Source organism: Streptomyces sp. NBRC 109706 (genome assembly GCF_000974485.1).
GTDB lineage: Bacteria > Actinomycetota > Actinomycetes > Streptomycetales > Streptomycetaceae > Streptomyces.
The window spans coordinates 170384-285726 of the sequence record NZ_BBOM01000012.1 but is presented as its reverse complement, the minus strand read 5'-3'; the positions used below and the strand labels follow the sequence as shown (position 1 = coordinate 285726).

General features: G+C 73.7%; 73 protein-coding genes (2 of these 73 running past the window's edge). 35 read left to right on the top strand and 38 right to left on the bottom strand.

What is annotated here, in order from left to right:
• The 3 genes in view from AOM46_RS32615 to AOM46_RS28475 are tightly spaced (at most 52 nt apart) and all read right to left on the bottom strand, a layout consistent with a single transcriptional unit that may run on beyond the window.
• Window positions 1-8653, bottom strand: partial view of a type I polyketide synthase gene (locus AOM46_RS32615; RefSeq protein ID WP_062216675.1) — the 5' portion only. 107 nt of this gene lie to the left of the window's left edge; only the first 8653 of its 8760 coding nucleotides appear in the window; its start codon is at window positions 8651-8653; the stop codon falls past the left edge of the window.
• A gap of 7 nt (window positions 8654-8660) precedes the next feature.
• The gene (locus AOM46_RS28480) at window positions 8661-13268 is read right to left on the bottom strand and encodes a type I polyketide synthase (RefSeq protein WP_062216672.1); all 4608 of its coding nucleotides are present in this window, start codon (window positions 13266-13268) and stop codon (window positions 8661-8663) included.
• Between the two features lie 52 nt (window positions 13269-13320).
• Window positions 13321-21396 (bottom strand): SDR family NAD(P)-dependent oxidoreductase, encoded by an 8076-nt coding sequence (locus AOM46_RS28475; RefSeq protein WP_062216669.1) that lies wholly within the window; start codon window positions 21394-21396, stop codon window positions 13321-13323.
• 470 nt (window positions 21397-21866) lie between these two features.
• Here AOM46_RS28475 and AOM46_RS28470 point away from each other — a divergent pair, with 470 nt between their 5' ends.
• The 3 genes from AOM46_RS28470 to AOM46_RS28460 all read left to right on the top strand — a co-directional run bounded on the left by AOM46_RS28470 (window position 21867) and on the right by AOM46_RS28460 (window position 26561).
• Complete coding sequence (locus AOM46_RS28470) at window positions 21867-23135, top strand: pyridoxal-dependent decarboxylase, exosortase A system-associated (RefSeq protein WP_199824074.1); 1269 nt, start codon at window positions 21867-21869, stop codon at window positions 23133-23135.
• A gap of 67 nt (window positions 23136-23202) precedes the next feature.
• Window positions 23203-25614: an AfsR/SARP family transcriptional regulator gene (locus AOM46_RS28465; protein WP_158920737.1), complete on the top strand. Its 2412-nt coding sequence runs from the start codon at window positions 23203-23205 to the stop codon at window positions 25612-25614.
• Window positions 25611-26561, top strand: a complete 951-nt coding sequence (locus AOM46_RS28460) for a TIGR03564 family F420-dependent LLM class oxidoreductase (protein ID WP_062216663.1) — start codon at window positions 25611-25613, stop codon at window positions 26559-26561. Before AOM46_RS28465 ends, AOM46_RS28460 begins: the two co-directional genes overlap by 4 nt.
• 21 nt (window positions 26562-26582) lie before the next feature.
• On the opposite strand, the gene AOM46_RS28455 is transcribed toward AOM46_RS28460, so the two are convergent.
• The 12 genes from AOM46_RS28455 to AOM46_RS34300 form a co-directional block, all read right to left on the bottom strand.
• Window positions 26583-29534 (bottom strand): LuxR family transcriptional regulator, encoded by a 2952-nt coding sequence (locus tag AOM46_RS28455; RefSeq protein WP_067226666.1) that lies wholly within the window; start codon window positions 29532-29534, stop codon window positions 26583-26585.
• Between the two features lie 61 nt (window positions 29535-29595).
• Window positions 29596-29886: a hypothetical protein gene (locus AOM46_RS28450; protein ID WP_062216660.1), complete on the bottom strand. Its 291-nt coding sequence runs from the start codon at window positions 29884-29886 to the stop codon at window positions 29596-29598.
• Window positions 29864-33028: a type 2 lanthipeptide synthetase LanM family protein gene (locus AOM46_RS28445; RefSeq protein ID WP_062216658.1), complete on the bottom strand. Its 3165-nt coding sequence runs from the start codon at window positions 33026-33028 to the stop codon at window positions 29864-29866. Before AOM46_RS28445 ends, AOM46_RS28450 begins: the two co-directional genes overlap by 23 nt.
• Before the next feature lie 98 nt (window positions 33029-33126).
• A complete protein-coding gene (locus tag AOM46_RS28440; RefSeq protein WP_062216654.1) occupies window positions 33127-33846 on the bottom strand; it encodes a 4'-phosphopantetheinyl transferase superfamily protein in 720 nt (239 codons plus the stop codon).
• Window positions 33843-37067: a S41 family peptidase gene (locus tag AOM46_RS28435; protein ID WP_062216651.1), complete on the bottom strand. Its 3225-nt coding sequence runs from the start codon at window positions 37065-37067 to the stop codon at window positions 33843-33845. Before AOM46_RS28435 ends, AOM46_RS28440 begins: the two co-directional genes overlap by 4 nt.
• Window positions 37064-37648, bottom strand: coding sequence for a GNAT family N-acetyltransferase (locus tag AOM46_RS28430; protein ID WP_062216648.1), 585 nt, complete (start codon window positions 37646-37648; stop codon window positions 37064-37066). Before AOM46_RS28430 ends, AOM46_RS28435 begins: the two co-directional genes overlap by 4 nt.
• Complete coding sequence (locus AOM46_RS28425) at window positions 37645-38097, bottom strand: hypothetical protein (RefSeq protein ID WP_062216645.1); 453 nt, start codon at window positions 38095-38097, stop codon at window positions 37645-37647. Before AOM46_RS28425 ends, AOM46_RS28430 begins: the two co-directional genes overlap by 4 nt.
• On the bottom strand, window positions 38090-38557 hold the full coding sequence (locus AOM46_RS28420; RefSeq protein ID WP_062216642.1) for a hypothetical protein: 468 nt from the start codon (window positions 38555-38557) through the stop codon (window positions 38090-38092). The genes AOM46_RS28425 and AOM46_RS28420 overlap by 8 nt, the downstream gene beginning before the upstream one ends.
• Entirely contained in the window at window positions 38554-39057 is a 504-nt protein-coding gene (locus tag AOM46_RS28415) for a GNAT family N-acetyltransferase (protein ID WP_062216640.1), read from the bottom strand. The genes AOM46_RS28420 and AOM46_RS28415 overlap by 4 nt, the downstream gene beginning before the upstream one ends.
• Window positions 39054-40181, bottom strand: a complete 1128-nt coding sequence (locus AOM46_RS28410) for an acyl-CoA dehydrogenase family protein (RefSeq protein WP_062216637.1) — start codon at window positions 40179-40181, stop codon at window positions 39054-39056. The genes AOM46_RS28415 and AOM46_RS28410 overlap by 4 nt, the downstream gene beginning before the upstream one ends.
• Window positions 40178-40771, bottom strand: coding sequence for a hypothetical protein (locus AOM46_RS28405; RefSeq protein WP_062216634.1), 594 nt, complete (start codon window positions 40769-40771; stop codon window positions 40178-40180). Before AOM46_RS28405 ends, AOM46_RS28410 begins: the two co-directional genes overlap by 4 nt.
• A gap of 71 nt (window positions 40772-40842) precedes the next feature.
• Window positions 40843-41013, bottom strand: coding sequence for a hypothetical protein (locus tag AOM46_RS34300; protein ID WP_158920734.1), 171 nt, complete (start codon window positions 41011-41013; stop codon window positions 40843-40845).
• Between the two features lie 217 nt (window positions 41014-41230).
• Between AOM46_RS34300 and AOM46_RS28400 the strand changes: the two genes are divergently transcribed.
• From AOM46_RS28400 to AOM46_RS28335, 14 genes are all read left to right on the top strand, one after another.
• Window positions 41231-43180, top strand: coding sequence for a condensation domain-containing protein (locus AOM46_RS28400; RefSeq protein WP_062216631.1), 1950 nt, complete (start codon window positions 41231-41233; stop codon window positions 43178-43180).
• Window positions 43177-44538 (top strand): ATP-grasp domain-containing protein, encoded by a 1362-nt coding sequence (locus AOM46_RS28395; protein WP_067226663.1) that lies wholly within the window; start codon window positions 43177-43179, stop codon window positions 44536-44538. The genes AOM46_RS28400 and AOM46_RS28395 overlap by 4 nt, the downstream gene beginning before the upstream one ends.
• Complete coding sequence (locus tag AOM46_RS28390) at window positions 44535-45848, top strand: type III PLP-dependent enzyme (RefSeq protein WP_062216628.1); 1314 nt, start codon at window positions 44535-44537, stop codon at window positions 45846-45848. The genes AOM46_RS28395 and AOM46_RS28390 overlap by 4 nt, the downstream gene beginning before the upstream one ends.
• Entirely contained in the window at window positions 45848-46111 is a 264-nt protein-coding gene (locus AOM46_RS28385; RefSeq protein WP_062216625.1) for an acyl carrier protein, read from the top strand. Before AOM46_RS28390 ends, AOM46_RS28385 begins: the two co-directional genes overlap by 1 nt.
• A gap of 1 nt (window position 46112) precedes the next feature.
• Complete coding sequence (locus tag AOM46_RS28380) at window positions 46113-47060, top strand: 3-oxoacyl-[acyl-carrier-protein] synthase III C-terminal domain-containing protein (RefSeq protein ID WP_062216622.1); 948 nt, start codon at window positions 46113-46115, stop codon at window positions 47058-47060.
• Complete coding sequence (locus tag AOM46_RS28375; protein WP_062216619.1) at window positions 47057-47653, top strand: acyl-CoA dehydrogenase family protein; 597 nt, start codon at window positions 47057-47059, stop codon at window positions 47651-47653. Before AOM46_RS28380 ends, AOM46_RS28375 begins: the two co-directional genes overlap by 4 nt.
• Window positions 47650-48777 carry an acyl-CoA dehydrogenase family protein gene (locus tag AOM46_RS28370; protein WP_062216616.1) on the top strand — a complete coding sequence of 376 codons (1128 nt, stop codon included), beginning with the start codon at window positions 47650-47652 and terminating at the stop codon, window positions 48775-48777. The genes AOM46_RS28375 and AOM46_RS28370 overlap by 4 nt, the downstream gene beginning before the upstream one ends.
• On the top strand, window positions 48774-49532 hold the full coding sequence (locus AOM46_RS28365; RefSeq protein WP_062216614.1) for a hypothetical protein: 759 nt from the start codon (window positions 48774-48776) through the stop codon (window positions 49530-49532). Before AOM46_RS28370 ends, AOM46_RS28365 begins: the two co-directional genes overlap by 4 nt.
• Window positions 49529-49936 (top strand): holo-ACP synthase, encoded by a 408-nt coding sequence (gene acpS, locus AOM46_RS28360; protein ID WP_062216611.1) that lies wholly within the window; start codon window positions 49529-49531, stop codon window positions 49934-49936. Before AOM46_RS28365 ends, acpS begins: the two co-directional genes overlap by 4 nt.
• Entirely contained in the window at window positions 49933-51480 is a 1548-nt protein-coding gene (locus AOM46_RS28355; RefSeq protein ID WP_078857272.1) for an amino acid adenylation domain-containing protein, read from the top strand. Before acpS ends, AOM46_RS28355 begins: the two co-directional genes overlap by 4 nt.
• 28 nt (window positions 51481-51508) lie before the next feature.
• Complete coding sequence (locus tag AOM46_RS28350) at window positions 51509-51769, top strand: acyl carrier protein (RefSeq protein WP_062216608.1); 261 nt, start codon at window positions 51509-51511, stop codon at window positions 51767-51769.
• Window positions 51770-51876: 107 nt separating this feature from the next.
• Window positions 51877-52866 carry a 3-oxoacyl-[acyl-carrier-protein] synthase III C-terminal domain-containing protein gene (locus tag AOM46_RS28345; RefSeq protein WP_062216605.1) on the top strand — a complete coding sequence of 330 codons (990 nt, stop codon included), beginning with the start codon at window positions 51877-51879 and terminating at the stop codon, window positions 52864-52866.
• A complete protein-coding gene (locus AOM46_RS28340; RefSeq protein WP_062216593.1) occupies window positions 52863-54008 on the top strand; it encodes an acyl-CoA dehydrogenase family protein in 1146 nt (381 codons plus the stop codon). The genes AOM46_RS28345 and AOM46_RS28340 overlap by 4 nt, the downstream gene beginning before the upstream one ends.
• A complete protein-coding gene (locus tag AOM46_RS28335; protein WP_158920731.1) occupies window positions 53992-54753 on the top strand; it encodes a hypothetical protein in 762 nt (253 codons plus the stop codon). Before AOM46_RS28340 ends, AOM46_RS28335 begins: the two co-directional genes overlap by 17 nt.
• Before the next feature lie 50 nt (window positions 54754-54803).
• Here AOM46_RS28335 and AOM46_RS28330 read toward each other — a convergent pair whose 3' ends face one another.
• The 3 genes from AOM46_RS28330 to AOM46_RS28320 are packed head-to-tail and all read right to left on the bottom strand — an operon-like array spanning window position 54804 to window position 73716.
• Window positions 54804-55349, bottom strand: coding sequence for a hypothetical protein (locus AOM46_RS28330; protein ID WP_062216589.1), 546 nt, complete (start codon window positions 55347-55349; stop codon window positions 54804-54806).
• The gene (locus AOM46_RS28325) at window positions 55346-65113 is read right to left on the bottom strand and encodes a non-ribosomal peptide synthetase (RefSeq protein ID WP_062216587.1); all 9768 of its coding nucleotides are present in this window, start codon (window positions 65111-65113) and stop codon (window positions 55346-55348) included. Before AOM46_RS28325 ends, AOM46_RS28330 begins: the two co-directional genes overlap by 4 nt.
• Window positions 65110-73716, bottom strand: a complete 8607-nt coding sequence (locus AOM46_RS28320) for a non-ribosomal peptide synthetase (RefSeq protein ID WP_062216585.1) — start codon at window positions 73714-73716, stop codon at window positions 65110-65112. The genes AOM46_RS28325 and AOM46_RS28320 overlap by 4 nt, the downstream gene beginning before the upstream one ends.
• Window positions 73717-74658: 942 nt before the next feature.
• Here AOM46_RS28320 and AOM46_RS28315 point away from each other — a divergent pair.
• Window positions 74659-76149 (top strand): alpha-amylase family protein, encoded by a 1491-nt coding sequence (locus AOM46_RS28315; RefSeq protein WP_062216583.1) that lies wholly within the window; start codon window positions 74659-74661, stop codon window positions 76147-76149.
• A gap of 97 nt (window positions 76150-76246) precedes the next feature.
• Here AOM46_RS28315 and AOM46_RS28310 read toward each other — a convergent pair whose 3' ends face one another.
• From AOM46_RS28310 to AOM46_RS35680, 3 genes are all read right to left on the bottom strand, one after another.
• Entirely contained in the window at window positions 76247-77158 is a 912-nt protein-coding gene (locus AOM46_RS28310; protein WP_078857270.1) for an SAM-dependent methyltransferase, read from the bottom strand.
• A 114-nt stretch (window positions 77159-77272) separates the two neighbouring features.
• A complete protein-coding gene (locus tag AOM46_RS28305; protein ID WP_062216581.1) occupies window positions 77273-78265 on the bottom strand; it encodes an aldo/keto reductase in 993 nt (330 codons plus the stop codon).
• A gap of 12 nt (window positions 78266-78277) precedes the next feature.
• On the bottom strand, window positions 78278-79186 hold the full coding sequence (locus tag AOM46_RS35680; protein ID WP_234314080.1) for a LuxR C-terminal-related transcriptional regulator: 909 nt from the start codon (window positions 79184-79186) through the stop codon (window positions 78278-78280).
• A 97-nt stretch (window positions 79187-79283) separates the two neighbouring features.
• On the opposite strand from AOM46_RS35680, the gene AOM46_RS28295 reads away from it, so the two are divergent.
• Window positions 79284-80174, top strand: a complete 891-nt coding sequence (locus tag AOM46_RS28295; protein ID WP_062216579.1) for an SDR family NAD(P)-dependent oxidoreductase — start codon at window positions 79284-79286, stop codon at window positions 80172-80174.
• 44 nt (window positions 80175-80218) lie between these two features.
• On the opposite strand, the gene AOM46_RS28290 is transcribed toward AOM46_RS28295, so the two are convergent.
• Window positions 80219-80872, bottom strand: a complete 654-nt coding sequence (locus tag AOM46_RS28290) for a DNA polymerase ligase N-terminal domain-containing protein (protein WP_078857269.1) — start codon at window positions 80870-80872, stop codon at window positions 80219-80221.
• Between the two features lie 187 nt (window positions 80873-81059).
• On the opposite strand from AOM46_RS28290, the gene AOM46_RS28285 reads away from it, so the two are divergent.
• Entirely contained in the window at window positions 81060-82028 is a 969-nt protein-coding gene (locus AOM46_RS28285) for a UTP--glucose-1-phosphate uridylyltransferase (protein ID WP_078857268.1), read from the top strand.
• A gap of 44 nt (window positions 82029-82072) precedes the next feature.
• On the opposite strand, the gene AOM46_RS28280 is transcribed toward AOM46_RS28285, so the two are convergent.
• Entirely contained in the window at window positions 82073-84664 is a 2592-nt protein-coding gene (locus AOM46_RS28280; RefSeq protein ID WP_234314075.1) for an NACHT domain-containing NTPase, read from the bottom strand.
• A gap of 378 nt (window positions 84665-85042) precedes the next feature.
• Between AOM46_RS28280 and AOM46_RS28275 the strand changes: the two genes are divergently transcribed.
• On the top strand, window positions 85043-86515 hold the full coding sequence (locus AOM46_RS28275; protein ID WP_062216575.1) for an MFS transporter: 1473 nt from the start codon (window positions 85043-85045) through the stop codon (window positions 86513-86515).
• Between the two features lie 51 nt (window positions 86516-86566).
• Window positions 86567-88048: an MFS transporter gene (locus AOM46_RS28270; protein ID WP_078857267.1), complete on the top strand. Its 1482-nt coding sequence runs from the start codon at window positions 86567-86569 to the stop codon at window positions 88046-88048.
• A gap of 60 nt (window positions 88049-88108) precedes the next feature.
• Here AOM46_RS28270 and AOM46_RS28265 read toward each other — a convergent pair whose 3' ends face one another.
• Window positions 88109-88696, bottom strand: coding sequence for a bifunctional 4-hydroxy-2-oxoglutarate aldolase/2-dehydro-3-deoxy-phosphogluconate aldolase (locus AOM46_RS28265; RefSeq protein ID WP_062216574.1), 588 nt, complete (start codon window positions 88694-88696; stop codon window positions 88109-88111).
• A gap of 243 nt (window positions 88697-88939) precedes the next feature.
• Between AOM46_RS28265 and AOM46_RS28260 the strand changes: the two genes are divergently transcribed.
• Together AOM46_RS28260 and AOM46_RS28255 are read left to right on the top strand one after the other, a co-directional pair.
• Entirely contained in the window at window positions 88940-89440 is a 501-nt protein-coding gene (locus tag AOM46_RS28260) for a carboxymuconolactone decarboxylase family protein (RefSeq protein ID WP_062216572.1), read from the top strand.
• A 125-nt stretch (window positions 89441-89565) separates the two neighbouring features.
• Complete coding sequence (locus AOM46_RS28255) at window positions 89566-90279, top strand: CatB-related O-acetyltransferase (RefSeq protein WP_062216570.1); 714 nt, start codon at window positions 89566-89568, stop codon at window positions 90277-90279.
• Between the two features lie 57 nt (window positions 90280-90336).
• On the opposite strand, the gene AOM46_RS28250 is transcribed toward AOM46_RS28255, so the two are convergent.
• The 5 genes from AOM46_RS28250 to AOM46_RS28230 form a co-directional block, all read right to left on the bottom strand.
• A complete protein-coding gene (locus AOM46_RS28250; RefSeq protein ID WP_062216568.1) occupies window positions 90337-90720 on the bottom strand; it encodes a nuclear transport factor 2 family protein in 384 nt (127 codons plus the stop codon).
• Window positions 90721-90902: 182 nt separating this feature from the next.
• The gene (locus tag AOM46_RS28245; protein ID WP_234314074.1) at window positions 90903-91613 is read right to left on the bottom strand and encodes a dual specificity protein phosphatase family protein; all 711 of its coding nucleotides are present in this window, start codon (window positions 91611-91613) and stop codon (window positions 90903-90905) included.
• A gap of 311 nt (window positions 91614-91924) precedes the next feature.
• Complete coding sequence (locus AOM46_RS28240) at window positions 91925-92833, bottom strand: hypothetical protein (protein ID WP_234314072.1); 909 nt, start codon at window positions 92831-92833, stop codon at window positions 91925-91927.
• Window positions 92830-94872, bottom strand: coding sequence for a PEP/pyruvate-binding domain-containing protein (locus AOM46_RS28235; protein ID WP_067226657.1), 2043 nt, complete (start codon window positions 94870-94872; stop codon window positions 92830-92832). The genes AOM46_RS28240 and AOM46_RS28235 overlap by 4 nt, the downstream gene beginning before the upstream one ends.
• 157 nt (window positions 94873-95029) lie before the next feature.
• Complete coding sequence (locus AOM46_RS28230) at window positions 95030-96091, bottom strand: helix-turn-helix domain-containing protein (RefSeq protein WP_078857264.1); 1062 nt, start codon at window positions 96089-96091, stop codon at window positions 95030-95032.
• Between the two features lie 70 nt (window positions 96092-96161).
• On the opposite strand from AOM46_RS28230, the gene AOM46_RS28225 reads away from it, so the two are divergent.
• The 3 genes from AOM46_RS28225 (at window position 96162) to AOM46_RS28215 (ending at window position 99275) form a co-directional block, all read left to right on the top strand.
• The gene (locus AOM46_RS28225) at window positions 96162-97526 is read left to right on the top strand and encodes an APC family permease (RefSeq protein WP_078857263.1); all 1365 of its coding nucleotides are present in this window, start codon (window positions 96162-96164) and stop codon (window positions 97524-97526) included.
• A gap of 93 nt (window positions 97527-97619) precedes the next feature.
• A complete protein-coding gene (locus AOM46_RS28220; protein WP_078857284.1) occupies window positions 97620-98303 on the top strand; it encodes an HNH endonuclease family protein in 684 nt (227 codons plus the stop codon).
• Window positions 98304-98474: 171 nt separating this feature from the next.
• Window positions 98475-99275, top strand: a complete 801-nt coding sequence (locus tag AOM46_RS28215) for an exodeoxyribonuclease III (protein WP_062216566.1) — start codon at window positions 98475-98477, stop codon at window positions 99273-99275.
• A 64-nt stretch (window positions 99276-99339) separates the two neighbouring features.
• On the opposite strand, the gene AOM46_RS28210 is transcribed toward AOM46_RS28215, so the two are convergent.
• Window positions 99340-99777, bottom strand: coding sequence for a VOC family protein (locus tag AOM46_RS28210; RefSeq protein ID WP_062216565.1), 438 nt, complete (start codon window positions 99775-99777; stop codon window positions 99340-99342).
• A gap of 85 nt (window positions 99778-99862) precedes the next feature.
• Between AOM46_RS28210 and AOM46_RS28205 the strand changes: the two genes are divergently transcribed.
• Window positions 99863-100510: a TetR/AcrR family transcriptional regulator gene (locus AOM46_RS28205; protein WP_062216564.1), complete on the top strand. Its 648-nt coding sequence runs from the start codon at window positions 99863-99865 to the stop codon at window positions 100508-100510.
• A gap of 177 nt (window positions 100511-100687) precedes the next feature.
• Here AOM46_RS28205 and AOM46_RS34295 read toward each other — a convergent pair whose 3' ends face one another.
• The 6 genes from AOM46_RS34295 to AOM46_RS28180 form a co-directional block, all read right to left on the bottom strand.
• Window positions 100688-100846: a hypothetical protein gene (locus AOM46_RS34295; RefSeq protein WP_158920729.1), complete on the bottom strand. Its 159-nt coding sequence runs from the start codon at window positions 100844-100846 to the stop codon at window positions 100688-100690.
• 374 nt (window positions 100847-101220) lie between these two features.
• A complete protein-coding gene (locus AOM46_RS28200) occupies window positions 101221-102366 on the bottom strand; it encodes an LLM class flavin-dependent oxidoreductase (RefSeq protein ID WP_078857262.1) in 1146 nt (381 codons plus the stop codon).
• Between the two features lie 134 nt (window positions 102367-102500).
• Window positions 102501-102734 carry a hypothetical protein gene (locus AOM46_RS28195; protein ID WP_062216563.1) on the bottom strand — a complete coding sequence of 78 codons (234 nt, stop codon included), beginning with the start codon at window positions 102732-102734 and terminating at the stop codon, window positions 102501-102503.
• 186 nt (window positions 102735-102920) lie between these two features.
• Window positions 102921-103205 (bottom strand): DUF397 domain-containing protein, encoded by a 285-nt coding sequence (locus AOM46_RS28190; protein ID WP_078857261.1) that lies wholly within the window; start codon window positions 103203-103205, stop codon window positions 102921-102923.
• 223 nt (window positions 103206-103428) lie between these two features.
• Window positions 103429-104313, bottom strand: a complete 885-nt coding sequence (locus AOM46_RS28185) for a helix-turn-helix transcriptional regulator (protein ID WP_062216562.1) — start codon at window positions 104311-104313, stop codon at window positions 103429-103431.
• Between the two features lie 201 nt (window positions 104314-104514).
• The gene (locus AOM46_RS28180; protein WP_062216561.1) at window positions 104515-105312 is read right to left on the bottom strand and encodes a GPP34 family phosphoprotein; all 798 of its coding nucleotides are present in this window, start codon (window positions 105310-105312) and stop codon (window positions 104515-104517) included.
• Window positions 105313-105624: 312 nt separating this feature from the next.
• On the opposite strand from AOM46_RS28180, the gene AOM46_RS28175 reads away from it, so the two are divergent.
• From AOM46_RS28175 to AOM46_RS28170, 3 genes are all read left to right on the top strand, one after another.
• The gene (locus AOM46_RS28175) at window positions 105625-108036 is read left to right on the top strand and encodes a D-alanyl-D-alanine carboxypeptidase family protein (protein ID WP_062216560.1); all 2412 of its coding nucleotides are present in this window, start codon (window positions 105625-105627) and stop codon (window positions 108034-108036) included.
• 82 nt (window positions 108037-108118) lie between these two features.
• Window positions 108119-108304, top strand: coding sequence for a hypothetical protein (locus AOM46_RS36180; protein WP_107080203.1), 186 nt, complete (start codon window positions 108119-108121; stop codon window positions 108302-108304).
• Window positions 108282-108461 (top strand): hypothetical protein, encoded by a 180-nt coding sequence (locus tag AOM46_RS28170; protein ID WP_062216559.1) that lies wholly within the window; start codon window positions 108282-108284, stop codon window positions 108459-108461. The genes AOM46_RS36180 and AOM46_RS28170 overlap by 23 nt, the downstream gene beginning before the upstream one ends.
• A gap of 30 nt (window positions 108462-108491) precedes the next feature.
• Here the strand turns inward: AOM46_RS28170 and AOM46_RS28165 are convergent, their stop codons facing one another.
• Window positions 108492-110234: an IlvD/Edd family dehydratase gene (locus AOM46_RS28165; RefSeq protein ID WP_062216557.1), complete on the bottom strand. Its 1743-nt coding sequence runs from the start codon at window positions 110232-110234 to the stop codon at window positions 108492-108494.
• Window positions 110231-111274: an alcohol dehydrogenase catalytic domain-containing protein gene (locus AOM46_RS28160; RefSeq protein ID WP_062216555.1), complete on the bottom strand. Its 1044-nt coding sequence runs from the start codon at window positions 111272-111274 to the stop codon at window positions 110231-110233. Before AOM46_RS28160 ends, AOM46_RS28165 begins: the two co-directional genes overlap by 4 nt.
• A gap of 408 nt (window positions 111275-111682) precedes the next feature.
• Between AOM46_RS28160 and AOM46_RS28155 the strand changes: the two genes are divergently transcribed.
• The 4 genes from AOM46_RS28155 to AOM46_RS28140 all read left to right on the top strand — a co-directional run.
• Entirely contained in the window at window positions 111683-112990 is a 1308-nt protein-coding gene (locus tag AOM46_RS28155; protein WP_062216553.1) for an ABC transporter substrate-binding protein, read from the top strand.
• The gene (locus AOM46_RS28150) at window positions 112990-113919 is read left to right on the top strand and encodes a carbohydrate ABC transporter permease (protein WP_062216551.1); all 930 of its coding nucleotides are present in this window, start codon (window positions 112990-112992) and stop codon (window positions 113917-113919) included. The genes AOM46_RS28155 and AOM46_RS28150 overlap by 1 nt, the downstream gene beginning before the upstream one ends.
• Window positions 113909-114760, top strand: coding sequence for a carbohydrate ABC transporter permease (locus tag AOM46_RS28145; protein ID WP_158920727.1), 852 nt, complete (start codon window positions 113909-113911; stop codon window positions 114758-114760). The genes AOM46_RS28150 and AOM46_RS28145 overlap by 11 nt, the downstream gene beginning before the upstream one ends.
• 84 nt (window positions 114761-114844) lie before the next feature.
• On the top strand, window positions 114845-115343 hold the 5' portion of the coding sequence (locus AOM46_RS28140) for a VOC family protein (RefSeq protein WP_078857258.1). It continues 284 nt past the right edge of the window; only the first 499 of its 783 coding nucleotides appear in the window; it begins with the start codon at window positions 114845-114847; its stop codon lies beyond the right edge, outside the window.

Genomic DNA, 115343 nt, shown 5'->3' with positions numbered 1-115343 from the left:
CCCCCGGCCCGTCGATCAGCCGGGCGAGCGCCGCGACCGTGGGGGCCTCGTGGATCACATGGGGCGGCAGATCGGCCTCGGGGAAGGACCCGCGCAGCGTGGCCAGCAGGCTGATCCCCAACAGGCTGGTGCCGCCCAGTTCGAAGAAGTTGTCCAGCGCGCCGACCCGTTCCAGCCGCAGCGCCTGGCACCACACCTCGGCGACGGTCGCCTCGGTCGGTCCCGCCGGCTCCTGGAAGGGGGTGACCAGCTCGGGGCGGGCATGCCGTGGGGTGTCGTCGCCGGCCGTCGGCGCCGAGGTCACCGCCTCGACGCTGAACCCGGTGGCGACCCGCACCACGGACGGCAGGTCCTGGGTGGAGACGACCACCTGGGGCGCGCCGGCGGCCAGCGCCCGCAGCAGGGTGCGCCAGCCCTGGTCGAAGGAGATGCCGAACTTCGCCCGGTGCTCGCGGAAGAAGGTCTGGATGTCCTGTTCGTAGCCGGACAGGCCCTCGTCCCACGCGTTCCAGGTCCACTCGCCCCAGGCGACCGAGACCACCGGTTGGTCGGCGCCCGCCGGCACGGCGTCCAGATAGGCGTTGGCCGCGCAGTAGTCGACCTGGCCGGGGCCGCCGCCGGTCACCGAGGTGATCGACGAGAACAGCAGCAGGAAGTCCAACGAGACGCCCTCGGCGCGCAGCGCCGTCAACAGGGCCTCGGTGCCGGCCACCTTGGGCGCCAGCACCTGTTCGGCGTCGCCCGGCTCCTTGAACTGCATCAGCCCGGTGCCCGCCACGCCCGCCGTGTGCAGCACCCCGTGCAGGGCGCCGAACCGCTCCACGGCCAGCCGCACCGCGCCCCGCACGTCCGACGGCTCGGCGACATCGCCCTCGACGACCAGCACCCGGCCGCCCAGCGCCTCGATGTCCAACACCCGCCGGACACGCTCCCTGACGCGCTCCGCGACGTTGCCGTCGTCGGTCCCGTCGGCGATCGCCGCCCAGCGCTCCCTGGGCGGCAGCCCGCGCCGGCCCAACAGCACCAGCCGGGCCCGGTGTTCGCGCGCCAGGCGCTCCGCCATGGCCAGGCCGATGCCGCCCAGACCGCCGGTGATCAGATACACGCCCTCGTCACGGGGCCGCAGCACGGCCTCCGCCTCCGGAACGGGCGGCAGCACCTGGTAGTCCGGCAGCCAACGCCGGCCGCCGCGCAGCGCCACGACCCGCCCTTCGGCGTCCACCGGCCGCCGCAGCTCGGCGACCACGGCCGCCGCGTCGGGCGTCGGCTCCACATCCACCAGTCGGGCCTCCACCCCCGGGTACTCCATGGGGATCACCAGCGTCGGGCCGACCAGGGTCGCGGCCTCGGGCCGCACCTCCTGGTCCGTGAGGACCCGCTGGCTGCCGCTGGCCACGATGTCCAACCGCCAACGGTCCAGGCCCAGTTCACCGGCGGCGCGGGCCAGCGCCGCCAACGAGTGCAGGCCGAGCGCCAACGGGTCGGCGGCCCCGGGGTCACCGAGGTTCCACAGATGCACCACCCGCTCCGGCCGGCCGGTCGCCGACCGCAGCGCGCGCAGCAGCGCCAGGGCGTCGTCCACCCGCCCGGGCCGCACCACGTACCCGTCGGGCCCCGCCGAGAACGCGGCGCCGGGACGCACCACCGTCACCGTGGCGCCGGTGGTCGCCGCCCGTTCCCGCAGCGCGGCGAGCACCGCCTCGCCGGGCCCCCGGCGGGCGAACACCAGCCAGGAGGACGGCTCCTCGGGCTCGGGCGCGGGCGCCGGCATCTGCCGCCACACCGGCAGATGCAGCCACTCCTCCTCGGGCAGCAGCGGAATCCGGTCGAACCTGGCCAGCGGCCCGTCGGCCGTCTCCTCCTCGGGGGCGGCGCCGAGCGCCCCCCGCGCGGCGGGCGCGGGATCGATCCAGAACCGCTGCCGCTGGAACGGATAGGTCGGCAGCGGCACCCGGCCGCGTCCGTTCCCCTCGTGGTGCGCGGCCCAGTCGATGTCCACGCCCAGCAGCCACAGCCGGGCCAGCGCGTCGGCGAGCACCGCGTCGTCGGGGCGCGGGTCGGCCTCGGCCGGCAGGGTGGCGGTGATATGCGCCCAGCGGTCCGGCGGGCAGCCGCCCGACCGCAGCAGCGCGCCCAGCGACTGGCCGGGGCCGATCTCCACCAGCGCCAGCCCCTCGTCCGCCAACAGGGCCTCGGCGGCCGCGTGGAAGCGGACCGGCTCGCACATGTGCCGCGCCCAGTAGCCCGGGTCGAGCACCTGCTCGGGCTCGATCGGCCGGCCCGTCACATTGGAGAGATAGGGCACGGTGGGCGGTCTGGGCGTCACGTTCTCCCGCACCCAGGCGGTCAGTTCGTCGGCGAGGGGCGCCAGCATCCGGGAGTGGAACGCGTGGCCGGTGCGCAGCGGACGGCTGGGCACCCCGGCGGCGGCCAGCCGCTCGGCGAGCCGCTCCATGGCGGCCGACGGGCCGGCGACCACGGTCAGTTCGGGACCGTTGACGGCCGCCACGTCCACGCCGTCCACGCCGTCCGCGCCGCCGGTGAGGAAACGGGCGCGCAGCTCGTCCTCGGCGAGCGGGACGGCGGCCATGCCGCCCGGCTCGACCCGGGAGATCAGCCGCGCCCGGTGCGCCACCAGGGCCAGCGCCTCGTCCAGGGTGAGCACCCCGGCCAGGCAGGCCGCGACATACTCGCCGACGCTGTAGCCGAACATCAGGGAGGGGGTCACGCCCCATTCCCGCAGGGTGCTCGCCAGGGCGTAGTCCACGGCGAAGACCAGCGGCTGCGCCAGCTCCGTGCGGCCCAGCCGCTCCGACCTGGGGTCCGTGGTCGCCTCGCGGCCCAGCAGCGCGGCCAGACCGCCGCCCGACTCCCGTTCACCGGCGAGGAGTTCGACGAGTCCTTCCGGCTCGGGCAGCCGCGCCAGGCAGTCGTCGAGCGCCGCGCGGAAGACCGGTTCGCGCCGGTACAGCTCGCGCACCATCCCCGGGTACTGCTCGCCGACGCCGGTGAACAGGAAGGCCACCCGCCGCCCCTGCGTCGGATCGAAACGGGTCGCCGGCGCGTCACGCAGCGCGCGCGCCGCCTCGGCCAGCCCCTCGGCCACCACCACCCGCCGGTGCTCGAACGTCCTGCGCCCGACCTGGAGGGTGAACGCCACGTCGCCCAAGGCGAGTTCGGGATGCTCGGCCAGATGGTCGGCCAGCAGCGCCACCGCGTCGTCCGCCGCCGCCCCGGTGCGTCCCGAGACCGGGAACACCTGGTGCCTGCGCTCGGTGCCCCCCTCGGGCGCGGGCGGGGCGGTGCGGCGCGGCGGCTCCTGGACGACGAGATGGACGTTGGTGCCGCCCATCCCCAGCGAGTTGACGCCGGCGATCCGGGGCCGCTCCCCGGCCTTCCACTCCGTCAGCTCCGCATTGACGTAGAACGGGCTGTTGGCGAAGTCGATCTCGGGGTTGGGCCGTTGGAAGTGCAGGGTGGGCGGCAGCAGCCCGTCGCGGACCGCGAGGGAGGTCTTGATCAGCCCGGTGGTGCCGGCGGCCCGGTCCAGATGGCCGACGTTCGGCTTCACCGAGCCGATCGGGCAGTACTGTCGCCGTTCCGTCGCGCCGAACGCCCTGGTCAGCGCGGCCACCTCGATCGGGTCGCCCAGCGGGGTGCCGGTGCCATGGGCCTCCACATAGCCGACGTCGTCGGGGGAGACCCGGGCGTCGGCCAGCGCCTCGGCGACCACGGCGGCCTGGCCCGCCACGCTGGGCGCGGTGTAACCGACCTTCAGCGCCCCGTCGTTGTTGATGGCCGAGCCGCGGATCACCGACCAGATGTGGTCGCCGTCGCGCAGCGCGTCACCGAGCCGCTTGAGGACGACCACGGCGGATCCGTCGCCGAACATGCTGCCGCGCGCCTCGGCGTCGAAGGTCCGCACATGCCCGTCGGGCGACTCCATGCCGCCCGGGCTGTGCCGGTGCCCGATCCGGTCGGGCACCCGCACGGAGACCCCGCCGGCCAGCGCCATCTCGCAGTCCCCGGCCCGCAGCGCCCTGATCGCGCTGTGCACCGCGACCAGCGAGGTGGAGCAGAACGTCTGCACCGCCACGCTGGGCCCGCGCAGGTCCAGCAGATAGGAGACGGTGGTGGTCAGCGCGTCCTTGTCGTTGCCCATCACCAGCTCGTAGATGCTGGCGTCCCGCTCGTCGGTGAACCGGCCGGCGATGCCCAGCAGATAGGTGCTCAGGTTGCAGCCGCCGAAGACGCCGACCCGGCCCCGGTGTTCGGGGCGGACATAGCCGGACTGCTCCAGCGCCTCCCAGCAGACTTCGAGGAAGAGCCGCTGCTGGGGGTCGGTCAGCGCCGCCATCCGGGGGCTCAGCCCGAAGAACGCGGCGTCGAAGCCCGTCACGTCGTCCAGCACCGGCCGGGCCGGCACATAGGCCGGATCGGCGATCTGCTCCGGGTCGACGCCCGCCTCGGCCAGCTCATCGGGGGTGAAGAAGCTGATCGACTCCACTCCCTCGCACAGGTTCCGCCAGAACGCCTGGACATCGCCGGCGCCGGGGAACCGGCCGGCCATCCCGACCACGGCCACCTGCCGGTCGAGCTCGTCGTCCCCGAACACGGGCGCGGGCGCGGGCACCGGCAGGGGCGCCGGCCCGGTCACGGGCGCGGGCGCGGGCACGGCGGCCTTCGGCCGGGTGAGCCCGGCGACGCAGTCGGGCAGCGGCGGGGCCGAGACCGGGGGCAACGTGGCCCGGACGGCGGTGGGTTCGGCGGCGCGTTCGACGACGGGAGCCGGCGTCTGGGCCGTGGCCCGTTCGTCGACCAGTTCGGCCAGCGCGGCGACCGTCGGGCGTTCGAAGAGCGTCACGGTGGGGACGGCCACCCCCAGCGCCCTTCTGACCTCGCCCAACATCTGGAGCGCCAGCAGCGAGTTGCCGCCCAGCTCGAAGAACGCGTCCCTGGCACCCACCGGTTCGACGCCCAGCGTCCGCGACCAGATCTCCGCCAGCGCGGTTTCCGGCCCTGGGGCCGGCGGGACATACGGCTGGGCCAGCTCGGGCCGGGGGAAGCGGGCCGCCTCGGGGGCGGCGGTCGTCGACCGTTCGGCCAGGCCGGGCAGCCGGTCGGTCAGCCCGCCGGCGGCGGCCAGCAGCGTGTCGTCGCCCCGGGTCAGGACCCGGTCGAAGGCTTCGGTGGCCTCCGCCTCAGTCATGGCATGGGCGGCGAGGGCGTCGCCGATCCGCCCCTCGACCCGTGCGGCGGTGCCAGGCCAGGTGTCCCAGGCCACAGTCCGCCAGCGGGTGCCGGCCGCGCGGCCCCGCACCAGGGCGGCGAGCGCGGCGTTGGCCGCCGCGTAGCCGCCGAGCGTCACCCCGCCGAGCACCGCCGAGGTGGAGGAGAACAGCACGCACCAGTCGGGACGCCGCTCCCTCGGCAGCTCGTCCAGCAGTTCGGCCAGCAGCGCGGCGCCCTCGACCTTCGCGCCGAACTGCCTCTCCAGCGTGTCCCGTTCGAGCCCGGCCAGCGGAAGCAGCGTCTCAGGGCCCGCGTCGGCGGCGGCGTGCACGACGCCGTCGAACCGTTCGGCCGCCAGCAGCTCCCGCATCGCCGCCCGGTCCCTGGCGTCGATCCTGGGCGTCACGATCTCGGCGCCCAGGCCGCGCAGCCGCGCCGCCCGCTCGCCGGGCTCGCCCCGGCCGGTGAGCACCAGCCGGCCGGCGCCGCGCCGCGCCAGATGCTCGGCGAGCAGCAGCCCGACGGGCCCGAGGCCGCCGGTCACCAGATAGCTGCCGCCGGCCCTGACGCCCGTCGCGGGGCGGGCCTCGGCCGGTTCGAAGGTCACCAGATGGCGTCGCCCGCCCCGGTGCGCGACCAGTGTCGCCTCGGCGGGCCCGGCCAGTTCGGCGGCCAGCGCCCGGGCGGCCTCCGCCGGGCCGTAGGCCGGGTCCAGGTCCAGGCAGCGCCGCTCGACGCCGGGGTGTTCCTGGTCGGCGACCACCGGGAGGACCGCGAGGGCGGCCTGGCCCGGGGCCGCCGGCTCGGCGCCGGTGACCCCCTGCCCGCCCCGGGTGACCAGCAGCACCGGGGCCGTGGCGGCGACCAGCCGGGCCGCCACCGAGGAGACGGCGGCCACCGGATCGGCCATGTCCAGCGCGGAGAGGTCGACCACCACATCGGGGCGTTCGGTGACGATCTCGCCGCCGGCCCGGCGCACCAGGGCGGCCAGCGCCTCGGCCACCCCGCCGGCGTCGGGCACGATCAGATGACGGCCGGTCAGCGGCGCCTGTTCGGCCTCCCGGGCAGGCGTCCAGCGGGGGCGCAGCAGCCGCACCCGGTCCTCGGCGGCCCCGGCGGCCGCCGGCGGGTCGATCCAGTAGCGGGCGCGTTGGAACGGGTAGCTCGGCAGCGAGACCCGGCGCGCCGGCCGGCCGGCCCGGTAGGCCGACCAGTCCAGGGGCGCGCCGGCCAGCCAGAGTCGTCCGGCGGCCTCGGCCAGCGCCCTGCGGGCGGCGGCCGGCTCGTCCCCGGCCGGCAGCAGCGGGAGCGTTCCGGCGCGGCCCGTGCCCACCTCGACCAGCGGCTCGAACCCGGCGGGCGCGGCGAACGCGTCGGACGCGCAGACCTGTTCGCTCCAGAACGCCGGATCGGCCGCCCGCTCGGGGGCGACCTCGTCGCCGGTGGTGACCGACAGCAGCGTCGGCGCCTCGGCGATCGGGCGCAGCCGCCCGGTCAACCAGCGGGTCAGCGCCCCGCGTTCGGCGGGCGAGGGAACGGCGCCCGACCGGGCGCGGCGGGCCGCGAACTCGGCCGCGTCGGCGGGGGACAGCACCCCGAGGTGCGCGGCCAGCGCGGCGGCGCCGGTGCCGCCGCCGGCCACGGCGGTCGGCGTCACGCCCCAGGACGCGGGCAGCGCGGCCAGCGCCAGCGCGTCGGCGACGGGGCCTTGCGGTTCGGTGAGCCGGTCGCGTTCGGCGCGGAACGCCGGCTCGGTGGCGTACAGCGCGGCCATGGTCGCCGGATGCGCGGTCGGCAGGGCGCCGAAGAGCAGCCCGGTGCGGCCGGTGCCGTCCGCCCCGGTGGCGACCGAGCCGGCGCGCAGCGCCTCGGCCGCCTCAGGGACCGTGCCGGCCACCAGCATCCGCCGGTGGGGCAGCTCGCGGCGTCCGGTCTGTAGGGTAGCGGCGACATCGGCGAGCGCGTCGTCGGCGCCGGTCAGCCGGGCCGCGAGATCGCGGGTGGCCTGGTCGGCGGCGGACGCGGTGTGCGCCGACCACACCAGCGGCTCGGGGCGCTCGGCACCCGGGCCAGGAGCCGGGGGAAGCGCCGGGAGGGGGGCCTCCTCGACCACCACATGGGCGTTGGTGCCGCCGATGCCGAAGGCGCTGACGCCGGCGCGCCGGGTCCGCTCCTCGGTGCGCGACCAGGGGCTGCGCTCGGTGACCACGCTCAACCTGGCGGTGCCGTCGGCCAGTTGCGGATTGGGGCGTTCGAGGTTCAGGGTGGCAGGCAGCTCGCCGTGGTGCAGGGCGAGCGCCGTCTTGATCAGTCCGGTGACGCCGGCGGCGCGGTCCAGATGGCCCAGGTTGGTCTTCACCGAGCCGACGCGCACCGACTCGCCGGCGAAGACCCGTTGCAGCGCGGCCAGTTCGGCGGCGTCGCCCAGGGCGGTGCCGGTGCCGTGCGCCTCCACGTAGTCGATGTCGCCGGGCGCCAGTCCGGCGGCGGCCAGCGCCTCCTCGATGACGGCCGCCTGTCCCGCGACCCCGGGGGCGGTGAAGCCGACCTTGTGTCCGCCGTCGTTGTTGACGGCCCAGCCGCGCAGCACCGCGTACACCCGGTCGCCGTCGGCGAGCGCGTCGGAGAGACGGCGCAGTGCCACCACGCCGACGCCGCTGCCCAGCGGGGCGCCGAGCCCGGCCGCGTCGAACGCCCGGCATCTGCCGTCCGGCGGGGCGATCCCGCCCTCCTGGTAGAGATAGCCGACGCGCTGCGGCACGGTGACGGAGACGCCGCCGGCCAGCGCCACATCGCACTCCAGGTTGGCGAGGCTGCCGGCCGCCACACACACCGCGACCAGCGAGGTGGAGCAGGCGCTCTGCACGGTGAACGCGGGGCCCGTCAGGCCCAGCAGATGCGCGACACGGGTGGCCAGGGTGTCCTTCTCGTTGCCCAGCGTCACCCCCATGTCCAGGTCGATGCCGGCGGGCACCAGATTGCTCGTCAGATAGGTGCTCCAGGCGGTCCCGGCGAAGACGCCGACGGAGCCCTCGAAGCGGGCCGGATCGCAGCCGGCGTCCTCAAGCGCCGCCCAGGAGTGCTCCAACAGCAGCCGGTGCTGCGGATCGAGGACCTGTGCCTCCCTGGGCGTCAGCCCGAACAGTCCGGCGTCGAACTCCTCGACGCCGTCGATGACCGCGCCCGCCCGCACATAGGCGGGGTCGGCCAGCAGTTCGGGCGCGACCCCGGCGTCGCGCAGCTCGTGCTCGGTGAACTCGGTGATCCCCGAGCGGCCGGCCAGCACGGACTCCCACAGCGCCGCCACATCGCGGGCGCCGGGGAACCTGCCGGCCATGCCGACCACGGCGATATCGGTCGGCGCCGCCTCGTCTTCGGGGTCTTCGGGCCGCGCCTCGGCGGCCTGGGTGTACTCGCTCACGTGATCCTCACTTCCGGGGGCGTGACCGCCGGGCGCGGCGCTGTTCGCCCCGCGTCGTCCCGGTGGCCGGCCGAGGCTGGGAACCGCCGTCGAGCGCGGTGGCGAACGCCGCGACGGTGGGGTGTTCGAAGAGGACGGCCGGCGCGATCGGCCGGGACAGCCGGCGCTCGAACTCGGCCACCATGGCCATGCCGACCAGGGAGTTGCCGCCGAGGTCGAAGAAGGCGTCATGGACGCCGACCCGGTCGATGCCGAGGAACCGGCCCCACAGGTCGGCGACGGTGTGCTCAAGATCGGAGCGCGGCGCCACATAGGCGGTGCGCAGCGCGGGCCGCGCGAACCTGGCGCCCTCGGCCTGCGACGCGGGCTCGGCGTTCTCCACCAGCGTGTGCAGGTCGTTGAGCGCGGCCAGTTCGCGGGCCGTGGCGGCCAGCGGCAGGCGCAGGGCGACGGTGGCGCCGCCGGCGGTGGCGGCCAGGCCGCCCAGCAGGGCGCAGCCCTCCTCGTCGGTGAAGCCGTGCCGGCGGCGGTGCGCGATCCGGTCGGCGCCGGTGGCGTCGTCGGCCCAGGCGTCGTGCTGCCAGTGGCCCCAGGCGACGGAGAGCACCCGGGTGCCGGGCGCGACGCCGGCCAGCGCCTGGGCATAGCCGTCCAGGACGGCGTTGGCGGCGCAGTAGTCGGCCTCGCCGACGCCGCCCACCACCGACGCGATCGACGAGTAGAGCACCAGCCAGCGCGGTGGGGTGGGCAACGGACTGTCGGGGCCCAGGAGTTCGGCGAGCGGACCCATGGCGAGCACCTTGGGCGCCAACGCCGCGCCGGCCTCGTCAGGCGTCAGCCGCTGGACCAGTCCGCCGCCGGGCCGCCCCGCGGCGTGCAGCACGCCGTCCACGGCGCCGAAGCGCGCCACGGTGGCGGCGACCGCCCGCCGCAGCTCGTCGGGGACGCCCACATCGGCGGCGAGGACCAGCACCTCGGCGCCGGCCGCCTCCAACGCCGTCACATCGGCCGTCCCGCTCCGCCCCACCAGCGCCAGCCGGCGCACTCCGCGCCGCACCAGATCCCGGGCGGCGGCCAGCCCCAGACCCCGGGTGCCGCCGGTGACCAGGAACGTCCCCTCGGGCGACCAGCTGGTGTCCGGCTCCGGCAGCTCGGTGTGGCCCTTCAGCCAGCGCCGGCCGGCCCGCCAGCCGACGAGCACCGGCTCCGTCACCGGATCGCCCTGTTCCCAGGCGCCGTGGGACAGCTCCCACAGCAGCGCCCCGGCGGACTCGGGCCCGGCCTCCACATCGACGCCGCGCCAGCGGAGCCCCGGGTACTCGGCGACCGCGCCGCGCCCCAGGCCGTGCGCCAACGCCCGGACGGGGGCGGTCAGTTCGCCGCCGGTGATCTCCTCGGCCGCGACGCTGACCGTCAGCAGCCTGGCCTCGCGTCCGGCCAGGGCCCGCACGGTCAGCAGCGGGGCGTCGAAGCCGGTCCTGACGGCGGCGGCCAGCGACGCGTCGTCGGCGAAGAGCCCCGCGTCGCCGTCGAGCAGACCCCACAGCTGCACCACCCGCAGCGGACCCGACAGTCCTTCGAACACCTCCTGGTGGTGCGCGGGGTCGGCCGGGTCGATCTCGATCCGTTGCCCCAGGCGCCCGGGCTCCGAGCCGGCGACCACCTCGACGACCTCGGTGAACCCACCGGACCCCGCCCGGGCCAGCTCGACCAGCCGGGCGCCGAGCACCCCGTCGCTGAAGACCACCAGGGTGCCGCCGGCCACCGCCCGGTGTGCGGGATCGGCCGAGGCGTCCCGCCGCCAGACGGGGGCGTAGCGGTGCGCCCCGCCGGACGGGCCCTCGCCGGCCGCCTGCGCGGCCGGCCGCCGGGCGGCCGCCGTCGACTCCGGCCAGAACGTGGTGCGTTGGAAGGGGTAGCCGGGCAGCGGGACGGGGCGGCCGTGCGCCGGGCGCAGCGCCGTCCAGTCCAGCGCGACGCCGCGCTCCCACAGCCGGCCGCAGGTCTCCAGCACCGAGACGGCCTCGTCGGGGCGGCCGGTCGCCGGCCAGGGGCCCGGCAGGGTGCCGAGCACGGCGGGCCGGTCGTCGGCCGGCAGGTTCTGCCGCACCAGTCCGCCGAGGGTCTGCCCGGGGCCCAACTCCACATAGGCGTCGACGCCGGCGCCCGCGCAGTGCGTCACGGCCTCGGCGAACCGCACCGGCAGGCACAGGTGGTCCGACCAGGAACGCGGGTCCCGCGCCTGCTCGTCGGTCATCGGCAGCCCGGTCGCGTTGGAGACGATCGGTATCCGGGGCGCGTTCCTCGGCACGCTCGCCACCAGCGAGGCCAGCTTCTCCTGGGCGGAGCGCAGCAGCGACGAGTGGAAGGCGTGCGCGGAACGCAGCCGCCTGGCCGCGATCCGCGCCTCGGCCAGCCGGGTCCCGGCCTCATCGGTGGCCTCCGGGGTGCCGCTGAGCACCGTCATATGGGGGCCGTTGAGCGCGGCCACCTCCATCCCGGGGAGGTCCAGTGCCTCGGGCGGCGCGGCGACGGCCAGCATCCGGCCCGGCGGGGCCGCCGCGATCAGCCGCGCCCGCTCGGTCACCAGCCACAGGGCGTCCGCCACGTCGAAGACCCCGGACAGGGCGGCCGCCACATACTCGCCGAGGCTGTAGCCCACCAACAGATCGGGGGTGACGCCCCGTTCGGCCAGCAGCCGGGCCAGCGCGTACTCGACGGTGAACAGGAAGGGGTGGGCGATCTCGGCGCGCTCCAGCGCGGCGTCCCCGCCGTCGGTGGGCAGCAACGAGCCGGCGGCCGGCCCGGGTTCGCCCTCCGGCCGGTCCTCGGGGGCGGCGTGGAAGACCGACCGCAGATCGATCCCGCAGCGCTCCTCGGCGATGGCCAGACAGGCGTCCACCTCCCGGGCGAACGTCGGCTCGTCCCGGTACAGCGCCTGGCCGAGGCCCCGGTACTGGTCGCCGACGCCGGACAGCAGAAACGCCACCCGGGGGCGCGCGGCGGCGCGCACCGGCTCGTGCGGGGCGGCCAGCAGCGCGGCCGCCTCGGCGGCGTCGGCGGCTACCACCGCCCGGCGGTGCCGCAGCTGGGCGCGGCCGGTTTGCAGGGTGTGGGCCAGATCGGGCAGGGCGACGCCCTCGGCGGCCCCGGCCAGCCGCGTCAGCCGCTCGGCGAGCGCCGCCTCGTCGGCTGCGGAGACCGGCAGCAGCGTCGGCGCGTCCGCGCCGACCGGCTCGGTGGGCGGGGGCGGCGCCTGCTCAAGCACCAGATGGGCGTTGGTGCCCGACCAGCCGAAGGAGCTGACGCCGGCCAGCGCGCCGGCCGGCAGCGGCACGGCGTCCGTCACCGGCCGCACCGCCGTGCTGGCGGTCACCGCTTCGGCCGGCCTGACCAGGCCGAGGTTGGGCGGGGCCAGCTCGTGCTCCAGCGTCAGCACCGTCTTGATCAGCCCGGCGATACCGGCCGCCGTATGGGTGTGGCCGACATTGGTCTTCACCGCGCCCACCGGCAGCGGGTCGTTCGCCGGGCGGCGGCCGAACACCTCCTGCAGCGCGCCGAGTTCGATCTCGTCGCCCAGCGCGGTGCCGGAGCCGTGCGCCTCCAGATAGGCCACCTCGTCGGGCCGGGCGCCGGCGTCGGCCAGGGCGCGGCGGACCACGGCCACCTGGGCGTCCCGGTTGGGGGCGGTCAGCCCGTTGCTGCGGCCGTCCTGGTTGACCGCCGAGCCCCGGATCACCGCCCGTATCGGGTGCCCGGCGCGCACCGCGTCGGAGAGCCTGGCCAGCATCACCATCCCGCCGCCCTCGCCCATCACATAGCCGTCCGCCGCCGCGTCGAAGGTGTGGCAGCGGTCGGTGGGCGACAGCAGCGCGTTGGCGCCGCTGTAGAGGTAGAGGAACGGGTGCAGCGCGAGGAAGGCGCCGCCGGCCAGCGCGTAGTCGCACTCGCCGGCGCGCAGCGCGCGCAGCGCCAGATGGGTGGCGACCAGGGTGGAGGAGCAGGCGGTGTCCAGGGAGAACGCCGGGCCGCGCAGGTCGAAGTGGTAGGCCAGCCGGCCCGCGACCACGCTGCCGAGGCTGCCCTGCCCCATATAGGGGTCGGCATAGGCGTCGGTGCCCTGCCGCTCGGCCTGCACCTGCCCGTACTGGAAGGCGTCGGAGAAGCCGAGCAGCACCCCCGTCCTGCTGCCGGCGAGGTCGGGCGCCGGGGTGCCGGCGTCCTCCATCGCCTCCCAGGCCAGCTCCATCATCAGCCGCTGCTGGGGGTCCATCCGCAGCGCCTCCTGGGGCGCGAACCCGAAGAACTCCGCGTCAAAACCGGCCACTTCGGGCAGGAACGCGCCCTTCCTCGGCCGGAACCGCTCCCGTTCCCCGGGCGTCAGGTCCAGATCGAAACGGCCCTCCGGCACGTCGACGACGGGCGCGGCACGGCCCTCGCGCAGCAGCTCCCAGTAGGACGCCACATCGGGCGCGCCGGGGAACCGGCAGGACATCCCGATGACGGCCACCGGCTCCCGTTCGCGGGCCTCCGCCTCGGCGAGCCGCTGACGGGTGTCCGTCAGCTCGGCGGTCACCCGCCTGAGATAGTCGCGCAGCTTGTCCTCGCCGGCCATGGCTACTCCTGGGCTTTTCGTCGGGGTGGGGAAGAGGCGTCGGGGCCGTGGCTCATGGCCGGCCGTCGGTGTGGAGCTGGCCGTCGATAAAGGCGAACAGCTCCTCGTCCGACGCGTCCACGGGGGCGGTCGGGGCGGTCCGGGCCGGCGGCCCGGCGGCGTCCCCGAGCCCGGGGGGCGGCGCGCCCAGCCGTTCCAGCGCCTCGGTCAGCACCGCCACGGCCTGCTCGCGGTCGAGCCCCGGCAGCGCGCGGTCCAGCGCGGTGCGCAGCTCGGCCTCGGCGTCGGGCGCCAGCTGCTCGGCGAGATGACGCGCCAGCAGGTTCACCGTCGGATGGTTGAAGAGCAGCGAGGCCGGCAGCCGCAGCCCGGTGGCGGCGGCGATCCGGTTGCGCAGCTCGACCGCCGTCAGCGAGTCGAACCCCAGCTCGCTGAACGGCCGTTCGTCGTCGACCGCGTCCGGCGAGCGGTGCCCGAGGGCGAGGGCCACCTGTTCGCGGACGAACGCCGGCAGCCGTGCCACGTCCGGGCGGGTCGGCTCCGCCGGCGCCTCGGCCTCGGCGGCCGCCAGGTCGGCGGCGGGGCGTGGCCTCGGCACCAGATCCCACAGCACCTCGGGCGGCCGCTCGGCGCGGCCGCGCAGCGCGGCCCGGTCGAAGTGGGCCGCGACCAGCGCCGGTTCGGCGTCCGGGCGCAGCGCCAGATCGAACAGCTCAAGCCCCGCGTGCTCGCTCAGCGGAACGAGCGCCGCCAGCCGCCGGCGGTCCGCGTCCGACATCCGCGCGGTCATCCCCGTGGGCAGCGCCCACAGGCCCCAGGCCACGGAGACGGCCGGCAGTCCCGCCGCGCGGCGGGTCCTGGCGAGGGCGTCCAGCCGGGCGTTGGCCGCCGCATAGGCGGCCTGCCCCCGGTTGCCCAGCACCCCGGCCACCGAGGAGAACAGCACGAAGGCGCGCAGCGGTTGGTCGGCCGTCAGCTCGTGGAGCAGTTCGGCCGCCGCCGCCTTGGGGCGCAGCGCCTCGGCCAGCCGCTCCGGGGTCAGCTCGGCGACGGTCGCGTCGGCCAGCACCCCGGCGGCATGCACCACGCCCACCAGCCGGCGGCCGGCCAGCAGCGCGGCGAGCGCCGCCCGGTCGCCGACATCGCAGGCCGCCACCGTCACCTCGGCGCCCAACTCCTCCAGTGTCTCTACGAGTTCGGCGGCCCCGGGGGCGGCGGGCCCGGAGCGGGAGGTCAGCAGCAGCTCCCGGGCACCATGGTGGGTCACCAGCCGCCGGGCCACCAGCGCGCCGAGCCCGCCCGTGCCCCCGGTGACCAGCACCGTCCCGTCGCCCAACTCGGCCGGCTCGACCGGCTCGGCGGACCCGTTGGGCTCCTCGACGGTGCCGCGCACCAGCCGGGGCACCAGGACGCGCCCGTCGACGACCCGGAACTGCTCGGCCGGAACGGTCCCGGCCCCGGCGACGACAGCGGCGGCCTCGGCCGCGGTGGCATCCGCAAGACCGAACCGGTCCGGATGCTCGGCGATCGCCGACCGCACCAGACCCCAGACGGCCGATCCGGCCGTCGAGTCCGGGTCGGCGAGGAACACCAGCCGTGACCCGGCGTACCGCTCCTCCACGGCCCAGCGGCGCACCGTCCCCGCCACCCGCTCCAGGGTCGCGCCGAGCGGCGCGTCGGGGCAGCGCAGCAGCACCAACGGCGGTACGCGTTCCGGCAGTTCGTCCGCCAGGTCCAGCACGGTGTGCGCGGTGCCCGGCCGCGCAGGGCCGGGCGCGGCCTCCCGCCAGTCGAGCCGGTACCACTCGGCGCCCCGGTCGGCCGCCGGCAGCAGCACCGCGTCGTCCACGCCGCCCACCACCGCGCCCCGTTCGTCCCAGAGGGTGATCCGGCCCTCGCTCACCCGCACCCGCAGCCGGTCGGCGCCGGGCCGGGCCGCCCAGGCGCCGGAGAGCTGGAACGGCAGCAGCAGCCCCGCGCCGTCGAAGAGCGCCGGATGCAGCGCCGCGTCCAACAGCGCCGGATGCACGGAGCAGGCGTCGGCGCCAGCCACCGGGCAGTTCAGCTCGCCCCACCAGCCGCCCGAGTCGCGCCAGGCCGAGGTCAGGCCACGGAACGCCGGGCCATAGCCATAGCCGCGTTCGGTCAACCCGGCGTACAGCTCCGGGAGTTCGACGGGGACCGCGTCGGCGGGCGGCCACTGGCGCGGCGCCGCCGGATGGGCCGGCACCGCGTCGGTGAGGGTGCCGTCGGCGTGCCGGGTCCACCGTTCCTCGCCGTCCGCCCTGGCATGGATGGTCAACTCCTCGCCCACGACCCTGACCTGCAGCGATACCGCGCCGGTCGCGGGCAGCTCCAGCGGTTCGCGCAGCGTCAACGTGCCCACGCCCGCCGCCCCGGTCTCCCGCGCGGCGCGCAGCGCCAGTTCGACGAACGCGGTACCCGGCAGCAGCACCCGCCCGCCGACCGTGTGGTCGGCCAGCCAGGGCGTGCCGGCCAGCGAGGCGCGGGCGGTGAGCAGCGTGCCGTCCTCGTCGGCCAGCGGCAGCACGTCGGTCACCAGCGGGTGCCCGGCGTGCCGGGTGGGGTGCAGCCAGAAGCGGCGCCTGGTCCAGGGGTAGGTGGGCAGCTCCCGGTGGTCGCGCACCGGCCCCAGCAGCCGGGGCCAGTCGACCGGCGCGCCACGGGTCCAGGCCGCCGCCAGCGCGGTCAGGAACTGCCGCCGGCCGCCGTGGTCGCGCCGCAGGGTGGCCACGGCCGCCCCCGGGGCCCCGGCGTCGGCCAGGATCTCCTGGACGGCGTGGGTCAGGATGGGATGCGGGCTGATCTCGACAAACAGCGCGGCGCCCGGCCCCTCGGCCACGATCGTCCGGATCGCGGCGTCGAAGCGGACCCGCTCGGCCAGATTGCGGTACCAGTAGTCGGCGTCAAGATCCGCGCCCGCCACCGGGGTTCCGGTCAGCGAGGAGACGAAGCGCACCTCGGTGGAACGGGGCGTCAGCCGGCCGAGCGAGCCGAGCAACAGCTCCCGCACGGCCGTGACATGCGGGGTGTGCGCCGCATAGGCCACCGGCGCGCGCCGCAGCTGGACCCGGTCGCCGCAGGCGGCGGCGAACTCCTCGATGGCGGACAGCTCGCCGGCCACCACACAGCCCACGGGACCGTTGTCCACGGCCACCCACAGCCGGTCGGGCCAGTCGGCCAGCCGTGGCTCCACCTCGGCGACCGGCAGCCCGACGGCGAGGATCCCGCCGGTGCCGTCCAGTGCGCCCACCACGCGGGCCCGCAGGGCGCTGATCCGGGCGGCCTCCGCCAGGGGCAGCGCCCCGGCCACCGCGGCGGCGGCGATCTCGCCCTGCGAATGGCCGACCACGGCGGCCGGCGTCACCCCGGCGGCGCGCCACCGGCCGGCCAGCGCGTACATCAGGGCGAAGAGCACCGGCTGCACCACCTCGGTGCTCTCCAGCGTCGGCGCGCCCTCGGCGCCGCGCAGCACATCGACGGCCGACCAGCCAGTATGCGGGCGCAACGCCTCGGCGCAGGCCGTCAGATCGGCCGCGAACCCGGCGTCCTCGTCGAGCAGTTCCGCGGCCATGCCGATCCACTGGGCGCCCTGTCCGGGGAAGACCAGCACCGGCCGGCTCGACTGCGGCGCGAGCGCCAGCGACAGCGCGGGATGTGTCTCGTCGGCCGCCAACGCGTCGAGCGCGGCGAGGAGTTCGGCGCGGTCGGCGGCGACCACGGCGGCCCGGTGGGCGAACGTGGTGCGGCGCGCCAGCGAGGGGGCGACGGCCGCCGGATCGGCCGAGGCGGCCACCTCGCGCAGCCGCCCGGCCTGGGCGCGCAGCGCCTCGGGCGAACGGGCCGACAGCGTCCACACCAGGGGCCCTTCGGCGGGCGGCGGCGGCGCGGGCGTGGCGGCCGGCGGCTCCTCCAGTACGAGATGGGCGTTGGTGCCGCTGATCCCGAAGCTGGAGACGGCGGCCCGGCGCGGCCGGTCCCCGGCGGGCCAGGGGCGTTCCTCGGTCAGCAGCCGCAGCGCGCCGTCGTCCCAGCGGACCCGCGAGGTGGGGCGGGCCGCGTGCAGCGTGGCGGGCAGCAGTCCGTGACGCAGCGCCAGCACCATTTTGATCAGCCCGATGACGCCGGCCGCGGCCTGGGTGTGTCCCACATTGGACTTCACCGAGCCCAGCCAGACGGGTTCGGCCCGGTCGGCGCCATAGGTCTCCAGCAGCGCGTCGGCCTCCACCGGGTCGCCCAGCGCGGTGCCGGTGCCATGGGCCTCGACGGCGTCCACCTCGGCCGGTGTGAGCCCAGCGTCGGCCAGCGCCTGGCCGATGACCCGGGCCTGCGCCCGCCCGTTGGGCGCGGACAGCCCGTTGCTGGCGCCGTCGGAGTTGACGGCGACGCCCCGGACGACGGCCAGCACCCGGTGTCCGTTGCGGCGCGCGTCGGAGAGCCGTTCCAGCAGCACGACGCCGGCGCCCTCGGCGAAGGACGTGCCGTCGGCGTCCTCGGCGAACGCCTTGGCCCGCCCGTCGGGCGCCAGCCCGTTCTGCCGGCTGAACTCGACCAGATGGCCCGGGTTGGCCATCACCGTCACCCCGCCCGCCAGGGCCAGGGAGCACTCGCCGCGCCGCAGCGACTGGACGGCCAGCTGGGTGGCGACCAGCGAGGAGGAGCACGCGGTGTCCACCGTCAGCGCCGGGCCCTGGAGCCCCAGGGTGTAGGCGATCCGGCCGGAGGCGACGCTCAGCGTGGTGCCGGTCATCAGATGGCCGTCGGCCGCGCCCGTCGGCTGGTGCAGCCGGGGCCCGTAGTCGGTGGCCATGGCGCCCACGAAGACGCCGGTCGCCGAGTCCGCCAGCCCGGTCGGGTCGAGCCCGGCGCGTTCGATGGCCTCCCAGCAGACTTCGAGCAGCAGCCGCTGCTGGGGGTCCATGGCCAGCGCCTCGCGGGGGCTGAGCCCGAAGAACTCCGGGTCGAAGGCGTCCGCCTCGTGCAGGAAGGCGCCCCGGCGGGTGGCGCAGGCGCCGGCGTGCAGCGCGGCCAGGTCCCAGCCCCGGTTGTCGGGCAGCTCGCCCAGGGCCTCGCGGCCGTCGGCCAGCAGCCGCCAGAACTCCTCGGGCGATCCGATCCCGCCGGGCAGCCGGCAGCCGAGGCCGACGATCGCGATCGGCTCGCCGCCCGCCCGGGAACGTCCACGGCTCGGCGCGGCGGGTACCAGGGCGGCCGGGGTCGACGGCGGGGCGCCGTCGAGGAGTTCGCCGAGCCGCCGGGCGAGGCGGCGGGGCGTGGGGAAGTCGAAGAGCAGGCTGGAGGGCAGCCGCAGACCCGTCGACGCCGAGAGCGCGCGGTGGAGTTCGACGGTCAGCGCGGAGTCGAGGCCCAGTTCCTTGAAGGGGCGCGCGGTGTCGACGGAGGCGGCGTCGCGGTGGCCGAGCACGGTGGCCGTCGCCTCGGCGACCAGCGTCAGCGGCGCGTCCGCCGGGCCGCCGGCGGGCCGTTCGGCGGGTGCGGCCGGCGCATCGCCCGGCCAGTGCCGCCCGCGCTGGAAGGGGTAGGTCGGCAGATCGGCCCCTGGCCCGTCGGGGACCGGGGGCCACTGCACGGGAACGCCGACGACCAGCGCCTCGGCGGCGCAGCGGGCCCACCGCTCGGGCCCGCCGTCCTCCCGGCGCAGGGTGCCCAGGGCAACGGCCTCGGCGCCGAACTCCTCGGCCGACTCCTCGATCCCGCCGGTCAGCACCGGATGCGGGCCGACCTCGACAAACCGGGTGACCCCGGCGGCCAGGGCGGCCCCGGTGGCGTCGGCGAACCGCACCGGTCGGCGCAGGTTCTCGTACCAGTAGTCGGCGTCGAGCCGGGCGGTGTCGACGGGTCCGCCGGTCAGCGTGGAGACAAACGTCGCCCCCGTCGAGACGGGTCTGACCGGCGCCAGCAGCTCCGCCAGCTCGCCGCGGACCGCCTCGACGGCGGGGGAGTGGGAGGCATAGCCGACCGGCAGCAGCCGGGAGCGGTGCCCGCCGGCGGTCAACGCCTCGTCGAGCGCGACCAGTTCGGCGCGCGGTCCGGAGAGCACCAGCGAACGCGGCCCGTTGAACGCGGCGACGGCTACCCCCGGCGCGGCGGCCAGCAGTTCGTCCAGCACGGCGCGGGGCGCGGCGACCGAGAGCATCCCGCCTCCGTCGAGCGAGCGCAGGGCGCGGCTGCGCAACGCCACCACGCGGGCCCCGTCCTCCAGGCTGAGGGCGCCCACCACGGTGGCGGCGGCGATCTCGCCCTGGGAGTGGCCGATGACGGTCTCGGGTTCGACGCCCCAGGAGCGCCACAGTTCGGCCAGCGCGACCATCACCGCCCACAGCGCGGGCTGCACCACGTCCACCCGGTCCAGCTCGGGGGCGTCGGGGGCGCCGCTCAGCACGTCCAGCGGCGCGTAGTCGACAAAGGGCGCCAGCGCGTCGGCGCAGGCCCGCAGCCGCTCGGCCACCGGTGCCGGACCGGTCAGCAACTCCCGTGCCATGCCCGGCCACTGGGTGCCCTGCCCGGGGAAGACCAGGGCGGTGGCCCCGGGCACGGCGGTGCCCTGGACGACGGAGGGTGAGGGGCGGCCGGCGGCCAGCGACTCCAGCGCGGCCCGCCGGTCGTCGAGCACCACCGCCCGACGCTCCAGCAGGGCCCGCCCGCGCAGCAGGGTGTGCGCGACGGCGCGCGGCGCCGGCGCCGAGGGGCCGGCGAGCGTTCCGGCCAGCGCGCCGGCCTGGGCGCGCAGCGCCGGCACCGAACGGGCCGACAGCACCAGCGGCAGCGCCTCGTCGCCGGCGGGAACGGGGGCGGGAACGGGGGCGGGAACGGGGGGCGCCTCGGCCACCACCAGATGGCAGTTGGTGCCGCCCACGCCGAACGAGCTGACCCCGGCGATCCGTTGCCCACCGGAAGCGGCCGGCCACGGCCGACGCTCCGTCACCACCTCCAGGTTGAGTTCGGCCAGCGGGATGTCCTCGGGGGGCGCGGTGAAGTGCAGGCTCGGCGGGAGCGTCCGGTGCGTCAGCCCGAGGACCACCTTGAGCAGCCCGGCGATGCCGGCCGCTCCCTCCAGATGGCCGATGTTGGTCTTGACCGAGCCGACCGGCAGCGGCGCGTCCTGCGGTCGCGCCGACCCCAGCGCGGCGCCCAGCGCGGCGGCCTCGACCGGGTCGCCGACGCGGGTGCCGGTGCCGTGCAGTTCGACATAGGAGAGGTCCCCGGGGGCCACCCCGGCGTCCCGCAACGCCAGCCGGACGACCTCCTCCTGCGCCGGTCCGTGCGGCACGGTCAGCCCGGTGCCGCCGCCGTCGTTGTTGACGGCGCCGCCCAGGATCACCGCGTGCACCCGGTTCCCCTCGGCCAGCGCGTCGGCCAGCGGCCTGAGCACCAGCAGCACGCCGCCCTCGCCCCTGACATAGCCGTTGGCCCGCCGGTCGAAGGTGTGGCAGCGGCCGTCGGGGGACAGCGCGCCGAACGCGTCCAGCACCTCGCTGGAACGGGCGCTGGTGATCAGGTTCACCCCGCCGGCCAGCGCGGTCCGCGCGGTGCCGGAGCGCAGGCTCCGGCAGGCCGTGTGCACGGCGACCAGCGAGGACGACTGGCCGGTGTCCACGGTCAGGCTCGGCCCCGTCAACCCCAGGTGGTAGGAGACGCGGTTGGCGATCAGCCCCCGTTGGGCGCCGGTGAACGTATGGGGCCCCGGCTCGTCGGCGACCCGGTCCCAGTCCCCCGCGATGGCGCCGATCCTGACCTCCGTCGGGGAGTCGCGCAGCGAGGTCGGCGCGATCCCGGCGTTCTCCAGGGCCTCCCAGGCCAGTTCGAGCACCAGCCGGGCCTGCGGGTCGAGCGCCGCCGCCTCGCGCGGCGAGATCCCGAAGAACCCGGCGTCGAAACCGTCGACCGAGGGCAGGAACCCGCCACGGCGGTGGCCGGCCGGCAGATCCTCGGGGGCGCGCCCGGCCGGCAGCTCGGCCACGGCGTCGCCACCGTCGGCCAACAGCCGCCAGAACGCGGCCGGATCGGGGCCGCCCGGCAGCCGGCAGGCCAGTCCGACGACGGCGATCGGCGCACCGTGCGTGCTTTCCGCACTCCTGGAAGACATTCGTTCACCAACCGTCGCGGGGCGTTCGGACAGGAATCGGGAAAAGAGAAAAGAGGGATCCGGGGCGGCGGGAGAAGAAGCGCGGAAATCATTGCCACGCCGGGCCGTTCGCACCGGCCGAATGTGCACCGATCCTGTGACGTCGCCGACGGCCAGTCAAGGAGATCCCGCCGCCGGGGCGCTGACAGGAAAGGCGGTGCAGGAAGCTGACACCGGCGCCCGCCGACCACCCCCATCGCCCGCGTTACCCACTACCCATCCATCTGAGCTGGGATTTTGTGGAGGATTCGAGGAAGTGGGGGGAGTGCACCCGGCGATCCGGGGGGAATATGGGGAACCACCCCCCATGTGGACCCGGCGGTGTGCTTGGGACGGTACTCCCGGATGATTCCCCCGTCTGCGACGGACGGTGCGGGAATCCCCCAACGCCTTTGACCGACAAGCCCCGTGGGGTGAGAAGGGACGTACAGGTGGTCGCTGCACAGTCGGGTGTCACGCTCGACGAGACGCTTTTTCCGGCGCGTAGAACGGGCCGGGGAGAAATCCCGGGGGAGGGGCTGGAGATCGGCGGGATTCCCGTCGCACGGCTGGCCGAACGGGTGGGCGGCACGCCGTTCTTCGCCTATGACCGGGAGCTGATCTCCCGTCGGGTGGCGGCCGTCCGGGACATCCTGCCCGCCGGCATCCACCTCCACTACGCGGTCAAGGCCAACCCGATGCCGGCCGTGCTGCACCATATGGCGACGCTGGTCGACGGCTTCGACATCGCGTCCGCCGGCGAGTTGGGGCGGGCCCTGGACACCGGGGTGCGGCCCGAGCTGATCGGCTTCGCCGGGCCGGGCAAGACCGAGGCGGAGCTGCGGCGGGCGGTGGCCGCCGGCGTCACCGTCGAGCTGGAGTCCGCCACCGAGGTCCGCCGGGTGCGGAAGGTCGCCGAACTGCTGGGGCTGCCGGCCCGGGTGGCGGTACGGGTCAACCCCGACTTCACCGTCAAGGGCTCGGGGATGCGGTTGGGCGGCGGCCCCCAGCAGTTCGGCGTCGACGCCGAACGGGTGCCGGCGCTGCTCGACGAGATCACCCGCGCCGGACTCGACCCGCTGGGCTTCCATATCTTCGCCGGCTCCCAGAACCTGCGCGCCGACTCGCTGCGGGAGGCCCAGGAGGCCACCGTCGAACTGGCCCTGCGGCTCGCCGAATCGCTGCCGGGACCGCTGCGCTATCTCAACCTCGGCGGCGGCTTCGGCATCCCCTACGCCACCAGGGACACCCCGCTCGACCTGCCGTCCGTCGGCGAGCGGCTGGGCGAACTGCTGGAGACCCGGATCCGCCCCCGGCAGCCGGCGGCCAGGGTGGTGATCGAGCTGGGCCGCTATCTGGTCGGCGAGGCCGGGGTCTATGTGACCAGGGTCGTCGACCGCAAGGAGTCACGCGGCACGACGTTCCTGGTGGTGGACGGCGGGCTGCACCACCAGCTCGCCGCCTCGGGCAACTTCGGCCAGGTGATCCGCCGCAACTACCCGATCGCCGTCGCCCACCGGGCGGCGCCGGTGCCGGGGGAGGAGACGGTCACCGTCGTCGGCTGTCTGTGCACCCCGCTCGACCTGCTGGGCGACCGGGTTTCGCTGCCGCGCGCCGAACCGGGCGATCTGATCGCGGTCTTCCAGGCCGGCGCCTACGGCCTGACCGCCTCGCCCACCGCGTTCCTCGGACACCCGGAACCGAACGAAGTCCTGGTGTGAGCCATCCCATCAGCCCAGCGCCGGCGCGACCGACCGGCCGATCGCACTCGACACCAGGGGGTACACCGTGGGACCTCTCGACCCGAGGGACGTCCACCGACATGACACCGTCCACACCGTCCACACCGTCCACCGCGCTCCACGCGCGCTGACGGGACGTCAGGAGCCGGGCCAGGAAATCAGGTTCCAGGTGCTCGGCCTGCTCCAGGTGCACGGCACCGAGCAGGTGATGGTCACCGCCCGGCGCCAACAGGTCGTGCTCGCCCTGCTGTTGCTCAACGCCAACCGGCTGGTGACGCTGGACGGGCTGGTGGACGGGCTGTGGGACGGGGAGCCGCCGGCCACCGCCAGGGCGCAGGTGCAGACCGCGGTCTCGGCGCTGCGCAGGCTGCTGGACCGCGCGGGGCTCGGCGAGCGCATCCGCACCAGGGGCGCCGGCTATGTGATCGAGGTGGCGCACGGCGAACTCGACCTCGTCGTCTTCGAGGAGCTGGTCGCCAGGGGCCGGGCCGCCGGGGTCGCCGGCGATCCGCACCGGGCGCGGCGCGCCTTCCGGGAGGCGCTGCGGCTGTGGCGCGGCCAGCCGGTCGCCGGCGTGGACGGCCGGCTGCTGGGCGAGCACCGGGCGCGGATCACCGAATGCCGGATCGCCGCCGTCGAGGAGTGCCTGGAGGCCGAGCTGCGCCTGGGCCTGCACCGGGAGGCCATCGGCGAACTGTCCCAGGCCGTCGCCGAACACCCGCTGCGGGAGCGGCTGGTGGGCCAGCTGATGACGGCGCTCTACCGGTCCGACCGGCGCGTCGAGGCGCTGGCCGCCTACCGTTCGCTCCGCGCGGTGCTCGTCGCCGAGCTGGGCCTTGAGCCGAGCCTGGCGCTGCGCCAGCTCCAGCAGGACATCCTGACCGACCGCGCCGATCCGGGCCCGGCGGGGCCCGGCACCGGCGGCGGCGCCCCGCCCCCGGTGCCCAGGACGCTGCCGGCCCGCCCCACGGCGGCCGGCGGCCCCGAGCCCCGACTGGACGCGGTGCGGCGGCTGTTGCTCGCCGTGTCGGGCCCGGCGGGCGCCGGCGTCCTGGTGCTCACCGGACGGGCCGGCGTCGGCATCTCGCACGGCGCCGTCGAGGCGGCGCACGCCGTGGCGGGCGCGTTCCCCGACGGACAGCTCTACGCGCGGCTGACGGACGACGCCGGCAGGCCCGAGGACGTCGGCGAGGTGCTGGAACGCTTTCTGCGCGGCCTCGGCCACTCCGTCGCCGAGATCCCCCCCGATCTGGAGGGCCGGGTGGCGCTCTACCGCAGCGCGCTCGCCGGCCGCCGCGTGCTGGTCCTGCTGGAGGACGCCGTCGACGAGGCGCAGGTGCGCCCGCTGCTGCCGGGCGACTCCCGCTGCCCGCTGGTCGTCACCACCCGCCGCAGGACGCTGGCGCTGCCCGGCGCCGTGCGCCACGAGATGACCACGCTGGACGTCCCGGAGGGCGTGGCGCTGCTGACCGGGCTGCTGGGCGAGGAACGGACCGGCGCCGAACGGGAGCACGCCGGACGCCTGGTGGAGCTGTGCGGCGGGGTGCCGCTGGCGCTGGCCGGCGCCGCCGCCCGGATCGCGGCCCGCCCGCACTGGCGTCTTGGCGATCTGGTCGCCGCGCTGCGGGAGGAGGACACCCGCCTGGGGCGGCTGTGCCACGGCGGCGAACTGCGCGCCAGCCTCCGCCGGGACCTGGACCGACTGCCGGTCACCGCGCGGCGGTTGTTCGCCCGGCTCGCGCTGCTCCCGGACGGCCCCTGCCCCGGCTGGCTGGCCGGCGCGCTGCTGGACGACGCCTCCGGTGCCGCCGCCGAGACCCTGGAGGAGCTGGTCGAGGTGCGGCTGGTCGAGGTCGTCGACGGCTCGGGCCCCGCTGCCCGCTACCGTCTCCACCCGCTGGACCGGATGCTGGCGCGGGAGCTGGCCGTCAGGGAGACCGTCACCGAGCGCGCGTCGACGCTGCGCCGGGTGTTCGGCGCGTGGCTGGCGCTCGGCGACGAGGTCGCGCGCCACCGCCTGCACTTCCGCGTCGGGCCTCGGGGTTCCGCCGTCCGCTGGTCGCCCGACGCCCGCACGGTGGAGACGGTGCTGGCCGCCTCGGACCGCTGGAGCGCGACGGCCCGCCAACCGCTGCTGGAGCTGGCCCGGCTGGCCGACTCGGTCGACGAACCCTCCTACGGCTGGGAGCTGGTGGCGGCGGCCGCCGCCGGGGACGACCCGCGGCTGCTCGCCGCCGACTGGCGGGAGGCCGCCGAACGCGCCCTGCGGAGCGCCGGAAGGGCGGGCGACACCGTGGGCGAGGGCGTGCTGCGCCGGCTGCTGGTGTGCCGGCCGAGCCTCCGCGGCGCGACGGAACCACGTATCGCCGTCCGCGCCGGCCGGACCCGTGGCCGACTCGAAACACGCCGGCCGCCCGTGGGCCAGCCGGCGCTCATCAGAAAGGAACCCCTCGCATGACCGTCGGAATAGCGCTGCCCGCTTCGGAGGCCCCGACCTCTGGCAACGCCGTCGACGAACTGGTCGCCCAGGCACGGGAGTTCGCCGGCCTCGGCGGCCGTTCCGTCTGGTTCAGCCAGCTGTTCGACCATGACGCGATGACGGTGGCCGCCGTCGTCGGCCGCGAGGTGCCGTCGGTGCGGGTGGGCACCCAGGTGGTGCCGCTCTACCCGCGCCACCCGCTGCAGCTGGCCGCCCAGGCCCAGACCGCGCAGGCCGCCACCGGCGGCCGGTTCACCCTCGGCGTCGGAACGGGGGTTCGGGGCCTGCTCGAACCCGCCTACGGCACCCCCTATCCGCCGCCCATCCGCCATCTGCGGGAGTCCCTGACCGTGCTGCGCCGGGTGCTCGACGGCGAACGGGCGCCCCAGTTCGTCGGCGAGGGCGTCATCGCCCGCCCGCCGCTGCCCACGGCCGTCGCCGGCGGCTCCGGCGTCCCCCTGCTGGTCGCCGCCATGGGGCCGCAGGCGCTGCGGGTCACCGGCGAACTCGCCGACGGCACCCTCCCGTTCCTCGCCGGGCCGCGCACCCTGGCCGAGCGCATCGTGCCGGTGCTGCACCGCGCCGCCGAGGCGGCCGGGCGGCCCGCGCCCCGGATCGTGGCCGCCGTGCCCGCCGTGGTCACCGACGACCCGGACGTGGTGCAGCGGATCGCCGCCATCCGCCTGGGCGCCTATGCCAGCATCCCCTCCTACCGCCGCGCGGTGGCCGCCGAGGGCGCCTCACATCCCGTGGAACTCGCCCTGGTGGGCGACGAACGGACGGTCGAGGCCGGCATCCGCCGCTATGTCGACGCGGGCGCGACCGAGGTGGTGCTCACCCAGACCGGGCTGCGCACGGACGCCGAACGCCGCCGCACCTGGCGGCTCGCCGGCTCGCTCACCACCGCCGCCGCCGCCGTCGGCTGACCCACGTACCGGCGGCGCCCCTCATCTCCCGGCGCCCTCCTCGCCGTCGGCCGCCTCCGCGTCGAACTCGGCGGCCAGCGAGCACACCGCCTCCCGGTTGTCCTGGGAGGTCTTGGTGATCAGGCTGGCGACATGCTTCTCCACGGTGCGCGGCGAGATATGCAGCCGCCGGGCGATGTCCTTGTTGCTCGGGCGGGTCGCGAGGATCTGGAAGACCTCGTACTCGCGCACCGTCACGCCCCTGGTCCGCAGCGGCAACGGGATCCGTTCCGCGCCGCTGCGGTGCTGCGGGACGGACGCGCCCGACTCCCGCAGCAGCGTGCGGCAGGCGGCGGCGACGGCCGGCAGCGAGGTCTGCTGGAAGTAGTGCTCGGCGCGGCGCAACCACGGCACCGGCTCCCCCCAGCCGTGCCGCAGCGAGTCCTCCGCCAGCAGCCGCAGCCCCAGATGCCGCGCCAACGGATGGCCGGCCGCCAGCTCCTGGGCGGCCCAGGCCTCCGCCAGCGCCTCCTTCGGCCGGCCCTCCCGGTGCAGCAGCACGGCGTGCGCCAGCTGCACGAAGTGCCGGTTCCACAGCATCCGGCCGGCCGCGGTGTCCACGATCTCGTCGTACCGCTCGCGGCCGAACTCGCCGGCCAACACCCGGAGGAACAGCTCGAGCCCGTGCCGGCCGCCCAGATGGAAGACCGTCGGCCGGGCGCGTTCCAGCTCCGACAGATGGGCCAGCTCGCGCAGGGCCCTGGGCCGGTCCTCCTCCAGCAGCGAACAGAACACCCGGGCCAGGCCCACGGCCAGCGGCTCCTCGGGCGAGCCCAGGCCATCCCACCGTTCGAACTCGGCCAGCTCCTGCTCCATCGCCGCCCGGTCGCCCCGGTGCGCCGCCGCCGTGGCGCGGGCCATCAGCACATAGCGGACCACCGAGCCGAGGCGCAGCCGACTGGCCGTGGCCAGCGACTCGTTGATCCGGTCCGCCTGCTCCGCCTGCCGGCCGGTCAGCACGGCGTCCAGATAGAGGATGCCGTCGCTGATGTAGACCACGGGCACCGCGCCGGCGCGCAGCGCCTCGGCCCTGGCCTGTTCGATGCCCTCCGTCGAACCCTCGGCCAGCCAACGGTCGCCGCCGATCCGGGAGATGGCGTAGATCCGCTGGAGCGGCAGATTGTGCCGCTCGGCCAGGCGCAGCGCCTGCCGGGTGCACGCGGTGGCCTCGTCCAGGTTCTGCGCGCGGCGCACCATGCCCCACAGCTGCCATGCCTCGCAGGCGACCTGCGGCAGATCGTGTCGTTCGGCGACCTCGATGGCGCGCCGCGCCAGGCGCTCGGCCTGCTCCGTCCGCGCCGGGCTCGGCGTCTCCACCGCGAGATACGCCGCCACCACATCGATCTGGGCGGTGTCCCGCTCGTGCGCGTCCGCGCCCAGCAGCGAACGCGCCAGCCGCACCTGGGCGTTGCCGTCGGCCCACCGGCCCGCCACATAGGCGGCCTTGGCGAGCTTGGTGTGCAGCGCGGCGACCTGGGCGTCGTCCAGCGCCGGATGGGTCAGCTCCTTGGCGCGCTCCACCAGGGCGAACGCCCGCTCGAAGTCGCCGTCCTCGGCCAGCGCGGGGATCAGCTCCCGCAGCGCGGCGGCCCGCGCCTCCGGATCGGAGCCGCCGGCCAGCAGCCGCTCGGCCCGCTCCAGCAGGGTGATGGCGGAGCCCACGGCGCCGGCGGCCAGCGCGCGGCGGCCCGCCTCGGTGAACAGCCGCCCGGCCCGCACGCCCTCCCCGGCGGCGGCCCGCAGCTCGCCGGCCAACGGGCACCAGGCGTCCGGCAGTTCGGGGTGCAGTGCCTCGATGGCGTCGGCCGCCCGGGCGCTCAGCACGGCGCGGCTGCCGGGCGTCATCTGCGCGAACATCGACTCGACGGTCAGCGGATGGCGGAACGCGTACCAGTCGGGCGCCGGCTCGTCCGGTTCGACCAGCCGGGCCGCCACCCCCGCGTGCAGATGGCTCAGCAGCGCCCGGTCGCTGACGCCCGTCATCCGTTGGAGGACCGAGAGGGAGAAACGCCGCCCGAGCACGGCGGCGGCCGACATCAGCCGCAGCCCCTCGGGGCCCAGCCGGTCGACCCGGCGCACGGTGCGCCACAGCACCGCGCTGGAGACGTCGTGCCGGGGGGTGCCCACGGTGCGCCAGCCCTCGGCCGCGCGGACCAGCGAACCGTTGCCGATCATCCCCTCCAGCAGCTCCTCCACCAGATAGGGGTTGCCCAGGCTGTCGTTCCACACATGGTCGAGCGCCGCGTCCGGCACGCCCTCGGGGCCGACGCCGAGGCAGGAGCCCATCATGCTGGCGACCTGCGGCCGGTCCAGCGGGGAGAGCCGCAACAGGGTGGCGAAACGGCGCCGTTCGGTGGCTCCGGCCAGATCCATCGCCGGGCAGTCCTCGGCCCTGATGGTGGCCACCAGCATCACCGGCAGCCCCTGGAGGTTGTCGATCAGATACTCCACGACGGCGAGCGTCTCGATGTCCGCGTCGTGCAGATCCTCCATGACCAGCAGGTTCCCCTGCCCCCTGCCGAGGGCGGTCAGCAGCCGCAGCAGCGCCTCGCCGAGCACCACCAGCGATCCGCTCTCCGACTCCTCCCCGGCGAGATCGGGCACCAGCCGGCCCAACACGGCGCGGTAGGGCCCCAGATGGGGGTCGGCGAGCAGCGATTCGGCGGCCTCGCCACGGAAGAGCGGCAGCAGCGCCTCGCTGAGGGACCGCAGCGGCGCCACCGGCCCGATGGTGCTGCTGCGGCCCCTGAGCACGCGCATCCCGCGGTCGAAGGCGCTGCCGGCGATCTCCTCGGCGAGGCGGGACTTGCCGACGCCGCCCTCGCCCACGAGGAAGACGGCGCCGCCGCTACCCCGCCCGGCATCGCGCAACAGGCCGCCGAGATAGGCGACTTCCTCGTCGCGACCGATGAGGTCGGTGGCATGGACTGACATGTGCCCGGATGGTAACGCCTCGAAGTGACAGTGGGCGTCGGAATGCTGGTCGCCCGGGCGGTCAGATGATGGACACGGAGGTGTTTCCACCGAGTTCGCCCAGGCTGGCGACGAGTCCGCTGCCCAGGGCGAGACCGGCCAGCACCCGCACCCCGGCGCCGACCCGGTTGTGGCCGGCGAGCGCGACGCCCCCCGCCGGATCATCCGTCGTCTCGCCCTCGGCGGCCTCGACCGCCTCGGCGGCGTCAGGGGCAGGGAGCGTCCCCGGGGCCCCGGCGGTCTCCGTGGTCTCGCCGGAGGCCGGCTCGGCGGTGGGGACGGTGGAACGGTCAGCGGCGGTCGACTGGCTCATGTGCGGTCCATCTCTGTGAGAGTGGGGGAACGGTCGGGTGTCGGTCGGTCATCGGCTCCAGGAGCAGCACCGAGGGAACCGTCCGGGGAAAGGCCAGGCGCAGAAGGCCGTGGCCGATGCCCGAAAGGCCCGTCAGCAGCCCCGGGGACGGCAGATGCCCTGGGGTGCCGCAGCGGTGGCCGTGCCGCTGGAGGGTACCCAGCGCGACGCCCGCTCGGCGGGTGTAGGCCGTGGCGGCCCCCGGAGTCCCGTGCGCCGCGAGCGCGGCCAGGGCCTCCAGGATGCCCAGCTCACCATGACAGGGGCTCAGGTCCCCGGTCGGCGGCGCCTGGGCCAACAGCGGTACAAGACTCACGAGTTCAGGATCGTCGGCCGGGACGCCGGCGGGCCCGGCGGGTCCGCCGACCGAGGCCAGCAGGACGCCCGCCGCGCCCCGGCACCAGCCGGTGGCGGGCGCGGCGCCGGCGCCGGCCAGCGCCGCGCGCAGCGCCTCGGCGCCCAGGGCGGCCGTCGCCGGCTGCCCCAGCAGCGCCCGGCCGATGCCGGCCAGGCCGTGCGCGCAACCGGGGTCGGCGGCCGCCGCCGGGTGGGGCAGCGCGGCCGACAGCGTCCGGGCGAGTCGGCGGGCCAACTCACCGGCCTGCGGCAGGCCGTGCTCGCGGCTGACCGCGTCGGCGGCGGCCAGCGCGCCCGCGGTCCCGGCCGTCAGCCCGGGCACCGCGCCGTCGTGCTCGACGAGCGCCAGCGCGTCGACGGCCCTGGGGAGCGACGCCAGATCGTCCCCGAGCAGGGTCGCCAGCCGGCCCGTCGCGTAACAGATGCCGCCCAGGCCCTGGAAGGCGCCGGGCCCGACGGCACGGGCCAGCTCCGGATCGGCCAGCAGCGAGGCCAGCAGCCGGGGTAGTGCCGCCACCGCGCGGGCGGCCAGGTCGGTATAGCGGCCGACGCCGGTGAGCCGGCCCAACTGGGCCAGGAACAGGGCGACTCCCGTATAGCCCTGGCCGAGCCCCGCGCCCATCGGGAGCACGGTCCAGCAGCGGTCGTCGACCAGTTCGAGTCCCAGCCAGTTGGCCCGGTCGGCGCCGTGCATCGCGCGGCCCACGATCTCGTCGGCGATCCCGCAGGCCGCCGCGAGCAGCGGTTCGGGATCGGGGGCCACCGCCGGCGCGCCGGGACCGGCCGGCGCCGGCCGGTGGAACGGGGGGCCGGCCGCCGGCTGGGTGGTGGCGAGGGTCGCCGAGACGATCCACTCCTGGCCGTGCCGCTCCACCTCGTCCATGCCGGCGATCTTCCGGCGGACGGCGGCCAGGCTGGGCTCGGCCAGCAGCCCCCGCATCCTGGTGCCGTCCGAGCACCGGACGTCGGTCTCGGCCGGCCGGTGGAAGAAGACCGGGATGTCGCCCGCCCACAGATCGGCGACCTCGGACTCGACCAGCGCCTCGCGCAGCGGGTCGCCCGCCGAGTCCGCCCACAGCAGGGAGAGGACGGCGTCCCGCGCCAACGCGTCCCGCAGCACCCGGGGATGGGTCGACTCGAAGAGCAGCGTGGCATACAGCCGGGACGGACGGACGATCAGCCGTCCCGGCAGCTCACCGGCCTCGCCCAGCGGGCCGTCGGGGGCCACAAGGGCGTCCCGGTGCGCGACGATCGTGTCCCAGGCCGCCTGGAACCCGGCCAGCAGCGCCGCCTCGAAGTCCCCGGCGGAGACCGGCGAATCGTCCGGCACCGGCAGATTGTCGCTCCCCTCGTAGACCCCGGCGCCGCGCGCCAGCCGCATCCGGTCCGTTCCGCTGCCCTCCCAGCGCACCCCGGCGCCGCTCCCGCCCGCCCGGCCGCCGAGGGCCGAGATGTCACGCACCCCGTGCTCGTCGACCAGCGGCTGGGGCAGCAGGCAGGTGCGGAGCACCGACGCGGTCAACGCCTCGGCCGCCGGGTCGGGCCCGGCGATCGCGGGCTCCCGCACCGTGGGGTGCAGCAGCGTCTCCGCGTCGACGGGCACCGGCAGATCGCCGCTGGCCACCAGGTTCTCCAGATGCGCGTCCGTCGCGTCCACCGCGTGCAGCAGCGCCGTCAGCGCGCCCTGTCTGCGGTAGAAACGCGTCAGCTCGGCCGCGGTGCGGCACGGGCGGTGGGCGACGAACTCCACCCAGCCGTAGCCCTCGCCCTCCACCACGCGGGGGACGCGGGTGCCGAGCCCGGGAAGTCGCTCGTCCAGCCAGTCGGTCAGCCGGCCCAACAGCCGCTGCTGCGCCTGGGATCTGGGCTTGGCCAGCACCGGGCCGCCGTCGGCGAACCGCAGCAGCGAGGTGCTTCTGCCGCCCTGGTGCGGATCGCCCAGGGCGGATTCGACGGCCACCAGCGGGCCGGGGTCCGCATCGTCCAGCAGATCGGCCACGATCCTCGGCCGGTCGGTGAGAAAGCGGCCCAGCAGCTCGTCGGCGGTCGCCACCGTCCGCAGGCACTCCTGCCCCCACAGCCGGGCCAGCACCGGGTAGCGCGTCGTCAGCGCGGCGAGACCGCGCCGCGAAGCGCTCCGGGCGACGAAGTCGGCGAAGCGCTCTCGCGATCCCGCGCCGCGCAGCCGGCCGGCCCGGCGCTCCGCGTCCAGCTCCCACACCAGGGTGCGCGCCGCGTGCCGCGCCAGCCGCTCGGCCAACTGCCGCTCAAGACCGGCGCAGACCGAGGCCACCTCCATGACGTCGGGGCGCGCGCCGGCCAGCTTCGTCCCCAACTCCCGCGCGGAGTACCGGCTCAGCGGGCGCACCACGGGCAGAAAGGCCAGATGGCCCTCGTCCCCGGCGCCCGGCGGCTCCGCCGGCTCCGGCCAGTCGTCGTCCGGGGTGGCCAGCACGTTTTCGACAAACCCCGCCCACGGCGGCCTGGTGGTGCGCGAGCCGAGGCGTTCCGTCGGCTCGGCGCCCAGCGTGGCGAGCGCGTCCGGGGCCAGCCCGAGCCGGGCGGCCCGCCGGTCGAGCCCGCCCCGGCCGAGCGCGGCCCACTCCGCCTCGGCGCCGTCCGCCGGCAGCGCGGCCGGCGGGGGCGGCACGGGCAGCCGCTCCACGAGCGTCAGACCCGGCGCCCACCACCACATGGCCGGCGACGGGCCGTGGTCGGCCACCGGGGAGGCGACGTCTGGGGTCATACGACGATGCTGGCAGAGCCGTCTCACCCGTCGGATGGGTACCCACTACCCGGATTCCTCGCCCCGCGGGCCCCGTTGCCCCCATAAACCGCAGCGGCCTATCGCTCGACCGCCCCCGCGTCGGCCGGTTCCGGCAGTGACAGCCGGCGGAGCGCCCGCACCGGCCCGGTCGTCGCCAGCGCGCCCACATAGCCGGTCGGCAGCGTCAGATCCCGCAGCCGGACCGGCTCGGCCGGCCAGCCGGCAACGCCTTCGGCCGCGGCCAGGGGTCCTGAGACATCCAACAGCCGGGGGGCGACGCGCAGTCCGAGGCCCGTCAGCTTCATCGCCGCCTCCTTGCGGGTCCACGCCGACAGCAGCCAGCGCCGCCGCTCGGCCTCCGGCAGCGTCGCGTACCGGCGTGCCTCGGCGGTCGTCAGCGTGGTCCCGGCCAGTCCGGCCAAGTCCCGGGCCCCGGAGGTCTCCTCCAGATCGACGCCGACCGGCTCGCCCGCCGTCACCGCGACCAGCAGCCACCCGCCCGCGTGCGAGACCGCGTGGCTGACGTCGGGCCGGCCCACGAAGCGCGGCGGGCCGTGCCCAGCGGCCCCGCAGTGGCGGCAACTCCGGTCGGTGCGCACCGCCCTGGGCGGCAGCCCCAGATAGCGGGAGCCGATCAGCCGCTGCGCCGCCCTGGAGGTGACGAACTGTGCCCCGGCGCCGGTGCCGGCCAGCCGCCCGGCGCGCTCCCGCTCCGCCGGATCCAGCAGCGGCAGCCACTCGGGACGGGGGCGGACCGCGACCAGCCACAGATGGCACTCGCCGGGGGAGGGGATCATCCCCCGACCTCCCGCCGGCGGCCGGCCGCGCCGACCGGCACGCCGGCCACCAGGGTGCGGACCTCGGCCGCCGTGGTCAGACCGTCGAGCAACACCTCGACGCCCGCCCGGAGTTGGACGTCCTCCCCGGGGTGGCCGAGGCGCGGCGGCTGGTGCGCCGGCACATCGGGCTCGACGCCCCGGTTCTCCAACCGGTCGCCCACCCCGTCCAGATAGAAGCGGAACTCCGGCTGGGTGGTGACCGTCCCGTCGACCAGCACATGACGCGGCCAGGTGGCGACCACCCCGCCCCAGGTGCGGTGTCCCACCAGCGGGCCGAGACCCAGGCGGCGGAAGCCGTGCGCGAAGATCTCGCCGTCCGATCCGGTGTGCTCGTTCACCAGCAGCGCGAGTGCCCCCGTGCTGGCCTCGGCCGGGTGCCTGGTCCTGCCGGTGCGCCGCCCCCGCTGCTCGCCGCCGCCGCGCCGCGCCAACAGGTCGAGCAGCAGCGGCGAGACATGCCCGCCCGTGTTGTAGCGGACGTCGACCAGCAGCCCCTCGTGGTCCAGCTCGCCCAGGAACTGGCGGACGAAGTCGCCGTAGCCGGTGGCCAGCATATCCGCGACATGCAGATAGCCGAGCCGGTCGTCCGAGAGCGCCCGCACCAGGGAACGGTTCCCCGCCACCCAGTCCAGATAGCGGGCGCGGTCCTCGCTCGCGGCCGCCACCACGGCGACCCTTCGCTCGGGCTCCGCGCCCCGGCGCAGCGTCAACTCGACCTCCCGGCCGGCCTGTCCCACCAGCAGCTCGCCCGGCCCGCCCGGTCCGACCGGCTGGCCGTCGACGGCGGTGACCAGATCGCCGGGGCGCACGTCCACGCCCGGGCGGCGGCAGGGCGAGGTGGCCTTCGGGTTCCAGGGGGCGCCGCGCAGCACGCCGGCGATCCGCCATGCGCCCTCCCCGGCGTCGGCGTCCCAGTCCACGCCGAGGAAGCCCTGCGCATGGCTGTTCCTGCCGTGGTACTCGCCGCCCTGTTCATAGGCGTGCGAGGTCCCCAACTCGCCCTGCAGCTCCCAGATGAGGTCCGAAAGCTCCGAGCGGCAGCCGATCCGTTCGGCCAGCGGCGCGTACCGCCGCCACATGGCGTCCCAGTCCACGCCGGCCATTCCGGCGTCCCAGAAGGACTCCCGCTGGAGCCGCCACGCCTCGCGGAACATCTGCCGCCACTCGCCCGCCGGGTTCAACGGCACCCGGACCCGGTCCAGATCGACCCAGCCGGTGCGCGCCCCCGGCGGGGCGTCCAACTGCGGGTGCTCGGCGGCCAGTTGCGCCGCCGTCTCGACGGGCACCACCCGCAGCCGGCTGGCGCTCCGGTACAGCAGCACGTCGCCCCCGGGGGACGCCACCAGATCGTCCAGCGGGCCGAGCCAGTCCTCGGTCACCTCGGCGCCCGACCAGGTGACCAGCGTGACCGTGCCCTCCGGCATGCCCTCGACGCGTTCGGTGCCGGGCGGCGTCAGCGGCGCCGTCAGCAGCAGCACCCCGCCGGGGGCGCCGACGACGCCGGCGTAGCGCCCCTCGGGCACCGGGAGTTGCACCGCCCGCTCGGTGATCCCCGGCAGATCGATCCGCACCCGCACCCCGGCGGCCGATCCCTCGGCTCCGCCGGTGCCCCCCTCGGACGGCTCGCTCTCCGGGAGGTCACCGTCGAACGGGTCGGCGTCGCCGGCCCGCAGCGGAACCACGAAGGCCCGGGTGCCGAACGGGAAGCCCAGGTCGAACCGGACCTGGTCGTAGTCGGCCTGCGGTTCGCGCTGGCCGAGGAAGTAGAGGAAACGACCCCCCGGATCGAAGGAGGGGGAACTGTCCCGCAGCACCGGCTCGGTGACCGGACACGGCTCCCAACGGCCGGTCTCCGCGATCCGGATCGTCGAACGGTGCGGGCCGTCGGGGTGGGTGTAGGCCAGCCACCGGCCGTCGGGGGACCACACCAGCTCGCAGAGCCGGTCGGCCGGGGAGGAGTCCACCAGCAGCGCGGTCGGCTCGTCGGCGTCGGCGTCCACCACCCACAGCTGTTGGCGGTTGGTGGCGAAGGCCACCCAGCCGCCCGACGGCGCGGCCGTCAGCTCGGTGACCACCCCGAGGTCGCCCTCCACCAGTGGGCACTCCGTCTCACCGCCGCCCGCCGACAGCAACACCAGCCGTTCGGTCGGGCGTTCGTCCGAGGCCACGGCGACCAGCCGGCCGCCGTCGGCGAGCCAGTCCAGCTGGCGGTAGCGCACCCCGCTCGCCCGGCCGTGCCGGCGCACCGGTCCTGAGAACGGCGCCAGCGTGAACGCCCGGCCCCTGGACGCCACCGCCAGCGCCGCGCCGTCCGGCGAGAGCCGCGCGCCGTCCAGGTACTCGCCGGCGGACACAAACCGGCGCTCCGCCCGCGACCTGGGGCTCGGCACGGTGATGTCGAGCGGTTCCGGCGGCTCCCCGCCGGGCGTCAGCCGCCACAGCCTGGCGCCGGCCTGGTACACCAACCGCTGCCCGTCGCCGGCCAGTTGGCGGGCGTAGTAGTCCTGGTGGTCGGTATGGCGGGCCAGTTCGGTGCCGTCGGCGCGACAGGAGTACACCTGCGCCACGCCCTCGTGGTCGCTGAGGAAGTACACCCGGTCCCCGACCCAGCAGGGCGCGGCGAGGTTCCCCGGCAGATCGACCAGCCGCCGGGGCGTGGCCGTCTCGTCCTCGGCGATCCACAACTCGCCGGCGCAGCCGCCCCGGTAGCGCTTCCAACGCGCCGGGTCGCCGGTGTTGCGGCCCAGGACCACCCGGCCGTCGGGGCCGTATGCCACGGTCTCGGCGGGACCGCCCAGCAGCCGGGGGCGGCCCCCCTCGGGGTCGACGGCGAAGATCCGCTGCCCGAAGCCGACCGGCAGCCCGGCGGTGCTGGCGTAGACGATCTCCCCGGTGCGCGGATGCCAGCCGAGCGTCGCACAGCGCGCGCCCTGGAAGGTCAGCCGCCGGGCGGGACCGCCGGCGGTCGGCATCACATGGACCTCGGTCGGCCCGTCCTCGGTGCCGGTGAAGGCGATCGACGCGCCGTCGGGGGAGACCCTGGCGCGGGTGGCCTCGCCCCGGCCGGCGGTCAGCCGGACGGCCAGGCCGCCCTCGACGGGCACCGACCACAGATCGTCCTCGCAGGTGAAGACGGTGCCCCCGGCATGGGGCGCGGGGAACCGCGGATAGCCGCTCATCCCGACTCCCCCTTCCTGGCCCGGATCCGCTCGGCCACCTCGCGCCGCCTGGCCAGCCGTTCGGCGCGGTCCGCCGAGACGTCCTCATCGGTCAACGTCCAGTAGCAGGCCGAGCGCCAACGACCCACGGTGTAGGAGTCGTACGCGCACCGCACCTGCCGGCTGGAGGCCAGGGCGGCGGCCGACTGGAGCATGGTGTTGTGCTCCAGCACCTGGTTGACCACCACCCGCATGTTCAGCTCCGACCGCACATGGTCGTGCGCGGCCTGGACGGCGAACGCGCCCGGGCCGCCACGGAAGCGCGGCAGCACGCCGAAGGACAGCTCGCAGCACTGGTTGCGCCAGTCGACCGAGGTGATCCAGGCGAAGCCCATCACGGCGCCGCCGGCCCCGCAGAGGGTGAAGATCCGCCGCTCCGCCTGCCGTTCGGCGATGGTGCGCCGCACGTCCGCCACCAGATCGGCGTCGGCGGCCTGCACCGCGAAGTCCGACAGGTTCGCCTGGAACTGCGATTCGCGCAGCAGTTGGAGGCGCAACGGTATGTCGTCCTCCGTGAAGTGTCTGACCGTCACGAACGTCATCGGTCCTCCGCCCTCCCGAAGCCCCTGCCGAACAGCACCCGCACGTCGTGGTAGGCCCCCGAGGCGTAGCGGTGGCCGCGCAGCACGCCCCGGTCGGTGAAGCCGGCGCCCAGGAACGCCGATCCGCCCGGCGCCCCCCGCGGCACCAGCGCCACACAGGACGTGGTCCTGCGGTAGTCCACCAGGAACTCGACCAGGGCCCGCACGGCCGCCTCGTCGTCGGAGGTGGTGGCGACCCAGGACTGGCGCGGCTGGAGCCGGTTGGGCGCGGCGCCCACCAGGGTCTCGCCGACCCGGAGGACCTGCCCCTCGGCGCGTTCCAGGGTTCGCGCCAGCAGCGCGTCGTTCTGGGTCACCGGGTCGAGGTCGAGGAATCCCCTGGCCCCTGGGCCGGCGGCGCGCAGCGCGGCGGCGGCCTCGGCGTGCCCCAGCGGGACGATGTCAGTCATGGTCGGTGACCCCCCAGATCTCGCGGTCCACCGTGTGGCCGTCCAGCCACAGGTGTTCCGGCACGGTCGCCTCCCGACGGAAGCCGGCGGCGGTCAGGACCGCGGCGGTCGGGGTCGCCCGGGGGGTGACCGTGACCAGCCCGTCGAGGCGGCGCAGGTTGAGCCGGCGCAGACCGTCGTCGACGGCGGTGGCCAGCAGGGCGTCCAACCCCTCGGTGTCCTGGCGGTGCCAGCCGATCTCCAGCCTGGCCCGCCGGTTGATCCAGTCGATCTCGGCGAACCTGACCACGGCGGTGTCCGAGACCACGCACAGCTCCTCGTCCTGGTCGGCGGGCGGCGCCATCCGGGAGGGCGGCGCCAGGGCCGGCCAGTCGGGCAGCGGCAGCCCCAGCAGTTCGCCGGGCAGCCAGTGGCCGCTCAGCAGCGGAAGGTCCCGGTCGCGGTAGCCACGCAGCCTCATGACACCGGGCTCCAGACGCGCGAGAAGCAGACCAGTCCGTGCCGTTCCCCGTCGCGGGCCGTCACCCCGGCCAGGACGCCCTCCTCGGTCAGCCCCAACGCCCGGGCGATGCGCAGCCCCCGGGCGTCGTCGGAGCCGAACCTGACGGAGAGACGCACGATCTCCTGCCGCCACCGCGCGGCGCGCACCACCTCGTGATGGGCCGACCGCCACCAGGCGTCGGGGACTTCGGTGGACAGCCGCAGCGTCAGCAGGTGGTGGCAGCCGTGCTCGGCGCCCTCGGCGCTCAACGCCCAGAGGCCGACCACCCGGCCGTCGGCCAGCAGCACCTGGGTGTCGTCGCCGAGCAGCCGCACGATCTCGGCGGCCGAGCGGGTGTCGGGCTGGTCGGTGCGGTAGCGGAAGTCGGGCTCCTCGAAGAGGGCGAGGACCGCCTCGCGGTCCTGCTCCGCGTAGGGGCGGCTCGACCACCCGGGCGGTGCCGTGGTGGTGTCGGTCATGGTCCCTCCCTGGGGGGCGCCGCGTCGGGCGCGACGGTCAGGCGGAGAATGTGGCTGGTGCCGTCCATGAACTCGAAGGCCATGACATCGCGGCACCACTTCTCCAACAGCGGGTGCTCCACCAGGGAGCCGGGCGGCAGCGCGCTCTCCGCCCATCGGCCGACCTCCACGGCCAGCGCCGCGGTGTGCAGCTTGGCCAGCGACGGGGGCCGCCGGTCGTCGGGGTTGGCGTCCGCCTCGGCGGCGAGGTCGAGCAGCAGCTCGCGGGCCGCGTCCAGCCGCGCCGTCACCGTCCGGTGCCCGTCCCAGCCGGGGCGCAGCGCGCACACCTGGTCGCGGATGGCGTAGCCGGCGCCCAGCGCCTGGGCGGCGATCTGGAGACGGACCACGCCGAACGCGCGGTTGGCGCCCCAGAGGCCGCGCCGGGACGCCGGCAGATGCCGGCCCAACAGCCGTTCCCCCGGCACCTCGACATCGTCGAAGGTCATCTCGCCCAGGCAGGCGCCGCGCAGGCCCAGCATCTCCAGGGGGGTTCCGGTCAGCCCGGGCGCCGGCCGGCGCAGCAGCACGGCGCGGACGGACAGCGGGGTGGGTCCCGTCCTGGCGAAGACCACCCCGATGCCGCCCCTGGCCGCGTTGGCGACATAGCGTTTGGCGCCGCGCAGCAGAAAGCCGCCGGAGTCCCGTGGGGTCAGCCGGGTGCGCATCGCGGTCGCGTCGCTGCCGTGGTCGGGCTCGGTCATGCCGAAGAACGTCCACAGCCCGTGGCGGGCCAACTCGTCGTAGAACCAGTCCTGTTGGCTCTGGTCGCCGAGGGCGTCCACGGTGAAGCCGGCGAGCGAGGGCGCGGCGCAGGCGTTGAGCACGCCGACATCGCCCCTGGCCAGCTCGATATTGGCCACCACCCGGGTCAGCCGGCTGTCGGCGAAGGTCTCGGCCCAGCGGGGCACCTCGTCGGCCCTGCGGTGGCGCGGGGTGCCGAGGGTGCGCAGCAGCCGGAGCGCCGGGCTGGCGCGCAGACGCTCCTCGGCGTGCGGTTCCGCGTCGACCGGGAGCGCCAGCTCCCGCAGCTCGACGGCGAGTTCGCGACAGCCGTCGCGCAGCGCGCGCAGCCGGCCGTTCACCGGGCCGCCCCCGCCGGCAGCCAGCAGTTGGCGGTCAGCCGGGCGACAAAAGCGGTGCTCGCCGTGCCGGGGCCGGCGTAGCCGGAGGCGCCCAGCAGCTTGGCCAACTCCCAGTCGGTCTCGGTCAGTCGTTGGTGGCACTCGATCACGGTGCCGGCCATGTCGCCGGCCACCAGCAGGGTGCGGCGGACCGTCTCGACCGTGACCAGGGCGTCGGCGAGCGCCCCGCGCACCAGCTGTTTGCGCAGGGTCGGTTCGCCGCCCGAGACGCGGGCCGCGAGATGGGCGACGGCTCGTTCCCGCAGGCGGTGGGTGATGCCAACCCTGAGGGCGGCCAACCGTGCGGCCAGCGCCGTCCTTTCGTCCTGCGACACCTGGCGCCGGCCGGTGCGCCGGACAAAGGCGACGCCCTCGCGTTCGGCGAGACGGTGCGGCACCACCTCGACTCCTGGGCCGACGGCGTCGCTCGGCAGCGCGGCCAGCCGTCCGGGCGCCGCGTCGGCGTCGGCGCCGTCGAGCGCGAGCGCAAGACCGGCCCGGAAGCCGTGGGTCCTGCCGACGTGTTCACAGGACTGGAGCGCGTCTCGCATGGGGGTCCTCCGTGACGGGTCGGGCTTGCGGTGTGGCGCCGGCCAGCGAACCGGCGCCACACCGCGGGTGATCAGGCGATGACCTTGGTGGCGATCGCCTTGGCGGCCACGACCTTGGTCGCGATGACCTTGTGGGCCACGACCTTGGTGGCGATGGCCTTGGCGGCCACGATCTTGTGGGCCACAACCTTGGTGGCGATCACCTTGGTGGCGACGGGCTTGCTCGCGATGGCCTTGGCCATGTGATGCTCCTTGATTCGTGAGCTGAAATGGACGAACGCCTTCGGGCCGAAAAAGCCGACCCGGCAGCGGAACGAGAATCCTCCCGCCGAATTACCGGTGTCAACGACAGGAATATGACGCCCGGTTGATGTCACCGGTGCGGGCTCCCGAAAGCGGGAGGCGATGGGCCACTATTCAGAACCGTCGAATCCGTCGAGCCGAGGAGGGGAAACGCGGATGCCACCGGTGAGAAGCGCCGCGTTGTGCTGGGGCCAGCACCACCATGTGCTGCGCTATCTGGGCACCCCGCCCGAGTCGCGGCACGAGGCGCACATCACGACCAGCTTTCCGCTGCCCGACGGCTGCACTGCGGCCCACGCGCGGGCGGCGCTGACCCATCTGGTGCGCCGGCACGAGGTGTTGCGCACCGTCTACGACCTGACCGCCACCCCCGTACCGCGCCAGCTGGTGCTGCCCCCCGGGCCGCCGCCCGTGGTGGAGGTCTCCGCCGGCGACGATCCGGCGGCCGAGGTGGCCCGGCTCACCAGGACGCCGTTCGCGCCGGACCGGGAGGGCCCGATGCGGGCCTGTCTGATCACTGCGGGCGGGCGGCTGCGCCGGCTGCATCTGGTCTTCAACCACCTGGCGTTCGACGATGTCGCCCTCGACCTGCTGGCGGCCGAGCTGACCACACTGCTGGCGGCCCGGGTCGCCGGCCGGCCGGCCGAACTCCCGCCGGTCGCCGACCAGCCGGTCGACCTCGCCACATACGAGGCGACCGCCTCCCCCGCCCCCGCCCTGACCCACTGGCGCCGGCTGATCACCGAACTACCCGACGACATCCACACGGCACGCCGGCCCTCCGCCGACGCCGCGCGCAGCGCGCGCAGCGCTTGGCGGCGGGTGAGCGATGAACTGCCGGACGGTGGGGACGAGTTTCGTCGCCCTTCGGCCGAAACCGACGCCGCGCACGGCGCCGGGGGCCGGGTGGTCGGGGAACTGCCGGATGGTGGTAACGCGGCCCGCCGGCCCTCGGTCGAAGCCGCTGCCGCCGGAGCGGCCGCGGAGGGCACCGCCGCGCCCGCCGCGCCCGCCGCGCACGGCGCCTGGCGGCGGGTGGGTGACGAACTGCCGGACGATGGGCACGAGTTTCGTCGCCCTTCGGCCGAAGCCGACGCCGCGCACGGCGCCGGGGGCCGGGTGGGCGGGGAACTGTCAGACGGTGGCGACGTGGCCCGCCGTTCCCCGGTCGAAGTTGACGCCGCGCGCAGCGCCTGGCGGCGGGTGCGCGACGAACTGCCGGATGGTGGTAACGCGGCCCGCCGGCCCTCGGCCGAGGCCGCGCGCAGCGCCTGGCTGCGGGTGGGCGACGAACTGCCGGACGGTGGCCACGCGTCCCGCCGGCCTCCGGCCGAGGCCAGCGCCGGCGCCGGCGCCGGCGAGGCTCCCGCGCACAGTGCGTCGTTCACCGTGCCCGGGCTGCTGGCCGATGCGCGGGTGGTGGCCGAGCGGCACCGGGTGTGGCCGTCGGCGGTGCATGTGGCCGCCCATGCCGTGGCGTTGGCCGCGCACAGCGGGGGCCGCCGGGTGGCGGTCCGGCTCTACACCAGCCAGCGTCCGGCCAGCGGCTTTCCCGACGTGCTGACCTGCATGTCGCATCCGCTGCTCTGCCCGCTCGACCTCACCGACGATCCGACCTTCGGCGAGGTGGTGCGCAGCGCGGCGGACCGGGTCAGGGAGGCGATGGACCACGCGCATGTGCCGTTCGCCCTGATCGACGAGGCGGTGGCCGCCGAGAGCGCCGCGCGCGGCCGGTCCGTCCGGGTCGCCAACGAGCTGAACTTCCTGGACAACGCGCCGCGTTCGTGCCGCACCCGCCGGGAGCGCTGGGTGTGGAACGCGCCGCCGCTGGACTGGGCGCGCGCCGGCTCCGACCTCTACCTGCGGGTGTACGAGTGGTCGGACGGGGTCACCCTCGCCCTCCAGGCGCTCGACTCGGTGCTGGACCGGGCCGGGGTGGAGCGGACGCTGCGCGGTCACGCCGCGCTGCTGGCCGCCCACCGCGATCCCGCGACCGATCTCCGGATCAGCGACGCCGTCCGGCTGTTCGACCCCGCGAAGGCCGACCCGCCGGCCCCTTCCACACCCCGTCCGTGCCCCTCGCCGAATTCCGGGAGAGCCCGATGAGTTCTGTCGCACCACTGAATTTCGTGGAACGCCTGAAGAAGGACCTGACCGGAGACTCAGGATCGCGTTTCGTCTTTCTCAACAACTTCGAGGTGGAAAGGAGCTGGGCGGTCGGCGAGCCGAAACTCCCGGGCGCCGGCATATCGTTCGCCGGGACCACGGTGAACCGCATGGAGGAAATGGGCGCGCTGCTCGCCGAGGCGGACGACGTGGTGGTGCTCAAGGCCCCCATGGACGCGGAGTTCACCGCCTATCTCGGCCGGCTCGGCGCCGCCGCAGGCCGGGTGCTCGCCGCCGAGAACGGCAGCCCGGCGGCCACCGTCACCGAGGACGCGTTGGAGTCCCCCGAACTGCTGGCGAAGCTGCGGGAGTTGGCCGACGGACGGACCTATCTGATGCCGCTGGGCGTCTCCCCGGCCGAGGAGCGGCTGGCCAAGGAGACCGGACTGCCGCTGGCCGGCCCGTCGGCCCAGGTCGGCAAGCATGTCAACGGCAAGATCTTCAGCCGCCGGCTGGTCGACCGCCTCGGCCTGCGCGCCGTGCCCGGCGAGGTCTGCGAGACGGTCGGCGAGTTGCGCGCCGCGCTCCTTCCCCGCCTCGCCTCGGGCGGCCGGGCCGTGGTGAAGGAGTCCCTGGGCGTCTCAGGGCGGGGCATGGTGGTGGTGAAGGACGAGCGCGGCGCCGAGCGGCTGCTGCGGCTGATCGAACGGCGCGGCGCCGACGCGCCGGCCCGCCTGGTCGTCGAATCCTGGATCGAGCACGCACAGGACCTCAACTACCAGCTGGTGGTTGGCCGTTCGGGCGGCGTCAGGTTCGAGACCGTCAAGGCCGCGGTGCTGCGGGACGGGGTGCACCAGGGGCACCGCTTCCCCGTCGAACTGCCGGCCCGCGCCCGCGAGGAGCTGCACGCGGCCGTCGAGGCGATCGGCGCCGCCCTCTTCGACGAGGGATACCACGGCATGGTCGGCGTGGACGCCGTGCTCGACGCCGAAGGCACCCTCTACCCCTGCCTGGAGATCAACGCCAGGTTCAACATGTCCACCTACCAGAGCCGCATCGCCGAACGCTTCATCCCCGGAGGCCACCACGCCATCGCGGCCACGTTCGGCCTGCGCCCCAGCCGACGGCACTCCTTCACCGAGGTGGCCGGGGCCCTCGGGGACCTGCTGCTGCGCACGCCCGGCGAATCCGGCGTGCTGATCAACAACTTCGCCACCCTGAACGCGGCGGCCACCGACACCGGCAGCTTCCACGGCCGGCTGTACGGGATCTGTGTCGCCGACACCGCCGAGGGGGCGCTGGCCGTGCGCGGCGAGGCGGAGTCCCGCCTGCGCGAACTGACGGAGGGACGGTCGTGAGAGTCCAGGGCATCGCCTACGAGGAGCTGGCCGAACGGTTCGGCACCCCGCTGTACGTCTATGACGCGGACCGGCTGACCGAGGTGATCGGCGGGCTGCGCGCCGCGCTCCACCCCGGACTTGAGGTCTTCTACTCGCTCAAGGCCAACCCCAACATCAGCGTCTACGCGACGCTGCGCGCCGGCGGCGCCAGGGCCGAGGTCTCCTCGCTGGTGGAGCTGCGCACCGCGCTGGCCGCCGGCACCCCGCCGGAGGACATCATCTTCCTCGGCCCGGGCAAGAGCCGGCGGGAGCTGGCGGCCTGCCTGGACGCCGGGGTGTACGCCGTCGTCTGCGAGTCGTTCGCCGAACTGGACCTGATCGAGCGGCTGGCCGCCGAACGGGGACACCGCCAGCGGGTCCTGCTGCGGGTCAACCCGGCGCTGGCCATCAGCGGGTCCCGGCTGACGATGGGCGGCAAACCGCGCCAGTTCGGCATCGACGAGGAACAGGTGCTGGCCGCCGGCGACCTGACCGTCGCCTACCGGCACGCCGATGTCGCCGGCGTCCACGTCTACATGGGCACCCGCATCCTCGACCCCGAGGTGGTGGGCAAGAACACCCGCTACATCCTCGACCTGGCCGAACGGGTCGCCGAGGCCACCGGCATCCGGCTGGACGCCGTCGACATCGGCGGCGGCCTCGGCGTGCCCTACTTCGACGGCGAGGAGGAGCTGGCCCCCGGCGCGGTCGCCGACCTGATCAACCCGCTGCTCGACAAGTTCGCCGGCGCCCACCCCGAGACCCGGCTGATCATGGAGTCCGGGCGCTACCTCGCCGGCCGCGCCGGGATCTATGTGGCCCGCGTGGAGTACGTCAAGGAGTCGATGGGCGAACGCTTCGCGATCGCCGACGGCGGCACCCACCACCATATGGCGGCGGTCGGCATCGGCTCCTTCGTCAAGCGGAACTTCCCCGCCGTGCTGCTGAGCGAGCGCGCGGCCGGCGAGCCCGAGCCGTGGAACGTCACCGGGCCGCTGTGCACGCCCAACGACTCGCTGCTCAAGCAGGCGCCGCTGCCGCCGCTGCGGCCTGGTGACCTGCTGGGCGTCCTCAACTCAGGCGCCTACGGCCCCACCGCCTCGCCCGGCCTCTTCCTCAGCCACGGCTACCCGGCCGAGGTGCTGGTCCGGGACGGCGAGGCCCATCTGGTGCGGGCCCGCGACGAGCCGGAGGACCTGCTGCGCCCGCAGCGCCTGATCAGCCCGACCGGCCCGCAGGGCAACGACCAGGGAAACAACCAAGGAAACGACCAAGAAAGGCCTTCCTGATGGAGCGTTCGGAGATCGTCGACCAACTGCGCGCCGCGCTCTCCACGGTGCTGGGCCGCCCGCTCGACCCGTTCACCCCGGAGCTGAGCCTCTTCGACGACCTGGGCCTGGACTCCACCAGCGTCATCGAGCTGTTGATGAGCCTGGAGGACACCGTCGGCCTTGAGATCGACCCGGACGAGCTGGGGCCCGAGGTCTTCCGCACCGTCGGCTCGCTCACGGACTATGTCGAGACCAGCTTCCGCACGGCGACCGTGGCCTGACATGGACGTCGGACTGTCCCGGGTCGCGGTGCGCCTGCCCGGCACCTCGGAGCCGGTGGGCGCGGTGCTGGAACGCACCGGACACAGCGCGGTGGAACGCAAGGTGTTCACCCGGGTCTACGGGCTGCGCGACACCCTCACCCTCGCTCCCGGCGAGCGGTGGGAGGACCTGCTCGTGGCGGCCGGCCGGGCCGCGCTCGACGGCGCCGACGCGGGGCTCGTCCTCTACGGACACACCATGCTCACCCAGGAGTTCCAGCTCGACGGCGGCTTCGCCGACCGGCTCCGCCGCCGTCTTGGGCTGCCGGACGCCGAGCTGTACGGGATCAGCCATGTCAACTGCGTCTCCGTGCTGCGCTCCCTGGAGCTGGCCGGCCGCTATCTGGCCCGGCCGGGCGCCTCGCCCGACGACCGGGTGCTGGTGCTCGGCGGCGATCACGCCAGCGTGCACGAGCCGTCCCGGGTCATCCCCGGGATGGCCGTCGGCGGCGACGGCGCCGTCGGGCTCGTCGCCCGGGCCGGCGTGGGCCGCTACCGCTATCTGGCCGGCGCGACCGTCCGGGACGTCCGCTTCCACCGCAACCTCCAGCTCTCGCAGGCCGACAGCCGGCTCTTCAGCCAGGTCTGCCAGCGGGGCGCCGTCGAGGCCGTGGCCCGCGCCGCCCGGGCCGCGGGGCTCGAACCGGGGCAGCTCGACTGGGTGATGCCCCATCTGTCGAACCGGATGTTCTGGCGTTCCTTCAGCGCGCACACCGGCGTCCCCGTCGACCGGATCTGCCTGGACCTGATCCCGGAACGCGGCCACAACTTCGGAGGTGACGCCCTGATGGCGCTCCAACACGCCGACCACGCCGGCCGGTTGCGGCCCGGCCAGCGCTGCGCCCTGGTCTCGCTGGCGCTGGGCGCCTACTTCCAGGCGGCGATCGTCGAAGTCCAGGAGGAGATATGACCACCACCATGCGCGCCTGCGAACGCATCGCCAGGGAGGAGGGGCTGGCCGCCGGGCTGGCCGCCGCCGTCGGCGACACCGAGGTGGCCGAGACGGCACCGGGGCGCTTCGCCGCGGTGCCGGCGACCTCGGTGCCCGAGGGCGTCCGGGTCCACCGGCACCGGCTCGCCGACCACGAGGGCGTCGTGTTCCTGCCGACGCCTGGCACCGCCGACGCGCCGCCCCCGACGCTGACCGAGGTGGGTCGGCGGCTGGCCGCCGCCAGGCTCGGCCTGGTCCGCCGGCTGCTCGACCAGGCCGTCGAGCATCTGTCGGGCCGGAACGCGGGCGACGAGCCGCTGATCCGCAAGCAGCTGGTCACCGGCGCGGTCGCCGATGTCCTGGCCGAACTGGAGCTGCTGCGCGAGCAGATCCTCGCCCCCGACGATCCGGTGGCCGTCGTCGACGCCCACGACCGCCTGGACGATCTCGGCTGGGAGGTGCTGAAGCTGTTCGGCGCCGCCGGCTATATCGCCGACCACCCCGCCCGCGCCCTCCATGTCTCGGTGCTGGTCGGCAACACCTGGGTGCACAGAGAAGGAGACCGGTCGTGATCGAGCTCGACGAGCGGCTGCGCGGCATCCGCGACCAGCACCGGGAGGCCGCCGATGACCTGCGGGCCAGGGCGCTGGCCGTGGACGCCGACCCGGCCGCCATGGAACAACACCTGGACTCGCCCACCTTCGCGATGATCAGGGAGTCCAGCATCCCGGCCGCCCACCGGACCGCCGCCTCTGCCGAACGCCCCGACCGGGGCACCTGCCTGGAGAGCGTCGTCGGCCTGGTGGAGCTGTTCCACGGTGATGTGGGCGTGGTGCTGTCCTGCCCGTCGCCGGCCCTCGCCGGCGTCTTCGTGGAACTGCTGGGGAACGAGGAGCAGAAGGCCCGCTTCTACGGGCGGTTGGCGAACGGTCGGACTTGGTCGTTCTTCGCGATGTCGGAGGAGCGGGCCGGCAGCGACGCCACGGCGATGGAGACCAGGCTGGTGCCGGACGGTTCCGGTGGCTGGCTGCTGCACGGCGCGAAACGCTATATCGGGCACGGCGCCAGGGGCGGCGTGGGCGTGGTGTTCGGGCGGACCGGACGCTCGTCGCTGTCGATCAGGGCGGCGCTGGTGGAGCTGCCGACCCCGGGCTGGCACGCGGAACCGCTGGAGATGGTGGGGCTGCGCGGCGCCTATCTGAGCGAACTGCGGTTCGACGGGCTGCCGGTGGCCGGCGACATGCTGCTCGGCGAGCATCTGCCGGTCACCCGCCGGGGCATCTGGGGCGCGCTCACCACGTTCAACAACATGCGGATGCAACTGGCCGCGGCGGCCGTCGGCACCGGTCTCGCCATGGCCGGGTACGTCGCCGAACACCGCAAGTCCGCCCCGGGCCTGGACCTCGTGCTGGCCAGGGCGGAGGCCGCCAGAGCGCTGGTGTACGAGGCCGCCGCCCGGCTTGACCAGGAGCCCGAACAGGGCTATCTCTCCAGCGCGGCCAAGCTGGGCGCGGTCCGGATGGCCGTCGAGATGGCGCACTGGGCCGGCCGCGCGCTGGGCCCGGCGGGGCTGCTGGAACACCCGCTGCTGGAGAAGTGGACCAGGGACGTGCGGGCCCTGGAGTTCATGGACGGCACCAGCAACATCCAGCGCCTGCACATCTTCCGGGGCTACCAGGGCGGCCACGGAGGATGAACGAGCTGAGCGTCCATGCCCTGTGCGCCGCCCAGCCGCGCGTCCCGGTGGCCGTCAGAACCGCAGGCGAGCTGCCGCCCGGTGCGCCCGCCGGCGATCTCGCCCTGCTGGCCGCCCGCGCGCGGGGCGTGCCCGTCGCCGAGCTGCGGCTGCTCGCGGCGGACACCGACCCGGACGCGGACGTCGCCCTGCTGGCGCTGGAAGCGCTCGCCGCCGTGGCGGGCCCCGCCGACGACGAGCCGCTGTTCCTGGTCCGTTCCGGGCCGCTGCGCGATCAGCGGGTCGCCGAACTGGGCCGGATCGTGCACGCCACCGGCTGGCGCGGCGACGATCTGGGCGTCACCCATCTCGACGAGCTGGGCGGGGTGTTGATCGCCGGCCTCCTCGGCTGGGCCGTCGAGACCCGGGCCACCGTCCTGGTCCCCGACGATCCGCCGCTGCTGGCGGCGGACGCGCTGGCGCCGCCGCGCGCCGTCGCGCTGCGCTTCCGGCGCGGCCCCGGTCCGCTGCGGGTGCTCGGCTGCGCCGAGGGCGCGCCGCCCGGGGACGCCGGCATCCGGTTCACCGGCGCCGGCCCGTGTGACGCCTGGCTGTCGCTGGCCGCCGCCCTCGACGAGGGCACCGTCCCGCCGGGCGAACGGTTGCTGCTGCACACCGTCGGCGCCCACCGGGAGGGCTGGCTGGCGCTGGCGGCGGTCGATCCGGGGGCGGTCGCCGTCGCCCGTTCGACCGGGGCACCGGGGGACACGTCATGAGGATCGGCGTCGACCTGCTGTCGGTTCAGCGCTTCACCCGGATCGCCGAGCACCGCCGTTACCGGACGCTGGTCTTCACCGAGGCCGAGCTGGCGCAGGCCGGCGAGATCGGCTCGCCCCGCCACGCGGAGCGGCTGGCCGGCCGGTTCTGCGCCAAGGAGGCCGTCTGCAAGGTGCTCGGGCGCGGCTTCGGCCAGGGCGTGCGGTGGCGGGACATCGAGGTCACCACCGACGGCCTGGGCGTCCCGGGCGCCCGACTCACCGGCGGCGCCGCCCAACGCGCCCGGGAGCTGGGCCTGTTCGACCTCCAGGTCACCCTCACCCACCAGGCGGAGCTGGTCGTCGCGATGGCCGCCGCCCAGGTGCGTCTCCCCGCCCCGCCCGAGAACCGAGGACAGCGATGAACTCCGCGACCGACACCCGACCCGAGGCCGCGCGGCAGCCGCTGGTGCGCGCCGACGAGCCCCTGCACCACTGGTTCCTGCGCGGCCTGGCCCTCGCCCCCGACGCCGTGGCGCTGCGCGTCGGCCCGACCGAGGTCAGCTACCGCGCGCTGCACGAGCGGGCGCTCGCCCTGGCCGGGACGCTGCTGGCCGACGCCCGCCGCCCGCCGCGCCGCGTCGGCCTGCTCGCCGACCGGGACGTCGACGGCTACGCCGGGGTGCTCGCGGCCGGCTACGCCGGGGCGGCCGTCGTCCCGCTCAACCCGTCCTTCCCCGCCGAACGCACCCGCACGATGATCGAGGCGGCGGAGGTGGACGCGCTGCTCGTCGACGCGGGAGGCCGGGATCTGCTCCCGGGCCTGGCCGGGGCGCTCGACGGGGTGCGCGTCGTGGAGGGGCCGACCGGGCCGCCGCTGGAGCGGCCCCGGACGCCGGGCCCCGACGAGACCGCCTACATCCTCTTCACCTCGGGATCCACGGGCCGCCCCAAGGGCGTTCCGGTGCGGCACCGCAATGTCGGCGCCTATCTGCGGTTCGTCCACGACCGGTACGCCTTCACCCCGGACGACGTGTTCTCGCAGACCTTCGAGCTGACCTTCGACCTGGCGATGTTCGACATGTTCGCCGCCTGGGGCAGCGGCGGAACGCTGGTGTCGATGCCGGCGCGGGCGTTTCTCACCGTGCCCGACTTCGTCGCCCGGCACGGTCTCACCGTCTGGTTCTCCTCGCCCAGCGTGATCTCCCTGCTGCGGCGGGTCCGCGCGCTGCGCCCGGGCGCCCTGGCCGGGCTGCGGCTGAGCCTGTTCTGCGGCGAGCCGCTGCTCGCCCGCGACGCAGCCGACTGGCAGCTGGCCGCCCCCGACTCCCGGCTGGAGAACCTCTACGGCCCCACCGAGCTGACCATCTCCTGCACCGTGCACCGCTGGGACCCGGCCACCTCGCCGGCGGCCTGCGTCAACGACATGGTGCCCATCGGCACCCCGCACCCCGGGCTGCGGGTGCTGCTCGCCGACGCGGAGGGACGCCCCACCGAGGGGGAGGGCGAACTGTGTGTCACCGGTGACCAGATGTTCCCCGGCTATCTCGAACCGGCCGACGACACCGGCCGGTTCCTCGATCACGCCGGCGAACGCTGGTACCGCACCGGCGATCTGGCGCGGCGCCTCCCCGACGGCGAACTGGCCTGTCTGGGACGGCGCGACCACCAGGTGAAGATCAACGGCGTCCGGGTGGAACTCGCCGAGGTGGAGAGCGGGCTGCGCCGCTGCGCCGGCGTCACCGACGCGGTGGCCGTCGCCGTCGACGGCGAGCTGTTCGCCTTCTATCTGGGCACCCCGCGCCCGGCGCCCGAGCTGATGGAGGAGCTGGGGACGTTCTTCCCCCGGCAGTTGATCCCGCTGGGCTACCGCCATCTCGACGCGTTCCCCCTCAACGCCAACCGCAAGACCGACCGTCCGGCCCTCGCCGCCGAGGCCGCCGTGCTGCGCGGCGGACGCCGGCCGTGAGCCACCACCCACCCATGAGAGGAATCCGATGAACCGCACCGAGATCGTCGAGCACCTGCGCGTCGCGCTGTCCGCCGTCCTCAACAAGGAGTTCGACACGCTCACCCCCGAGCTGCGCCTCTTCGAGGACCTGGCGCTGGACTCCACCAGCGTCATCGAGCTGCTGATGAGCCTGGAGGACACCATCGGTCTTGAGATCGACCCGGACGAGCTGGGGCCCGAGGTCTTCCAGACCGTGGACTCCCTGAGCGACTACGTCGAGGCCAACTTCGAGAAGGCAGCGGTCTGAGCCATGGCCCCCCAGCCGAGCCGGGCGCCCCGCGCGGCGCCCAGGGGCCGGCCGCGCGCAGCGGCCGGCCGCCCCGCCCCAGCCCGCCCGGCCGGGGCGGCCACACCGTGAACGTCGGCCTCTCCCGGGTGGCCGTCCGGCTGCCGGCACACTCCGAGCCGGTGGACGAGATCCTGGCCCGCGCGGGCCGAGGCACCCTGGAGCGCCGGATGTTCACCAAGGTCTACGGGCTCCGGCAGTCGCCGACCCTGGCGGCGGACGAGCGGATGGAGGACCTGCTGGCCGAGGCCGGCGCGGCGGCCCTCGACGGCGGCACCGCCTCCCTCGTCCTGTACGGGCACACCCTGCTGATGGCCGAGGGCGACCTCGGCGACGACTTCCCCGACCGGCTGCGGCGCCGCCTCGGTCTGGACGACAGCCGGTTCTTCGGGGTCTCCCATGTCAACTGCGCCTCCGTGCTGCGCTGCGTCGAGCTGGCGCGGCGCTATCTGCGGCGGCCGGAATCCGGGCCGGGCGAGGCCGTGTTGGTCCTCGGCGGCGACCAGGGCAGCGTCAACGACGGGGCGCGCTACATCCCCGGCACCACGGTCAGCGGCGACACCGCCGTCGGCGTCGTGGTGCGGGGCGGTGGCCAGGACGGGAGCCCGGGCCACCGCTACCGCTATCTGTCGGGCGCTGGGGCGCGGGACGCCCGCTTCCACCGCAACATGCGGATGACGGAGGAGGAGGTGGCCCTCTTCAGCAGGGTCTGCTCCGAGCTGGTCCTCAGCACCGTGCGGCGCGCCGTGGCCGCCGCCGGGCTGACCCCGGACCGGCTCGACTGGGTGATGCCGCATCTGTCGAACCGGATGTTCTGGCGTTCGTTCAGCGCCCTCAGCGGTATCCCGGCCGACCGGATCTGTCTTGACCTGATCGCCGAACGGGGCCACAACTTCGGCGGCGACGCGCTGATGGCGCTCGAACACGCCGACCGCACCGGCCGGTTGAGCCCGGGGGACCGCTGCGTTCTGGTGGCCATCGGCCAGGGCGCCTATGTCCAGGCGACGGTCGTCGAGGTCGTCGCCGACGAGCGGGCGGCGGGGGGTGGCGGCGGATGAGCACGCTCGACGCCCGGCTGCGCGCGATCAGGGCTGTGGCCCGCGACGCGGCCGGGGACCTGCGGGCCCGGGCGCTGGCGGTGGACGCCGAACCGCACGCCATGGAACCGCATCTGGACTCGCCGGCCTTCGCCCTGGTGCGCCGCTCGGAGACCCCGCCCGACTACCTGGCCACCGAGCCGGGCGGCCCGACGCTGCCCGCCCGCTCCTCCTGCCTGGAGAACGTGACCGGCATGCTGGAGCTGGCGCGCGGCGACATGGGCGTGCTGCTGTCCTGCCCCTCGCCGGGACTCGCCGGCGTCTTCGTCGAGCTGCTGGGCAACGAGGAGCAACGGGACCGTTTCCACCGGCGGTTGGCGGACGGTCGGACCTGGTCGTTCTTCGCGATGTCGGAGGAGCGGGCCGGCAGCGACGCCACGGCGATGGAGACCCGGCTGGTGCCGGACGGTTCCGGTGGCTGGCTGCTGCACGGCGCCAAACGCTATATCGGCCAGGGCGCCAGGGGCGGCGTGGGCGTGGTCTTCGCCCGCACCGGACCCTCGCCGCTGTCGATCAGGGCGGCCCTGGTGGAGCTGCCGGCACCGGGCTGGCACGCGGAACCGCTGGAGATGGTGGGGCTGCGCGGCGCCTGTGTCAGCGAACTGCGGTTCGACGGGCTGCCGGTGGCCGGCGACATGCTGCTCGGCGAGCATCTGCCGGCCACCCGCCGGGGCGTCTGGGCCGCGACCCGGACGTTCCACCGGATGCGGGTACGGGTCGCCGCAGCGGCCGTGGGCACCGCCTCGGCCATGGCCGAGTATGTCGCCGAACACCGCAAGACAGCCCCGGAGTTGGCCGGGATGCGGGCCCGGGTGGCGGCCGCCGAGCGGCTGGTCGTCGAGGCCGCCGCCCGCGTCGACCGCGCGCCCGAGCGCGGCTACCCGTCCAACGTCGTCAAGCTGGGCGCGACCAGGACGGCCGTCCGGGTCGCGCACTGGGCCGGCCGCGCGCTGGGCCCGGCGGGGCTGCTGGAACACCCGCTGCTGGAGAAGTGGACCAGGGACGTGCGCGCCTTCGAGTTCATGGAGGGCACGGGCAACGTCCAACGCCTGCATATCGCCCGTGGCCACCGGAACGGAGACGCCGATGAACGACAGCGGTGAACTCAGCGTGCACGCGCTCAGCGTCGCGGTCGTGCCGCACACCGACTACCGGCCGCTGTCGGACTTCCCCGAGGCGCTGCTGCCCCGCGCCCGTCGGGTCGCCGAGGCGCACGGCATCCCGCTGGAGCACCTTCTGGTGGTGACCCCCAACGATGTCGTCGAGACCGGCGGCCCCGACACCAGCGCCAGGGCCCTCGCGGCGCTGGGGCCGCCGACCCCGGACGAGACGCTGCTCCTGGTGCGTTCCGGGCCGCTCAGGGATGCCAAGGTCGCGGCGCTGGCCGGGCTCGTCCATGCCTTCGACTGGCCGGGCGACGATCTGGGCATCACCCATCTCGACGAGCTGGGCGGGGTGTTGGCGCTCGATCTGCCGCGCTGGGCGCTGGCGGCGGGCGCCCGGGCGAGCACCCTGGTCTGCGACGAGCCGCTGTTCGCCGACGGCCGTCTCGGCATGGCCTGGTTCACCACGGTCGGGCTGCGGGTGGTGCGCGGCCCGGGCCCGTTGACGTTCCTCGGCTCAGGCGAGGGACCGCCCCCCGACGACTTCCGGAGCGAGGCGCCCGCGCGTCGGGTGACGGGACGGGCGCCCTGCGATGTCTGGCTGACCCTGCGCAACCTGCTGCACCTGGGCGAACTCCGCCCGGGTGAAAGGGTGTTGCTGCACACCCGGGGCCCACGCCGGGAGGGCTGGCTGCGCCTGGAGGCGACCGATCCGGCCCTGACCTATCTGCCGGAACCGCGCTGAGCCCCTGGCCCTCGTCGTGGGTCGTCGACCGACGAGGGCCGGGGGCCGGGTCAGGAGGCGGTCGCCGCCATGCGGCGGCGGACACCACGGAGCCAGATGCGGCGGATGAGCCCGCTGCCGGCGCGGATCACCAGCCAGTAGACCGCGAAGAGCCGCCGCGCCCTGCTGCTGGTGGCCCGCACCCGGGTCTCGGTGACCAGCACCCCGTCCTGATAGCGGAAGTTGAAGCAGGTCAGCAGATGGGACGGCCGGTCGAAGTCACGGAACTCGGTCGCCGGATCGTCCCCCATGGGCGCGATCGGCTGCTTGCGGGAGATCCGTTGGATGCCCCCGATCACCAGCTCGTCGTCCGAACGGTGCAGGATCCGGAAGTCGTTGTCCAGGAACATGGTCACCACCTGCCGGTCCTTGCGGAACGGCACCCGGCCCAGGCCGGCGATCACCATGATCCGGCGGAACTTCGGCACCTCGCCCCAGGTCAGGTCCTCGGCCGCCTGGATCACGGCGGCCGGCTCCCCCTCGATCCGCAGCCGGTGCCGCTCCCTGCGGTCCCAGCGGGGGCTGACCCGGTCCAGGCCCGTCTCGGTCTCCGTCACCGCTCGCCTCCGTCAACCGCCGTCGGCGGCACCGTGGGCGACGCTACCAGCGGCGCCCCGCCGACCGGGGCGGAAGCCAGCCTGCGCGCCACCACGGCGCCGATCGCGGCCAGCGGCTCGGGGGACGCCATCTCGGAGTGCCGGCAGTCGAGTTGACGGATCTCCACGGTGCCGCCCAGATAGCGGAGCCAGTCGTCGACCGCCAGATCGGCGCGGTCCACCATGGCGGCGAAGAACAGCATGTCGCCATCCCAGCGCCGGGGTTCGGCCGCGTCGGCCAGCCGCATGTTGTTGACCAGCACCCGGCTCATCGCCGCGATATGCCGCTCCGCCAGATCGGCCAGGCTGCTGTGGCCCTGCCGCAGCACCTCGGCGACCCGGCCGGCGGTGAGCGGCCCCTCGCCGGCGGCGGAGCGGTCCTGCCCGACGAAGTCGAGCATCATCTCCAGCACCTCCTGCTCGTCGGTGACCGGCCGGTACTCGCCCTCGTAGGGGTGCGGATAGGCGTCCATCAGCGCCAGCAGCCCGACGTCCTCGCCGGCCTCCTGGAGCTGGGCGGCGATCTCGTGTGCCACCACGCCGCCGAAGGACCAGCCCAACAGGTGGTAGGGGCCGACGGGTTGGACCTTGCGGATCTGCTCGACATAGTCGGCGGCCATCTCGGCGACGGTCCCCGGCAGCGCGTCCGGCTCGGTCAGGCCCCTGGCCTGGACCGCGTAGACCGGATGGTCGGGCAGCGCCGGCAGCAGCCCCGAGTACGGCCAGCCGATGCCGGCGCCCGGGTGGACGCAGAACAGCGGCGCGCCCTCGCCGGTGGCGCGCAGCGGGAAGACCACGCCCAGCGAGGCGTCCGAGCCGCCGTCGTCCGTCAGCCTGGCCACCAGGGCGGCCGGCGTCGGCGCCTCGAAGAGCGCCCGGACGGAGACATCGGTGCGGAACACCTTCCGCACCCTGACCATCAGGCCGGCCGCCAGCAGCGAGTTGCCGCCGATCTCGAAGAAGTTGTCGTCCGCGCCGATCGACGGCCGTCCCGCGGCCTCCGCGAACAGCTCGCACATCAACGTCTCGGCCTCGTTGGCCGGCATCCGGCCGGCGAACACCGCGCCGTCCGGGTCCGGCAGCGCCCTGCGGTCCACCTTGCCGATGGCGGTCACCGGCAGCGCGTCCAGCTCGACCACCGCCGAGGGAACCATGTGCGGGGGCAGCTCGCGGCCCGCGAACTCCCGCAGATCCGGGTGGTGTTCGGCGGGCAGCGCGGGATCGAGGACCACATAGGCGACCAGTCGCCGGTCCCCGGGCCTGGGCTCCCGCACCTGCACGGTGACCTGGCTGACCGCCGGATGGGCGGCCAGCACGGCCTCGATCTCGCCCGGCTCGATCCGGAAGCCGCGCACCTTCACCTGGTCGTCCAGCCGGCCCAGGAACTCCAGGGTGCCCTGGGCCGTCCAGCGCACCAGATCTCCGGTCCGGTACATCCGGCCGCCGGCCGGATCGTGGGGGTCGGCGACAAACCGCTCGGCCGTCAGATCGGGGCGGCCGTCATAGCCGCGCGAGACCCCGGCGCCCGCCAGATACAGCTCGCCCGGCGCGCCCAGCGGCGCGGGCCGCAGCGCGCTGTCCAGGACATAGCAGCGCATGTTGTCCAGCGGGGTGCCGATCGGCAGGGTGCGGCCGATCTCCTCGGCCGAGGCCACCCGGTGCAGGGTGGCGAACACCGTGGTCTCGGTGGGTCCGTAGCCGTTGGTGAGGGCCGTGCCCGGGCAGTGCTCCAGCAGTCGGCGGACGCTCTCCGCCGGCACCGAATCGCCGCCGGCCAGCACCTCCCGCACCCCGGCGAGGGTCCTGGGATGCTCCTGGACCAGCAGCCGGAACAGTCCGGCGGTCAGCCAGGCGGTCTCGATCCGCTCGCCGACCAGCACCTCGCCGAGCGTCGCCAGGTCCAACTCGCCGACGGGCGCCAGCACCAGGGTGCCGCCGGACAGCAGCGGCGCCCAGGTCTCGAAGGTGGACGCGTCGAACGCCTGCGGCGAGTGGGTCAGCACCCGGCCCCTGGCGATCGGGGCGATCCGCCGGTCATAGGCCAGCGCCACGATGTCGGCGTGGGTGACGGCGACGCCCTTGGGCTCCCCGGTGGAGCCCGAGGTGTACATCACATAGGCGAGTTGGCCGGCGTGCCCGGGCCCCGCGGCCGGCTCCGGGTGCGGTCCCGGGGGCACCGGCTCGTCGGCGCGGAGCACGTCGGCGCCGTGCTCGAAGCCGACCGAGGCGTGGGCGGCGTCCACCAGCAGCACGCCGGCCCCGGCGTCGGCGACCATCCGCCGGGACCGTTCGGCCGGATAGCGGTCGTCCAGCGGGACATAGGCGGCGCCGGCCTTGAGCACCGCCAGCTCGGCGACGACCAGCTCGACCGACCGGTCGAGCAGAACGGCGACCCGGTCCCCGGGGCGGACCCCGGCGGCCAGCAGCCGGTGCGCCAACGCGTTGGCGCGCCGGTTGAGTTCGCGGTAGCTGGTGTCGACGCCGGCGCTCCGCACCGCGACCGTGTCGGGGGTGCGCAGCACCTGGTGGGCGAACGCCTGCTGGACGGTGCCGGCCGGCGGCAGGGCGATCTCGGTCGCGTTGAACCGGCGCAGCAGCAGATCGCGTTCGGCCGCGCTGAGCAGGTCGAGCGAGGCGACGGGAAGTTCGGGGTGTTCGGCGATCGCGGTGAGCACCCGCACCAGCCGGCCCAGCAGCCGCCGCACGTCGGCCTCGGTGAACAGGTCGGGGCGGTAGCCGAGGCGCAGCCGCACCTCGTCGCCCGGCAGACCGGCCAGGGTCAGCGGGTAGTGGGTGGCGTCCCGCCCCGACACCCCGCCGACCTTCAGCCCGGGGACGGGCTCCCGCATGGCGTCGGCGTCCAGCGGATAGTTCTCGAAGACGGTGATGGTGTCGAACAGCGGGGCGTATCCGGTGAGTCGCTGGATCTCGCTGAGGCCGATGTGCTGGTGGTCCAGGAGATCCGTCTGCTGCCGCTGCAGTTCGCCCAACAGCTCGGCCAGGGTGTCCGTGGCGTCGAACCGCACCCGGACCGGCAGGGTGTTGATGAACAGGCCGATCATCGTCTCGATGCCGGGGATCTCACCGGGCCGGCCGGAGACCGTGCCGCCGAACACCACGTCCTGGCGGCCGGTCAGGGAGCCGAGCAGCAGGCCCCAGGCGCCCTGGAGGAAGGTGTTCATGGTGACGCCGAGGGCGCGGGCGCGTTCGGTGAGCGTCTCGGTCAGCTCGCGGGTGATGCCGATGATGACCTGGGCCGGCACCGTCGAGCGGTCGGCGGCGGAGACCGGCGCCACCGTGGTGGGCCCTTCGAGGCCGTCCAGCGCCTCCGCCCAGGCGGCCCTGGCCGCCGTGGTGTCCCGGTCGGCGACCCAGGCCAGGAACTCCCGGTAGGGGGTGGGCTCCGGCGGGGTCGCGGCGCCCAGGGTCCGCTCGGCGTAGAGCTGGAACAGCTCGGACACCAGCAGCGGCATCGACCAACCGTCAAGCAGGATGTGGTGGTTGGTGAGGCCGATCCGGTAGCGGGCGTCGGCGAGCCGGAGCACGGTGAACCGCACCAGAGGCGGCCGGTCCAGATCGAAACGGGTGGTGCGGTCGGCCTCGGCCAGCTCCTCGAACCTGGCGTTGCGGTCCAGCGGGTTCAGCTTCCGCAGGTCCCAGTCCTGCCAGGGCAGTTCCACCTCGGGGACGACCACCTGGACGGCGCCGCCGCCGCGTTGCCGGAACGCGGTGCGCAGGTTGGCGTGCCGGGCCAGCAGGGCCTGGCCGGCCGACCGCAGCGCCGCGATGTCCAGTTCGCCCTCCAGATCGAAGAAGGTCTGGACGATGTAGTCGTCCCGTTCGCCCTCGTCGAAGCCGGCGTGGAAGAACAGCCCCTCCTGGAGCGGCGCCAGCGGGATGACATCGGTCAGCTCGGGGAACTCCGCCTCCAGCGTCTCGATCTCGTCCTGGTCGAGGCCGACCAGCGGCAGGTCGCTGGGGGTGAAGCCGCCCACGTCCGGTGTCCCGGCGAGCCGCGCCAGGGCGGTCAGGGCGCGTTCCCAGCCGCGCAGCAGATCGTCCGCCGCGGTCTCGCTGAGCACGGAACGCGGCCACGACAGGGTGGCGGAGAGCCGGGGCCCGTCGGGGTGGTCCTCGGTGAGGGCGTTGAGCTGGAGGGCGTGCGCCAACGGCAGTTCGCCGTCGCCACCGCCGCCGAGCAGCCCGGACTCGCCCGCCGGGGTCCAGTCGGCCGGTGTCGCGCCGGCCTCGGCGGCGGGCAGCCGGCCCAGGTAGTTGAACGCCAGCTGGGGCTCCGCCGCTTCGGCCAGCGCCGGGGCGGTGTCCGCGTTGAGATGGCGGAGCAGCCCGTAGCCGATGCCGTTGTCGGGGACCGCCCGCAGCTGTTCCTTGATCCGCTTCAGCGCGGCGGCGGTGGCGGGCCCGCCGGCGAGGGCGGCCTCCGGATCGACGCCGCCCAGGTCGAGCCGGACCGGCCACATGCTGGTGAACCAGCCGACGGTGCGGGACAGATCGACGCCCGGCAGCACCGGCTCCCGGCCGTGGCCCTCCTGGCTGATCAGCAGGTGGCCCTCGCCCCGGCCGCCGCGCCGCCGCCAGTCGGCGACGGCCAGCGCCAGCGCGGTGAGCAGCACATCGTTGACGCCGGCCCGGAAGGCGGCGGGCAGGCTGGTCAGCAGCGGGGTGGTCAGCTCGGTGGGCAGCGTGACGGAGACCGACCTGGCGGTGCGGGCCACATCGCGGGCCCGGTCCAGCGGCAGATCGGTGAGCGGGGCGTCCGGCTCGCGCAGCGTCTCCTCCCAGAAGGGGAGTTCGGCGGCGCGTTCGGCGGCCAGCTCGGTGAGGCCGGTGGCCCAGGTCCGCAGCGAGGTGGGCACCGGGGCCAGCCGGGGGCGACGGCCGGCGGCGACCGCCTCCCAGGCGTCGGCCAGATCGGGCAGCAGCACCCGCCAGGAGACGCCGTCCACCACCAGATGGTGCAGCACCAGCAGCAGCCGGCCCGGCTGACCCGGTTCGGCGTCGAAGTGCACCGCGCGCAGCATCACCCCCTCCTCCGGGGCGAGTTGCCCGGTGGCGGTGGCGGCCTCCTCGGTGAGACGGGCCAGCGGGGCGCGGTGCAGCAGCCGGCCGGCGGAGACCGTGCCCCGGGGGGCCACCTCCAGTCGCCATCCGTCGTCCTCGCGCGCCAGCCGCAGCCGGAGCGCGTCATGGTGGTCCAGCAGCGCCTGGAGGACGGCGGTCAGCTGCTCGGTGCGCAGCCCGGCCGGGGTGGCCAGCAGCATCGACTGGCTGAACCGGTCGACGGGGCCTTCGAGTTCACGCAGCCAGTGGACGATCGGGGTCAGCGGCACCGGACCGATGCCGGCGTCGGGGGCCTCCCGCACCACGCCCTCGTCCGCTCCGCCGTCCGCGACCAGTCGGGCCAGTTCGGCGACGGTCCTGCGGGTGAAGACATCGCGCGGGGTGAAGTTCAGGCCCTCCTTGCGGGCCCGGCTGACCAGCTGGATGGAGGCGATGCTGTCGCCGCCGACGTCGAAGAAGCTGTCGTCCACGCCGACCGACGGCAGCCGCAGCACCTCGGCGAAGAGCCGGCTCAGCACCTCCTCGGCGGCGCTCGCCGGGCCGCGCCCGTCGTCGCTCGTGGTCACCAGCGGCGCGGGCAGCGCCCGGCGGTCCACCTTGCCGTTGGGGGTCAGCGGCAGCGCGTCCAGGGTGACGAACGCGGTGGGGACCATGTACTCGGGCAGCAGGTCACGGATCCGCTCGCGGACCTCGCCGGCCAGATCCCGGGCGGCGACCGGGGTGTTGGCGTGGTCGGCCGGCGCGGTGCCCCTGGGCGGCGGCGGGCAGGCGCCGGTGACCGGCCGGTCGGCCAGCTCCTCGGCGACCAGCAGCACGTCGAAGGCGTCCAGGGCGTCCGGCGAGGCGCAGGTGACATGGGCGCGGTAGCCGTGCCGGGCGGCCAGCTCGTGGAAGGCGTCCGGCTCGATCGCGGCCGGTGGTTCGGCCAATGCGCGGCGCACCGCCGGGAGTTCGGCGCCCTCGTCGAGGGCGCGCAGCGCGGCGACCTCGGCGACGGTCCTGGCGTTGGGGACGCCGGTGACCCGCAGCAGCCGCGGGTGGTCGGCGAGATGGCCGGCCACGGACTCCACCGTGTCGGCCTCCCGGCCCCAGGCCAGGACGGGGGCGCCGGTGGCGCGCACCGGGTCGGCGGGTTCCCGGCGCAGCACGGCGGCGTAGCGGTAGCGGCTCAGCTCGTTGTGGTAGGTGCCGCCCTTGAGCTGGATGTCGACCGCCGCGATGCCGTCGACCACATCGGGCAGGGCGGCGAAGTACTCGGGCGCCAGCAGGAGTTCGTTCTCCGCCTGGACGCCACGGCGGACGGCGGCGCTGATCGCCTCGGCGTCCGTGCCGGGGGGGGCCTTGGCCAGCCGCACCCCGGTCTGGAAGGCGCGCTGGAGACGCAGGTCCCGGATGTCGCCGGCGTAGACCGTGCCGCCGGGGGCCAGCAGGTCGACGGCCTGCCGCAGCACGTCGGTGAGGTAGTCGGCGTGCGGGAAGTACTGGATGACGGAGTTGATGACGACGGTGTCGAAGTGGCCACGGGGCAGGCCCGTCATGTCGTGCGCCGGCTGGGCGCGCAGGGTGACCCGGTCGGTGTGCTCGCCGTGCCGGGCGAGGGCCTGCTCCAGGTTGCCGATGGCGACCGGCGACAGGTCGGTGCCCCAGTACTCCTCGACATGGGGCAGCAGCGGGGCCAGCAACAGGCCGCTGCCGACGCCGAGTTCCAGCACCCGGCGGGGGCGCAGCGCGCGGATCTGCCGGACGGTGTCGTCCCGCCAGACCCGCATGTCCGACAGCGGGATCGGCTGTTCGGTGTAACTGCTGTTCCAGCCGCCGAAGTTCTCCCCGAACCCGCCGGACTCGGCATGGTCGGTGTACATCCGGTCGTAGAGGTCGGACCATTCGGCGACGGCGGCCAGCTCGGTGGCCTCGTCCCGTTCGGCGGCCGGCACCAGGTAGGCGACCAGCCGCTTGTCGCCGGGGCGGTCCTCGCGGACCACCACGGCGGCCTGGCCGACCCGGGGGTCGGCGGTGACGGTGGCCTCGATCTCGCCCGGCTCGATCCGGAAGCCCCGGATCTTGACCTGGTCGTCGGCCCGGCCCAGGTACTCGACCTCGCCGGCCGCGTTCCAACGGACCTGGTCGCCGGTGCGGTACAGCCGGCCGCCCGGCGCCCCGAACGGGTCGGCGACAAAACGTTCGGCGGTGGCGGCCGGCCGGCCGAGGTAGCCGCGTGCCACGCCCGCGCCGGCGACATAGAGTTCGCCGGCGGCGCCCACCGGCACGGGCCGCAGTTCGGCGTCCAGGATGTAGACCCGCATGTTGTCCAGCGGGGTGCCGATCGGCATCGAGGCGGGCACCTCGTCGGCCGGCCCGACCCGGTGCCGGGTGGCGAACGTGGTGGTCTCGGTGGGGCCGTAGCCGTCCACCACCACCAGATCGGGGCACTGGGCGCGGACCCGGCGCACCGATTCGGCGGGCACCACGTCGCCGCCGGTCCACACCTCGGTCACGCCGGCCAGCGCGGCCGGGTTCTCCTCGGCCAGCAGCCGGAACAGGCCGGCGGTCAACCACAGCGCGGTGACCCGGTGTTCGGCGATCACCCGCTCCAGCGTGGTCAGATCCAGCTCGGTCGGCGGCGCGACGACCACCTCGCCGCCGTTGAGCAGCGGCACCCACAGCTCGTAGGTGGAGGCGTCGAACGCCTGCGGGGAGTGCAGCAGCACCCGCCGGTGCGCCTCCGGGGCGAAGGACCGGTCACGGGCCAGCGCGGCCACGTCCCGGTGGGTCACCCCGACGCCCTTGGGCAGCCCGGTGGAGCCGGAGGTGTACATCACATACGCCAACTGGTCGGTGTGGCGCGCGGGTCGGGGCAGCACCAGCACCATCGTCTGGTCGGGCTGCCCGAGACCGTTCCCGCCCGGCTTGGTGATGTCGACGGTGCGGGTGCCGGGGAAGTCGGCGTCGGCGTGCTCGGCGTCGACCAGGACCAGCTTGGCGCCGGTCTCGCCGACGATATGCGTCAGCCGCTCGGCGGGGTAGCGGTCGTCCAGCGGAACGTAGGCGCCGCCGGCCTTGAGCACCGCGAGGATCGAGACGACCAGGTGCTCGGAGCGGTTCTGCAGGATCGCGACGGGCTGTTCGGCGCCCACCCGCAGCTCGGTCAGCCGGCCGGCCAACGCGTCGGAGCGCCGGTTGAGTTCGGCGTAGGTGAGGGTGCGGTCGCCGCAGCGGACGGCGATCCGGTCCGGGTCGACGGCGACCCGTTCGTCGAACAGCGCGGTCAGCGGCCGGTCCGGCAGCGGGTGGTCGGTGTCGTTCCACTCGTGCAGCAGCCGGCGGCGTTCGGCGTCGCCCAGCAGCTCGATCTCGCCCAGCGGGCGGTCGGGTTCGGTGGCGAAGGAGGTCAACAGCCGCTGTGCCCTGGCCACCACGCCCTGGGCGGTCTCCCGGTCCACCAGATCGTGCCGGTAGTCGAGCCGAAGATGCATCCGGCCCTCGACGGCGGCGGCGAAGAACGTCAGCACGTAGTGGGCGGCGTCCTGGCCCGAGAGGCCGAGGATGCGCAGATCGTCGCCGATGGTGCCCTGGAGGGCGTCGGGGTCGACCGGGTAGTTCTCCAGCACCATGTTGGTGTCGAACAACTCGCCGCCGCCCCGCATGTTCTGGATGGCGGAGAGCCCCAGGTGCTGGTGCGGCAGCAGCCGGACCTGGTCCTCCTGGACCCGCCGGAACAGCTCGGCCAACGATTCGTCGGTGCGGACCCTGATCCGCACCGGCAGGGTGTTGACGAACAGCCCGACCATGGACTCCATGCCGGGCAGCTCCGGCGGCCGGCCCGAGACCGTGGTGCCGAACACCACGTCCTGGCGGCCCGTCAACTCGCTGACCAGGGCGCCCCACACGCTCTGCACCACGGTGTTCAGGGTGAGCCCGTGGGAGCGCGCGGTGGCCACCAGCGCGCTGGTGTCGGACTCCGACATGGTGACGACCAGCTTGCTGGGCGCCACCGAGGTCCTGGCCGGGTCGGCGGGCGCCACCAGGGTCGGCTCGTCGACGCCGTCCAGCGTCTCCTGCCAGGCGGCGCGGGCCGCCTCCTGGTCCTGGCGGGACAGCCAGTCGAGATAGTCGCGGTAGGGCGTGGGCGGCGGCAGCGTCGCGGCCGGATCGGCGTAGAGCGTGAACAGCTCCCCGACCAGGGTCGCGGTCGCCCAACCGTCCAGCACGATGTGGTGGTTGGTGAAGACCAGCCGGCGCCGCTGCTCCCCGACGCGCACCACGGTCAGCCGCAGCAGCGGCGGCCGGGTCAGGTCGAACCGGCGGGTGCGGTCCTCGTCCACCAGCCGCGCCAGCTCGGTCTCCCGTGCCTCGTCGGCCAGTTGGGTCAGATCGTGCTCGGCGACGGTGACGGCCACCTCGCTCAGCACCGCCTGCACCGACTCGCCGCTCTTGCGCTGCCGGAACGCGGTGCGCAGGCTGTCGTGCCGGTTGATCGCGAGGGTCGCGGCCTCGGTGAGCCGGTCCAGGTCCAGCGGCCCCTCCAGGTCGAAGACCAGCTGCACGGTGTACACGTCCGTGCCGTCACCCTCGTACATGGAGTGGAAGAGCAGTCCCTCCTGTACCGGAGAGAGTGGCAGCACGTCCAGCAGGCGGGGCTTCATCCCAGATCCCAATCCCTGAGCAGTTCGTTCTCGAATTCGTCGATCTCGTCCTGGGTCATCGCCACCGAGAGATCGGAGGGGGTCACGCCGCCCACGTCGGGGCGGTCGGCGTGGCCGGCCAGGGTCCGCAGGGCGCGGAACCAGGTGTCCACCAGGTCCCGCACATCGGACTCGGGCAGCACGGTGGCCGGCCAGGCGGCCACCACCATGAGGCGGGGTCCGGCCGCCTCCCCGGCGCCGTCGGCGCCGTCCTCGACCAGCACGCTGAACTCCAGCAGATGGGCCAGCGGGATGTTGGGGTCGACCCCCCTGGCGACGCCGGCGAGCGCGGCCTCGCCGGTCGCCATCGTCCAGTCCCCCTCGGAGCCGGCGCCGAACCGGCCCAGGTAGTTGAAGCCGATCTGCGGCGCCGGCAGGGCGGATAGCTCGGCGCGGGCCTCCGGGTCGAGATAGCGCAGCAGGCCGTAGCCCACGCCCTTTCTCGGCAGGGTCCGCAGCTGCTCCTTGACCATCTTCAGGCCCCGGCCGAGGGCGGCGTCGTCCTCGGGCGCCGCGCCGCCTGCGTCCAGCCGCACCGGGTAGAGGCTGGTGAACCAGCCGACGGTGCCGGAGACATCGAGCGATTCGGCGCTGTCCCGGCCGTGGCCCTCCAGATCGATCAGCACCTCGCCGCCGGCGCCCACGCCGAGTCGGCGCCGCCAGTCGGCCAGCGCCGCAGCGAACGCGCTCAGCAGCACGTCGTTGACGCCGCAGGAGAACGCGGTGGGCAGCGTGGTCAGCAGCGGCAGGGTCGCCTCGGCCGGCAGTTCGGCGACCAGCTGCCGGGAGGTGCTCAGCACGTCCCTGGACTGGTCGAGCGGGCGGTCGCCGAGCAGCGGGTCGGGCCCGGCCAGCACCTTCCGCCAGGTCGGCAACTCGGCGGCCACCGACCGGTCGTGGGCCAGGGTGGCGATGTACTCGGCCCAGCGGCGGTAGGAGGTGCGGACCGGTTCCAGCGCGGAGCCGTCGCCGACGTTCCACGCGGCGGCGAGGTCGCCGGTCAGGATGCGCCAGGACACCCCGTCCACCACCAGATGGTGGGCGATGATCAGCAGCCGCCCCGAGCGGTCGGGGCCGGCGTCGAACCACAGCAGCCGCAGCATCCGGCCCTCGGCCGGGGCCAGTCGCACCTCGGCGGCCTCGCGGTCCGCCACCGTGTCCCACTGGTCGGCGGGCAGCCCGGAGACATCGACCCGCCGGACCAGATCGGCCGCGTCCAGGCTGCCGGGCTCGGGGACGGTCAGCACCCAGCCGCTGCCGTTGGCGGCGTACGACTGGCGCAGCCGCAGCACGTCGTGGTGGTCGACCAGCGCCTGGGTGGCGGCGGTCAGCCGGTCGAGGCCGAGATCGGCCGGGACCCGCAGCAGCACGGACTGGGTGAACCCGGCCAGCGGCCCGCCGCGTTCCCGCATCCAGTGCACGATCGGCGGCACCGGCACCTCGCCGACGGCGATATCGGCCTGGTCGGCGAGCTGGTCCACGGTGCCGACCGGCCGGGCGACGGTGGCCAGCGCGGCCATGGTGCCCTGCTCGAACATGTCGCGCGGGGTGATCAGCAGACCGGCCTTCCTGGCCCTGCTGACCAGCTGGATGGAGACGATGCTGTCGCCGCCGATCTCGAAGAACCGGTCGTCGGGGCTGACCCGGTCGAGACCGAGCAGTTCCTCCACCAGACCGCACAGCAGCCGTTCGACATCGGTGCCGGCGGACCGTTCGGCCGGCGCGGCCAGCGTCGGGACGGGCAGCGCGGCCCGGTCCAGCTTTCCGCTGGGCCCGAGCGGCAGCCGGTCCAGCGGCACCAGCGCGACGGGCACCATGTAGTCCGGCAGTTCGGCGGCGGCATGGGCGCGCACCCGGTCCAGGTCGAGCTGTTCGTCGGGGCCCGCGACCAGATAGGACACCAGTCGGCGCACCCCCGGCTGGTCCTCGCGGGCCAGCGTCGCCACCTCGCGGACCCCGGGGGCCCGCGCCAACACGGCGTCGATCTCGCCGAGTTCGATCCGGAAGCCGCGCACCTTCACCTGGTTGTCGGCGCGGCCCAGATACTCGATCTGGCCGTCGGCGGTCCATCGCGCCAGGTCCCCGGTGCGGTACATCCGCTCGCCCGGCCCGTCGAACGGGTTGGCGACAAACCGTTCGCCGGTCAGCCCGGGACGGCCCAGATAGCCACGGGCCAGGCCGGCGCCCGCCAGATACAGCTCGCCGGTGCTGCCGACCAGCGTCGGCCGGAGCGCGTCGTCCAGCACATAGGCCCGGATATTGGTGCGGGGCCGGCCGATCGGCGGGGCCGACCCGGGGGTCTCGGCCGGATCGGCGAACCAGGCGGTGGCGTACACCGTGGCCTCGGTCGGTCCGTAGAGGTTGCCGATCCGCGCGTTCGGCAGCGCGGTCCGCAGATCGGCGACCAGCCGGGCCGGCAGCGCCTCGCCGGCCAGCACCACGGTGTCGGCGACGGCCGGCGCCGGGCTCTGCCCGAGAACGGGCGCCACGGCGGACGGCACCCCGCTCAACAGGGTCCCGCGCCACGGCTCCCCGGCGCCGTCCAGCAGCGCGGTGAGATCCCGGACGAGATCGACCCGGCCGCCGGCCAGCAGCGTGCCGAACAGCTCGAAGACGGACACGTCGAAGGTGAACGAGGTGGCCAGCAGGGTGTGCGCCAGCGCGTCGGCGCCCAGCGCCGCACCGGCCCACAGCGCCAGGTCCACCACCGAGGCGTGGCTGACCAGCACGCCCTTGGGACGCCCGGTCGAACCCGAGGTGTAGATGGCGTAGATGGCGTGCTGCGGCAGCAGCGGCCTGACCCGCTCGGTGTCGGTCGGGTTGTGGTCCGGCATGCCGTCCAGCGGCAGTTCGGCCAGGCCCCGCAGCACCAGCGCCGGCGCCGCGTCCTCCAGCATGAACCGCACCCGGTCGGCCGGGTGGGTCGGGGACAGCGGCAGATAGCCGGCGCCGGACTTGAGCACCCCGAGGATCGCGACCACCAGATCGGGGGTGCGCGGCATGACCAGCGCCACCAGATCCTCGGGGCCGATCCCGCGCCGGATCAGATGGTGCGCCAACCGGTTGGCGCGGGCGTTGAGTTCGGTGTAGCTCAGCCCAGGATCGGCGTTCCCGGCGGTGCCCACGGCGATCCGGTCGGGGGTGCGGTACGCCTGGAGCTCGAAGAGCGCCGGCACGGTGGTGGTCGGAACCGGGCGGCTGGTGCGGTTCCACTCCACCAGCACCCGGTGCCGGTCGCCCGGATGGTCGATCTCCAACTCGCCCAGCGGCAGCCGGGGATCGGCGGTGGCGACGTCCAGCAGCCGCACCAGCCGGGTGGCCAGCAGTTCGACGGTCTCCCGGTCGAACAGGTCGGTGGCGTACTCCAACACCCCGGTCAGCCCGCCGGGAACGCCGGACTCCCGCCGCTCGGTCAGGTCCAGGGTCAGATCGAACTTGGCGCTGCGCCGGGGCACCGGGTGCGGCTCGGCATGCGGGGCGAGCGCCCTGAGCTGGTCGCCCGGGTCCTCCTGGAACGCCAACATCACCTGGAACAGCGGGTGTCGGGCCAGCGAGCGGGGCGTGCCCAACACCTCGACCAGCCGGTCGAACGGCACGTCCTGGTGCCCGAAGGCGGCCAGCGAGGTGGCCCTGACCCGGTCCACCAGATCGGCGAAGCTCGGGCTGCCCGAGGTGTCGGTGCGCAGCACCAGGGTGTTGACGAAGAAGCCGACCAGCGGGGCGAGTTCGGCGTCGTGCCGGCCGGCGACCGGGCTGCCGATCGGGATGTCGGTGCCGGCGCCGAGCCGGGTCAGCAGCGCGGCCAGCGCGGCCTGCACCACCATGAACCCGCTGGCACCCCGGTCGCGGGCCAACTCGCTGATCCGCCGGTGCAGTTCGGGACCGACGGTGACCGGGACCGTGTCGCCCCGCTGGGAGGCGACGGACGGCCGCGGCCGGTCGGTCGGCAACGTCAGCTGGTCCGGCAGGCCGGTCAACGTCTTTTTCCAGTAGGCGAGTTGCCGGGCGAGCTGGCTCGTGGGATCGGACTCGTCGCCCAGCTGTGCCAGCTGCGCCAGGGTGTGGTCGGCGTACTGCAGGGGCAGCGGCGCCCAGTCGGGGGCGGTGCCGGTGCGGCGCGCGGCGTAGGCGGTGGCCAGATCGGTGGTCAGCGGCCCCAGGGAGCCGCCGTCGCAGGCGATGTGGTGCACCACCAGGGACAGCACATGGTGCTCGGCCTCCCCGGGGGCGGCCGGGGCGACCCGCAACAGCTCGGCGCGCCACGGGGGTTCGCCGGCCAGGTCGAACCGGGTGGTGGCGGCGGCCGCCAGCCGCTCCGTCACCTCGTCGGCGGTCACCCGGTGCAGCGGCAGGGCGGCCGCGCCGGCCGTCCGGGACGCCAGCACCTCCTGGTGCGGCACCCCGTCCACGTCGGGGAAGACGGTGCGCAGCGTCTCGTGCCGCTCGGCCACATCGCCCAGGGCCAGCCGCAGCGCCTCCCGGTCCAGCGTGCCGGGGAACCGGAGCGCCAGCGGCACGTTGTAGGCGCCGGGCGAAGAGGCCCCCGTCTCCAGCTGGTTGAGGAACCACAGCCGCCGCTGGCCGGCGGAGAGCGGCACCCGGTCCGGGCGTGGCGCGGGCGCCCGGGAGAGGCCCCCGTCGTCGCCCGCCTCGGCCAGCCGGTCCGCGACCACCTCGGCGATCTCGGCCAGCGGCGCGGGCTTCAGCAGATCGGTGTGGGCGCGTTCGACGAACCGCACATCGATCTCGCCCGACACATAGGGCTGCCACTCCTGGGGTGTGGGGGAGAACTCGACCTTGTCGAGGGTGGCGACGAAGAACAGCACATCGCCGGTGAAGCGGCGCGGGACATAGGCCCGCATCAGCTGACTGGCCTCGCCGTACACCCGCGCCATCGCGGCGATATCGGCCTCGCCGAGCCCGGCCATGGCGCTGTCGAGCTTCCGCAGCAGCTCGACGACCCGCTCGAACTCCAGCGGCTCGGGGCCGAGTCGGCGCCGGTCGAAGCCGGCGAAGTCGAGCAGCGTCGCCATGATCTCCTGCTCGCCCAGCGGCGGCAGCTCAAGACCCGGGTAGGCGTCCAGGATGGCGAGGAGGCCCACCTCCTCGCCCTCCGACTGGAGCTGGGTGGCGACGGCGTGCGCGACCACGCCGCCGGACGACCAGCCCAGCAGATGGTAGGGGCCGGCGGCCTGGGCCTTGCGGATCTCCGTGACATAGGCGGCGGCCATCTCCTCGATGGAGGCGGGCGCCTGCTCCGGGTCCCGCAGCCCGTGCGCCTGCAGACCGTAGATCGGCCGCTCGGCGTCGACATGGCGCAGGAACCCGGAGTAGATCCAGCTGAGCCCGGCGGCCGGGTGCACACAGAACAGCGCGGGCAGGCTGCCGTGCGGGCGCAGCGGCAGCAGCACGTCGAGCGAGGTGTCCCGGTCGTCGTCCCGGCCGACGTGTTCGGCGAAGGCGGCGACGGTGGGGGCGGTGAACAGCGCGCTGATGCCCACCTCCACGCCGAACGCCTCCCGCACCCGGCCGGTCAGCCGGGTGGCCAGCAGCGAATGGCCGCCCAGGTCGAAGAAGTTGTCGTCGATGCTGACGCCCGGCACGTCCAGGACCTCGGCGAACAGCCGGCACAGCAGCTCCTCGCGCGGATCGCGCGGCCCACGTCCGCCGGCGGTGGTGAACTCGGGCGCCGGCAGCGCGCGGACGTCCAGCTTGCCGTTGGCGGTCAACGGCAGCTCGGCCAGCGCCACCACCGCCGAGGGGACCATATGGTCCGGCAGCTGACCGGCGGCGAACTCCCGCAGCCCGTCGACGGGTTGGTCGCCGGCCGGCACCACATAGCCGACCAGCCGCTTGTCGCCGTGCTGGTCCTCGCGGGCCACCACCGCGACCTGTGCCGCGGCCGGATGGCCGGCCAGCACCGCCTCGATCTCGCCCAACTCGATCCGGAAGCCCCGGATCTTGACCTGGTGGTCGGCGCGGCCGACGAACTCGAGCCGCCCGTCGTCCGTCCATCTGGCCACGTCCCCGGTGCGGTACATCCGGGTGCCGGGCCGGCCGAACGGGTCGGCGACAAAACGTTCGGCGGTGGTGCCGGGGCGGCCCAGATAGCCCCGGGCCAGGCCGGCGCCGGAGACGTACATCTCGCCCGCGACGCCGGGCGGCACCGGGCGCAGCCCGCCGTCCAGGACATAGACGCCGAGGTCGGGGATCGGACCGCCGATGACGCTGCCGGCGCCGGCGGCGGCGATCCGCCGGTCCAGCGCGACATACGACACATGCACCGTGGTCTCGGTGATGCCGTACATGTTGACCAGCGTCGGCGCGTCGTCCGGGTGCCGCTCGTACCAGTCGGCCAGCCGCCACAGGTCCAGCGCCTCGCCGCCGAACACCACGGTGCGCAGGGCCAGTCGGGCGGACAGCTCGGGATGTTCCGCGTCCGCCCGCAGCAGCTGGTAGAACGCCGACGGGGTCTGGTTGAGGACGGTGACCCGCTGCTCGACCAGCAGCCGCAGGAACTCGTCGGGGGAACGGCTCACCTGGTGGGGCACGACGACCAGCCGGCCGCCGTGCAGCAGCGGGCCCCACACCTCCCAGACGGAGAAGTCGAAGGCGTAGGAGTGGAACATCGTCCACACGTCGTCGGCGCCGAAGTCGAACCACTGCTCGGTGGCGGCGAACAGCCGCACCACATTGGCGTGCGGGACGACCACGCCCTTGGGACGCCCGGTGGAGCCCGAGGTGTAGATGACATACGCGGGGGTGTCGGGCGTCAGCGGCGCGGACCGGTCGGCGTCGGTGGGCGCGACGGCCGGCCGTTCGGCGAGCGCGGCCCGCACCCCGGGATCGGTCAGGTCCACGACCGGCACGTCGGGCCAGTCGCCGTCGCCGGTGGTGACCACCAGCGTCGGCGCCGCGTCGGCCAGCATGTACGCGATCCGGTCGGCCGGGTAGTCGGGGTCCAACGGCACGTATCCGGCACCGGACTTGATCACCGCGAGCAGCGCCACCACCATCGCGGTGGAGCGCGGCACCGCCAGCGCCACAAACCGTTCGGGTCCGGCGCCCCGTTCGATCAGCAGATGGGCCAGCCGGTTGGAGCGTTCCTCCAGCTCGGCGTAGGTCAGCTCCTCGCCCTCGCAGCTGAGGGCGACCGCGTCCGGCACCCGCGCGGCCCGTTCGCCGAACAGGCCCGCCAGATGGGTGTGCACCGGCCACTCGGAGAGCGTCCGCGCGGAGGGCAGTTCGTCGGGCTCGACCAGGTCGATCCGGCCGATCGGCCGGGTGGGGTCGGCCTCGGCCAGCCGGTCCAGCAGCAGAAGGAACCGCCGCTGGTGCTCGGCGACCTTCTCGTCCGAGTAGAGATCCGGGTTGGCGTCGAAGTCGATCTGGAGCCCGCCCTCGCCCCGGTCGTAGACCACCAACGACAGATCGTCGGCGGGGCCGATCGACAGGTTGTGGACGGTGCTGGGGTGCGGGCCGAAGCTCAGCTCGTAGTTGAACATCATGATGTTGACCTGGGGGCCGACCAACCGCTGGTCGTCCTCCATCAGCCGCAGATCGCGGCGCAGGTCCTCGTACCGGTAGCGCTGGTGGCGCAGCGCGGCGCGGAGTTGCCGGTGGGCGTGCCGCAGCAGCTCGGCGACCGTCATCTCCGGGCGGGCCGCCAGCCGCAGCGGCAGCACGTTGGAGACCATGCCCGGCACCGCCAGCGCGGTCCTGCCGAGGCGGGTGGTGACCGGCAGCCCCAGCACGATCTCGTCCTGCCCGGTCATCCGCTGCAGATAGGCGGCTGAAGCGGCCAGCAGCACCGGCGGCCAGGGCACCTCGGCGGTCCTGGCCAACTCGCGCAGCCGGCCGGCGCTCTCGGGGGACAGCCGCACCGTGCGGCGGGCCAGCCGGCTGGCCATGGTCACGGGCCGCCCCGAGGGGCTCACCGGCTCGGGGAACCCGGCCAGCTCCTCCACCCAGTAGTCCCGGTCGGCGGTGAACTTCTCCGACGCGCGGTACTCCTCGTCGTGCCGGACCAGGTCGGCCAGCGGCGCGAACGTGCTCGCCGGCACCTCCTCGCCGGCCAGCAGCGCGGTGTACACCTCGGAGGCCCGCCGGGCGACCATCGCGACGGTGAACCCGTCCACCGCGACATGGTGGTACCAGTGGAACCAGAACGCCCGGTCGGGGGCGACGTCGAACAGCACGAACCGGAACAGCGGGTCCGCCGACAGATCGACGGTCCTGGCCAGGTCGGCGCGCATCCACGCCTCGGCGGCGGCCCGCGGATCGGCCTCGGCGCTGACGTCCACGCGCTCCAGCCGCCACTCCCGCAGCGGTTCGACGACCTGACGCGGCCCGGCGTCGGTGGCGATCACCCGGGTCCGCAGGGCGTCGGTCTCGGCCACCACCCGGCGGAGCGCGGCCTCGAAGAGCGGGGCGTTGACCGGTCCGTGGATCTCCAGGTACTCGCCCGCGTTGTAGATGGTGTTGTCCGGGTCCAGCTGCTGGGCGTAGAAGATGCCCGTCTGCGCGGCTGTCAGTGGCAGTTGTTCGTCCCCGTGGGAAGACATGTGCTCTCTACTCTCGACTGGGCAGTCCGGCGGCGGCGTGGCTGACACTGGTGACCGGATCGGTTCCGGCCGGGGCTCGCGGGTACGTCGGGCCCGTCCGGCTCGGCGGCACTCTCAACACCGGGTGGTGGGCGCCGGGACGCGGCGCTGTCGACCGTTCACGACGGTGGGACGGGCTGGGACGACCCGGCGTAACCGACGGCATCCTCGCCGTCGGGCGGGTGCCGGGCCGAGTCCCGGCCCGGTCGGCGATGCGCCGCTCCTGCCCACGGACACAGCCCCCCCTGCTTGTCCGGCGTGCCCCGTTCACCGGGCAGGCCCTGCCTGTCTCAGGCCCACCGGACGTCGTTCTCCCGACTTCTATGTATGGCAGTGCCGGTACCGAAGGACAAGCAGGGGTGCAGGAAACTGCCAGTGCGGCAGGATTGACGGGGGCGCTTCGGTGGAAGGGGGCGGGCCGGTCCCCGCGGTCGGTGCAGGGGCCTGCCGATTCCGTTCCCGGCTCGGTCGAGGTGTCAACTCCCTTGCCAGCTCCGGAGTTGACGTCCGGCGGGGGTGGCGGCCACGGGTCCGGGTAGCCGGCGGTTGCCGGCCGGTCGGCCGGTCGGGGACGGCCGTCGGGCCCTTGGACCGGGGTGCCGGGGGGCGCCGGGGATGGCAGCACCTGTCCTCCCCTGGAACCGAACCGGCCCCGGCCGGCCGGGGCCCGCCCTGGGCCTCCCCGCTCGTGAAAGAAGTTGCAAGACGACGGGCCCCGAACGGCGGTCCGGGGGTGGCCGGTTCGCTTCCGAGCGGGTGCGTTCCGGTTTCTGTCGCGGTTTCTCCGTGCGCGGACTGTTTACAGCGTCGGTCAACGCTCATACGATGCCGCAAGTTTCTGCATCTTCTTGCAGAACGGCCGCTGGCGCGTGTGGCCTTCCGGAGCAAGTCGAAGGAGCCGTTGTGCGCAGGAAACCCCCACACCCCACCCCGCACCGGACGACCGGGTGGCGGATCGCGTTGCTCGGACTGCCCCTCGCCGGGCTGCTCACCGCCCTGATCCCCGGCAGCGGCATGGCCGCCTCCGGGCCGGCCGCGTCGGGACCGTCCGCGTCCGGGCAGGAAGCCGCGTCCGGGCAGGAGGCGGTGTCCCCCCTCGCCGCCGAGCACGATGTGATCGCCAACCTCTGGGCCTGGAACTGGAGTTCCGTGGCCGCCGAATGCACCGATGTGCTCGCCCCGGCGGGCTACGGCGCGGTGTGGGTTGCACCGCCGCACGAGTCGCTGGCGCATCCGGACGGCGCCTGGTGGGACATCTACCAGCCGTTCAGCTACCAGTTGAGCGGCCGTCTCGGATCCGAGAGCGACTTCGCCGCCATGGTGCGGACCTGCGACGACGCGGGCATCCGGGTCTACACCGACGCGGTGATCAACCACACCGCCGCCATCGGCGGCACCGGCTACGCCGGCACCGTGATCAGCGACAAGTACGAGCCGCCGATGTACTCGCGGGCCGACTACAACGTCGACATCTGCGACCGGGAGATCAGCGACTACAACGACACCTGGGAGGTGCAGAACTGCGAGCTGCTGGGACTGCCCGACCTGAAGACCAGCAGCCCGTATGTGCGCGAGCAGATCGTCGGCTACCTCAACTCCCAGATAGCCCTGGGTGTCTCCGGCTTCCGGGTGGACGCGTCCAAGCACATGCCGGCCGAGGATCTGGAGGCGATCATCGGCGCGCTGGACTCCACGGCCGACGGTGAGCGGCCGTTCGTCTTCCACGAGGTGTTCCCCGGCCCGACGCCCCCGGCTGAGGACTACTTCGGCAGCGGCCGGGTGCTGGACTTCTCCATGGGCGACCAGCTCAAGGGCGCCTTCGAGGGCGATATCGCCCAGCTGACCGACTTCGGCGGCGGGCTGCTGCCGGCCGACAACTCCGTCGCCTTTGTCACCAACCACGACACCGAGCGCGACGGCCGCCACCTCACCTACCGGGACGGCGACACGGCCGTGCTCGCCAACGTCTTCCAGCTGGCCTGGTCGGACGCGCCCCCCACGGTCTACTCGGGCTTCGAGTACGGCGACCGGGACGATTCGCCGCCCGCCGACGGCAGCGGCTTTGTGACCGGGACCGACTGCGACAACGGCTGGTACTGCCTGGACCGTGACCCCCGGATCACCGGTGCCGTCGGCTGGCGCAACGCGGTGGCCGGCAGCGAGGTCGGGGAGATCCAGTCCCCGCGGCAGAACGTGATCGGTTTCGACCGGGGCGCGGGTCTGGTCGCCATCAACAACTCCGGGGAGTCGGTCAGCGTCCAGCTCGGCACCCAGCTGCCCGACGGCCAGTACTGCGACCTGCTCAGCGACTGTGCCACCGAGGTGACCGTGTCCGGCGGTCAGGCGACGGTGGAACTGCCGGCGAAGTCGGCGGTCGCCGTGCACGCCGGCTGAGCCGGATCGGCCGTGCACGCCGTGCACGCCGGGTAGGCCGACGGCGTTCCCGAAGGTCCCGTCCCCGAGCTTCCCCCGGGGGCGGGACCATCGCGGCTCAGCGCTTGATGCCCATCCCGCCGATCATCAACAGGCCGCTGTGGTCCAGCGGTTCGGGGACCGGGCCGTCCGGGCGCCAGTGCGGAAGCGGCACCAGGCCCGGCTCCAGCAGCTCCAGGCCGTCGAAGTAGCGGGTGATCTCCTCCCGGCTGCGCAGCTGCCCCCGGCCCAGCGACTGGACCAGAACGTTCTGCAACGCCCGTGCCTCGGGGAAGGAGTTGCAGAAGTGGGTGACAAAGAGATGGCTGCCCGGGGCCAGCCGGGACTTGTACGCCTCGACCAGCCCGGCCGGGTCCTCCTCGTCCAGGAGGTGGTGGAGCACGGCCACCATCAGCAGGCCGATGGGCCGGGAGAAGTCCAGAAACCCGTCCACCTCTGGGTGGTTGAGGATCTCGTCGACATCCAGGATGTTGGCGGTCAGCACCTTGGTGCAGTTGTTCTTGGCCAACAGCGCCCGGCCGTGCGAGAGCACGATCGGATCGTTGTCGACATAGACCACCCGGGCCTCCGGAATGATCGCCTGGGCCACCTGATGGGTGTTCTGCGCCGAGGGGAGCCCGGAGCCCAGGTCGAGAAACTGGTCGATGCCCTGCTCCGCGAGGTAACGAACGCCCCGGATCAGCAGATCGCGGTTGACACGGGCGCTGTCCACCCCGGCGGCCGAGACCCGGCGCCCCTCGGCGATCACCGCCGCGTCCACGGCGTAGTGGTCCTTGCCGCCGATCGCCGCGTCGTAGACCCGGGCGATGCTGGGCTTGCTGGTGTCGATCTCCACCGGCTCCTGGCCCGGCCGCGGGGTGGCCCAGCTCCAGTCCGATGACGAGGTGGCCTCGGGGGCCGGAGTCGCTGCCGATATCCCGGCCGGCGCCTCGCCGTTCTGCCCGGAGCCGTCGTTGATCTGGTCCGCCATGGTGGGCCCACTCTTTTCCACTGTCGAGTCAGCTTCCCGAGCAGTCTCTCATGAGGGCGACGGGCCGCCCCGGGGTCAGGGGCCGGCCCGTCGCCGTGCTCACGGGTGCCGCGCTCACGGCGTCGAGCGGCCCAGCAGTCCCTCGATCTCCGCCAGTTGACCCTCCGTCAGCGGACCGAAGCGCAGCGCGCCCGCGTTCTGCTCCGCCTGTTCCACGGTGCGGATCCCGGGGATCGGCACGGTGTGCGGGCTGCGGGCCCACAGCCAGGCCAGCGCGCCCTGGGCGGGGGTGCGCCCCTCGCTGGTGAGGAGGGAGCGGACCGCGTCGAACCGCCGCTGCCACTCGGGCGCCACCCGGCCGTCCCGGAAGAGGGTCAGCCACTCGGGCGGGGTGGCACGGATGTCGCCGGGCCGCAGACCACCGGCGGCGGCGTACTTTCCGGTGAGCACTCCCATGGCCAGCGGGCCCCGATTGATGGCTGCCAGGTTGAGTTCCGCACAGAGAGCAAGCATCTCCGGGGCATCCTGCAGCACATTGCAGTTGACCTGAACGCTCGCGCAGTGCGGCCCCTCGGCGAACAGCCGGGCGCGCTCGGGATCGTCAGTCGACCAGCCGTAGGCGCGGATCAGACCCTCGGCGACCAACTCCTCACAGGCGTCCCGCAGCGCGGCGCCGTCCGACAACGGAGCCTGGTTCACGTGTAGTTGGAACAGATCGAGATAGTCGGTGCCCAGCCGGCCCAGGGTCGCGGTGAGGGCTTCCCTGGCGTGCTCGGGCCGCAGGTCGGGCTCGTCGGCGCTGGTCCTGGTGGCCTCGTCGACGACATTGCCCCATTTGGAGGCCAGCACCACGGCATCCCGCCGGCCGGCGACCGCTCGTCCCAGCACCCTCTCACTGTGCCCGGCACCGTACGCGTTCGCTGTGTCGAAGAACGTGATGCCGAGATCCAGTGCCCGGTGGATGGCACGCACCGAGACCTCGTCGTCGACCGGTCCCCAACCGAGCGGTTCGCCCTGCCGGTTCTGCCATTCGCCGCCGATCGCCCAGCAGCCGAAGCCCAGCGCACTGACCTCTATACCGCTTCGTCCTAGTTTCCGGGTATCCATGACGGCAGTCCCTCACTTGGAGTGCTCTCCATGACCAGGGCTGATCGCGGAGGGTTGTTCTCCGACCGGGGTGGTGCCGGAAGCGGTCGCGGTAGCGAGAGCGCCCCAGCGCACCGCCAGTTGGGTGCGGGTGGCCGAGCCGGTCTTGGCCAGCGCGCGCCCCAGATGCTTCTTCACCGTGGTCACCCCGACGAAGAGCCGGGCCGCGATCTGCTGGTTGGTGAGCCCGCGCGCGGCCAGATCGGCGACCTCGCGTTCCCTCGGCGTCAGCGCGAGATGCCGCCCGGCCTCGGCCGACAGCCGGTCACGGGCGAGGAGTTGGCGGGCCAGCGGGGCCAGATGACGGCTCAGCGCCCGCATCACGGCGATATCGCGGGCCGGGATCCGCCGCGCGCCCCGCACCAGGGCGCCGACATAGAACGCGCCCTCCTCGCCGGCGTCGATCATCATCCCGACCTTGTCCCGCACCCCGTGCGGGCGCAGAAACTCGTCGACAAAGGCGGCCTGGCGCGGATCGCGTTCGGGCTCCAGCTCGCGCAGCGTCACCACGGAGCGCTCGGTGAGCAGCCCCCAGGCGTGCGGGGAGAGAAAGGGATCGTCGGCGATCCAGCGCCTGGCGTACTCGTCCAGAAACGTTCGGGAGTAGCCACTCTTGATCCCATGGCCCCCGCGGAGCGCGGCGCCGATGCTCGGGCCGTGCAGCACCACCACGCTCGGATAGCCGAACCACTCCTCCAGGGCATGCAGCAACTCCGCGCGGAACGTGGGCAGATCGGGCGCCCGGTCCACCGCCTCGACCACGCCGAAGAGCCGGCGGTAGTCCTCCGGCGGCAACGGCTCTCCGGCGGGCAGGGGGCGGGGCCCCGAACTCCGTGAGGCCACGGCCAGGGTGGCGGCACGCGGCGGGGGGTATCGCTCCACGGTCCCGTTATAGGACGCGGCTCGCGTTCGAACAAGGCCGATACGTTCCACCTTTGGCCCATGTCCTGGCACCCTCCCGCCGCGACAGGGTCGTTCCATGACTGCTTCTTCTTCTGTTTCTTCCGCCTCTGCTTCTTCCGCGGGTTCGGACGCCGCCCGCCGGCACTGGTTCGTCACCGGCGCCAACAGCGGCCTCGGCGCCGCCTTTGTCGATGCCGCGCTCGCCGCCGGCGACCGGGTGACGGCGGCGGTGCGCCGCCCCGAGACCATGGCGAAGAAGGCGGCCGACCACCCCGAGCTGCTGACCGTGGTACGGCTGGAGGTGACCGACGCGGACGGCTGCGCCACCGCCGTGCACGACGCGGAGGCGGTGGGCGGCCCGATCGACGTGCTGGTGAACAACGCCGGATTCGGCACCGTGGGCGCCGTCGAGGAGACCGGCGAGGACGAACTCCGCCGCGTGCTCGATGTGATGTTCCATGCCCCGCTCCGGCTGACCCGGCTGGTGCTGCCCGGCATGCGCCGCCGGCGCTCGGGCACCGTTGTGCAGGTCAGCAGCATGGGCGGACTGCTGTCCTTCGCCGGCGTCGGCGCCTACTGCGCGGCCAAGGGCGCGCTGGAGCTGGCGAGCGAGGCACTGAGCGAGGAGGTGCGGCCCCTGGGCGTTCGGGTGCTGATCGTCGAACCCGGCGCCTTCCGCACCGCGTTCAACGGCGCCATCTCGACGCCGCCGCCGCTGCCCGACTACGCGGCGACGGTCGGCCCGCTGCGCGAGAGCCTGCCGGGAGCCCTGGACGGGCAACAGCCGGGCGATCCCCGGAAGGCCGCCGACGCCCTGCTCGCCGTGCTGGGACTGCCGGACCCGCCCCTGCGGTTGGCGCTGGGCGATGACGCCTTCGAGGCGATCCGCGCCAAACTCGCCGCCGTCGAGGCCGATCTGGCGGCCACCGAACATCTCGGCACCGGAGCGGCCATCAACTTCCCCTGAGGCGGCCTCCCCTGAGGCGGCCCGCCCGCACCGGCACGCGGCGGCTACCCGGCGTCGGCCGCCGTCTGCCGCAGCGTCCGGCCGGTGCGGGCCGAGCGGGCGCGCTTCGGATCGGGGGTGCCACGGGGGTCGGCGCCCGTGTCGTCGCGCTTGACCAACAGCCAGGCACCGGCACGGAAACGGGTGAGGGCGAAGCCGCCGCGCAGCTTGCGGCCGTCGAGCCGGAACGAGAGATGGCCCCGCTCCAGCGCCTCGGTCACCGACCGCCCGCGCTCCTGCCGCCAGGTGCCCTCGTCCCAGATGATCACCGTGCCGGCGCCGTACTCGCCCTCCGCGATGGTGCCCTCGAAGTCGCGGTAGGCGAGGGGATGGTCCTCGGTCGGCATCGCCAGCCGTTTGTCCTGCGGATCGGTGGACGGGCCCTTGGGAACGGCCCAGGATTTCAGCACGCCTTCCGCCTCCAGACGGAAATCGAAATGCATGCTGCTGGCATCGTGGATCTGCACCACAAAACGCGCCGCCGCGCCGTCCGGCGACGATTGTGCTTCCGGTTCCGAGGTGCGGGAGAAATCGCGCCGCTCGCGATAGGCGCCCAACGCGTCGCGAGCGGCGGGGCCACTCGGGTGACGGGGACCGCCCCGCGCGGCACGTGGCCCGTCGCCGCGCCCCTGGTCGGCGCGGTGATCTCCACGACGCATGGCGTTCGCCTTTTCCCGCACCTTCTCATGCTGGCAGAGCCGGGCAGTCCGCGCATTCCGAGCGGGGAAGGTGAACACGAGGTTTCCCGAGACGCTTCTCAAGATGCCGTTCCGGTGGGCCTTGGTAGCGTCGGTGTTGCCCGCCGTCGCGCGGTGCCCGACTTCGGCTCCGAAGGGTTCCCTCACCATGACCAGAATTCGTAAGGCCGTCATTCCCGCGGCCGGCCTCGGCACCCGACTGCTGCCGCTGACCCGTGCCCTGCCCAAGGAGATGTTGCCGATCGGCGACAAGCCGGTGATCGAGCACACGGTAAGGGAGTTGGTCGCCTCGGACATCGAGGAGATCATCATCGTCACCAGCGGCAGCAAGGATCTGATCCAGGAGCACTTCCGCCCGAATCCCGGGCTGGTGGCGCAGCTTCGGGAGGCCGGAAAGCACGATCACGCCGAGAGCGTGCAGGAGGTCTCGGAACTCGCGCACATCACCTACATCTATCAGAACGGCCCCTATGGCAATGGCACCCCGGTGTTGAACGCCTATCGCATTCTCGGCGAGGAGCCGATTCTTGTCCTGTGGCCCGATGATGTGTTCGTCTCCGAGGTGCCGCGTGCCCAGCAGTTGATGGCCGCCTATGACACCACCGACGCCCCCGTGCTGGCCCTGATGCCCATGGACCCGGCCGAGTCAGGGCGTTATGGGGTGCCCATTGTCAAGGAGGATCTGGGCAATGGCTGTATGGCCATCGGCGGCCTGGTGGAAAAGCCGGAGCCACGTAACGCGCCATCGCCTTTCGCGGCCATCGGCGGCTATGTGATCACCCCGGGGGTGATCGCCGAGTTGGAGGAACAGACCCGCCGTTGGTACGACCGTCCGGACGGCGAGATCTATCTCACCGACGCGCTCAACGCCCATGCCGCCGAACACCCGGTGTACGGGCAGGTCATCAACGGCACCTGGTACGACACCGGCACGCCCGAGGCCTATCTGAAGGCGCAGTTCGCGGCGGCGCTCTCCGATCCGACCTATGGCCCGTCGCTCTATCAGCTGGCCGACGACCTGCGCGCCGCGACGTCCGGGGAGACCGGCCCCGACGGGCGGCCGATCGGGGCGACACCGGCCTCGTTCCCCGGCTGGGCGGGCCGCTGGTCCTCCTGAACCCGCCGCGGTGACCCCCGTTGTGGCTGTGGCTGTTGCTATGGCTAGCCCAGGACGGGCGCGGCGGACAGCTCCTGGCCGAGGTCCTGTCCCGCGAGGGAGAGCGATTCGTGGACCTCGACACGGACATGGCGCGGCAGGGCGTCCTCGCCGAGCAGCGCCGTGGCCGGCGAGACATGGAGTGAGCGCAACGAGGGCAGTTCGGCGAACTCACCGAGATCGAGCAGGGCGGTCGCCGGCCCGACGGTGATCTGGTGGACATCGCGGAAGCAGGACAGCGCGGCCGCGTCCAGCTCCGTCTCGGCGGTCAGCCGCAGATGGGTGACCCGGCGGGCGTGGCACAGCGGCGCGCACTCCTGGAGCGGGAACCCGCCGGTGACCGCGATCCGGTGGCGCCCGCCGTGGGCCGCCAGGGCGCGCACCTGCGCCGGATGCGAGACAGGGAAGTAGAGGTCCCCGTCGTCGACCTGGGAGACCACCTCGGCCGCGTACCGCACCGTGTCGAAGCGGCTCCAGGACCGCACCAGCAGCTCCCGCACCCGGGGATCGGCGGTCAGACAGTACTGGGCGAGCACGGGGATCGCGGCGTCGGTGGCGATCCCGGCCGCCGTCAGCACGGTGTGGTAGCACTCCTCGACGGTCAACCCCTCGGGCCCCGGGAGGAGTTCGAGGGCCACCGGGCCGACCTCGATCATCGCCCTGGCCTGGTCCCTGGAGCGCGGCGGGATCAGCGCGGCAGCACGTTGCTGAACCTCACGGTGCACGGTGGGGTCCAGTTCGGTGGCGTGCTCCAGACAGGTCGCCGCCAGCAGATGGAGCCGGTGGCCCGGGTCGGGCCCCTCGTCGCCCCGGTTCAGCAGCGACGTCAGCAGCTTGGCGCGTTCGGCCGGCCGGGCGTGGGCGATGGACATGCGGATGACGTCCTCCCACTGGTCCAGGTGCGCGTTGCTGACCAGCACATCGAAGTCCAGCTCCTCCACGGCGGCCTTGGCGCCGAGATAGTCCTGGAAGGTGCGGTGGATGAAGTCCACCGTGCTGACGCTCGGCGCCCGCAACAGACCGCTGCGGTTGAGGAGATGACGGAAGATCGTCTCGCTGTCCGACCGTTCGGCCAGCACCGGCAGCGCCGGGAGGGCACGGTCGAGAAGCGTCACCGCGTCCGCGTGGTCCATCTCCGAACGCTCGTTGCGGATCATCCAGTAGGCGAGCCGCTGGAGCAGCTGGATCTGGTGCGCCTCGCTGATCACCAGCCGTTCGGGGGCGACGATGCCACGCTCCCGGTCCCGGCGCGCCAGCAGCATGGAGAGCGCGGCGCTGTACAACTCCATGCGCCCGTTGGGCAGATAGCCGCGCCGCTCCTGGTGGAGCGCGCAGATCAACGCGCACATCAGCGGGTTGGTCGCCAGCCGGCCGAGATCCTGCTTTCGGCGCAGCGCCTGGAGCAGCGAATGCGCCAGGGCGTCCCCGGCGCCGGCGGCGACATGCCAACGGCGCACGAACGCCCCCACGTTGTCCGGGCTCATCGGCGCCAGATCCAGCTCGGTGAACTCCTCGCCGGCCAGCCAGTCGTCCCGCACGGCGGAGGGGCGCGAGGTCACCAGCCAGCGGTTCCTCGGATAGCCGAGCAGTAGATCGCGGAGCCAGGTGCGGACCTGGAGCCGTTCGTGCTCCGGGATCTCGTCGATCCCGTCGACCAGCAACAGGCCGCGTCCCTCGCTCAGTACGCGATGGGCCCAGCCGGTCGGCTGTTCACCGGCGATCGTGCAGCCCACCGCGTCGAGAAACCGGTCCGGGCCCGGCAGCGCGGCGCCGGACGCGCGGGTCAGCGTGCGCAGCGGCAGCACAAAGGGCACCAGACCGTAGAGATCGAGCAGCTGATCGCCGGTCTTGCGCCCCGCCGTCGTCACCGCGAGCCACTGGATCAGCGTCGTCTTGCCCGAGCCGGCGACGCCCCGCAGCAGCACCCGGTCGCGCCCGGAGAGCACCTGCTCGGCCGGCATCAGCCCCGGCCCCGGGCCCGGCGCACGGGTACTCGCCTCCAGGCTCAGATAGGCGCTGTCCAACGGCCAGCTGTGCGGGGAATGCACCAGATCGAGCCCGAACACATTCAACTCGCTGTGCTTGTCCGCCATATAGGACAGATAGCGACTTTCGTAGGGAGTGTCCGCCGGGGCCGGGGTGCGGGAGATCAGCCGGTCGATCGTCTCGGAAAGCTCGGCGATCTGACGGCTGTGCTCCACCAGAGTTCTGGGCACAAAGCTGGACCGCTGGGTGAAGAAATGCAGGATATGCAGACAGGCCGTTTCCAGAATGCGTTCGTGGAGCAGTACGGCGTCCGTCGAGAGGCCGATGGTGGCGCTGGGGGACTCGCGGAGCAGCGCCCTGGCCAGCGCGCGATGGCCGAGCCGGACCGCCTGCACATCGTCCATGGTCAGATCGCCCAACGCGCGGAGGGAGTTGGCCACCGCGTTGCCCAGGGCGTTCAGCTCGTAGGAGGGGAGCTGTTCGTACAGCCCGGTGGCCGTCGCCGCCCGGTCGACCAGCTTTTCGGCGATGCGGGTGAAGTCCGCGTCCGTCAGGGTGCGCTTCTCTCCCTTGAAGGAGACCAGCGCGCTGATTCGAACCGGGTGCTGCACCAGATCGGCGCCCACCCCTTCGGTTCGAAATAGATTGCGAATAAGTGGTGCGACAAGATTCGACGTGAGGCGAACCCCGATGACTGCCGGGTCCACGTACTCCCCATGGTGTGTGGGCACTTGGTGGTTCTCTGGAGGCGACAGCGTAGACGGGGCCGTGGAGACGCGCGGGCGAATGCGGGGATTGCCTCCGCGCATGTGCACGGGGCATGCGGGGGCGCTCCCGGGAGCGCGCGGCCGGCGTGCGCCGGGAGGGCACCGGTGGTGCCATGGGCGGGACGGCCAGCCGAGGCGGCTGACGCGGTCGGCGTTCCCGCTGACGTGGTCGGCGTTCCTGCTGACGCGGTCGGCGCGGCGGCGACCAGGAAGGAGCGGACCATGGCGAACGTGCCCCCCGCCGGTGAGCTGGCGGTGGCCAGCGCGGCCGGCCGCTGGGTACTGGCCTGCGCCGTGCTGGGATCGGGGCTGGCCATGCTCGACGGCACGATCGTCACCGTGGCGCTCCCGCATATCGGCGCCGACCTGGACGTTCCGCTGTCCTCCCTGCAGTGGACGCTCAACGCCTACATGCTCACGCTGTCCGCTTTGATCCTGCTCGGCGGTGGCCTCGGGGACCGCTTCGGGCGGCGTCGGGTCTTCCTCTGGGGCGTCGGCTGGTTCGCGCTGGCCTCGCTGCTCTGCGGGATCGCGCCCAACGGGCCGGCGCTGATCGCCGCCCGAGCCCTGCAGGGGATGGGCGGGGCGCTGCTGACCCCCGGCTCGCTGGCCCTGATCCAGTCCTCGTTCCGGCAGCGCGACCGGGCCAGGGCGGTGGGCCTGTGGTCCGGGCTCGGCGGGGTGGCCACCGCGGGCGGTCCCTTCCTCGGCGGCTGGCTGGTGGACGGCCCGGGCTGGCGGTGGATCTTCCTGATCAACGCCCCGTTCGCCCTGCTGATCGCGCTGTTGGCGCGGCGGGTCCCGGAGAGCCGGGACTGGGAGGCCGGCGGACGATTCGACGTGCCGGGCGCGGTGCTGGGCGCGCTGGCGCTGGGCGGACTCACCTACGCCCTGATCGACGGCGTCCCCTGGCCGCTGCTGGTCGGGGTTCCGCTGGCCGTCGCCTTTGTGGCCCGGGAGCGCCGTGCTCGCCATCCGATGCTGCCCCTGACGGTGTTCCGGTCCCGGCTTTTCAGCGCCACCAATCTGGTGACGCTCTGCCTCTATGCCGCGTTGGGAGGCATCTTCTTCCTGCTGCCCACCCAGCTGCAGAACGGACTCGGCTATGACGCGCTGACCGCCGGGGTCGCCTCGCTGCCGACCACCCTGCTGCTGATCGCGCTGTCGGGACCGGCGGGCGAACTGGCGCAGCGGATCGGGCCCCGGCTGCCGTTGACGCTCGGCCCGCTGGTCGCCGCCGTCGGGCTGGTGCTGATGCGTCGGGTGAGCCCGGGGAGTTCCTACTGGCCGGACGTGTTCCCGGCGCTGGTCGTCCAGGGGCTCGGCATCAGCCTCTTTGTCGCGCCGCTGACCGCCACCGTGCTCGCGTCCGTGGACGACCGCAGGGCCGGCATCGCCAGCGGGGTGAACAACGCGGCGGCGCGGGTCGCCCAACTGCTGGCCGTGGCGGCGTTGCCGCTGCTCGTCGGGCTGTCGACGCGCGACTACCGGTCGGCCGAGGCGCTGAACGTGGCGTTCGGCCGCGCGGTGCTGGTCTGCGCCGGGCTGATGGCGCTGGGCGCACTGCTGGCCTGGTGCACCGTCCCCGGAGGGCTGCCGCGCGCGGAGGCGCCCAGGCCGCAGTGCACCAGGCACGGGCATGTCACGGCGCCCCCGCTGGAGCCGGGGCGGGACGAGCGGGGGGCCGGGGGCTGACCGGGACGGGACGAACGGGGGGGCCGGGGGAGAGGAGGAGATAGTGACATCATGAGCACGCCATCACCCGAACGGCAGGACCCCCGCCCCTCGGCCTCGGCCTCAGCGGCGGACGGCGGCGGGCCGCCGGAGGCCGGGGCCGTTGACGTGGGCGTCGGATCTGGCGTCGGACCTGGCGTCGGACGTGGTCCCGGGTCTGGCGTCGGGCGTGATCCCGGGCCTGATGTCGGGCTCTGGAGCCGCAACTTCACCCTGTTCTTCACGGCCCGGACGGTCGCCAAGCTCGGCGATCTGATGCTGCCCGTGGCGCTGGCCGCCGGACTGGTGCGGGAGGGCGGCGGAGCGGGCGCGGTCGGCGCGGCGATGGCGTCGTTCACCGCCAGCTTCGCCGGACTGGTGATCTTCGGAGGGGTCTTCGCCGACCGCTTCGACACCAGAAGGCTGATGATCGGCTCCGACCTGGTGCGCGTCATCACCCAGACGATCACCGCGGTTCTGTTCCTGACCGGCCATGTCGCTCTCTGGAGCATCTGCCTGATCGGCGTGATCAACGGGGTGTGCGCCGCGATGTTCCAACCCGGTGTCGCCAGCACCGTCCCCCTGATCGCGCGCGATGTGCAGGCCGCCAACGCCGCCGTGCGCACGGCGGAGTCCGGCATGGCGGTGCTGGGCCCCGCCACCGCCGGCGTGCTGGTCGGACTCACCTCGGCGGGCGGCGTCTTCGCCGTGCACGCCGGCACCTACCTGGTCAGCGCGCTCTGCCTGATCGCGCTGCGACTGCCACGCGGACCCCGGACGTCGTCGGCGCCGGGCGGCGACCGCACGGCGTTCCGGGCCGATCTGGTCGAGGGCTGGCGGGAGTTCGCCGCACGTCGCTGGATGTGGGGGGTGATCGTGATCTGGATGGTTTTCATGGCCGCGGCCTGGGGCCCCTCGGTGCCGCTGGCGGCGACCGAGATCATCAACGAACACGGCGAGCGCGTCTATGGCCTGATCAACTCGGGCCTGGGCGTGGGCATGGTGCTGGGGGGCCTGCTGGCCCTGCGGATCAGACCGGTCCGCCCGCTGCGCGCCGGCGCCGTCGCGCTGTTCGGCTTCGTCCCGCAACCGGTCGCCATCGGAGCCGCCCTGCCGGTGCCGCTGATCACCGGCGCCTCGGTGCTGGCGGGGGCGGCGCTGGCGTTCTGGGGCGTGATGTGGGCGACCAGCGTGCAGACCCAGGTGCCGGGCGCGGTGCTCAACCGCATCCACGCGTACGAGGTGGCCGGCTCGCTGGTGATGCTGCCGGTCGGACAGGCCCTCGCCGGGCCGGCGGCCGGCCTGTTCGGCGCCCAACAGGTGCTGCTGGCCGGGGGATTCGTCTCCCTGGCGGTGTGCGTGGCGCTGCTGAGCGTGTCGGCGATACGGGGGCTGCGCCGGGTGGACGCGCCCCCTGACCTGCGCGGCGCACCCCGACACGGGCCCGCCGCCCGGCCATGTGACGCCCGGCCAAGTGACGAACGGCCATGTGACGACCGGCTCGCCGAGAGCTGAACGGGCCCCCGCCGCCCGTCCGCCCGCCGCCCGCCCGTCGCCTGGGGGCCTCGGGCCGGCTCAGCCGGCGCGGAAGACGTCGGCCAACTCGTCCGGATCCTCGGGGAGTCCGGAGCCGATGCCCACGGCCAGCGCACCGGCCTTCAGATAGGAGGGGGCCTCCGCCAGGGAGATCCCGCCGGTCGGGATCAGCACGGCGTCGGGCAGTACGGCGCGCAGCGAGGAGAGGAACCTCGGGCCACCGACATGGGCGGGGAAGACCTTGGCGGGGCCCCGGCCGGCCGCGTCGGCGATCTCGCCGGGCGTGAAGCCGCCCTCGATCAGCACCACGCCGGCCTCGGCGGCCACCGGGCGCACGGCGGGCGCGGGGAACGGCGTCACCAGGAAGTCCGCCCCGGCGCGCACGGCCGACTCGGCCTGCTCGGCCGTGCTGATGGTGCCCACGCCCAACAGGCCCCGGCCCTCGGCCTTCAGCGCGGCGAGCGCTTCGGCCCAGTCGGGGGTGGAGGTGGTCAACTCCACCGCCCGGCACCCCGCGTCCAGCAGGCGCCTGGTCCGATCGGCCGCCGCCGCAGGGTCGGCGGAGCGCAGCACGGGCAACAGCCGCTGGGCGGCCAGGGCGTTGAGCAGGCGGTCGGTCGCGTCCATCGTGTCCCCAGGCGAAGTGCTACGGCGGTCGACGCCACGTGGTGGTCGCGGCGCCGGGCGGTGCGAAAACGCGGCAACGTTAGGAGCGCGGCGGGCCTATGTCAACGTCCCCCTCGCCGGTCGCCCGCTCGGCCGCCCGGTGGAACAGACCCTGGTCGCGGCCCCTTGCCCGGCGAACTGGCCCACGATCTACGAGCCGAAGTGGACCAAGCCATGGGCCGCATCTGCTCCTAACCTGGACTCATGACGCACACCGACACCACTGGCACCACCAGCACCACCGACACCACCGGGCGGCGGATCGACTTCGCGCGGAGTCTGCCCAAGGCCCGCCAGGCACTTGTCCAGTTGGGGATGGCGGCTCGGACGAGCCTGGACGCCACCCTGATCGAGTTGGTTCAGATACGTGCCTCCCAGATCAACGGCTGTGCCTACTGCCTCTATCTGCACACCACCGACGCGGGCAAGGCCGGGGAGTCCCCGGAACGACTCGCCCTGGTGGCGACCTGGCGGGACGCCGGCCGCTTCTTCACCGAGCGGGAGCGGGCCGCGCTGGCCTTCACCGAGTCCGTCACCCGCCTGGACGACGGGGTGCCGGACGCGGTCTACGCCGAGACGGCCAGGCACTTCGACGAGGACGAACTGGCTCAGCTTCTCGCCCTGGTGGTGTCCATCAACGCATGGAACCGGGTGGCCATCGCCACGTCCAAGGAGGCCGGGCTGGACGACCGTCGCGCGCCCTGACGGATCACCGCGACGGATAGCCGCGACGGATCGCCACGAGGGATCGCTCAGCGGCGTCCCGCCCTTCGGAACCGGCACCGTACGCATCTCAACACCGGGGGCATTGGCTTGTTAACGTCACACGGGTGATCACCAACTCCATCAACTTCGCCGACTACAACGAGGTTCAGCGTCTCGACACCGACCCGGAAGTGGCCGAGCACGCGCTGATCGCGCTGGCCGACGGCCGGCACTCCTGGTACAGCGGGTTCCACCACGGGGAGAGCTTCGCCCGCCGGGTCCGCTATGCGTCGGCCGACCGTGAGGTGCACCGTGGTCAGCGGCTCGACAAGCTGGTCCTGGGCAACTTCTGTCAGTTCGCCTCCGGGGTCTCCTTTCTGCTCGGCGGCAATCACGGGCACGACATGACCGCCGTGACGCCCTATCCCTTCAACTTCTTTCCGGACGCCGCCGATGCCTGGGCGCCCGCCGGGGACACCGTGATCGGCCACGAGGTGTGGATGGGCTACGAGGCCGTGGTGATGCCCGGGGTGCGGATAGGCACCGGCGCGGTCATCGGCGCCCGGGCCGTGGTCACCAAGGACGTGCCGCCCTATGCCGTGGTGGTCGGCGACAACCGGGTGGTGCGCCACCGGTTCGACTCGCACACCCGCAAACTGCTCTGGCGGATCGCCTGGTGGGAATGGCCCGACGAACGCATCGCCGACGCCCTCCCGTTGCTCCAGGGGCACGATGTGCCGGCCCTCGCCCGCTACGCCGGGGTGGACCCCGGCCGCGTGATCGCCGATCCGGACCCCGGGCTGCTCCGTGGCACCCGCGAGCGGCCCGACGCCCGCTGACCTGGGCGGCCCTCCCGCCCCCGGAAGCGGCGCGCCGCCCCTCGCCGCTGGCGTGTCTCATTCGCGCCAGCTGCCCGTCCAGTCGTAGAGCGGTGCGGAGGTCTCGTACTCCCGCAGACGGCTGATCCGTCCGCCTCGGAGCCGGGCGACGGTGGCGCCCTCGAAGGAGGCCGCCGAGCCCTGCCAGGTGCAGGAGAAACGCCATTCGGCGACCACCAGCTCGCCGGCCACTCCCTCCGAAGTGATCTCCCAGCCGTCCACCGTGCCACCGGCGGCAAGCCAGGCGCGCATCCACTGCTCCACCCGAGGAAGGCCCCGATACACCGGGCCATAGCACTCCACCACCACGCAGTCATCCGTCAACTCCCCAAGCACCGCCGCCACATCGTGGCGGCGCCAGCCGTCGATATAGGCCCTCAGCGGGCTTCTCTCGGTCACCATGCGTAGCAGTGTGTCAGAGGGGTCTGACATTCTCGTCACTGAGAGTCATGGAGGGGGTGTTCTGGGTGCGGGTTCTGACGGTGCCGGCCTGGGAGGACGCGGCGGAGGCGACGTCCGAGCAGAAGGCCGCGGAAGGGCAGCAGGCCGCAGAGGAGCAGAACGTCGTAGAGGAGGACAAGACCTCAGAAGAGGGAGAGCGATGCGTTGATCCGGCGCGGGGCGTCCAACAGGCGGCTGACCGCTTCCACGGCCGCCGGCGGTTGGTCGGCCCGCAGGTCGCCCGAGGTCAGGATGTAGTACACCTGCTCGATCGAGGGTGGGCCCACGGCGAGGGTGCGCACGGCGGCCTCCTGGGAGGACGCCTGCCCGGTGTGCACCAGATAGGCCGAGGTCAGCGAGCCGGTGCGGCCCACGCCTGCCCCACAGTGCACATAGACCGGGCCGGGTGCCGTGTCCACGATGCTCAGAAAGCGGGCCACCTGCTCGTCCGTCGGGGTCTGGCCGTCCCGGATCGGCATGCGTTCGACATCGAGCCCGACGGCCTCGGGGCGGGCCAGTTCCTCCTCGGAAAGGTCCTCGGCGCGCAGGTCCACCACGGTGTGCACGCCCTGTTCGGCCAGCTGCTCATAGCCGCCCTCGCCCGGCGCCGATCCTCGCCAGAGTCGGTCGTCCACGGCCAGGAAGTTGTCGATCCCGGTCACCCGTTCTCCCCTGGGCTGATGCTGCCCGGCCCAGGCGTGCGCGCCGAGCATCCCCAGCACCGAGACCAGCCAGAGGCCGAGATAGCTGATCGCGATCAGTCCGAGCACGCGCAGGATCCGGCGCGACCAGGGGCGCCTGGCGCCCGCGCTCGGCTGGACGGGCGCGGGCAGCACCTCGGGGGGAGCCGACACGAGATCACCACCGGATATGTCGAGAGACAGCGGAAAGGCTGTGACGAGGGAAGAGAAAGAGGTGCCGGCGACGGAATGCGGGAACGCCCGCGAGGTGCGACCGCATATCCGAAGGCCGTTAGCCCGGCACCCCACCACGGAATACCGCGTTCTGTCCAGTGCCCGAGGTCAGCGCTTGATCGGATTCGTGGCCAGCGGTATTCGATCATTCGGCCGGGCTTCCACACCGCCAGCCGGATTCCTGCGATGCGGTGGCGGGTCCTCGGCGGAATCTCGAATAATTCCGATCGAAGGTTCCGGAGAGCGAATGGCTAATTCGCCTCGGGGGTGGCCTGCCCGCGACCGAGCACGTGGGCCACCGTTCGATCGCTGGTGCTATCCGTGAGACAGCCGTGCAGACGCCGCATGTCGTGCGCCGCCAGCGGGGGGCGCAGGACGCCGACGAAGACGTCGTCCTCCAGCCGGCCGAGCACCCCGTGCTGCCGTGGCGCGGAGATGGCCCGCCGGCAGGTCTCCCAGAGCGCGTCCGCGGCCTGGGGGTAGGTCGTGGTGTCCTCGGTGTTCCGTACCTCGATCCGGAAGACCACCGTGGTCGCGGCGGCGTTCGGGACATCGGCACTGCGCGTCTGAGTGGCATCGGAGATCGCCTTGACCAGCAGTGTCGTGGCCAGCGCCGCCACCAGGACGCCGGCGACGACCAGCGCCCTCCGCCGTGGCCTGGGCGGCGGAACGGGCGGCTCCTCGGCCGGCCGGGGCCCGTTGCCACGGATCCCGCCCGGTGGCGCCGCCAGGCTGGCCAGCCGTCCGGCGAGCCGACGTTCGGCGCCCGGGCGCACACTCGCGGCGGCGACCTTCTGCACCAACAGCGCCAGTCCCGAGAGGGCGGCTCCCGTCGCCATCAACACCGGGACGAAGACCATCACCCCATGGTCGTTCTCGTTCAGCCAGCGGAAACGGGCCGGCCCCTCGGCGCGTGACTGTTCGAGCCGCCGCAGCACTTCCTCGCCGCGCGCGTGCGAGGCGGTGATCCGTCGATCGAGCCGTCCCAGCCGGGCCAGTACGACCGTTCCCACCAGAAACATCTCGATGACCAACAACAACACCCCGCACAGCAGGGCGCGTTGCCATTCCCAGCGATAGAGATAGACCACCACATAGAGCGCCGCGCCAGCGGCGGCGAGACCGGCGAGCAGATAAACGGCGTAATGCAGGGCTTTCATCGGCTCACCGTCCCCGTGGTGCCGTCGACGGACAGTTCGGTGCCGGGGGGAAACCGGTCCACGGCATCGGGAACGCCCACCGCTGCGGGCACCCGGTACTCCCTGGCGAGCACGGCCAGATGGGAGAGCGCGCTGCCGCTCTCCGCCACCAGACCGGCCAGTCCGGGAAGTCGCGGGGCGAACGCCGGGTCGAGGCTGCGCACCACCAGCACGGCTCTCGTCGGTGGTTCTCCCGTGCCGTCCCAGGCCACCCCCGTGCCGAAGCCGCCACTCGCCCCCTCCCCGGCCGGCTCGCCGTCGTCGGGGGCGCCGAGCCGTTCCGGCACCGGCTCTCCCCGGGGAGACAGTCGAAAGGCCGTCGGCAGCGCCGGGATCCAGGGGCGGGGCTCGACCGGGTCGCCCTCGGGCGGCCCGCCGCCGTCGAGCGCGGCGAGCAACTCGGGCCAGCGCAACGCGGCGGCGCGCGCCAGCGCGTTCCCGTGACCGGCCTCCTCCCAGCGCGCCGCGCACTCCCGCACCAGGCGCGCCTGCATCTCCTGCACCCACCGGGAGCGCAGCCGCAGGCCCTCCCGGGGTGGCAACGCCGCGACACCCCGGGGAGCCGCCGTCAGCCGTGCGACCTCGGGCAGTCGGGCGCCGGGCGTCAGCGAGGGCGGCAGCAGTGCCAGCAGCACCGGGTGCTCGGCGATCAGGTGGGCGTCGTCCGGCGGTTGACGAGCCTCGCGCGCCCGGCGTTCGGAGAGGAGCGCCAGCGCCTCACCGGTGGCCGTCGGACCCTTTCCCTCGGGGAGCAGCGCGCCGGCAAGGGACTCCTGGGCGTGCAACGCGACCAGTGCGCTGCGCCCCCAGCACAGTGCGTTGATCAACTGGCCGGTGAGGAGTTCCGAGGGCTCGGGGAGCCCGGCCAACTCGCGGTCCACGTCCGCCATCAGATCGAGCGCGAGCAGTGGCAGCGCCGTGCGCAGCCGTCCGGTGCGCCAGGCGGCGGCGGCCCGCCGGGCGCCCGGCGCCGGGTTCAGGAACTGGAGCCTGGGATGCGGTGGTCCCACCGTGCCCAGCAGCCGAAGATCGGCGACGGCACGGCCGCCGACGGTGAGCACGGCGGGGCAGTCACGCAGCACGCGGCGCGGCACGGTGCCCGCGATGTCCAGTGCCAGGGCCAGCCCATGGGCCATCGGCACCACCCACAGGTCCTCCTCCAGGGGTTGCAGCACCGTGGGAAAGGTCTCGGCCACGGGACCGGGGCCGAGTAGTCGTGCCCCTCGTGCCGGGGCGACGGCCATCGCGGTGATCGGACGTGTCTGGAAGAGCCACAGCCGGCCTGTCGAATCGAAGCCGAACTCCAGATCCTGGGGCGCGTTCGCCACCCGCTCGGCACGACGGGCGAGGCGGGCCAGGCGACGCAGCCGGCGCCGGTCGAGCAGCCGGGCCTCGGGCGCCTTCGCCGGTTCCCTTCCGACCAGCCGGCCGCACCGGGTGAGTTGGTAGCGCACGTCCTGACGGGAGCCGTCGACCAGGCGTTCGGGGCCGCCGGCCACGGCGCTGACCACGATGCGGTCCGCCCGTCCGGCCACCGGGTCCGCACCGAACAGCACCCCGCCGACCGAGGCCGTCAGCATGGGCTGCACCAGGACGGCCATGGCGGATCCTCCGGGGTCCCCCGGTCCCCCCGGGCCGTCGGCGGCCGAACCGAGCACGCGGCGGACCGCGTCCTGGAACGCCGGCCAGCCGCGCACATTCAGCACGGAGGTGAACCGGCCGGCCATGGAGGAGCCTTCGGAGTCCTCGCCCACGGCCGACGAACGCACCACGAGCGCCGGCGCGTCCAACTCCGCGCAGGCGCGTTGGATCTGGTCCGCGCCCCGTGGCGCGCCGGCGGGCGCCAACTCGGGGGCGACCAGCACGAAACCGGGCAACACCGGCAGGCCGGACGCGTGCGCCCGGGACAGGTGCGCGGCCTTTCCCCCGACCACTTTCGGGTCCCTGGCGGGGGCGGTGTCGAGCGCCACCACCGCGAGCTGGTCCGCGCTGCGCGCCACGGCACACCTCCTCCCGAGCCTCAGCGTCCCCGCGGGCGTCGGGGGCCGCCAGCCGGGTGGCCCGTTCAGCTGAGCCGCTGGTCCGCCCGGGGGCACGGAGATTGTCAGTGGGCCATGGTTGACTACGGAGCGTTAATAAATGGCCTACCGAGAGGAGTCAGTCATGGGGGGTCGGTCCCGTTGGTGCCGACGGCCGGGCCGCGCGGTGTCGGAAGACATGCCGGTAGGTGGCCGGGGAGACGGTGGTGGCGCGCCGGAAGTGATGCCGGAGATTGGGCGCGGTTCCGAAGCCCGCCCGGTGGGCGATGGCCTCCACCGGCGCATCCGTCGTCTCCAACAACTCCTGTGCCACGCGTATGCGTTCCTGCGACAGCCAGCGCAGCGGAGTGGTGCCCATCGTGTCCCGGAAGCGGCGGGCGAAGGTGCGCTCGCTCAGGCCGGCGACCCGGGCCAGCTCGGACACGGTGAGCGGCTGGTCGAGGCGCTGTCTCGCCCAGTCGAGCACCGGGGCGAGCCCGCCGCCGGCGCCGGCCCGCATCCGTACCCGAGGCATGGCGTACTGGGTCTGCCCGCCCTCCCGGTGCGGCGGCACCACCATCCGGCGGGCCACCTCGTTGGCCACCGCCGAGCCCAGGTCGCCGCGCACGAGATGCAGACAGAGATCGATGACGGATCCGGTGCCCGCCGAGGTCAGGACGGAGCCCTCGTCGATATAGAGCGGCGCCGGGTCGAAGTCCACGGCGGGATAACGGTGGGCGAAGTCAGCGGCGTTCATCCAGTGCGTGGTGGCCCTGCGGCCGTCCAGCAGGCCGGCGGCCGCCAGCACGTAGGCGCCGGCGCAGAGGGAGACCACCCGGCGGCCGAGCCGGTGCGCCTCGCGCACGGCCGCCACCAGCCCCGCCGGCGGTTGGAGCTGACGGCTTCTGGAGCAGGCGGAGACCATCACGGTGTCGGCCTCGGACAGGCTCTCCAGGCCGTGGGAGGTGGGCACGATCAGCCCGTTGGCGGTGCGCAGCTCGCCCGGCTCCCCGGCGCAGAGCCGCAGCTCGTACCACGGGTCCGCCAGATCGCTGCGATCCAGGCCGAACACCTCGCAGGGGACGGCGAGTTCGAAGTCCGGGGTGCCGTCCGTCACGGCCAACGCCACCACATGCCGCCGGGCGCGGCGCCGGCGGTCGGGAGCGCGGGTGGCGGGCGTGGGCGAGGGGGAGTCGGCCATGGCAGGAATTTAGCGCAGCGCGCCGTTTCTGCCACTGGTCGGGTCGGCGGCGCCGCAGAAGGCTGTCCCCATGACAGTGGAACAGAGCGAAGTGCGAGCGCCGACAGGCCGGTTGGGCCTGGCCCAGGGCACGGGGATGTGTGTGGGCGCCGTGGTGGGGACGGGGGTGATCGCGCTGCCGGCGCTGGCCGCCGACGCCGCCGGTCCCGCCTCGCTGCTGGCCTGGCTGGCGCTGGTGCTGCTCTCCGCGCCCCTGGCCGGTGCCTTCGCCGCGCTCGGCGCCCGCTACCCGGACGCCGGTGGCGTGTCCACCTACGCCAGGGTGGCCTTCGGCGACCGCGCGGCGGCCGTGGTCGGCTGGTGCTTCTACTTCGCGGTGCCCCCGGGGGCGACGGCGGCGGCGCTGTTCTTCGGGGACTATGTCTCGGCGGCGCTGGGCGCCGGGCGCGCGGGGACGGCGGGCGCGGCGGCGGGCCTGATGGTCGCCGTGATCGCGGCCAACACCGTGGGCCTGCGGCTCACCGGGCGGATCCAGCTGGTGTTGGCGGGCCTGCTGATCGCCCTGCTGCTCGGCTCGGTGCTGCTCTCGCTGCCCGAGGCCCGGCTGGACCATCTCACCCCCTTCGCGCCCAACGGCTGGGCGGCCGTCGGCTCCGCCGCCACCCTGCTGGTGTGGAGCTTCGCCGGCTGGGAGGCGGTCACCCACCTGGCCGGGGAGTTCCGGCGGCCGGCTCGGGATCTGCCGCGCGCGACCGCCGCCGCGGTGGTGCTGGTCGGCCTGCTCTATCTCTCCCTGGCCTTCGCGGTGATCACCGTGCTCGGCCCCGAAGCGGCCACCTCCCAGGCCCCGTTGGGGGAGCTGATGGAGCACGGTCTGGGCGGCTCCGCCATGACCCTGGCGGCGGTGGTGGCCCTGCTGCTCACCTTCGGCGTGATCAACACCTACTTGGCCAGCTCGGCCAATCTGGGCGCGGCCCTGGCCAGGGACGGCGCGCTCCCGGCGCCCCTGGGGCGGGGCGTCGCCGCCGGGGAGGTGCCGCGCCGCAGCCTCGCCCTGGTCGCCACGCTGACCCTGCTGTGCCTGGGCGGGGTCCTGTGGGCCGATGTGGGGCCCAAGCCTCTGGTGCTGATGACCACCGGCATGTTTGTGACGGTCTATGCCGTGGGCGTCGCCGCCGCGCTCAGGCTGTTGCCGTCCGGTGGCGCCGGTTGGTGGTCCGCCCTGGTGTCGCTGGTGGCCGTGGTGGCGCTGCTGTTGATGACGGGGTACTACCTGTTCTGGCCGCTGCTGGTGGCCGGTGCCGCGCTCGGCTACCTCCGTCTCTCCGGCGGCGGCGCGGCGCGGCCCGGCGCTTCCGGCGGGACGCCCACGCCGGCCCGGAGGGCGCTCGCCCGGGGCCGGCGCGCCCCGGCGTCCGACCGCGAGCCGGTTTGAACACCGGTTGCCCGCAACGGCGTTCCCCCGTGGGAGATACGGTGCGCCCAATGGGGAAGGCTCCGCGTGGGCGACGGCTGGGAGGCATGGGGCATGGCACGGCGAAGTTGGTTGACCACGATGGCGGTCGCGGCATTGGGCCCGCTGGCGCTCATCGCCGGCTGCGAGACCGCCTCGGATCCGGAGCCACGCGACGACGCGCAGCTGCCTCCCCCCGCGGCCCCCCTGGAACTGCCGGGCCTGCCCGACGCGGCCGCGGCACGCGACCAACTGGCCGCGCTTGTCGAGGCGGAGCCGGCGTCGATGGAGGGATACTCCCGCGACCGGTTCCGGCACTGGACGAGCGCCGACGGCTGCACCGTCCGGCAGCAGGTGCTTCGCCGGGACGGCGAGGGGGTCGAGGTCGACGACGACTGCCAGCCGACGGCGGGCAGTTGGCTGAGCGCCTATGACAATGTGACGGTCGGCGAGGCGAGTGAGGTGGATATCGACCATATGGTTCCGCTGGCCAACGCCTGGCGCTCCGGCGCCGATGTCTGGACCGACGAGGAACGCGAGGTGTTCGCCAACGACCTCACCCGGCCGCAGCTGCTCGCGGTCACCGCCCGCAGCAACCGCGCCAAGGGCGACCAGGCCCCGGACACCTGGCTGCCGGACGCCGAGGAGTTCCACTGCGTCTACGGCCGGGCCTGGACCCAGGTCAAGCATCACTACGAACTCACCGTCACCGCTCCCGAGCGGGAGGTGCTCGGTCAGCTGCTGGACACCTGCGACTGAGTCGGCCGCCCCGCCGCGCCCCCGCCGCGCCGCACCCACGCGGCACGGCGCCGTCGGCGGCGGTCGCGACCAGCGAAGATCGTCCTTCGTCGGCGGGCGCGACGTTTGTTACGGTGCCTCGTCCTGGGTGTTGCCCGGGAGCGAAACTCGGGCACAGAAAGTGAGAGATCCGTGCTCACCGTGACGACCGTCAATGTCAACGGACTTCGGGCCGCCGTCAAGAAGGGCTATCTGGAGTGGCTGGCCAGCTGCTCCGCCGATGTGGTCTGTCTCCAGGAGGTGCGTGCGGAGGAGGCCCAGCTGGCGGCCGAGGTCAGCCGTCCCGTCGGGTGGCACGCCTGCTACGCGCCGGCCGCCGCCCGTGGCCGGGCCGGCGTCGCGGTGTTGAGCCGCCGCGAGCCGGAGGCGGTGCGGATCGGCTTCGGCGAGCCCGAGTTCGCCGACGCCGGCCGCTATCTGGAGGTGGATCTGCCCGGTGTGACGGTGGCCAGCCTCTATCTGCCGTCCGGTGAGGTGGGCACGCCCCGGCAGGACGAGAAGGAGCGCTTCATGGCGGCCTTTCTCGACTATCTGGTCGCCCTGCGCTCGACCTCCGCGGCCGGCGGTCGCGAGGCCCTGGTCTGTGGCGACTGGAACATCGCACACCAGGAGGTGGACCTCAGGAACTGGCGGGGCAACCGGAAGAGTTCGGGTTTTCTGCCCGAGGAGCGGGCCTGGCTCTCCCGTGTGCTGGGCGAGGAGGGCGGATACACCGATGTGGTCCGCGCGCTCCACCCCGACCAGGAGGGCCCCTACAGCTGGTGGTCCTACCGGGGCCGCGCCTTCGACAACGACACCGGCTGGCGGATCGACTACCAGATGGCGACACCGGGGTTGGCCGGTCGGGCCGTCAAGGCGATGGTCGAACGCGCCCCCAGCCACCCCGAGCGCTGGAGCGACCACGCCCCCGTGACGGTGGTCTTCGACCAGTAGCCGCAGTAGCCGCAGTAGCCGAAGGGGAGGAGCGCGCGCGTTCGGGGCGTTCGGCCCGGGGGGATCAGGACGCGAACTGGGCGGCGTAGGCGTCGCTCGGCGGGATCGGGGTGATCACATCGATCAACACCCCGCCCGGGTCGGCCACGATGAAGTGCCGCTGACCGAACTCCTCGTCGCGCAGTGGGAGTTCCGGGGTGAGCCCGCCGTCGACCACCAGTCGTCGCCATTCGGCGTCGACGTCGGTCACCTCCAGGTTGAGGAGCAGTCCGCGCGCCGGTGCGCGGTATGCGGCGGGCAGCGTGGGGTGCTGGTGGTCGAGCAGGGCCAGTTCCCAGGCCCGGGGGTCCTGGCGGCGGAGGCTGACATACCAGTCGGCGTCGAAGGTGACCTCGAAGCCCAGCAGTTCGGTGTAGAAGGTGCGGGACGCGGCCAGGTCCTCGACGCAGATCACCGGATAGAAGCTGGTCAGCGGCGTGGCAGGGGAATCGGTTGTGGGCATGGGTGCTCCTCGACTGAATTTCACATACCGTTGGTACGCGAAGCGAGCCTACTGGCATACCGCCGGTATGCCAACTGGAGGTGGCATGGCGAACGAAGGGCCGGGCGAACGGGTCGGCAAGCGGGTCGGCGAACGAGTCGGCGAGGGGGTGCGCGCGCGCCGGCGTGCTGAGACCAGGAGCGCCCTGGTCCGCGAGGCGCGGGCGCTGTTCGCCGCGCGGGGGTACGGCGCGGTGGGCCTCGCCGAGGTGGTCCGCGCCGCCGGGGTGACCAAGGGGGCGCTCTACCACCACTTCGACAGCAAGGCGGCGCTGTTCCGCGCGGTGCTTGAGCAGGTGCAACGGGAGGTGGGGGAGCGGGTGGCCGAACGGGCCGAGGAGCAGTCCGGCGTCTGGGGGCAACTCACCGCGGGCTGCGCCGCGTTCCTGGACGCGAGTGCCGACCCCGAGGTTCAGCGCGTCATGCTGGTGGACGGTCCGGCGGTCCTGGGGTGGAACGAGTGGCGCGCGCTGGACGAGGCGACCTCCGCACGGCATCTCTCCGAGGCGCTGGCCGGGGCCATCGAAGCGGGGGAGATCCCCCGCCAGCCGGTGGCCCCGCTGACGCGTCTGCTCTCCGGGGCCATGAACGAGACGGCGTTGTGGCTGGCCTCTTCGGGGCGCCCCGAGGACCTCAGGGACGCGAGAGCCGCCCTGGCGCGGCTGTTGGAAGGACTGCGCTCCTCGGAGGAGTAGTCGCGGTCCTCGGACGGTTCGCAGCCGACGGGCGGCCCGCAGTCGACGGACGGTTCGCAGTCGACGGACGGTTCGCAGCCGACGGGTGGCCCGCCGTCAGCGGACGGTTCGCGGTCGACGGGCGGTTCGCGGTCCTCGGGCGGCCAGCGGGGCTGGCCCGGGTGGTGGCGGGGATGGTCAGCGTTCCTGGCCCAACCCCTTCATCCGTCGGTCGAGATCGGACAGGCGGTTCACCTCTTCCAGCCGTTCGCTCAACGACGGTCGGGCGTCCTGCGGTTGGGGGGCGGGGGGCGCGTCCTGCGGGGCCGCCGAGGGTTCGGTGCTGCTGGTGCTCATGGCTTCTCCTGAGGGTGGGAGTTGAGCGCGGGGAGATCCCCTTGTACGAACACCATCCAATCAGCGAGATGCCAGCCGCAATTGCGTCTCACACTTTCAACACAGAGGCATATGCCCCATGTTGATTCCACCGTCTTCCGGGCACGCTCCTGTTCGCCGAAGTTCCGTTCTCGCCCGTTCTGGGTTCGTTTCTGCTCGGGCCGTTCTCCCGTCCCGCCCGGGGTGAGATCGGCTTGCCCGATGCCGGGTGATCCCCCGGGCGGATCCCGTCACCGGGCGGGAAAAGGGGGCCCGTCCGCCCCTGGCACATGCCTCGGGCAATGGCACGGACCCCCGGTAGCGCGGGGGGACTCCCGCCACCGTGGGACCGACGCTCAGGCGGTGGGCAACTCGTAGGCGTCGGCGATCAGTTCGTAGCTGCGTGCCCTGACCTCGGCCGTATGCGCGTTGCCCGTGATCATCAGCTCCTGTGCCCCGGTGCGTTCCGCCAGCTCGTCCAGCCCCTTGGTCACCATCTCCGGCGTGCCGTAGACGATGTTGGCGAGCCAACCGTCCACGAAGTCACGCTCGACCGGGCTGAACGTGTGCGCCGCGGCCTCCTCCGGGGTCGGCACCAGGCCCGGCTGGCCGGTGCGCAGCCGGATCATGGACAGTGCGCTGGTGAGGACCTGCGCCTGGGCGCCGGCCGCGTCGTCGGCGGCGAGGGCGGACACCCCGATCAGCGCATAGGGCTCGTCCAGTACGTCCGAGGGCCGGAACGAGGCGCGGTACAGCTCAAGCGCCGGGATGGTGTGCGCGGCCGAGAAGTGGTGCGCGAAGGCGAAGGGCAGCCCCAGCCGGCCCGCCAGTTCGGCGCTGAACCCCGAGGACCCCAACAGCCACACCGGCGGCCTGCCGGCCGACTGCACGCCCCCCGGGCCACGCCCCTGCACCGGCCCCGGCACCGCGTGCACCCTGCTGTAGGGGTGCGAGGCGGGGAAGTCGTCGTCCAGGAAGCGGATCAACTCGGCGAGCTGGCTGGGGAACTCATCGGCGCCGTCCGCGCGTCCCCGGCGCAGGGCGGCCGCCGTGGCGCCGTCGCTGCCCGGCGCGCGTCCGAGCCCCAGATCGATCCGTCCCGGGGCCAACGCCTCCAGGGTGCCGAACTGTTCGGCGATCACCAGCGGCGCGTGGTTGGGCAGCATCACGCCGCCCGAACCGAGCCGGATCCGTTCGGTGTGCGCGGCGAGATGCGCCAGGATCACCGCCGGCGACGAGCTCGCCACCCCGGGCATCGAATGGTGCTCGGCCACCCAGAAGCGGTGGAACCCGCGCCGCTCCGCCGCCTTCGCCAGCTCGACGCTGGCGCGCAGCGCCTCCGTCGACGTATGGCCGCTGCCGACCGTGGCCAGGTCGAGCACGGACAGCGGAACGGGCGCCCGTCCGCGCCGTACGCCTCTGATCTCGTCCCCGTCCACGGAGTCCTTGCCCACGGCCACGCTTGTTCGCCTCCCGGTCTCGGCGGTCACCGAGGAGGGCATATGCCGCTCCCCAAGGCGCCAACCAGGACGGGTGACGGTTCATTCCGCCACCGGATCGCCGTGCGCCGCCCGGCCGGGCGGCGCGGTACGGCCGGGGCGGACCCCGGTGCGGTCAGGGCAGGGCCCCGGCACGGTCAGGGCAGATAGCGCTCGATGGCGGACGGTCCCTCTTCGGCCAACAGCTGCCTGGCCTCTTCCAACAGCTCGGGCGTGGGCTCCCGCCCACTGAGTCGCACCAGATCCTCCGGGTCCACGGGACCCTCGGAGCCGGTGTGCAGCTTGCGGTCGGGCGTGGGGAGTTCCGTGTGGCGTCGCTCCCCCGATCCGCCTGACTCGTTCGATTCGGGTGATTCGGGTGACTGGGGCATAACACCTCCCTGCCCGCCAGGGTAGGCGCATCCGAGCCGCCTCGCCATCGCGCGCGACCGCCCGTCCCCGCTGCCTCCCCCCGCGTCCGAGACACCCGCCGGCGGTGCCAGCCGCCGCGCGTGCGGGCGTCCCCGGAACCCGACGACGTCCCACCCAGGGCCCCCGCGGCCCGTGACGGGAGCCGGTCAGTCCAGGCCCGCGCCCGGCCGGTGCACCCCGTCGACAAAGGCCGAGTCGACAAAGGCCGACCAGGCCCCCGGCGGGAAGCCGAGGCGCGGCCCGGTGGGCACCTTGGAATCCCGCACCGCGAGCTGTCCCCTCTCCCGGCAGCGAATCTCCACGCAGGCGCCCTCCCCGGCCGAGTGTGAGGACCTGATCCAGGGGCGGGCCCGGTCGTCATCCGTGGCCTCGTTCGCCGCCGTGTCCGCCACGGAATCCACCGCGGTGTCCGCTGCTGTCTGCGCTGTCATGTTCGCTCCGGTCTTGACGTTCGTTAGGGAACGCCGTGACCGTACTGGCCACCCGGCCGGGGGGCCCTCCGGGTTCATCCGACCGAGTGACTTGTTCTGAACTTGCCCTAGGAATAGTCCAGTTGAGGTGTACGCTGATTCGCTTTCGGCCGCCGACGAGGCTTCGGTTCGGCCGCAGGCGACGCTTCGGACGGAACCCCGCGCGCCGCCGGTACGGCCGCCGCTACCGCTCCTGCTCCTGCGCCTGCTCCTCGAACTCGTCGGCGAGTTGGAGGATGAAGCTCCTGGTCTGTTCCGGGCTGTACGCCTGGGCACGGAGATGTTCGTACATGATGCTGTAGTGCTGCACGTCGTGCGGCTTCTCCAGATAGAGATCGCTGGTGCCGCCCTCCAGATAGACCACCGTGGAATCGGCGGCCTCGGAGAACTCCAGGATGGTGTACTGCCCGTTCACGCCGGGGTGCGCGCCGGCGGAGAACGGCATGACCTGCAGCGTGACATGGGGCAGCCGGGAGCTCTCCTCCAACCTCCGCAGCTGATCGGCCATGGTCGCCGCGCCGCCGATCGCCCGGCGCAGCACCGACTCGTCCACCACCGCCCACAGCCGCAGCGGGGCGCGGTCCTCCCAGACGCGCTCCTGACGGCGCATCCGCACCTGCACCCGGCTGCGCACCTCCTCCTGCCCGACCTCGGGCAGCGCCCCCGATATGACGGCGGCGGCATAGGCGGCGGTCTGCAACAGGCCCGGCACCACCTGGGGTTCGTAGACGCGCAGCGAGGACGCGTCGGTCTCCAGGCCGATATAGACGCTGTAGCTCGGGGACAGTTCGGCGAACGCGTGCCACCAGCCCTGTTGGCGCGACTCCTTCGCCATCTGCATCAGTGACTCGACCAGCTTCGCGTCCTCGACGTCATAGACCCCGCAGAGGTCGCGCACGTCACGCGGGCTGATGCTGCGCCGCCCGTTCTCCAACCTGCTGATCTTGGACTGCGACACCAGCAGCCGGTCGGCGACCTCCTCGGCCGTCATGCCCCGATCCTCGCGGAGCCTTCTCAGCTCCTGCCCCAGCCTGCGTCGCCGAACAGTGGGATTGACGTTGCCCGCCACTGAAGCCCCTCCGTCGATGGGGGCGATCATCGTGATCGCCGCTGCCAAGCAGATTGCCACCGAGCGCGGTACGTCCGCTGGAGTTTCGCGACAGAGGGTGCTCATTCACGAGCACGGGGTGTGGACGACAGGAGCATCACAACTCCCGCCGCCACACCCCGTGCTCGCTATGCGGCTCCCGGTGCGGTCACTTGAGAAGAGCTAGTGCGACAGCGAAGGACGTACCGCGGCTCGCGTCACTCCTCTCCGCCTGCTCTGCTCGGAAACCTGTGGTGACTGACCGACCACGCTCATCGCCGCGGTCGCCGGCGCGCGCCCTGGGGGGCGTGCGCCGGCACTCGCGGGCTGCGAGCGCCGTGCGGCGGCGGCCTGCCCCGCCACCCCGTTCTGCACGTCCATGACAGCGTGGGCGACCAGCCCACCCATGGGATCGTGCCGGATCAGATCCCGGAGCCGGGAGCGCGACGACCGCCCCTCGTTGCCGGGATACAGGTGCTTGCCGAGTCCTACCGAGTGCGCCAGGGCCGCGAGGGCGGCCGTTCTGGCGTCCGGTGGCGTTCCGGTGCGGATCGCGGTGTCCAGCCGAGCCCGGATCTGCCTGCTGACGGCGGTATCGGTTGCCTGATACCTGGTCGTCGGCAGCACTCCGCACATCTGGTTCTCCACCGCGTGCACCATGCCGCAGCGCTCCAGATGCGAGAGATACGTCTGGCGGAGCCCGAGTCTGGGCCCGCCGATCCAGTGGACCGCGCGCACCGGAGAGCCACGCCTGCGCAGCAGCTCCAGAGCGGAGTCCAGCGTGGGATCTCCGGTCGGCCGTGGCAACACCACGGCTATTCGGTCCCCATCAGGGGCTATCCGGCCTGCCAAGGCCAGCTCGACGAGCTGGGCCCCGGCCAGGCCGAGGTCGAGAGACTGCGGCTGCGCCGTGGTACCCGTGGTCGGGTCCAAAGCGAGAAGCAACAGCTCCTCTGGAATGGTTCGACGACTCCTGCCCATCCATGCCTCCCCGCGTGGATGAAAGACAGGGTGACGCCTCTCACATTGTTCTGTCGAGAGTGCGTGGTCGCTTTGGTAGGGAACCCGTAGATATGTCGTTAACGTCCTTAGGGGGAGGTGGAGAGAAGCTGCCACTACTGGTGTGGCGTACCGAGGTGCACAGGACGCGGCAAACTGGTAGGGACCAGCAGCCAGTTCAGTGCAGGGCGTTGCGAGGAGGCATGGGTGTCGGGCGAGTCCCCGGACAAGTCGGATCGGGAGCGAGTGTCATCGGAGAAGACGTCTGAGGACCCCGGAAGGGTTCCGCAGGACGTGAAGGTTCCCGAGGACGAGAACGAGAAGGCCGGGAAGCCGGCCGAGGGGGATGGGCGCGAGGGGGCGGCCGATGCCGGGGCCGAGGGGATAGCGGAGGCTTCCCCCGGCGATGCCGAGGACAGGACGGAAGACGCCCAGGGCGCCGCTCAGGCGCCGGGCGCGGCGACGGTGGTCATGAGGGCACCGAAGCCGCCGGAGGATGAGGACGAGGCCGCTGGGGACCGCGACGACCGCCTGACGAGAGACCCGCGGGTGTCGCCCGCCGAGGTCCGCGAGGCGGACGAGGCGGATGAGAACGAGAAGGCTGCTGAGGCTGACGAGAAGGGCGAGGCCGCCGGGGAGGCCGAAGGGGACGACGCGTCCGCCGACGGTGGCGACCATGCCACGACGATGCTGCGCCTGCCCGCCTCGGCGGATGAGGGCGCGGACGCGGGTGATCGGTTGACGACGGAGCTGCGGGTGCCCGCGGAGCCGCCGGAGGACGAGAAGCACGAGCGGGCCGAGGCCGACGAAGCGGACGACGCCGCTGAGGGGGACGACGCGTCTGTCGACGGTGGCGACCATGCGACGACGATGTTGCGCCTGCCTGCCTCGGCGGATGAGGGCGCGGACGCGGGTGATCGGTTGACGACGGAGCTGCGGGTGCCCGCGGAGCCGCCGGAGGACGAGAAGCGGGCCGAGGCCGACGAATCCGAGGAGGAAGCCGAGGCGGAGACCCTGGTCACCACCGCCGACGATCTGGCCGAAACCCTGGTCGACGGCCCGCCCGACGCCGAGAAGCCCGCCGATGAGCCGGACGAGGGCGACAAGGGCGACGAGGCTGACAAGGACGAGAAGGGTGGCGGCGGGGACGCCACGACGATGCTGCGGCTTCCCGTCGCGGAGAAGGCCGCCGACCCCGAAGCCGACGACCCCGACGAGCCGGATGAGACGGGTGACGCCGACGCGTCGGGGAAGCCGGCGGGGAAGTCGGATGTCACCGCCGTGCTGCCCGCGCCCGGTGACGCTCCGCCCGAGCCCCCGGCGCCCCCCGCGAAGCCGACGCCCGCGAAGCCGACGCCGAAGCCCGCCGTTCCGCCGCCGCCCGCCGAGGCGCCGCCGCCGGCGGACTCGCAGCGCGATCCGTTGGAGTTGCTCGCCGCGCTGACCAACCGGCCCCCGCCGCCGCCCACTCCGCTGCGCACCGCGCTGCGGCGGGTGAAGATCTGGACGCCGCTGGTGCTGTTGCTGCTGGTCGTCTTTGTGACCGCCCAGCTGCTGCGTCCGTTGCCCGAACCCGACCTGAGCCTGTCCGTGGCCGAGACCCACACGCTCGCGGGTGAGCTGGACGCGGTGCCGTGGCCGGCGTCCGGGCAGGCGCGGGTGGATGTGGTCGGGCTCGGCACGCTGGGTTCGTCCGGCGGCGAGGAGCCGGTGCCGATCGCTTCGGTGGCGAAGGTGATGACCGCCTATGTGATCCTCCGCGACCATCCGATGGAGGCGGAGGAGGAGCTGGGCGCGATGATCCCGGTCGACCAACAGGCCGAGGACGACGCGGCGTTGGGTGAGGAGGGGAACGAGTCCATCGTGGAGGTGACGGCCGGTACGGAGCTGAGTCAACGGGAGGCGCTACAGGCCGTCATGATCGCGTCGGCGAACAACGTGGCCCGGCTGCTGGCCCGTTGGGACGCCGGTTCCGAGGAGGAGTTCGTCGCGAAGATGAACGAGGCCGCGGCCGAGTTGGGCATGGAGAACACCACCTACACCGATCCCAGCGGGTTGCGTCCTGAGACCGTCAGCACCGCCGCCGACCAGGTGCGACTGGCGAAGGCGGTGATGGAGGACCCGGTCTTCCGTCAGGTGGTGCGGATGCCCAACTATGAGGACAGCGAGGGCCGGCTGCACTACAACTGGAACCATCTGGTGCCGATGAACGGGGTGATCGGCATCAAGCCCGGCACCACCACCACGGCCGGCGGCAACCTGATGTTCGCCGCCGAACAGGAGGTCGGCGGGACCACCCAGTTGATCGTGGGCGCGGTGTTGGCCCAGCCCCCGCACCCGTCCGACAACTCGATCCTGACCGGTGCTCTGACCGCGAGCGACGAGCTGATCCGCTTCGCCCAGGGGCAGTTGACGGACGAGCCGCTCTTCGCGGCCGGCGACACGGTCGGCGAGGTCGACGACGGGCTCGGCGGCAGCGTGCCCGTGGTGGTGACGGAGGACGTTCCGGTGGTCGGCTGGGCCGGGCTGGAGGTCCGGCTGAGCCTGACCCCGAGCGGGGACGGGGTGCCGGGATCGGCCGAGGCGGGAGAGGTGGTCGGTACGCTCTCCGTCGGCGGCGGGGAGGGCTCCGTCGAGGTGCCGGTCGCGTTGGCCGATGACCTCGCCGAGCCGGGCTTCGGCGCGCGGTTGACCCGGGTCGGCTGACCTTCCGCCCGGCCGCGTCCCCTCCGCGCCCACCACCCTTGACGGGCAGTTGGGCGCGGAGGGTTGACGTGGCGGGGAAGGTGTGCGCCTGGTCGGTGGCTCGGGGCTGCCGACCAGGCGCTTCGCACGCTACAGTCGGAGCCCGCGACGGCTGGCGAAGCGTGAGGTGGCGCCGGTGGAATGTCCTTCTTGTGGCTCGGACGAGGGCCGCAGGCTCAACAACGGCAACTGGGTGTGCGAAGACTGTGGCGCGGTCACCGCAGGATGAGGCCGCATGGCGGGATCTGGACCCGGCCACGCGGGAGAGACTCGATTTCCTCGACCCGGAGGACTTCACGGTGGGCCCCACCGCCGAGGGCGCCGCACAGTGGGAGCGCTTCACCGCCATCCTCGACAAGGCCGAGAACTACCGCCCGTCCCAGTGACCGGCCCTGTCCCGTGCCTCTCCGGTCGGTTCAGTGTGAGTGACGGGGCACCGCGTCGCCGCTGCCGCCGGTGAGAAAGTCCAGGTCGGCCCCCTCGTTGGCCTGGTTCACATGCTCCACATAGAGCTTCGCCCAGCCCCTGCGCGGCGGTTCGTCCACCGGTTCCGGCCGTGGTTCGCGGGCGCGTGCGGCGAGTTCGTCGGGGGCCACGTCCAGGTCGAGTCGGCGCGCCGGTACGTCGATCTCGATCCAGTCGCCGGTGCGCACCAGCGCCAGCGGGCCGCCGACGGCGGCCTCGGGGGCGACATGGAGCACGCAACTGCCGTAGCCGGTGCCGCTCATCCGGGCGTCGCTGATCCGCAGCACATCCGTCACGCCGGCCGCCAGCAGCACCTTGGGCACGGGGACGTTGCCCACCTCGGGGAAGCCCGGGTAGCCGCGTGGCCCGGCGTTTCTGACCACGATCACCGAGTCGGCGGTGACCGGCAGGTCCGGGTCGTCGGCCGCCACCACATAGTCCTCGACCCGGTCCCAGACCAGCGCCCGCCCACGGTGGACGAGGAGTTCGGGGGAGGCCGCCGACACCTTGAGCACCGCGCCGTCGGGGGCGAGGCTGCCCTTCAGCACCACGGTGCCCTCGCCGGCCGGCCGGAACGGGGCCTCGCCCGGGCGGATCACCTCGGTGTTCCAGCAGCGTGCGCCGGCCGTCTCGGTACCGGTGTCCCGTCCGCTGACGGTGATCGCGTCGCGGTGCAGCAGGCCGAGCCCGTCGAGTTCGCGCAGCACCACGGGCAGCCCGCCGGCGTAGTAGAAGTCCTCCATCAGAAAGCGTCCGGACGGCATCAGATCGACCAGCACCGGCACCTCGGTGGTCAGCGCGTCGAAGTCGTCCAGCGTCAGCGGCACACCGACCCGGCCGGCCAGGGCCAGCAGATGGACCACGGCGTTGGTCGAGCCGCCGAGCGCGGCGTTGGCCCGGACGGCGTTCTCGAAGGCGTCCCTGGTGAGCACCGCCGAGGGCCGCAGATCCTCCTCGACCAGGGCGACCGCGCGCCGGCCCGCCTCCTGGGCGAGGGCGTAGCGGCGGGCGTCCACGGCGGGGATGGCGGCCGATCCGGACAGCTGCATGCCCAGCGCCTCGGCGACGCAGGCCATGGTGGACGCGGTGCCCATGGCCATGCAGTGGCCCCGGCTGCGGGACATGCAGCCCTCGGCCTCGACAAGGGCGGCCGGATCGAGACGGCCGGCCCTCGCCTCCTCGTGGAGCTGCCAGACGGCGGTGCCCGAACCGATGTCCCGGCCCTGGAACTTGCCGTTGAGCATGGGCCCGCCGGTGACCATCAGCGCCGGCAGATCGACGCTGGCGGCGCCCATCAGCATGGCGGGCGTCGTCTTGTCGCAGCCGGAGAGAAGCACCACGCCGTCCAGCGGGTTGGCCCGGATGGTCTCCTCGACCTCCATGGCCATCAGATTGCGGAAGAGCATGGTGGTGGGGCGCATCAGCGTCTCGCCGAGCGACATCACGGGGAATTCGAGCGGTAGTCCGCCGGCCTCCCAGACGCCGCGTTTCACGGCCTCGGCGACGTCCCGCAGATGGGAGTTGCAGGGCGTCAGCTCGGACCAGCTGTTGGCGATGCCGATGACGGGCCGGCCGTCGAAGACCTCGGGGCCGAAGCCCTGGTTCCGCATCCAGGAGCGGTGGATGAAGCCGTTGCGCCCCTCGGCGGCGAACCACGCGGCGCTGCGCCGCGTCCCGTTCGGCTGTCCGGTCATCTGGTGCCTCCAGGGGTGACGAGGATCTTGATGTGCCGGCCGCGTTCGGCGCCGGCGAGGACGTCCAGGCCCAGTGGGACGGTGTCCGCGAGACGCACCCGTCCGGTGATCAACGCGGCGGCCTGGTCGGTGTGTCGGGCCAGGAAGGCCAGCGCGGGGCGCAGGTCGGCCGTGGTCCGGTGGGACATCGAGCCGACCAGGGTCAGCTCGCGCTTGGCGGCGTCGGCGACATCGAACGGGACCGGCGCGCCCGGCAGTCCGGCCAGCCCCACGGTGCCGCCGGGGCGGGTCGCGGCGCAGGCCAGGGCGAAGCCGGGGCCGGTGCCCGTGGCGTCCACGGTGAGGTCGGCGAAGCCGGCCGGCGGGTCCAGATCGGCGCGGCGGGTGCCGAGTTCGAGCGCGGCGGGCACGGCGAGCCGTTCGTCGCCGACGTCGGCGACGGTCACCCGGTGTCCCTCGGCGCGCAGGATCAGCGCCGTGGCCAGGCCGATGGAGCCGGCGCCGACGATCAACACCCGCCGGTCGGGCGGGGGTTCGAGGCGGCGCACCAGATGCCAGGCGACGGCGAACGGTTCGGCCAGCGCGGCGACCGCCGGGTCGAGGCCGGCCGGGGCGCGGACGACCATCTGGGCGGGGACGGTGAGGAGTTCGGCCAGCCCGCCGTCCGCCGACATGCCGATATGCCCGAAGTCGGGGCAGCGGTGATAGGCCCCCGACCGGCAGATGGCGCAGTCGCCGCACGGGATCAGCGCGTTGAGGGCGACCAGCTCGCCGGGCGCGAGCCCACCGGCCACGTCCTCGCCCACATCGGTGATCCGTCCCGAGACCTCGTGCCCGAGGATCACCGGGGCGGTACGGCCGGTCACGGGGTGTTCGCCGGTGGGAATCTCGATCGGGCCGGCCTGGTACTCCAGCAGATCCGTGCCGCACAGTCCGCACCAGTCGACGGCCAGCCGCACCTGGCGGGGGCCGGGCGGGGGCGCGTCGGCCACGGTCTCGAAACGGACGTCGCGCCGACCGTGCCATCGCACCGCGCGCATAAGCCCCTCTCCCTTCGTCACACGTCACTGAGCGGCCGCGGAGTCCGGCACCGGGCCCGGGTGGTCGGGCCGCGCGATATCCATCGCTCGCCCAGGCACGGGCGAGCGGGCGCGCCACGAGTGCCCGGGGGAGACGCCGCGGGAGCGCTCCCCTTCCAGGATGTCCCGGTCCCGGAGCTCGGGGAACCCGCCTGTAGACACTAGCCCGGCCCCGCCCCGGCGTAAGGGGGGCCGCTCGCCGGGGGCGGGTGCGAATAGGTGCCATCCGCTGCCGCGATAACCGATGACACACCCGGGCCCGGCGGCCGACTGTCGCTGGTCAGAAATCAAAGGAAGTCAAGGGAGTCATCAGGAGCCGCGCCCCCTCGCGGGTTCCCGGGATTCATGACACGAAGTCGGAGGGCGTCAATGGTGTCGCAATCACAGCCCCGGCGGCCGAGCCGGCGGCAGCTGCTGCGGACAACAGCGCTGGGAGCCGCCGCGTTCGCCGCCGCCCCGGTGCTCAGCGCGTGCGGTGGCGGGTCGGGCGGATCGTCCGGCAAGGCGACGGTTCGGGTCTGGCACTGGTACGACCAGCAGCGCGACCAGTGGCCGCGCATGATCGCCGAGTTCGAGGAGGCCAACCCCAACGTCAAGGTCGAGGAGCGGCAGTTCGGCGATCCGGACAGCTACCTCCCGGCGCTGCAGGCCGCGGTGGCCGCCGGCGACCCGCCGGAGATCTTCGCGCCGCATGTGCTGGCCATCGAGTACGGCAGGGCCGGGATCTCGGCCGACCTCAGGGCGGGGCTCGGCGAGGACTTCCTCGGTGGCTTCTTCCAGTCGGCCAACGACCTGTTCGTGGACGAGGGCAAGCAGTTCGGCCTCGGCTGGATGGCGCAGACCTTCGGCATCTTCTACCACCCCAAGCACTTCGAGCGGGCCGGCGTGGACATCCCCGAGACCTGGGACGATCTGCTCGCGGTCTCGGCGGCGATCCGGGAGACCGGCGTCGAGCCCTGTGTGCTGTCCAACAATCCCGGCACCAACGGCCTGGACTTCTTCCTCCCGTTGATCACCCAGGTCACCGACGATCCCCAGCTGCTGCTCGATCTGGACCTCCAGCGCGACGGCGCCAGCTGGGACTCGCCCGAGGTGGTCGAGGCGCTGGAGCTGGTGCGCCGGCTCCAGGACGGTGGGGCCTTCGCCGCCAACCCGAACGGGATCACCACCGCGCAGGGGGAGCAGATGCTCTACACGGACCGCGCCGCGATGTTGTTCATGGGTTCCTGGGTGCCCCAGGACTTCGTCCAGGACGCCCCGCCCGAGTTCGTGGAGGAGTACCGGGTCATGAAGACCCCGGCGCTGACCTCGGGGGCCAGGCACTGGTGTTCCAACCAGGCGGGCGCCGCCTTCGCGGTCAGCGAGACCAGCCCGAACAAGGAGGCGGCGCTCGACCTGCTGCGCTTCATGTACGAGCCGGACCGGTACAGCCAGGTGATGAACGAGTCCAACTCGATGCCGGCGACATCGGCCGCCGCGGAGCAGGTGACCGATCCGGTGCTCGCGGAGATGACGTCCTGGTTGTTGGACGGCGACGGCGCGCCGCACATCCTGATGGGTCCCGGCTCCTCGGAGTCCGCGTCCAACGCGGTGTCCGCGCTGATCGACGGTTCGTCGTCGGCCCAGGACGCGGCGGCCGACATCCAGAGCGGGGTCGAGCGGGCGGCGAACCGCTGATGGCCGTCGCGGTGTCCAAGGCGCCGCGACGCGGCGGACGAGGCAGGTCGGCGGCGCTCGCGGGCTATCTGTTCGTGCTGCCGACTGTCGCGCTGTTCTCGGTGTTTGTGGCGTATCCCTTTCTGCGCACGATGTATCTGAGCCTGACCAGATGGTCCGGCTTCGGCACCCCGGAGTTCATCGGGTTGGAGAACTTCGACAACCTGGTCTCCGATCCGGTCTTCTGGGACGCGTTGACCACCACGCTGGTGTTCACCCTGGCCTGCACGGTGTTGCAGACGGTGGTGCCGCTGTTGCTGGCGGTGCTGCTCAACCGGGGCTGGCGTCTTGGCGTGGTGTTCCGCACCGTCATCTTCGTGCCGGCCGTGGTGTCCTTCGTGGTTACCGGCTCGCTCTGGCAGATGGTCTACGACCCCAACTTCGGGATGCTCAACGAGTTTCTCGACCGGATCGGCCTGGGCTCGCTGGCCCAGCCCTGGCTGGCGGACACCAGCACGGTGCTCCCTGCGCTGGTGGTGGTCTCGCTCTGGCAGGCCGCCGGGCTCTTCATGCTGATCTATCTGGCGGGGCTCCAGGGCATCGACCCGGTGCTCTACGAGGCGGCCCAGATCGACGGCGCCAACGCGGTCCAGCGGTTCCGCCATGTGACGGTGCCCATGCTGCGTCGGGTGACGGCCGTGGTGGTGCTGCTGAATGTCGTCAACGGGTTCAAGACCTTCGACATGATCTATGTGATGACGGGCGGCGGTCCCAACCGGGCGTCCGAGGTGCTCGGCACCTATCTCTACGGTCTGGCCTTCGGCTCCTCGGCGGGCGCGGTGCCGTCGTTCGGCTATGCCACGGCGATCAGCATGGTGGTCTTCGTGCTGTGCCTCGGGGCCACGTTGGTGCAGGTCCGTGTCAACCGGAAGGCCCGTGATGTCAACTGAATCCGCTCGGGCCACCCGTCGTCTGCCGCGTCCTGGCCGGCTGTTGGGCTATCTGCTGCTGATCGTGATCTCGGCGGCCTCGGCCTATCCCCTGCTGTGGATGCTGATCACCTCGGTCCGGCCGCGCAACACCGTGTTCGGCGGTGGTTTCCTTCCGGAGGAGATCACCTTCGACGCCTACCGACAGGCGTGGACCGATCTGGACTTCCCGCACCACTTCCTGATCACCTTCGTGATCACCGTGATCACCGTGCTGGGGGTGGTCGGGCTCGCCACGCTGGCCGGCTACGCGTTCGCCCATCTGGAGTTCCGGGGAAAGCAGTTCATCTATGTGACGTTGCTGAGCACCATCATGCTGCCGGTCACCGCCATCGTGATCCCGCTGTTCCTGGAACTCGACGCCATGGGGCTGCTGGGCACCCAGACCGGCCTGGTGCTGGTGTACATCGGGACCTCGGTGCCGTTCGGAATGTTCCTGATGAGAGTCTTCTTCGAGACACTGCCGCACGAACTGGTACAGGCCGCGCGGGTGGACGGCGCGGGCGAGTTCACCATCTTCGCCCGGGTGATGCTCCCGCTGGCCGCCCCGGGCGCCGCCACCGTGGTGATCTTCCAGTTCATGAACACCTGGAACGAGTTCCTGTTCGCCCAGACCTTCCTCAAGACCTCCGACCAACTGCCCCTGCAACCCGTGCTCTACGCGGCGGTCGGCCAGCACTCGACCGACTGGCCGCTGCTCTGCGCCTCGCTCACCATGTCCATCCTGCCGATCATCATCGTGTATATGCGGATGCAACGGCGCTTCGTCGCCGGGATGACCCTCGGTGCCGTCAAGAGCTGAGGCGCCGCGCCTCGTTCCCGGCCCGGCCTCGACGTCGAGGCCGGGCCGGGAACGGGCCAGGCCCTGAGAAAGGAAACACGTCCCATGTCCCACACATCAGGTATGGCCTATGTGGAGATCGGTGTCAGTGACGCCGAACGATCCCTCGACTTCTACCGGGGTCTGCTCGGCCTGCGCCCCGCCACCTCCCCGCCTGAGCCGACGGCGCCGGGCGTGCACTGGCTGACCGCCGACGGGGCCCTGGTCAAGCTGGTGGAGAAGCCGGAGGGCGGCACGCTCGGCGGGTGGATCGGGGACGATCTCCAGCGCGGCATGCGGCACTTCGGGATGAAGGTGGGTGACGTGTTCCGGCAGGCGGAGCGGCTGCGCTCGGCCGGTGTCCCCTTCACCGTGGAACCCACGGCCGCCGTCGGCGATGTCAATCTCGCGTTCTTCACCGACCCGGACGGGACGCTGCTGGAGATCATCGACGGCCATCTCACCTATCACGAGGTGACCACCCCCGAGTTGGCGGACCGCGAGCGGCGGCTGGCCGAGGCACGGGCGGCGGAGGCGGGCCCGGTCTTCGACCATGTCGCCATCA

What these genes read in the sequence shown, in the direction of transcription:
- AOM46_RS28480 (WP_062216672.1), bottom strand. Translation starts at nt 13,268, where the DNA reads ATGGCCGGCGAGGACAAGCTGCGCGACTATCTCAGGCGGGTGACCGCC.
- AOM46_RS28475 (WP_062216669.1), bottom strand. Translation starts at nt 21,396, where the DNA reads ATGTCTTCCAGGAGTGCGGAAAGCACGCACGGTGCGCCGATCGCCGTC.
- AOM46_RS28460 (WP_062216663.1), top strand. Translation starts at nt 25,611, where the DNA reads ATGACCGTCGGAATAGCGCTGCCCGCTTCGGAGGCCCCGACCTCTGGC.
- AOM46_RS28455 (WP_067226666.1), bottom strand. Translation starts at nt 29,534, where the DNA reads ATGTCAGTCCATGCCACCGACCTCATCGGTCGCGACGAGGAAGTCGCC.
- AOM46_RS28450 (WP_062216660.1), bottom strand. Translation starts at nt 29,886, where the DNA reads ATGAGCCAGTCGACCGCCGCTGACCGTTCCACCGTCCCCACCGCCGAG.
- AOM46_RS28445 (WP_062216658.1), bottom strand. Translation starts at nt 33,028, where the DNA reads ATGACCCCAGACGTCGCCTCCCCGGTGGCCGACCACGGCCCGTCGCCG.
- AOM46_RS28440 (WP_062216654.1), bottom strand. Translation starts at nt 33,846, where the DNA reads ATGATCCCCTCCCCCGGCGAGTGCCATCTGTGGCTGGTCGCGGTCCGC.
- AOM46_RS28435 (WP_062216651.1), bottom strand. Translation starts at nt 37,067, where the DNA reads ATGAGCGGCTATCCGCGGTTCCCCGCGCCCCATGCCGGGGGCACCGTC.
- AOM46_RS28430 (WP_062216648.1), bottom strand. Translation starts at nt 37,648, where the DNA reads ATGACGTTCGTGACGGTCAGACACTTCACGGAGGACGACATACCGTTG.
- AOM46_RS28425 (WP_062216645.1), bottom strand. Translation starts at nt 38,097, where the DNA reads ATGACTGACATCGTCCCGCTGGGGCACGCCGAGGCCGCCGCCGCGCTG.
- AOM46_RS28420 (WP_062216642.1), bottom strand. Translation starts at nt 38,557, where the DNA reads ATGAGGCTGCGTGGCTACCGCGACCGGGACCTTCCGCTGCTGAGCGGC.
- AOM46_RS28415 (WP_062216640.1), bottom strand. Translation starts at nt 39,057, where the DNA reads ATGACCGACACCACCACGGCACCGCCCGGGTGGTCGAGCCGCCCCTAC.
- AOM46_RS28405 (WP_062216634.1), bottom strand. Translation starts at nt 40,771, where the DNA reads ATGCGAGACGCGCTCCAGTCCTGTGAACACGTCGGCAGGACCCACGGC.
- AOM46_RS34300 (WP_158920734.1), bottom strand. Translation starts at nt 41,013, where the DNA reads ATGGCCAAGGCCATCGCGAGCAAGCCCGTCGCCACCAAGGTGATCGCC.
- AOM46_RS28400 (WP_062216631.1), top strand. Translation starts at nt 41,231, where the DNA reads ATGCCACCGGTGAGAAGCGCCGCGTTGTGCTGGGGCCAGCACCACCAT.
- AOM46_RS28395 (WP_067226663.1), top strand. Translation starts at nt 43,177, where the DNA reads ATGAGTTCTGTCGCACCACTGAATTTCGTGGAACGCCTGAAGAAGGAC.
- AOM46_RS28385 (WP_062216625.1), top strand. Translation starts at nt 45,848, where the DNA reads ATGGAGCGTTCGGAGATCGTCGACCAACTGCGCGCCGCGCTCTCCACG.
- AOM46_RS28380 (WP_062216622.1), top strand. Translation starts at nt 46,113, where the DNA reads ATGGACGTCGGACTGTCCCGGGTCGCGGTGCGCCTGCCCGGCACCTCG.
- AOM46_RS28375 (WP_062216619.1), top strand. Translation starts at nt 47,057, where the DNA reads ATGACCACCACCATGCGCGCCTGCGAACGCATCGCCAGGGAGGAGGGG.
- AOM46_RS28365 (WP_062216614.1), top strand. Translation starts at nt 48,774, where the DNA reads ATGAACGAGCTGAGCGTCCATGCCCTGTGCGCCGCCCAGCCGCGCGTC.
- acpS (WP_062216611.1), top strand. Translation starts at nt 49,529, where the DNA reads ATGAGGATCGGCGTCGACCTGCTGTCGGTTCAGCGCTTCACCCGGATC.
- AOM46_RS28355 (WP_078857272.1), top strand. Translation starts at nt 49,933, where the DNA reads ATGAACTCCGCGACCGACACCCGACCCGAGGCCGCGCGGCAGCCGCTG.
- AOM46_RS28350 (WP_062216608.1), top strand. Translation starts at nt 51,509, where the DNA reads ATGAACCGCACCGAGATCGTCGAGCACCTGCGCGTCGCGCTGTCCGCC.
- AOM46_RS28340 (WP_062216593.1), top strand. Translation starts at nt 52,863, where the DNA reads ATGAGCACGCTCGACGCCCGGCTGCGCGCGATCAGGGCTGTGGCCCGC.
- AOM46_RS28335 (WP_158920731.1), top strand. Translation starts at nt 53,992, where the DNA reads ATGAACGACAGCGGTGAACTCAGCGTGCACGCGCTCAGCGTCGCGGTC.
- AOM46_RS28325 (WP_062216587.1), bottom strand. Translation starts at nt 65,113, where the DNA reads ATGAAGCCCCGCCTGCTGGACGTGCTGCCACTCTCTCCGGTACAGGAG.
- AOM46_RS28320 (WP_062216585.1), bottom strand. Translation starts at nt 73,716, where the DNA reads ATGTCTTCCCACGGGGACGAACAACTGCCACTGACAGCCGCGCAGACG.
- AOM46_RS28310 (WP_078857270.1), bottom strand. Translation starts at nt 77,158, where the DNA reads ATGGCGGACCAGATCAACGACGGCTCCGGGCAGAACGGCGAGGCGCCG.
- AOM46_RS28305 (WP_062216581.1), bottom strand. Translation starts at nt 78,265, where the DNA reads ATGGATACCCGGAAACTAGGACGAAGCGGTATAGAGGTCAGTGCGCTG.
- AOM46_RS28295 (WP_062216579.1), top strand. Translation starts at nt 79,284, where the DNA reads ATGACTGCTTCTTCTTCTGTTTCTTCCGCCTCTGCTTCTTCCGCGGGT.
- AOM46_RS28290 (WP_078857269.1), bottom strand. Translation starts at nt 80,872, where the DNA reads ATGCGTCGTGGAGATCACCGCGCCGACCAGGGGCGCGGCGACGGGCCA.
- AOM46_RS28285 (WP_078857268.1), top strand. Translation starts at nt 81,060, where the DNA reads ATGACCAGAATTCGTAAGGCCGTCATTCCCGCGGCCGGCCTCGGCACC.
- AOM46_RS28275 (WP_062216575.1), top strand. Translation starts at nt 85,043, where the DNA reads ATGGCGAACGTGCCCCCCGCCGGTGAGCTGGCGGTGGCCAGCGCGGCC.
- AOM46_RS28270 (WP_078857267.1), top strand. Translation starts at nt 86,567, where the DNA reads ATGAGCACGCCATCACCCGAACGGCAGGACCCCCGCCCCTCGGCCTCG.
- AOM46_RS28265 (WP_062216574.1), bottom strand. Translation starts at nt 88,696, where the DNA reads ATGGACGCGACCGACCGCCTGCTCAACGCCCTGGCCGCCCAGCGGCTG.
- AOM46_RS28260 (WP_062216572.1), top strand. Translation starts at nt 88,940, where the DNA reads ATGACGCACACCGACACCACTGGCACCACCAGCACCACCGACACCACC.
- AOM46_RS28250 (WP_062216568.1), bottom strand. Translation starts at nt 90,720, where the DNA reads ATGGTGACCGAGAGAAGCCCGCTGAGGGCCTATATCGACGGCTGGCGC.
- AOM46_RS28240 (WP_234314072.1), bottom strand. Translation starts at nt 92,833, where the DNA reads ATGAAAGCCCTGCATTACGCCGTTTATCTGCTCGCCGGTCTCGCCGCC.
- AOM46_RS28230 (WP_078857264.1), bottom strand. Translation starts at nt 96,091, where the DNA reads ATGGCCGACTCCCCCTCGCCCACGCCCGCCACCCGCGCTCCCGACCGC.
- AOM46_RS28225 (WP_078857263.1), top strand. Translation starts at nt 96,162, where the DNA reads ATGACAGTGGAACAGAGCGAAGTGCGAGCGCCGACAGGCCGGTTGGGC.
- AOM46_RS28220 (WP_078857284.1), top strand. Translation starts at nt 97,620, where the DNA reads ATGGCACGGCGAAGTTGGTTGACCACGATGGCGGTCGCGGCATTGGGC.
- AOM46_RS28210 (WP_062216565.1), bottom strand. Translation starts at nt 99,777, where the DNA reads ATGCCCACAACCGATTCCCCTGCCACGCCGCTGACCAGCTTCTATCCG.
- AOM46_RS28205 (WP_062216564.1), top strand. Translation starts at nt 99,863, where the DNA reads ATGGCGAACGAAGGGCCGGGCGAACGGGTCGGCAAGCGGGTCGGCGAA.
- AOM46_RS34295 (WP_158920729.1), bottom strand. Translation starts at nt 100,846, where the DNA reads ATGAGCACCAGCAGCACCGAACCCTCGGCGGCCCCGCAGGACGCGCCC.
- AOM46_RS28200 (WP_078857262.1), bottom strand. Translation starts at nt 102,366, where the DNA reads ATGCCCTCCTCGGTGACCGCCGAGACCGGGAGGCGAACAAGCGTGGCC.
- AOM46_RS28195 (WP_062216563.1), bottom strand. Translation starts at nt 102,734, where the DNA reads ATGCCCCAGTCACCCGAATCACCCGAATCGAACGAGTCAGGCGGATCG.
- AOM46_RS28190 (WP_078857261.1), bottom strand. Translation starts at nt 103,205, where the DNA reads ATGACAGCGCAGACAGCAGCGGACACCGCGGTGGATTCCGTGGCGGAC.
- AOM46_RS28180 (WP_062216561.1), bottom strand. Translation starts at nt 105,312, where the DNA reads ATGGGCAGGAGTCGTCGAACCATTCCAGAGGAGCTGTTGCTTCTCGCT.
- AOM46_RS28165 (WP_062216557.1), bottom strand. Translation starts at nt 110,234, where the DNA reads ATGACCGGACAGCCGAACGGGACGCGGCGCAGCGCCGCGTGGTTCGCC.
- AOM46_RS28160 (WP_062216555.1), bottom strand. Translation starts at nt 111,274, where the DNA reads ATGCGCGCGGTGCGATGGCACGGTCGGCGCGACGTCCGTTTCGAGACC.
- AOM46_RS28155 (WP_062216553.1), top strand. Translation starts at nt 111,683, where the DNA reads ATGGTGTCGCAATCACAGCCCCGGCGGCCGAGCCGGCGGCAGCTGCTG.
- AOM46_RS28150 (WP_062216551.1), top strand. Translation starts at nt 112,990, where the DNA reads ATGGCCGTCGCGGTGTCCAAGGCGCCGCGACGCGGCGGACGAGGCAGG.
- AOM46_RS28145 (WP_158920727.1), top strand. Translation starts at nt 113,909, where the DNA reads ATGTCAACTGAATCCGCTCGGGCCACCCGTCGTCTGCCGCGTCCTGGC.